Annotated in this window: 96 protein-coding genes and 1 pseudogene; 40 read left to right on the plus strand and 57 right to left on the minus strand. The window is 56.1% G+C overall.

The window, feature by feature from the left end; all coding sequences use genetic code 11:
• Window positions 1–158 precede the first annotated feature (158 nt).
• A complete protein-coding gene (locus ACQ4N7_RS16455) occupies window positions 159–1,514 on the plus strand; it encodes an EAL domain-containing protein (RefSeq protein ID WP_430712592.1) in 1,356 nt (451 codons plus the stop codon).
• On the opposite strand, the gene ACQ4N7_RS16460 is transcribed toward ACQ4N7_RS16455, so the two are convergent.
• On the minus strand, window positions 1,501–2,013 hold the full coding sequence (locus ACQ4N7_RS16460) for a host attachment protein (RefSeq protein ID WP_430712593.1): 513 nt from the start codon (window positions 2,011–2,013) through the stop codon (window positions 1,501–1,503). The two genes, ACQ4N7_RS16455 and ACQ4N7_RS16460, sit on opposite strands and share 14 nt — an antisense overlap.
• Window positions 2,014–2,263: 250 nt before the next feature.
• On the opposite strand from ACQ4N7_RS16460, the pseudogene ACQ4N7_RS16465 reads away from it, so the two are divergent.
• Window positions 2,264–2,452: pseudogene (locus tag ACQ4N7_RS16465) on the plus strand (GNAT family N-acetyltransferase); the annotation flags it as partial.
• A gap of 134 nt (window positions 2,453–2,586) precedes the next feature.
• Here ACQ4N7_RS16465 and ACQ4N7_RS16470 read toward each other — a convergent pair.
• The gene (locus tag ACQ4N7_RS16470) at window positions 2,587–2,790 is read right to left on the minus strand and encodes a hypothetical protein (RefSeq protein ID WP_430712594.1); all 204 of its coding nucleotides are present in this window, start codon (window positions 2,788–2,790) and stop codon (window positions 2,587–2,589) included.
• A gap of 74 nt (window positions 2,791–2,864) precedes the next feature.
• Window positions 2,865–4,190 (minus strand): PhoH family protein, encoded by a 1,326-nt coding sequence (locus tag ACQ4N7_RS16475; RefSeq protein WP_430712595.1) that lies wholly within the window; start codon window positions 4,188–4,190, stop codon window positions 2,865–2,867.
• A 449-nt stretch (window positions 4,191–4,639) separates the two neighbouring features.
• On the opposite strand from ACQ4N7_RS16475, the gene proS reads away from it, so the two are divergent.
• From proS to ACQ4N7_RS16495, 4 genes are all read left to right on the plus strand, one after another.
• Window positions 4,640–6,454: a proline--tRNA ligase gene (gene proS, locus ACQ4N7_RS16480; protein WP_430712596.1), complete on the plus strand. Its 1,815-nt coding sequence runs from the start codon at window positions 4,640–4,642 to the stop codon at window positions 6,452–6,454.
• Between the two features lie 23 nt (window positions 6,455–6,477).
• Window positions 6,478–7,314 (plus strand): LmeA family phospholipid-binding protein, encoded by an 837-nt coding sequence (locus ACQ4N7_RS16485; RefSeq protein ID WP_430712597.1) that lies wholly within the window; start codon window positions 6,478–6,480, stop codon window positions 7,312–7,314.
• 53 nt (window positions 7,315–7,367) lie between these two features.
• A complete protein-coding gene (locus ACQ4N7_RS16490; RefSeq protein ID WP_430712598.1) occupies window positions 7,368–8,060 on the plus strand; it encodes a GerMN domain-containing protein in 693 nt (230 codons plus the stop codon).
• A 170-nt stretch (window positions 8,061–8,230) separates the two neighbouring features.
• Entirely contained in the window at window positions 8,231–8,863 is a 633-nt protein-coding gene (locus ACQ4N7_RS16495) for a hypothetical protein (RefSeq protein ID WP_430712599.1), read from the plus strand.
• Between the two features lie 35 nt (window positions 8,864–8,898).
• Here the strand turns inward: ACQ4N7_RS16495 and ACQ4N7_RS16500 are convergent, their stop codons facing one another.
• Window positions 8,899–10,713: a DUF4394 domain-containing protein gene (locus tag ACQ4N7_RS16500; protein WP_430712600.1), complete on the minus strand. Its 1,815-nt coding sequence runs from the start codon at window positions 10,711–10,713 to the stop codon at window positions 8,899–8,901.
• A gap of 391 nt (window positions 10,714–11,104) precedes the next feature.
• A complete protein-coding gene (gene cobS, locus ACQ4N7_RS16505; RefSeq protein WP_430712675.1) occupies window positions 11,105–11,863 on the minus strand; it encodes an adenosylcobinamide-GDP ribazoletransferase in 759 nt (252 codons plus the stop codon).
• 268 nt (window positions 11,864–12,131) lie between these two features.
• Here cobS and ACQ4N7_RS16510 point away from each other — a divergent pair, with 268 nt between their 5' ends.
• A complete protein-coding gene (locus ACQ4N7_RS16510; protein WP_430712601.1) occupies window positions 12,132–12,587 on the plus strand; it encodes a hypothetical protein in 456 nt (151 codons plus the stop codon).
• Window positions 12,588–12,743: 156 nt separating this feature from the next.
• On the opposite strand, the gene ACQ4N7_RS16515 is transcribed toward ACQ4N7_RS16510, so the two are convergent.
• Window positions 12,744–14,495, minus strand: coding sequence for an alpha-amylase family glycosyl hydrolase (locus tag ACQ4N7_RS16515; RefSeq protein WP_430712602.1), 1,752 nt, complete (start codon window positions 14,493–14,495; stop codon window positions 12,744–12,746).
• A gap of 1,953 nt (window positions 14,496–16,448) precedes the next feature.
• Between ACQ4N7_RS16515 and ACQ4N7_RS16520 the strand changes: the two genes are divergently transcribed.
• Window positions 16,449–17,144, plus strand: a complete 696-nt coding sequence (locus tag ACQ4N7_RS16520) for an acyltransferase (protein WP_430712603.1) — start codon at window positions 16,449–16,451, stop codon at window positions 17,142–17,144.
• A gap of 171 nt (window positions 17,145–17,315) precedes the next feature.
• Here ACQ4N7_RS16520 and rph read toward each other — a convergent pair whose 3' ends face one another.
• Window positions 17,316–18,032, minus strand: a complete 717-nt coding sequence (gene rph / locus ACQ4N7_RS16525) for a ribonuclease PH (RefSeq protein WP_430712604.1) — start codon at window positions 18,030–18,032, stop codon at window positions 17,316–17,318.
• Window positions 18,033–18,446: 414 nt separating this feature from the next.
• Here rph and ACQ4N7_RS16530 point away from each other — a divergent pair, with 414 nt between their 5' ends.
• Both ACQ4N7_RS16530 and dcd read left to right on the plus strand, forming a co-directional pair.
• Window positions 18,447–19,001 (plus strand): P-loop NTPase family protein, encoded by a 555-nt coding sequence (locus ACQ4N7_RS16530; protein ID WP_430712605.1) that lies wholly within the window; start codon window positions 18,447–18,449, stop codon window positions 18,999–19,001.
• Between the two features lie 20 nt (window positions 19,002–19,021).
• On the plus strand, window positions 19,022–19,621 hold the full coding sequence (gene dcd, locus ACQ4N7_RS16535; RefSeq protein ID WP_430712606.1) for a dCTP deaminase: 600 nt from the start codon (window positions 19,022–19,024) through the stop codon (window positions 19,619–19,621).
• Between the two features lie 40 nt (window positions 19,622–19,661).
• Here dcd and ACQ4N7_RS16540 read toward each other — a convergent pair whose 3' ends face one another.
• Window positions 19,662–20,159 carry a DUF2165 family protein gene (locus ACQ4N7_RS16540; protein ID WP_430712607.1) on the minus strand — a complete coding sequence of 166 codons (498 nt, stop codon included), beginning with the start codon at window positions 20,157–20,159 and terminating at the stop codon, window positions 19,662–19,664.
• Between the two features lie 59 nt (window positions 20,160–20,218).
• On the opposite strand from ACQ4N7_RS16540, the gene ACQ4N7_RS16545 reads away from it, so the two are divergent.
• Entirely contained in the window at window positions 20,219–20,902 is a 684-nt protein-coding gene (locus tag ACQ4N7_RS16545; RefSeq protein ID WP_430712608.1) for an N-acetylmannosamine-6-phosphate 2-epimerase, read from the plus strand.
• 73 nt (window positions 20,903–20,975) lie between these two features.
• Here the strand turns inward: ACQ4N7_RS16545 and ACQ4N7_RS16550 are convergent, their stop codons facing one another.
• From ACQ4N7_RS16550 to ACQ4N7_RS16575, 6 genes are all read right to left on the minus strand, one after another.
• Window positions 20,976–21,095, minus strand: coding sequence for a photosystem II reaction center protein J (locus ACQ4N7_RS16550; RefSeq protein WP_071527210.1), 120 nt, complete (start codon window positions 21,093–21,095; stop codon window positions 20,976–20,978).
• 76 nt (window positions 21,096–21,171) lie between these two features.
• Window positions 21,172–21,291 (minus strand): photosystem II reaction center protein L, encoded by a 120-nt coding sequence (locus ACQ4N7_RS16555; RefSeq protein ID WP_106867133.1) that lies wholly within the window; start codon window positions 21,289–21,291, stop codon window positions 21,172–21,174.
• 9 nt (window positions 21,292–21,300) lie between these two features.
• Entirely contained in the window at window positions 21,301–21,435 is a 135-nt protein-coding gene (gene psbF / locus ACQ4N7_RS16560; protein WP_106867132.1) for a cytochrome b559 subunit beta, read from the minus strand.
• Between the two features lie 32 nt (window positions 21,436–21,467).
• Window positions 21,468–21,716, minus strand: a complete 249-nt coding sequence (gene psbE / locus ACQ4N7_RS16565) for a cytochrome b559 subunit alpha (protein WP_106867131.1) — start codon at window positions 21,714–21,716, stop codon at window positions 21,468–21,470.
• A gap of 97 nt (window positions 21,717–21,813) precedes the next feature.
• Window positions 21,814–22,818, minus strand: a complete 1,005-nt coding sequence (locus tag ACQ4N7_RS16570; RefSeq protein WP_430712609.1) for a photosynthesis system II assembly factor Ycf48 — start codon at window positions 22,816–22,818, stop codon at window positions 21,814–21,816.
• Window positions 22,819–22,942: 124 nt separating this feature from the next.
• Entirely contained in the window at window positions 22,943–23,368 is a 426-nt protein-coding gene (locus ACQ4N7_RS16575; RefSeq protein WP_430712610.1) for a rubredoxin, read from the minus strand.
• Window positions 23,369–23,697: 329 nt separating this feature from the next.
• Here ACQ4N7_RS16575 and ndhC point away from each other — a divergent pair, with 329 nt between their 5' ends.
• The 8 genes from ndhC to ACQ4N7_RS16615 all read left to right on the plus strand — a co-directional run bounded on the left by ndhC (window position 23,698) and on the right by ACQ4N7_RS16615 (window position 33,868).
• A complete protein-coding gene (ndhC, locus tag ACQ4N7_RS16580; protein ID WP_106867128.1) occupies window positions 23,698–24,060 on the plus strand; it encodes a photosynthetic/respiratory NAD(P)H-quinone oxidoreductase subunit C in 363 nt (120 codons plus the stop codon).
• Window positions 24,051–24,788: an NADH-quinone oxidoreductase subunit NuoB gene (nuoB, locus tag ACQ4N7_RS16585; RefSeq protein ID WP_430712611.1), complete on the plus strand. Its 738-nt coding sequence runs from the start codon at window positions 24,051–24,053 to the stop codon at window positions 24,786–24,788. The genes ndhC and nuoB overlap by 10 nt, the downstream gene beginning before the upstream one ends.
• A complete protein-coding gene (locus tag ACQ4N7_RS16590) occupies window positions 24,789–25,343 on the plus strand; it encodes an NAD(P)H-quinone oxidoreductase subunit J (protein WP_430712612.1) in 555 nt (184 codons plus the stop codon).
• A gap of 535 nt (window positions 25,344–25,878) precedes the next feature.
• A complete protein-coding gene (locus tag ACQ4N7_RS16595; protein ID WP_430712613.1) occupies window positions 25,879–28,083 on the plus strand; it encodes a GumC family protein in 2,205 nt (734 codons plus the stop codon).
• A complete protein-coding gene (locus tag ACQ4N7_RS16600; protein ID WP_430712614.1) occupies window positions 28,013–29,200 on the plus strand; it encodes a polysaccharide biosynthesis/export family protein in 1,188 nt (395 codons plus the stop codon). The genes ACQ4N7_RS16595 and ACQ4N7_RS16600 overlap by 71 nt, the downstream gene beginning before the upstream one ends.
• Before the next feature lie 262 nt (window positions 29,201–29,462).
• Window positions 29,463–30,515, plus strand: coding sequence for a glycosyltransferase (locus tag ACQ4N7_RS16605; RefSeq protein WP_430712615.1), 1,053 nt, complete (start codon window positions 29,463–29,465; stop codon window positions 30,513–30,515).
• Window positions 30,516–30,724: 209 nt separating this feature from the next.
• Window positions 30,725–31,999 (plus strand): O-antigen ligase family protein, encoded by a 1,275-nt coding sequence (locus ACQ4N7_RS16610; protein WP_430712616.1) that lies wholly within the window; start codon window positions 30,725–30,727, stop codon window positions 31,997–31,999.
• A 69-nt stretch (window positions 32,000–32,068) separates the two neighbouring features.
• The gene (locus ACQ4N7_RS16615; protein ID WP_430712617.1) at window positions 32,069–33,868 is read left to right on the plus strand and encodes an ABC transporter ATP-binding protein; all 1,800 of its coding nucleotides are present in this window, start codon (window positions 32,069–32,071) and stop codon (window positions 33,866–33,868) included.
• 137 nt (window positions 33,869–34,005) lie between these two features.
• On the opposite strand, the gene ACQ4N7_RS16620 is transcribed toward ACQ4N7_RS16615, so the two are convergent.
• The 9 genes from ACQ4N7_RS16620 to surE all read right to left on the minus strand — a co-directional run bounded on the left by ACQ4N7_RS16620 (window position 34,006) and on the right by surE (window position 44,033).
• The gene (locus ACQ4N7_RS16620) at window positions 34,006–35,157 is read right to left on the minus strand and encodes a hypothetical protein (protein ID WP_430712618.1); all 1,152 of its coding nucleotides are present in this window, start codon (window positions 35,155–35,157) and stop codon (window positions 34,006–34,008) included.
• Between the two features lie 69 nt (window positions 35,158–35,226).
• On the minus strand, window positions 35,227–35,970 hold the full coding sequence (locus ACQ4N7_RS16625; protein ID WP_430712619.1) for a precorrin-2 C(20)-methyltransferase: 744 nt from the start codon (window positions 35,968–35,970) through the stop codon (window positions 35,227–35,229).
• A gap of 112 nt (window positions 35,971–36,082) precedes the next feature.
• Complete coding sequence (locus ACQ4N7_RS16630) at window positions 36,083–38,113, minus strand: cation:proton antiporter (RefSeq protein ID WP_430712620.1); 2,031 nt, start codon at window positions 38,111–38,113, stop codon at window positions 36,083–36,085.
• 67 nt (window positions 38,114–38,180) lie between these two features.
• Window positions 38,181–39,350, minus strand: a complete 1,170-nt coding sequence (gene mltA / locus ACQ4N7_RS16635) for a murein transglycosylase A (protein ID WP_430712621.1) — start codon at window positions 39,348–39,350, stop codon at window positions 38,181–38,183.
• A 74-nt stretch (window positions 39,351–39,424) separates the two neighbouring features.
• A complete protein-coding gene (locus ACQ4N7_RS16640) occupies window positions 39,425–39,679 on the minus strand; it encodes a hypothetical protein (RefSeq protein WP_194026098.1) in 255 nt (84 codons plus the stop codon).
• Between the two features lie 112 nt (window positions 39,680–39,791).
• Window positions 39,792–40,700: an AAA family ATPase gene (locus tag ACQ4N7_RS16645; RefSeq protein ID WP_430712622.1), complete on the minus strand. Its 909-nt coding sequence runs from the start codon at window positions 40,698–40,700 to the stop codon at window positions 39,792–39,794.
• 176 nt (window positions 40,701–40,876) lie between these two features.
• A complete protein-coding gene (locus ACQ4N7_RS16650; RefSeq protein WP_430712623.1) occupies window positions 40,877–41,932 on the minus strand; it encodes a bifunctional riboflavin kinase/FAD synthetase in 1,056 nt (351 codons plus the stop codon).
• 139 nt (window positions 41,933–42,071) lie between these two features.
• Window positions 42,072–42,962: an MBL fold metallo-hydrolase gene (locus tag ACQ4N7_RS16655; protein ID WP_430712624.1), complete on the minus strand. Its 891-nt coding sequence runs from the start codon at window positions 42,960–42,962 to the stop codon at window positions 42,072–42,074.
• A 243-nt stretch (window positions 42,963–43,205) separates the two neighbouring features.
• Window positions 43,206–44,033: a 5'/3'-nucleotidase SurE gene (gene surE / locus ACQ4N7_RS16660; protein ID WP_430712625.1), complete on the minus strand. Its 828-nt coding sequence runs from the start codon at window positions 44,031–44,033 to the stop codon at window positions 43,206–43,208.
• Between the two features lie 88 nt (window positions 44,034–44,121).
• Between surE and pheS the strand changes: the two genes are divergently transcribed.
• From pheS to ACQ4N7_RS16680, 4 genes are all read left to right on the plus strand, one after another.
• A complete protein-coding gene (pheS, locus tag ACQ4N7_RS16665; protein ID WP_430712626.1) occupies window positions 44,122–45,123 on the plus strand; it encodes a phenylalanine--tRNA ligase subunit alpha in 1,002 nt (333 codons plus the stop codon).
• A gap of 333 nt (window positions 45,124–45,456) precedes the next feature.
• Entirely contained in the window at window positions 45,457–46,695 is a 1,239-nt protein-coding gene (locus ACQ4N7_RS16670) for a Zn-dependent hydrolase (RefSeq protein ID WP_430712627.1), read from the plus strand.
• Window positions 46,696–46,777: 82 nt separating this feature from the next.
• Complete coding sequence (msrA, locus tag ACQ4N7_RS16675; protein WP_430712628.1) at window positions 46,778–47,443, plus strand: peptide-methionine (S)-S-oxide reductase MsrA; 666 nt, start codon at window positions 46,778–46,780, stop codon at window positions 47,441–47,443.
• A 454-nt stretch (window positions 47,444–47,897) separates the two neighbouring features.
• A complete protein-coding gene (locus ACQ4N7_RS16680) occupies window positions 47,898–48,917 on the plus strand; it encodes a glycosyltransferase family 2 protein (RefSeq protein WP_430712629.1) in 1,020 nt (339 codons plus the stop codon).
• 37 nt (window positions 48,918–48,954) lie between these two features.
• Here the strand turns inward: ACQ4N7_RS16680 and ACQ4N7_RS16685 are convergent, their stop codons facing one another.
• The 7 genes from ACQ4N7_RS16685 to ACQ4N7_RS16715 all read right to left on the minus strand — a co-directional run bounded on the left by ACQ4N7_RS16685 (window position 48,955) and on the right by ACQ4N7_RS16715 (window position 58,535).
• Window positions 48,955–49,650 (minus strand): response regulator transcription factor, encoded by a 696-nt coding sequence (locus ACQ4N7_RS16685; RefSeq protein ID WP_430712630.1) that lies wholly within the window; start codon window positions 49,648–49,650, stop codon window positions 48,955–48,957.
• Window positions 49,647–51,119 carry a sensor histidine kinase gene (locus ACQ4N7_RS16690; protein WP_430712631.1) on the minus strand — a complete coding sequence of 491 codons (1,473 nt, stop codon included), beginning with the start codon at window positions 51,117–51,119 and terminating at the stop codon, window positions 49,647–49,649. Before ACQ4N7_RS16690 ends, ACQ4N7_RS16685 begins: the two co-directional genes overlap by 4 nt.
• A 160-nt stretch (window positions 51,120–51,279) precedes the next feature.
• Window positions 51,280–52,413 (minus strand): phosphotransferase family protein, encoded by a 1,134-nt coding sequence (locus ACQ4N7_RS16695; RefSeq protein ID WP_430712632.1) that lies wholly within the window; start codon window positions 52,411–52,413, stop codon window positions 51,280–51,282.
• 14 nt (window positions 52,414–52,427) lie between these two features.
• A complete protein-coding gene (locus ACQ4N7_RS16700) occupies window positions 52,428–54,263 on the minus strand; it encodes an ABC transporter ATP-binding protein (protein ID WP_430712633.1) in 1,836 nt (611 codons plus the stop codon).
• A gap of 250 nt (window positions 54,264–54,513) precedes the next feature.
• A complete protein-coding gene (locus ACQ4N7_RS16705; protein WP_430712634.1) occupies window positions 54,514–55,707 on the minus strand; it encodes a glycosyltransferase family 4 protein in 1,194 nt (397 codons plus the stop codon).
• 3 nt (window positions 55,708–55,710) lie between these two features.
• The gene (locus tag ACQ4N7_RS16710; RefSeq protein WP_430712635.1) at window positions 55,711–56,967 is read right to left on the minus strand and encodes a glycosyltransferase; all 1,257 of its coding nucleotides are present in this window, start codon (window positions 56,965–56,967) and stop codon (window positions 55,711–55,713) included.
• Between the two features lie 230 nt (window positions 56,968–57,197).
• Window positions 57,198–58,535 (minus strand): glycosyltransferase family protein, encoded by a 1,338-nt coding sequence (locus tag ACQ4N7_RS16715; RefSeq protein ID WP_430712636.1) that lies wholly within the window; start codon window positions 58,533–58,535, stop codon window positions 57,198–57,200.
• Between the two features lie 366 nt (window positions 58,536–58,901).
• On the opposite strand from ACQ4N7_RS16715, the gene ACQ4N7_RS16720 reads away from it, so the two are divergent.
• Entirely contained in the window at window positions 58,902–59,639 is a 738-nt protein-coding gene (locus ACQ4N7_RS16720) for an HAD family hydrolase (protein WP_430712637.1), read from the plus strand.
• Window positions 59,640–59,712: 73 nt separating this feature from the next.
• Here ACQ4N7_RS16720 and mreD read toward each other — a convergent pair whose 3' ends face one another.
• The 3 genes from mreD to ACQ4N7_RS16735 are packed head-to-tail and all read right to left on the minus strand — an operon-like array spanning window position 59,713 to window position 62,174.
• Window positions 59,713–60,285 (minus strand): rod shape-determining protein MreD, encoded by a 573-nt coding sequence (gene mreD / locus ACQ4N7_RS16725; RefSeq protein ID WP_430712638.1) that lies wholly within the window; start codon window positions 60,283–60,285, stop codon window positions 59,713–59,715.
• On the minus strand, window positions 60,282–61,106 hold the full coding sequence (gene mreC / locus ACQ4N7_RS16730) for a rod shape-determining protein MreC (RefSeq protein WP_430712639.1): 825 nt from the start codon (window positions 61,104–61,106) through the stop codon (window positions 60,282–60,284). The genes mreD and mreC overlap by 4 nt, the downstream gene beginning before the upstream one ends.
• Window positions 61,107–61,139: 33 nt before the next feature.
• Window positions 61,140–62,174, minus strand: a complete 1,035-nt coding sequence (locus ACQ4N7_RS16735; protein ID WP_072016034.1) for a rod shape-determining protein — start codon at window positions 62,172–62,174, stop codon at window positions 61,140–61,142.
• A 335-nt stretch (window positions 62,175–62,509) separates the two neighbouring features.
• Between ACQ4N7_RS16735 and ACQ4N7_RS16740 the strand changes: the two genes are divergently transcribed.
• Entirely contained in the window at window positions 62,510–62,869 is a 360-nt protein-coding gene (locus tag ACQ4N7_RS16740) for a single-stranded DNA-binding protein (RefSeq protein WP_194053695.1), read from the plus strand.
• Window positions 62,870–62,920: 51 nt separating this feature from the next.
• On the opposite strand, the gene ACQ4N7_RS16745 is transcribed toward ACQ4N7_RS16740, so the two are convergent.
• Window positions 62,921–63,127 (minus strand): DUF2949 domain-containing protein, encoded by a 207-nt coding sequence (locus ACQ4N7_RS16745; protein WP_430712640.1) that lies wholly within the window; start codon window positions 63,125–63,127, stop codon window positions 62,921–62,923.
• A 111-nt stretch (window positions 63,128–63,238) separates the two neighbouring features.
• Window positions 63,239–63,667 (minus strand): large conductance mechanosensitive channel protein MscL, encoded by a 429-nt coding sequence (gene mscL / locus ACQ4N7_RS16750; protein WP_430712641.1) that lies wholly within the window; start codon window positions 63,665–63,667, stop codon window positions 63,239–63,241.
• Between the two features lie 205 nt (window positions 63,668–63,872).
• Here mscL and ACQ4N7_RS16755 point away from each other — a divergent pair, with 205 nt between their 5' ends.
• On the plus strand, window positions 63,873–64,259 hold the full coding sequence (locus tag ACQ4N7_RS16755) for a cyclic nucleotide-binding domain-containing protein (protein WP_430712642.1): 387 nt from the start codon (window positions 63,873–63,875) through the stop codon (window positions 64,257–64,259).
• A 278-nt stretch (window positions 64,260–64,537) separates the two neighbouring features.
• The gene (locus ACQ4N7_RS16760) at window positions 64,538–66,127 is read left to right on the plus strand and encodes a glucose-6-phosphate isomerase (protein WP_430712643.1); all 1,590 of its coding nucleotides are present in this window, start codon (window positions 64,538–64,540) and stop codon (window positions 66,125–66,127) included.
• A gap of 55 nt (window positions 66,128–66,182) precedes the next feature.
• Here the strand turns inward: ACQ4N7_RS16760 and ACQ4N7_RS16765 are convergent, their stop codons facing one another.
• A complete protein-coding gene (locus ACQ4N7_RS16765) occupies window positions 66,183–66,737 on the minus strand; it encodes a hypothetical protein (protein WP_430712644.1) in 555 nt (184 codons plus the stop codon).
• A 300-nt stretch (window positions 66,738–67,037) separates the two neighbouring features.
• Between ACQ4N7_RS16765 and ACQ4N7_RS16770 the strand changes: the two genes are divergently transcribed.
• The 4 genes from ACQ4N7_RS16770 to ACQ4N7_RS16785 all read left to right on the plus strand — a co-directional run bounded on the left by ACQ4N7_RS16770 (window position 67,038) and on the right by ACQ4N7_RS16785 (window position 71,359).
• Window positions 67,038–67,763: a Bax inhibitor-1/YccA family protein gene (locus tag ACQ4N7_RS16770; RefSeq protein ID WP_430712645.1), complete on the plus strand. Its 726-nt coding sequence runs from the start codon at window positions 67,038–67,040 to the stop codon at window positions 67,761–67,763.
• Between the two features lie 216 nt (window positions 67,764–67,979).
• Window positions 67,980–69,425: an Asp-tRNA(Asn)/Glu-tRNA(Gln) amidotransferase subunit GatA gene (gene gatA, locus ACQ4N7_RS16775; protein WP_430712646.1), complete on the plus strand. Its 1,446-nt coding sequence runs from the start codon at window positions 67,980–67,982 to the stop codon at window positions 69,423–69,425.
• A gap of 294 nt (window positions 69,426–69,719) precedes the next feature.
• On the plus strand, window positions 69,720–70,568 hold the full coding sequence (locus ACQ4N7_RS16780) for an alpha/beta hydrolase (RefSeq protein WP_430712647.1): 849 nt from the start codon (window positions 69,720–69,722) through the stop codon (window positions 70,566–70,568).
• Window positions 70,569–70,744: 176 nt separating this feature from the next.
• Window positions 70,745–71,359, plus strand: coding sequence for an exopolysaccharide biosynthesis protein (locus ACQ4N7_RS16785; protein ID WP_430712676.1), 615 nt, complete (start codon window positions 70,745–70,747; stop codon window positions 71,357–71,359).
• A gap of 22 nt (window positions 71,360–71,381) precedes the next feature.
• Here ACQ4N7_RS16785 and ACQ4N7_RS16790 read toward each other — a convergent pair whose 3' ends face one another.
• On the minus strand, window positions 71,382–73,487 hold the full coding sequence (locus ACQ4N7_RS16790; RefSeq protein ID WP_430712648.1) for a S8 family serine peptidase: 2,106 nt from the start codon (window positions 73,485–73,487) through the stop codon (window positions 71,382–71,384).
• Window positions 73,488–73,669: 182 nt separating this feature from the next.
• On the opposite strand from ACQ4N7_RS16790, the gene ACQ4N7_RS16795 reads away from it, so the two are divergent.
• The 3 genes from ACQ4N7_RS16795 (at window position 73,670) to grxD (ending at window position 75,025) form a co-directional block, all read left to right on the plus strand.
• Entirely contained in the window at window positions 73,670–74,251 is a 582-nt protein-coding gene (locus tag ACQ4N7_RS16795) for a hypothetical protein (protein WP_430712649.1), read from the plus strand.
• Window positions 74,252–74,390: 139 nt separating this feature from the next.
• Window positions 74,391–74,645: a BolA family protein gene (locus tag ACQ4N7_RS16800; protein WP_430712650.1), complete on the plus strand. Its 255-nt coding sequence runs from the start codon at window positions 74,391–74,393 to the stop codon at window positions 74,643–74,645.
• A 56-nt stretch (window positions 74,646–74,701) separates the two neighbouring features.
• Window positions 74,702–75,025 (plus strand): Grx4 family monothiol glutaredoxin, encoded by a 324-nt coding sequence (gene grxD, locus ACQ4N7_RS16805; RefSeq protein WP_106870666.1) that lies wholly within the window; start codon window positions 74,702–74,704, stop codon window positions 75,023–75,025.
• Window positions 75,026–75,099: 74 nt separating this feature from the next.
• Here the strand turns inward: grxD and ACQ4N7_RS16810 are convergent, their stop codons facing one another.
• Window positions 75,100–76,128 (minus strand): Rieske 2Fe-2S domain-containing protein, encoded by a 1,029-nt coding sequence (locus ACQ4N7_RS16810; RefSeq protein WP_430712651.1) that lies wholly within the window; start codon window positions 76,126–76,128, stop codon window positions 75,100–75,102.
• 259 nt (window positions 76,129–76,387) lie between these two features.
• On the opposite strand from ACQ4N7_RS16810, the gene ACQ4N7_RS16815 reads away from it, so the two are divergent.
• On the plus strand, window positions 76,388–77,848 hold the full coding sequence (locus ACQ4N7_RS16815; RefSeq protein ID WP_430712652.1) for an MFS transporter: 1,461 nt from the start codon (window positions 76,388–76,390) through the stop codon (window positions 77,846–77,848).
• Between the two features lie 53 nt (window positions 77,849–77,901).
• Here ACQ4N7_RS16815 and ACQ4N7_RS16820 read toward each other — a convergent pair whose 3' ends face one another.
• The 3 genes from ACQ4N7_RS16820 to rpmG are packed head-to-tail and all read right to left on the minus strand — an operon-like array spanning window position 77,902 to window position 80,390.
• A complete protein-coding gene (locus ACQ4N7_RS16820; RefSeq protein WP_430712653.1) occupies window positions 77,902–79,941 on the minus strand; it encodes a ribonuclease catalytic domain-containing protein in 2,040 nt (679 codons plus the stop codon).
• 35 nt (window positions 79,942–79,976) lie between these two features.
• Window positions 79,977–80,192 carry a 30S ribosomal protein S18 gene (rpsR, locus tag ACQ4N7_RS16825; protein WP_017298240.1) on the minus strand — a complete coding sequence of 72 codons (216 nt, stop codon included), beginning with the start codon at window positions 80,190–80,192 and terminating at the stop codon, window positions 79,977–79,979.
• Between the two features lie 9 nt (window positions 80,193–80,201).
• Complete coding sequence (gene rpmG / locus ACQ4N7_RS16830) at window positions 80,202–80,390, minus strand: 50S ribosomal protein L33 (protein WP_072015960.1); 189 nt, start codon at window positions 80,388–80,390, stop codon at window positions 80,202–80,204.
• Between the two features lie 202 nt (window positions 80,391–80,592).
• On the opposite strand from rpmG, the gene ACQ4N7_RS16835 reads away from it, so the two are divergent.
• The 3 genes from ACQ4N7_RS16835 to ACQ4N7_RS16845 all read left to right on the plus strand — a co-directional run bounded on the left by ACQ4N7_RS16835 (window position 80,593) and on the right by ACQ4N7_RS16845 (window position 83,939).
• Window positions 80,593–80,787: a heavy-metal-associated domain-containing protein gene (locus ACQ4N7_RS16835; protein ID WP_430712654.1), complete on the plus strand. Its 195-nt coding sequence runs from the start codon at window positions 80,593–80,595 to the stop codon at window positions 80,785–80,787.
• A gap of 234 nt (window positions 80,788–81,021) precedes the next feature.
• Window positions 81,022–83,277 carry a heavy metal translocating P-type ATPase gene (locus ACQ4N7_RS16840; RefSeq protein ID WP_430712655.1) on the plus strand — a complete coding sequence of 752 codons (2,256 nt, stop codon included), beginning with the start codon at window positions 81,022–81,024 and terminating at the stop codon, window positions 83,275–83,277.
• A gap of 92 nt (window positions 83,278–83,369) precedes the next feature.
• Entirely contained in the window at window positions 83,370–83,939 is a 570-nt protein-coding gene (locus ACQ4N7_RS16845; RefSeq protein ID WP_430712656.1) for a cupredoxin domain-containing protein, read from the plus strand.
• 6 nt (window positions 83,940–83,945) lie between these two features.
• Here ACQ4N7_RS16845 and ACQ4N7_RS16850 read toward each other — a convergent pair whose 3' ends face one another.
• The 3 genes from ACQ4N7_RS16850 to ACQ4N7_RS16860 form a co-directional block, all read right to left on the minus strand.
• A complete protein-coding gene (locus tag ACQ4N7_RS16850; protein ID WP_430712657.1) occupies window positions 83,946–84,446 on the minus strand; it encodes a 3'-5' exonuclease in 501 nt (166 codons plus the stop codon).
• Between the two features lie 115 nt (window positions 84,447–84,561).
• Entirely contained in the window at window positions 84,562–85,815 is a 1,254-nt protein-coding gene (locus ACQ4N7_RS16855; protein WP_430712658.1) for a cation:proton antiporter, read from the minus strand.
• Window positions 85,816–86,034: 219 nt separating this feature from the next.
• Complete coding sequence (locus ACQ4N7_RS16860) at window positions 86,035–86,538, minus strand: hypothetical protein (protein WP_430712659.1); 504 nt, start codon at window positions 86,536–86,538, stop codon at window positions 86,035–86,037.
• A gap of 255 nt (window positions 86,539–86,793) precedes the next feature.
• Here ACQ4N7_RS16860 and ACQ4N7_RS16865 point away from each other — a divergent pair, with 255 nt between their 5' ends.
• Window positions 86,794–88,398 carry an NAD(P)/FAD-dependent oxidoreductase gene (locus ACQ4N7_RS16865; RefSeq protein ID WP_430712660.1) on the plus strand — a complete coding sequence of 535 codons (1,605 nt, stop codon included), beginning with the start codon at window positions 86,794–86,796 and terminating at the stop codon, window positions 88,396–88,398.
• A gap of 6 nt (window positions 88,399–88,404) precedes the next feature.
• On the opposite strand, the gene ACQ4N7_RS16870 is transcribed toward ACQ4N7_RS16865, so the two are convergent.
• The 8 genes from ACQ4N7_RS16870 to ACQ4N7_RS16905 form a co-directional block, all read right to left on the minus strand.
• Window positions 88,405–88,647, minus strand: coding sequence for a hypothetical protein (locus ACQ4N7_RS16870; RefSeq protein ID WP_430712661.1), 243 nt, complete (start codon window positions 88,645–88,647; stop codon window positions 88,405–88,407).
• A gap of 138 nt (window positions 88,648–88,785) precedes the next feature.
• On the minus strand, window positions 88,786–89,394 hold the full coding sequence (locus ACQ4N7_RS16875) for a 2OG-Fe(II) oxygenase (RefSeq protein ID WP_430712662.1): 609 nt from the start codon (window positions 89,392–89,394) through the stop codon (window positions 88,786–88,788).
• A 7-nt stretch (window positions 89,395–89,401) separates the two neighbouring features.
• Window positions 89,402–89,893 carry a DUF411 domain-containing protein gene (locus ACQ4N7_RS16880; protein ID WP_430712663.1) on the minus strand — a complete coding sequence of 164 codons (492 nt, stop codon included), beginning with the start codon at window positions 89,891–89,893 and terminating at the stop codon, window positions 89,402–89,404.
• Window positions 89,894–90,178: 285 nt separating this feature from the next.
• The gene (locus ACQ4N7_RS16885) at window positions 90,179–90,694 is read right to left on the minus strand and encodes a hypothetical protein (protein ID WP_430712664.1); all 516 of its coding nucleotides are present in this window, start codon (window positions 90,692–90,694) and stop codon (window positions 90,179–90,181) included.
• A 63-nt stretch (window positions 90,695–90,757) separates the two neighbouring features.
• A complete protein-coding gene (locus ACQ4N7_RS16890) occupies window positions 90,758–91,180 on the minus strand; it encodes a hypothetical protein (RefSeq protein ID WP_430712665.1) in 423 nt (140 codons plus the stop codon).
• Between the two features lie 72 nt (window positions 91,181–91,252).
• The gene (locus tag ACQ4N7_RS16895) at window positions 91,253–92,041 is read right to left on the minus strand and encodes a hypothetical protein (protein WP_430712666.1); all 789 of its coding nucleotides are present in this window, start codon (window positions 92,039–92,041) and stop codon (window positions 91,253–91,255) included.
• Window positions 92,042–92,486: 445 nt separating this feature from the next.
• Window positions 92,487–93,173 (minus strand): DUF2834 domain-containing protein, encoded by a 687-nt coding sequence (locus tag ACQ4N7_RS16900; protein WP_430712667.1) that lies wholly within the window; start codon window positions 93,171–93,173, stop codon window positions 92,487–92,489.
• A gap of 104 nt (window positions 93,174–93,277) precedes the next feature.
• Window positions 93,278–93,451, minus strand: a complete 174-nt coding sequence (locus tag ACQ4N7_RS16905; protein WP_430712668.1) for a hypothetical protein — start codon at window positions 93,449–93,451, stop codon at window positions 93,278–93,280.
• A 320-nt stretch (window positions 93,452–93,771) separates the two neighbouring features.
• Here ACQ4N7_RS16905 and ACQ4N7_RS16910 point away from each other — a divergent pair, with 320 nt between their 5' ends.
• The gene (locus ACQ4N7_RS16910; protein WP_430712669.1) at window positions 93,772–95,388 is read left to right on the plus strand and encodes a diguanylate cyclase domain-containing protein; all 1,617 of its coding nucleotides are present in this window, start codon (window positions 93,772–93,774) and stop codon (window positions 95,386–95,388) included.
• A gap of 30 nt (window positions 95,389–95,418) precedes the next feature.
• Here ACQ4N7_RS16910 and ACQ4N7_RS16915 read toward each other — a convergent pair whose 3' ends face one another.
• The 5 genes from ACQ4N7_RS16915 to ACQ4N7_RS16935 all read right to left on the minus strand — a co-directional run bounded on the left by ACQ4N7_RS16915 (window position 95,419) and on the right by ACQ4N7_RS16935 (window position 101,462).
• A complete protein-coding gene (locus tag ACQ4N7_RS16915) occupies window positions 95,419–96,711 on the minus strand; it encodes an MFS transporter (protein WP_430712670.1) in 1,293 nt (430 codons plus the stop codon).
• A 17-nt stretch (window positions 96,712–96,728) separates the two neighbouring features.
• On the minus strand, window positions 96,729–97,139 hold the full coding sequence (locus tag ACQ4N7_RS16920; RefSeq protein ID WP_430712671.1) for a DUF1636 family protein: 411 nt from the start codon (window positions 97,137–97,139) through the stop codon (window positions 96,729–96,731).
• Between the two features lie 52 nt (window positions 97,140–97,191).
• On the minus strand, window positions 97,192–98,001 hold the full coding sequence (locus tag ACQ4N7_RS16925) for an iron-siderophore ABC transporter substrate-binding protein (RefSeq protein WP_430712672.1): 810 nt from the start codon (window positions 97,999–98,001) through the stop codon (window positions 97,192–97,194).
• Window positions 98,002–98,203: 202 nt separating this feature from the next.
• On the minus strand, window positions 98,204–100,708 hold the full coding sequence (locus ACQ4N7_RS16930) for a TonB-dependent siderophore receptor (RefSeq protein ID WP_430712673.1): 2,505 nt from the start codon (window positions 100,706–100,708) through the stop codon (window positions 98,204–98,206).
• Between the two features lie 280 nt (window positions 100,709–100,988).
• Window positions 100,989–101,462, minus strand: coding sequence for a helix-turn-helix domain-containing protein (locus tag ACQ4N7_RS16935; RefSeq protein ID WP_430712674.1), 474 nt, complete (start codon window positions 101,460–101,462; stop codon window positions 100,989–100,991).
• Window positions 101,463–101,577: the final 115 nt, after the last annotated feature.

Below are 101,577 nucleotides of genomic sequence, written 5' to 3' on the forward strand. Positions count from 1 at the left end.
CGACTCAGGGTGGGTTTGGGGAACCGTAGCAGGGGATGGAGGAGAAAGATGCATAGAGCCTAAGGAAAAGATGAATCAGCCTGAAACTCTAGCATCTTCAGCCTTCCTTGAGAATGAAATGGCCCTGCCTAAAAATCGTTCCTGAAATCGTTCCTGCTATGAAAAGTATCACCTCCCTAAACGGCCCCCTAGTGGCGGAGGGGTTAGTTCCTGCAGAAGCCGTTGCACCCGACCGCGACAGCAGTGCTCTCGTCGCCGATATTGCCGTATCGCCGGAGTGTAGCATTCGTCTCTTTAATGCTGGAGACACCATTTTTACCGAAGGCAGCTCTGCCGATCGCGCCTACATTATTGAGTCGGGCTACGTCGAAATTTTTGTAGGGTCGGGGGAAGACTCTTTGCAGCTCAACGTGCTGGGGCCAGGCGATATTTTTGGTGAGATGGGCATTATCGATGCTGCCCCCCGATCGGCCTCAGCCAAAGCCATTTCTCCCTGCCGCTGCATAGTGGTATCTGCGGCCCAGGTGGCTGAGCGCATAGAGTCATCATCGCCGATGGTGCGGCTGTTTATTTCTATGTCGCTGCACCGCAACCGAGCCTACAATGCCTACCTTAAAGCGCTGGCCACACCTCACATCAGCCTGCCTAGCCCCGCCGTTTCCAAAAAAGCCTACGCTAAAAATCAGCAGTATCAGCAGATTTTAGACGACATCAAACTAGAGGCCGATCTGCAAAATGCGGTGCGCAACGACGAGCTTTTTCTGGTGTACCAGCCGTTGCTAAATTTGCACAATCACAGGGTCATCGGGTTTGAGTCGCTGGTGCGGTGGCAGTGCCCCCAGCGAGGTCTGGTCAACCCTCAGCAGTTTATTGCGCTGGCGGAAGAAACGCCGCTGATTTTGCCCATGGGCGACTGGATATTAGAGCATTCCTGTGCCGATTTGCGGCGGTTTCAAGACCAGCTCGATCGCATTGGCCAGAGAAACACCGATTTTTTTGTTAGCATCAATATTTCGGTGCGGCAGTTTCAGCAGCCCGACTTTTTTGATCGGCTGATGGCCTGCACCCAGCGCCATGGAGTCAGTGCTCAGCAAGTTAAGCTTGAAGTCACCGAGCGCGTCTTTTTAGATGAAATAGAAGCGATCGATTCGATTGGCAAGTGCAGAGCCGCCGGGTTTGAGGTTTCGCTCGACGACTTTGGCACCGGCTACTCCAGTCTCAACTATTTAGAGCGCTGCGAGATTGACTGTCTTAAGATCGACAGGTCATTTATTCAAAAGCTGTGCAGCAGCGATCGCGCCAAAATTTTAGTCAGCGCGATTATCGATATCGCTCGGCAGCTGGGCTTGCCCACCGTAGCCGAAGGTATTGAAACCCCGGCCCAGATGGCCGCCCTACAGGCCATGGGCTGCGATATTGGTCAGGGGTTTTTGTTCAGCCATCCCCTGCCGCTGACTGAGGCGCTAGGGCTGGTGGGCCAGCCCCTGGCGATCGCCCCGGTTAACCTCGCCTAGATCGACCGGCGGCGATCGCCACCTGGCGGGTCGGCAACAGGCTGCGCTGGGCCAGATAGTCTTGCAGCTGGCGGGGCGTCATCTTGCACAGGTCTTTGGCCAGTTCTTGCACCTGGAGTCGCCCGTTTGCCCCCGCCAAACAGTCGCGCAAAATACCTAAAATCTGCGGCTCTGCCACCAGCACCAGGGTGTTGAGTTCGTAGGCTGTTGCCAGAGATTCCATCTGCGCCGCGATCGCCTGGGCAAATCGGCGCTCAAATTCCACCAAATGATTTCCTCTGTGGTCGTCGTAGCTGTGGCCGCCGCCGCCGCTGCCCCGGTTGCGGCCCGTTTTGGTATTGGCCCACAGGTCTTGGCCTGCCATCTCTATGGCTGGGTTGAGGAGTTCGCAACGTTCGGTCAGGTCAGGACCAGACTCTAACTCGGGGGCGGCCAGGGGTTCTAGCGTTAAGAACCGGGCTTTGGCACCATCCACTACGGCTACGAGGAAGCGAGTCATAGGATCTCCGTTGCTATTAGATTTGGGGTGATCCTAACAACTCGACTGGGGCCTTTGGGGAGCCTGCACAAAGGTTAATTTTGGTTCAAGAAGAGTTAAAAAATGGTGCATTCCATCGCACTGTCTGTTTTTGTTAATGCGGTTTGCCGTTGATTTGGTTGGCGTTTTATTAATTAACATGAAGGCTATTCATCTTCACCGCTCGACAAAATGCGTTGACCCTCTGGTACTGCTGTTTAGAATATCGCCTATGCTCATCCGCACCGCCCAGCCCAGCGACATCGAAACGCTCTTTGACATCCGCACCAGCGTGGTTGAAAATTACCAATCGCGAGAAGAGATTGCCGCCCTGGGCATTACCCCAGCGTCGGTAGCCGCCATGCTAGCCACCGACTGCTGCGCCTGGATCGCGGAGGTAGGCGATCGCCCCATCGGCTTCGGCGAGTTTGACCACGCCTACAGGTCGAGGTTCATTCGCTAACGCATCAATTTGGGGCTTGAGTCGCTGCTGGTCTTGGGGTGGCAGGGCTTTGAATTGTTTTGCGGCGGGCTTTGCAAACTCGATGCGGTAGGTCATAGTCCTACATCTGCCTGAAGACTCTCCCATGAAACTGTGCCTTCAGTCGCGATGGATGCCAGGGCTTGCCGAGCGTCTAACAAATCGACCGTATCATCTGCCTGTTTAGCCTTCAAAAATTGCACAAAATCTAACAACTCAACGAGCAATGGTTCTGAAGCATCATCAAGTTCTTTAATCAGGAGTTCTTTGAGTGTCATGGGTTTAGACATTTGTGCCAGTATTTACAGTCTAACTTTTCGGCAGTTCCACAGATTGGCATGAGGTCTAAGCGCTATAGCAGCAGCGCCGCTCGCTCGGCCAGGCTCGATCGCTCCCCTTTGGTCAGGCTGATGTGGCCCGCCAGGGCTTCACCCTTGAAGCGCTCGATCACGTAGGTGAGGCCGTTGCTAGAGGCATCGACGTAGGGGTTGTCGATCTGCTCGGGGTCGCCCGTGAGAATAATTTTGGTGCCCTCTCCAGCGCGGGTGAGAATGGTTTTGACCTCGTGGGGAGTGAGGTTTTGGGCTTCATCCACCACTAAAAACTGCTTCGGAATCGATCGCCCCCGAATGTAGGTTAGAGGCTCAATCTGTAATAGGCCCTGCTCAATCATTTCTTCATGGCCGCGTCGCCAGTGCTCGGGCCGGCCGCGCATATCCTGGGTGCCAAAGATCAGATCAAAGTTGTCGTAGAGGGGCTGCATCCAGGGGTTGAGCTTTTCGCGAATATCGCCGGGCAGGTAGCCAATGTCGCGCCCCAAAGGCACAATCGGGCGAGCGATCAGCAGGCGCGAGTAGAGGCGATCGTCGGCCACCTTTTGCACCCCGGCGGCGATCGCCAGCAGGGTCTTACCTGTACCCGCCTTACCCACCAGCGTCACCATCGAAATCGAGTCCTGCAGCAGCAGCTCAAAGGCAAAGCGCTGCTCGCGATTGCGGGGCTGCACCCGCGACACCCCGGCGTGGGGCAGCTTGCCCAGGGGCACCAGCTTGCCGCTGCTGCCCTGCACCAGGGCCAGGGCGGTGTGGTTTGGGTTTGACTCATCGACCAGGGTGACACACTGGTTGGGATAGAGGGGAATGTCAAGCTTGAGGTGACCATCGCCAAACAGCTGGCTCATGGCCTCGGCAGAGGTCATCACCTCCAGGGTGCCGGTGTAGAGATCGTCGTAGTCAACTTTGTCGGTTTCGTAGTCTTCGGCCACCAGCCCCACAGCATCGGCCTTAATGCGCAGGTTGGTGTCTTTGCTAACCAGCACCACGGGCATGTCGTGGTGGTGCTTGTACTCCATGGCCACGGCCAAAATGGCGTTGTCGCCCTGGTCGCCCTCTAGCTCGGCGGGCAGCTGCCGCAGAGTGTCGCGGTGGCAGAGGGCCACTTTCAGAGTGCCGCCCTTTTCGAGCTCAATGCCCTGCACCAGGGAGCCCTGCTGGCGCAGCTCATCCAGCGTGCGCGACACGTAGCGAGCGTTGCGGCCCGTGTCGGCGGTGCCCTTTTTGAAGCGATCGAGTTCTTCAATAATAGTGATGGGCAACACCACGTCATTGTCCTCAAACCTGAACATTGCCATCGGATCGTGAAGCAATACGTTGGTATCGAGGACGAATACTTTTTTCATAAAATAGGGCAACGCGTGGGACGGCGCACCCGACCCATAGAAACGGTGAGAACGCCCGCCGATGCGGGCTGACGGCCTGGGTCGGGCTATTTTCAGGAACGGAGGGTAGATGTCAATTCCTGGGCACAGAACAATTCTGCGAACTGTGGAGACAATACCTTGGCCACAATTCTAGAATGGCTGTTTAGACACTGTAGCGGATTTCCTTCTGATTCCTGAACGTATAGCGCTGGCCAGTTTGCTGAAGATAGGATTGCCCCTCTGTAGCCAAGGCTGTGATAGTGAACTGATGCATAGCCATCGCCTATGGGTTACTGCTGAAAAAGATCTAACTTTTTGGCGACGGCGATAGCTTTGCGGCCAGGGCTAGCTCAGGGCTGCCCGTCCTCGTTTACTATGGCCTATGAGTTGTCACTATTGAGCCTGCCCCGTCACCTCTGGAGCCCCCAATGCGTCTATCCCAAATGCTGTTTGTCACCCTGCGGGAAGAACCAGCCGAGGCTGAAATTCCCAGCCACAAGCTGCTGCTGCGGGCGGGCTATATGCGTCGTATCACGAGCGGGGTCTACGCCTATTTGCCCCTGCTCTGGCGGGTGCTGAACAAAATTTCTGATATTGTGCGCGACGAAATGAATGCGACCGGCGCGCAGGAGTGCCTGCTGCCCCAGCTCCAGCCTGCTGAGCTGTGGCGCGAGTCGGGTCGATGGGATACCTACACCAAGGCCGAGGGCATCATGTTCTCTCTGGTCGATCGCCGCCAGCAGGAGGTTGGCCTTGGCCCCACCCACGAGGAGGTGATCACCACCATTGCCCGCGACATGATTCGCTCCTACCGACAGCTGCCCCTGCATCTCTACCAGATTCAAACCAAGTTTCGCGATGAGATTCGGCCTCGCTTTGGCCTCATGCGCGGGCGCGAGTTCATTATGAAAGACGGCTACTCGTTCCACACTGACGAGAGCAGCCTGAAGGCCACCTATCAGGAGATGTACACCGCCTACAGCAACATTCTGCGTCGCTGCGGCCTGGAATTTCGGGCGGTGGATGCGGACTCGGGGGCGATCGGTGGCTCGGGCTCGACCGAGTTTATGGTGCTGGCCGAGGCGGGCGAAGACGAAGTGCTCTACACCGAGGACGGCAAGTACGCCGCCAACGTGGAAAAGGCCGTGTCGCGTCCTGCCGATGCGGTGCCTTCCACCTTTGCCAAATTTGAAAAGCTGGATACGCCCAACACGCCTACGATTGAGTCGCTGGCGCAATTTCTCAAGTGCTCGCCCACCCAGATTGTCAAGAACGTGCTCTACCAAGCGGTGTTTGACAATGGCCGGGTGCTGCTGGTGCTGGTCAGCATTCGCGGCGATCAGGATGTCAATGAGGTGAAGCTCACCAATGAGCTGAGCAAGCTAGCCGCCGACTATGGCGGTGCCGCTGTCCTATCGCTGGGCGTGCCCGACGAAGAGGCTCAGCGACAGTGGGCAGCCAAACCCCTGCCCCTGGGCTATATGGCTCCCGATTTAGGCGACGACTATATTGAGGGCGACAAAACTATTGAGCCTAAGTTTTTGCGACTGTGCGATCGCACCGCTGAACCCCTGAAAAACTTTGTCACCGGCTCCAACGAGTCGGGCTACCACACCGTGGGCGGCAACTGGGGCAAAGAGTTTACTCGGCCCAAAATGGTGGTGGATGTGCGCAAGGCGGCGGCGGGCGATCGCGCCCTGCACGACCCCGGTCAAACCCTGCAAACCGCGCGGGGTATTGAGATTGGCCACATCTTTCAGCTTGGCACCAAATACTCGCAGCCGCTGGGGGCCACCTACACCAGCGAAAGCGGCGCTGAGCAGCCTTTGGTAATGGGCTGCTACGGCGTGGGCGTGTCGCGGCTGGCCCAGGCGGCGGTAGAGCAGTCCTACGACAAGAACGGGATCGTGTGGCCGGTGGCGATCGCGCCCTACCAGGCGATCGTGGTGATTCCCAACATGGGCGATGACTTGCAGGTCGAAGCCGCCAAGGCCATTTATAAAGAGCTGCTGGCGGTGGGGATCGAGGCGCTGCTCGACGATCGCGACGAGCGGGCCGGGGTCAAGTTCAAAGATGCCGACCTGATTGGCATTCCCTACCGCATTGTCACCGGGCGAGCCCTGGGCGACGGCAAGGTCGAGGTGGTCGAACGCTCCACCGGCATTGTGCAGGAGGTGGCCCTGGCCGAGGTCGTTGCCCTGGTCAAGGGCTGGATTGATGACGAACTGCTGGCCAGTCGCTAGCTAGCCCACCCTAAGGACGAGCCATGGAACTGATCACCATTATTCTCTCGACCCTGCTTGGGGTCGTAGCTACGGGGGGCGTAGTGGTCGATACCCTGGCCGAGGCCGCCCTGCGCGACCAGCTCGCCGAGGCCGAAACCTTAGAGGTGCGCATCGACAATGTGCCCAACTACCAGCTGGCGGGCGGTCGCATTGACCACACCCGCATTGCCGCCCGAGGGGTAGAAACCCGCCAGCTGCCTGGCTTGCGGATTGACTCAATCGATTTAGAAACTGATCCGGTGGATGTCGATCTGGGTCGCCTGCGGCAGGGCGAACTGGTGCTGGATGAACCCGCCCAGGCGGCGCTGCGCCTGCGCCTCAAAGACGATGATTTGAATGCTTTCTTGCAGTCAGCTCTGGTGCAGGGCTGGCTGGATACGCTGCAGTTCAATCTGCCGGGGGCGGCGGGCGATCGCGAGCAAAACCGCTACGGCCTGGCCAACCCCTCGCTGGAGTTTCTAGAGGGCGATCGCTTTCGCGTGTTGGTCGATCTTCAAGACCGCGTTACCCAAGAAAACATCCCCATTGTCATCGACCTGGGGCTAACCGTTCTCAACGGCCATCGCTTTGCCCTGGTCGATCCCACGATTACCGTAGATGGTGAAGACACCCCACCTCAGCTGCTCGAATCCTTTGTGCAGGGGGCGCAGGAGCGCCTTACCCTGCGGCGGCTGGAGGCCCTGGGCGTGGTGGCCCGCGTGATCAACTTCAAAGTCCGTGACAATGAGCTAGATGTCGCTATCTTTGCCAGAATAGAGCCAAGCTCTCCGTTACTAACTCGACAGCCAGCCCCAGAAGCTGTCCCCCCTGCCCCCTAGATAGGCCGTGGGTGACTTAGGCTAAACATGTGACTCCCGTTTGGTACTTCGCCATGCACTATCGAAACAAGCTACGGCAAATTCCCCTCGGCATTGTAGCTGGGTTAGCGACCTTAGTGCTGGCATCGGGCGGGTCTGTGGCCTGGTTTACCTGGCGTGCCCTCAATCCGACGCCCCCGGTTGCCGAGTTCCCCAATCTCAACATCGAGACCGACCCGATGCTGGCGCTGCCCGAGGTTTCGGCTCCGGTAACGACTCCTAGCGCTGAAGAAACGGCTCCCAAAGATCCTGTAGCCCAGCCCGCCCCTGCCGAAGTGACTGGCCAGGTCTACTGGCTCAAGGATAATGGAACAAGCTTTGAACTGGTGGCCCAGCCCATTACCGTCGCCGCCGATGCCTCCCCCTCAGAGCAGGTTACCGCTGCCTTTAGCGATCTGCTCTCCAAGTCAGGCGACCCCAATCAGCAGGCGTTTAGCACCATTCCTGAGCAAACCCAGCTGCTCAATGCCTCCGTTGAGGCCGACGGCGTCCACGTCGATCTGTCCAGCGAGTTTGAAACCGGCGGCGGCAGCGCCGCGATGATGGGCCGTCTCGGCCAGGTCATTTACACCGCCACCGCGTTTAACCCCGATGCTCCCGTGTGGATTTCGGTCGATGGCAAGCCCCTGACCCTGCTGGGCGGCGAGGGACTCGAAGTCAGCCAGCCCATGACCCGCAGCGACTTTGACGAGGGCTTTTCGCTGTAGCCCGCTAGCGACAGCCCAGCGAAGTCAAAGCCCGGTGGCTGAGCGAAACCCGGTGGCTGAGCGAAACCCGGTGGCTGAGCGAAGTCGAAGCCACCGTACTCACCTGTGGCGGAACGCTCTACAATGAGTACCCATGTTTGAGTACTCATGTTCCATCCCTAGAGCGCCCTATGGATCTGTTCACTACGGCCCTGCCCCCCTGCCGCCTCGGCAAAGTGGTGAAGTCTAACTCCCACTGCGACTATGTAGTGCAGGTAGACGATGCCCAGGATGTTTGCTCGCCGCCAGCGCCCGAAGACTGCGGCTTTGGCCAGTTTGTCAGTTTTGACAATGACAGCCGCCACTGGGCCGTAGGCTTGGTCTACAACTCGCAGCTGTTCAATCCGCTCTTTTTTAACAGCGGGCCTCGGCTCTCCAGCGAACCCGACCCGCTTTTTACTCCCGACCTGGTGCAGGAGACGCGTACCCTGCTGGGGGTGGTGCTGGTGGGCACGTTAGAAGGCGAGGGCAACCAGCGCTACGGCAAGCACGGCATTCCTCGGGTGGTGGTGCCAGCCAATACACCCGTGTACTGTCTGCCACCGGAGCAGGTTCACAGGTTTCACTGCAACGAAGATGGCCAGACGCAGTTTAGCTACTACAGCCACCTGCTTAGGTCTGGGGGCATGTTTGCAGCCCAGCTGGCCCAGCAGGTGCTGGCCGAGTTGGTAGACAGCGGCCTGTTCACCGGGGCCGACCAAAAGGCACTGATGGTGCTGGGCAAAGAGCTGAGCTGGAAAAATACCCTGGGGGCGATTCGGTAGCTTAACCCACCGCTTAGCCCCCTGGTTCGCGCAGCCTAGAAGCCTAGGAAAGCAGACAAATCGGCGATCGCAGCATTCACCTCAGCTTCCGTCGGCAGCAGGGCCGCCAGGTTAGGAGTACTGCTCGCGATGGTCGATCCCAGCATGGCCAGGTCCTGCCCCAGCGGCGACATAGACAGAGTTTCCAGCAAGTCTCCCAGGTTGTCGATGATCGCTGGTCCACCGGGAATACCCTCGGGTAGGGGCAGGTCTACGCCGCCATCCCCAGGGTTCATCAAGTCGTCGGGTGCCTCGCCCACCATTGGGTTGGCCATCGCCACAAACCCCAGCAAATTGCCAGACCCAGCGCCCAGGGTGCCCAGGCTGGTAGCGGCTCCAGTCTGCAAATCAATGGTGTAGAGGGTGCTATCAGACACCGCAAAAGCAGCGTTGTCACCCTCAGCGGTGGAGAAAATATCGAAGCCGCCAACCACGTCGAAATCAACCCCCAGGTCGCCCATCGTTACCAGGGTGCCGTCGTTGGGAGGGCTTTGCACCAGCAGCTGGTCGAGCAGCGGATCGATGTTGTATAGCGTCGTGCTGGTGGTGCCGTCAACGGAGTTGGTATAGGCCGCCGCCGTCACGTTGGGGTTCACCCCAGCGTTGGCATCTTCCATCGCAAAGGCCAGGGGGCCGTCTTCAATTACCGCGCCAGTCTCCACATTGATGCGGAAGTTCTGGTCGTTGTCGCCCACCAGTCGCAGGCGATCGGCCACAGGGTTAAAGTCAAAGCCCGTCACCACGCCGCCTGCAAAGGGCACCGACAGGGTGCTAATCAGGGTGGCTACATCGTCAGTGGCGGACAAGTTGCGCACAATCGGGCCATTCTCCCCGACCATACCCCGGTGCAGGTGAATGGCGCTCTGAGGATTGCCCTCACTATCCACAGCACCAACGGGCAGGAGCGGAGCGCTCAGACCAGCAAAGGTGCCCTCCACGCCCAGCTGGCCAGTAGTCACGTCATAAACAGCGTCAAAGGAGCCGGTAGCGGGGCCGTCGGGCACCATGGCCCCGACCTGCTGCGCTTCTTCGATGGGCACTTCTAGTTCAACGACATCGCCCTCCACGGCGACAGCTACCTGCCCCCGCAGTTCGCCCCCGCCAAAGCTGTCGGTGTGGAGATTGACGTATAAAGCCTGGTCAAGCAGCAGAGCTTCTTCTTCTTCGGTCAGGGTAAAGGTGCCGCCGAAGCTGCCGTCGTCATTCACGGTAAAGTTGCGCAGAATGGGGCCGTTCTCACCCGCTGCCCCGCGATGCAGGTGAATAGAACTCTGGGGGTTGCCTTCGATATCGGTGTCGCCAACGGGCATGAGCCCTGCGGTCAAATCGCTAAAGGTGCCGCTGATCTGTAGAGTGTTGGAGGTGTCGTCATAGACCACGTCGAAGTTGCCCACGGCAGGACCATCCGGCGGCGGTGCCATAGCGCCAACTTCCTGCGCTTCCTCCAGAGGCAGGCCAAGAGCAACGATATCGTTTTCTAGATGAACATCGATCTGCCCGCGCAGCTCACCGCCACCAAAAGCAGCTGTATGCAGGTTGAGGTAAACGCCATCATCGAGCAGCGCGGCGGCCTCATCTTGGGTCAGCGTAAACAGACCGCTGAAGTCCCCAGAGCTAAACCCATCGGGATTGAGGGTGTAGAGCTGGTTCGCCGTGGTGAGTCCGTAGATCAGCCCATTGGCAGGGCGGGCGTCAATGCCAACTAGGGTGCCGTCGATACCGGTGACAGGAGTAGACGTCACCAAGCTGAGGTCTTGAGGGTCAATCGAAATCAGCGAGTTGTTGTCGGTCAGAGCAATAAGACGTTGCATAGATGTCCTCGTTTGTAGACGCAGCATCGAAACGTTGATCGGGCGTTGAATGGGCTTTCAATTGCCTGGAGCAATCTCGCGGTGCTGTTGTGGCCGTATGCCGCAAAGTCAGAGGCGCAGCGCCGGCTGCGCAGCACAACATGAGACCTAGCCGTTTAAGGCTCAGCCTGAGGGTGTGACAACCGAACTGAGTGCTATGGCCGAGGGGCACTTAAAGCTCTAGGTCGGCTGCCGCAGAGGCGCGACTAAAGGCATGATTTTGCTAGACAGGGAACCCAGCCCAGCACCACCATCAGTACGAAGAAGGGCAGCAACTGGTTTCTCCGGCCGATGTTTCTCTATCTAAAGGAAGAGTTAGACAGCGCTTTGAGCCTCGTGAAAAACTCCTGGCTCAAGCTAGCGTAGCCAGGCACAGCAACAGGGTTTCCGTCCATTCCACCGTGGCCCCATAGGTGTCGCCCGTGTGGCCTCCCAGGCGGCGATTTAGCCAGGCTCCTATGGCGCAGGCCAAGACCAGTCCACCGAACAGGCTCATACCGATGAGCAAACGGTGATCGGGCTGTCTCCACAACCAAAGACCATGTATTCCCATAGCCAGCGCTAGCCCCAGTAGCCAGTCCTGGGGCGATCGCATATGTTCTCGATGCAGCGCCCCCTTGCCCTCGGCCCGCAGGTAGGGGTAGCGGGCGATCGCCACCACCTGCCCCCAGCGGCCCCACACCATTGCCGCCACCAGCACCCAGCCGCGCCCGGTGGCTAGCTCGGCCAAGGCCAGAGTTTTGAGCCCGAGAATGGCGATCGCCGCCATTACCCCAAAGGCCCCGCTGTGGCTGTCGGCCATCACCGCCAGCCGTCGCTCAGGCTCCATCACCGCCAGACCGTCAGCCGTATCCATCGCCCCATCCAGGTGCAGACCGCCAGTTATCCATACCCCCAGCCCAATCACCAGGGCGCTGCGGGTCAGCGGCGGCATACCCAGCTGCCCCAGGGCAATATCTACGGCGACTAGGCCTAACCCCAGGGCCAGCCCGACCACCGGAGCTAGCGGAGCAATGCCCTCAAAGCGAGGCTGCCAGCCGGGGGGCAGCGGCAGCTGCGTGTAGAATAAGATGGATCCGCCCAGGCGCGCAAACCAGCCGGGCCGGGTCAGGACCTCGCCAGGCTGCGCTGGGGGTAATGGAGTCACGGATCCACCTCTGCGCTAGGGAAAACATTTCGGCAATATTACGGAGTCTTCAGCATTCTGGCGGAAGGCTTAGCCCCTGGGCTTTTGACAGAATTGGCTCAGGGTTTTCCACTATGCTGAGCGATCGCCGGGCAGATCATTCCCAGCGATATCGAGTATCGTGGATGTAGACCCAAAGGAGCGATCGCCGCAAGCTTTGCTCCAACCGCCAACGTAGCGTGGTTAAAAACCCATGAATCGCGAGCGTGCCAGCAATTTGAGCATCCCCGCTCCCTGTTTAATCGATAGCGGGGTCGTTGTCAACAAAACCGACATGCTCAGGCTACTGCAAGACCTGGGGCAGGTGCGATATCGGCACCTGCAAGACAGCATTCCACTCTCTGAAGGCCAGGGCCTAGTCATGGAAGTGTTTGCCGACAGTCAGCAGGCCACGCTCGTGGCTAATCATACACTCTATATCAACGTTTACAGCTTCGATTGCCTAGAGATTGGTCGAACCGATGCCGACGGCAACCACTTTGACCTGGTGCAAGACAACCGACGGCTGCGCCTGATTCCGCTGTCTGATCCTATGCACGACCACATTACGCGATCGGTTAATACCGCTGCCCTAGAGGCCATGGTGGCCGATGCCCTCTCCGCCAGCTGGGACGCCTGCCTCGACGACGACCACAACTTTTTGGAATAGCTTATATCAATCGTGCGCGCCGCTAGCGCGACACCCCTGACAGTAAAAACAACGATAGCCGTTCCCTGATCGAAGCTGATGGGAGCGGCTATTTCAGGATCAAATTCAGCTCTAAAGAGAAGGGTCTCGGTTAGCCGAGGCCCTTCTCTTTTGCATCTACAACAACGTGGGCATGGTGTCGTCGTGGGCCGAGTTGGGTTTATTGGTAATCCACACCGATTGGTAGGGCTTCAGCATGTAGGCCATATCCAGGTCCGGAAATTTGTCGCCGCTGATCAAGTCGTACCAGTCGTCAGTGCTGACCAGGTTCAGATCGCCCAGACGTAGCTCCTGGGGCTGGTCGCTCAGGTTATGCACCGAGAAAATACTCTGGTCGCGGGTCAGGCTTTGCCGCCAGAAGGCGAAGAGCGCCTGGTTTAGCGGGTGCAGAGTGTACTGGGTAGCATTGGGGTGAAATGCTGTCTGCTGGCGACGAATTTTGATCAGCCGCTTGAGTTCATTGAGTACTCTGGCGTGGGGAGTAGTGGGGTCGGCCAGGGCCGTTTCCAGGGTTTTGAGATCCCACTTATAGCGGTTGATGGTGCGGTTGTGGCCCGTTTCTTCTACCCCTTCAGTGTAGTTATGGGTAGCCAGCAGGCTGTGAATGTAAAAGGCCGGAATTCCCTCCAGGGCCAGCATAATGGTCTGGGAGCAGAGAAAGCGCTCTACCTGCCACTGGTCTTCGCCCTTCACCGTGCCCTTGAGGGCATCAAATAGCGAGATGTTGATTTCATAGGGCGACTCGGTACCATCGGGACGGCTGCGCATGCTAATTTTGCCGCCAAAGTTGCGCATGGCATCGATCAGCTGCTCGTACTCATCGGTAGCCAGCAGCCCCTCGGCAGGGCGCATGCCAATACCGTCGTGGGAGGCGGTGAAGTTGAAGTAGGCGCAGCCAATGGGGGCGGGCGGCATACTCATCATCCAGGTTTTGAGGTGGTCTGAGCGACCCTGCATGAGCGCATTCAGCAGCAGCGGCGGCAGGCTGAAGTTGTAGATCATGTGAGCTTCATTGCGGTTGCCAAAGTAGCTCAGATTCTCCCGGTTAGGCACGTTGGTTTCGGTAATCAGCGAAATGCCGGGGTCAACCAGCTGCAAGATTTCGCGAAACAGGCGGACCACGGCGTGGGTTTCGGGCAGGTGCATGCAGTTGGTGCCGTGCTTCTTCCACAAAAAGCCCACGGCATCGAGGCGAATGTAGCGCGCCCCGGCCTCGACGTAGGCCAGGATAATTTTGACGTACTCAATCAGCACGTCGGGGTTCTCAAAATTGACGTCGACCTGATCGGCGCTAAAGGTTGTCCAGACGTGCTTTTCGCCCTCGGTCGTCTCGACTGGGGTAAGCAGCGGCGAACTACGGGGCCGCACCACCTGAGATAGATCTTCGCTGGGGTCGGCGGTAATGAAGTAGTTGCGACCGGGCAGCTCGTTTTGCTTAAACTGCTCAAACCACTCGTGCTGGCTAGAGATGTGGTTAATCACCAGATCCGCCATCAGGTTGAAGTTAGTGGCAATCCGCTTGATATCGGCCCAGCTGCCCAGCTCGGGGTTGACCTTGAGATAGTCGATAATGGCAAAGCCGTCATCAGAGCTGTAGGGAAAGAAGGGCAGAATGTGGACGCCTGTGATGGTGTCGTAAAGGTGGGTTTCGAGAAACTCGGCCAGTACCGACAGGGGCGGGCGCTCGCCGTCGCAGATGGTGTCCCCATAGGTAATGAGCAGAACGTTGTTGTGGTTCCACTTTTTGAGATCTTCGCGGCCAGAGGGGCACAGCGTATCTTTGATCAGGGCAAAGATTTCTGTGGCCAACCACTCGGCGGTTTCGGGCGGGTAAACTCTCTCTAGCAGAGGCTTGATGTTATTGGTCACGCGGCAAAAGGGGGGGCTATCAGCGGAAATATCTAGCTTATTTATAGAGTAATTCTGCTCTGTCGTTTGGCCCGAGAACTCCGGGTACTGCCCAGATGCAGATTGCTTAGTACGGTTTTTAGCTACGGTCATATCAACCTACAGTTTTCGATAGTTGTTTACGGTAGTCTGGGCATCAAAAAGCAGCCGCCAGCAGAAACCTCTACCGAACGGTGACTGGTGATGCGTTTGGATTAAAGGGACGATTGTTCTCCGGTTGGTAAAACCGGGTCAAACCAGGATTTTTGTGGGCAATGGCTTATCGCAGCATGGGCGGCTGTTTCGATCATCTATCTATGCCCTTGGCAAGCAAAGGCGCAAACGATGCTCAAAAGTTTCCCACCAGCGCTAGCCAAAGAGACCTAGGTGGACGACTAAGAGTGAGCCTTGGAGCCAGCCCTGAAATGCATGGCCCTAACTCTGTGAACGCTGAACAGTTCTAGTCAACCCCCCAGCAACAGGTTTTGATAGGTGCGAGGGCGAAGGTAGACAGTGGCTACGATCGCGTTTGCGTTCCCTGCGATAGTTCTGATGGTGGCATAGGCAAACGGTGAACATCAGGGCCAGCCTGCGAAGTTCATCGCTTTTTAGGTATTTCTTCGATGTCTTTACAAAGGCTTAAGCACAGGACCTCTGGCCCCTTACCGTGTAGCGATGGCCAAGGGCTGGCGATCGCACCTACCCCAGCGTCGCACTAGGGCAGTCGACCTCCTGTAGGCGAATCTCTGCGGCGCTGACCTCAGCGGTATTTATAGCCGTCGCCACAACGGTTATGACGTTTTCGTTAGGTAGCCTATGGGCGATAGCTATACGCCAAGCTCGCTGTTCCAGACTTGGCTACAGGCGGTTAGCAATGTCCTAAGCGAACTGGTCGGCGCTATATCTCGCTGAAGCCAGGTTGGTCAGAGGCAACCTCAGCCCAGAATGGTCTGACCAGGCTTATTTTGCCAAAAGTGAAGCTAAGCCTGAATGTACGATCGATTCTAATATCAACATTAAGCGCTCGTTCTCGGGCTAATAGTTACAGCAACTGTGACTATTAATTAAGCGGAGTCTATTAGTCTCGCCTGTGGTACATAGCTATTCAGGCTGACTAAACCATGCTTTTCACTCTTTCGATCAATTCTTGTTGTCGCCGCAAAAGTTTAGCAGTACACTGAGAGCAATCTAGCTCATGCCTTCATACAAGGTCTTAGGCAGATTATAAAGCGTGTATGAAGTTGATATATGTTCGTTTTAAGTTTCCATAAATCATACTTCTACGCCAACATTTATCAGCCGCCGCTGAAAGGGCTGCGACTAGCCCGTTTAAGCCTGATGCGGCTGCCTGTTTCAACCGTTAGATTTGCAGGCGGCTTGACTCCCCCCTAACTTAGCCACAACCAGCAAACGCCTAAGTGGCAGCAAGAATTAATATCATACAGAGCCTTGCAGCAGAGCAAGCCTTTAAATTAAGCCTTATTCAGCGCTTAGAATAGCTGAGCTAATTGTAGCGATGGTTTCTTTCGCTGCCGCTTAATTTTTTGTTGGCTTCAAGTTGCTGACATCCTAGAGCAATGGTCTATAGCTATTGCACGCATTTGTTGTCAGTGACGGCAGCAAATACTGTCACTTCCCCATAGGAACAGTGGCTTTGTCGAGAAGCGCATGCTGTGGATGGCAGGCTCGAAGTAGCTATTGATTATTGCTGACTTAGCTCCAAGGCACTTTCGGCCTAAATTCAACAGTCGTGCATTAGTAGGCCAAATTGCGTTCCTGGTATCCAAAAACCTCCAGGCACAAGATTTCATTCACGCAATTCTCATTTGTCAGATTGTGCTGGTTATGTCAGGAACGGCATTTTTGAATGAAGCAGTACTGACTGTAAGTGGGTTTAATCAAGATTTAGTTCATTAAATTTTAGGGATTTCTGAAATGACTGTTCACGAGATGACAAGAATTGAAAATTCTAAGCAGCAGACGACAAAATCTTTGTCGAAGCGATCGTCCAAAGATTTTTTAGGAAAACTGGCGTTCTTGCTGCTTGAGCCCATCCCCCGTCCGCTGGGGACCATGTTGAGAGGATTGGCGTATCCTCTTTTAACCAAGAACTGGGGCAAAAATCTTTACATTCAGGCCTGGGTTGAGATTCTTGGCACTGATAATATTGTTGTCGGTGATAATGTCAAAATCTTGAGAAATTCTATTTTAAACTGCAATTTTGAGAACAGTCTGCTTACGCTAGGCAACAATGTCTCTCTCGATCGCGGCGTTAGCATTCGCTTAGGCGATAACTGCACCTTTGATATTGGTGACAATACATACATAGGCCCCTATTCCTGCCTGTCTGGCCCAGGCCCCGTCAAAATTGGTCGTAACTGCATGGTTGCATCTATGGTCGGCATCTATGCCAACCAGCATCACCACGTTGGCTCTAGTGAAAAGGGCATTACCATCGAAGACAAATGTTGGATTGGTAGTGGGGCTAAAATCTTAGACGGCGTTACGATTGGCTATGGCAGCGCCATAGGGGCCGGAGCTGTAGTCACTAAAGATATTCCTCCCTACTCCGTAGCTGTCGGCGTGCCAGCAAAAGTTTTAGAAAATCGAAAAACCCGTCCTGACGATTAGGAGCAAGGGCTCAATAGGCTTGGGTAGCTGTCTTAGCTGTCCAAGGTCGAGTAGGGTGCATAACTGCCTTGATAATAGGCTGCTGTTTTCTCGAACACAGCGGCTTTAGCGAGGGTAGAGCCTTGCTGCTGGTATTCTAAGCTCAAGCAGTATGAGTCGGCGGCTAGCGGCCTACAGAAAAGCCGCCTGCTGAGCCGCTAGCAGCTGTTTCACGCCCAGCTCTCCTACCTCTAAAATTTGGTTCATTTGCTGGCGGCTAAAGCTGCCTTCTTCAGCGGTGCCCTGCACTTCAATAATGTTGAGGCTTTCGTTAAGCACCACATTAAAGTCTACGCTGGCCGCTACATCTTCCTCATACTGCAAATCGAGAAAGACCTCGTCTTCAATCAGACCCACTGATACGGCGGCGACGCTGTGCACCAGGGGCGATCGCGCCAGCGTTTCCTGCGCCACCAGGCTTTGCACCGCGTCCATCAGAGCCACATAGCTCCCTGTAATCGAGGCCGTGCGAGTGCCTGCATCGGCCTGAATTACGTCGGCGTCGACCAGCAGCGTGCGCTCACCCAATAGCTCAAAATCTAGGGTCGATCGCAGGCTACGCCCAATCAGCCGCTGAATTTCTTGGGTGCGGCCAGACAGCTTCATCACCTCGCGTGGCTGCCGCTGCGGAGTAGCCCCCGGCAGCATCCGATACTCTGCCGTTAGCCAACCCCGGCCCGAGCCCTGCAAAAACCGGGGTACGCCCTCTTCTACTGAAACGGTACACAGCACCTGAGTATTGCCGCACCGGGTCAGCACAGACCCAGCCGAAAAGCTCGTGAACTGTCGCTCAAAGCTGACGGGACGCAGCTGATGGGGTTGTCGTCCGTCTGGACGTTGCCAAGCCATACAAAGTGCCTCGGGTGATGCCTATTTGCCCTACCTAGAATACAGCACCCGATTGTGGTCAGCCTGGTTTTTCAGTTTCCCTCTAGATTGACTCTATAACGTCAGTTCAGTATTCGCTGCCCCTCAATGTTCTAACCGGGAATGCTCATGGGAGGCTCTGCTTTCTAAAATGGGCTGTCATTTAGATCCTGTACTGGCGCTCTATGACAATGGCGAGGAAAGTCTCAGTATCGCTCTAGTACGTTTGCACCCTGGGATGTATATAGAGTAATTTGTCGATTCATTGGGGGGAAATCACGCTATATTTAGCCCAGCCATCAGACCTACCTGATATCCGGCAGCGCACTCTCGGCTGCTGTACCCTTGGTGTAGGTGATGGGCGCCACCTTTCGTTGCCTCTGCTGTAAATTGCCCATGGTCTCTCAGCTCCAGCCCCTTTCCCTTAGCCCATCTCCTACGTCTATCGTTCGCCATCCGCTGCTGCAAACGGTAGAAGGTACTGTGCAGGTCTTCACCGCCGTACACCGCAATTTTTTTACCAACGTTATGGTGCAGGCGCTGCGCATTGCCGATCAGGGAAAGGCCGTGCTGATTGTGCAGTTTCTCAAGGGCGGTATTCACCAGGGGCCATCTCAGCCTGTGCAGTTTGGCCAGAACCTAGACTGGGTGCGTGCCGACATGCCCCGCTGCATCCACGGACCCGAGGTTAGCCCCGGTGAGCGAGAGGCGATCAGAGATCTGTGGGCCCAGACTAAGGCCGCGATCGCCAGGGGTCGCTACGGCCTGGTTGTGCTAGATGAACTCAGCCTCGCGGTCAACTACGGTCTAATTCCTACCCAAGACGTGGTGGATTTTTTGCAGCAGCGCCCGCCCCAGGTCGATGTCATTCTCACCGGCCCCGATATGCCAGCCCCGCTGCTCAACATCGCCGATCAGGTAACCGAATTTCGTCGTAACATTTTGCCCTAGCCCTTCAATCACCCATCCTCATGATTAAAAACGACGCCTGGATTGCCAAAATGGCCAATGAGGGCATGATTGACCCCTTTCAGCCCTCGCTGGTGCGACAGCTAGATCAAACCGACCAAGGCTTGGGGCAACCGGTAATTAGCTACGGGCTGTCGTCCTATGGTTATGACATTCGCCTTTCCCCGGCTGAGTTTAGAATCTTTCGCCATATTCCCGGCACCGTGGTTGATCCCAAAAACTTTAGCCCCGCCAACCTAGAGCCCACTGAGCTAAAAACCGACGCCAGCGGTAGCTACTTTATTTTGCCGGCCCACTCCTACGGGCTAGGAGTAGCCCTCGAAAAAATTTCTGTCCCCAACAATATCAGCGTCATTTGCATTGGTAAGTCAACCTATGCCCGCTGCGGCATCATTGCTAACCTCACGCCTGCCGAAGCTGGCTGGCGGGGGCACCTCACCCTCGAATTTTCGAATTCTTCCAGCGCTGACTGCCGCATCTACGCCAGTGAGGGAGTCGTACAGCTAATTTTCTTTGAGGGTGAACCTTGTCAGATCAGCTACGAAACCCGTCGCGGTAAATACCAGGACCAGGCTGAACAGGTGACCCTGGCGCGCGTTTAGGCACCTCGGCCAGACGCGCTGTCCCTGCACCATCAGGGCTTTAAGACGTGACGTCGCGATCGCTCAGGCTGAGGTAGAGCAGCACAAACCCGACACAGCCAATGAAGCGAAAGGCGGGCTGCTGTCCATTCCAGTCGGCAGACTGCCACATGGTGAACCACTCTCCAGCCACCACCATAAAGCCCACAAACCAGAATAAGAAGGCCAGGGTGAGCCCATAGATCGCTAGAGCCTTAGCCTGGTCAAAATCTATGCCGCTGCTGGATATGGCCTGGGCCAGCCTTGCGGCCCCCGCCAGGCAAAGCACTGCAATGGTGGTTTCTGTAGCCATAATGACTCCGTAGAAAGCTTTTTGCAGCCTCGGAGAGGCGATCGCTCGCCAGGTCAACTGGCTGTCTGGAAAGACCGTATCCATACTCAGCACGTGCTGAATGTATTTGAAGTTGGCGTTGTAGTCGGTCAGGTTGTTGATCACAATGACCAGAGCAAGCAGGCCAATAGCAGCAACCAGCAGGGTTTTCGAGATCCGTACCGCCATAAAATTAGACAACCTAGTTTAACGCTCAGGTCAGCACTACCGTAGGAGCACTCTGTCCATTGAAAACCATTTTGGAAGCCTTGCAGGGCGGCCTCGTGGTCTCATGCCAGGCCCCGCCCGACTCGCCGCTGCACAATGCGTCAGTCATTGCCGCCATGGCCGAAGCCGCCCTCAACCGCGGAGCCGCTGGGGTTCGCATTGACACCCCCGCTCACATTCAGGCCGTGCGATCGCGCTGCGACAGCCCCATCATCGGCCTGTGGAAGCAGGTCATCCCCCCCTCGGCAGTCTATATCACGCCGCAGTTCCACCATGCTGAGGCCGTCGCTCAGGCCGGTAGCGACATTATTGCTGTCGACGCGACCCAGCGCCTCCGTCCCGGCGACGAAACCCTGGCCCAGCTCGTTCAGCGCATTCATGACCACCTGGGTAAAGCCGTCATGGCCGATGTTGACACCCTTGATAATGCTCTGAGGGCGGTAGAGGCGGGGGCAGACTGCGTCGGTACAACCCTCTACGGCTACACCGAAGATACTCAGCACCAAACGCCACCAGGCTTTGATCTGCTTAGATCAATGGTTGCCCAATGTCCTGTCCCAGTTATCTGTGAAGGGGGCATCGCTTCCCCAACTCAAGCCCGTCAGGCTCTTGATCTGGGTGCTTTCGCTGTTGTCGTCGGTACCGCCATTACCGGGGTCGATAACTTGGTCATGAGCTACCTCAGCGGTATTCAGCAGGCCTAAAAAAAGCTGGGGTAAACAGGACAAAGCCTGTTTACCCCAGCTTTTTCACCCGCTAAAGAGGGCTTGAAAAGGGTTACATGGCCGAGCCTACGCCAGCATAGGCACCATAGAAAAATAGACCAACCACTACCAGCACGCCCGTGCCAGCAACAGTTGCCACAATCCACAACGGAATCCGTCCACTCTGAAGCATAACCTCGACCTCCTACTCATTGGGTAAAAATTCAACACAGCCTCAGCATACGGCTAGCGCCGCTTCGGCAAAAAGCCTAGTTGAAGAAGTAGCTAGAAAACAGCAGACCCAGCACAAAAACCATCAGCAGACCCAAAAACAGGGACGTGCGGTTTAGCTCTACCGGTTGCTTATTAGGATTTGGAGTACGGTCCATGGGTTTCTCTTATCGTTGGATAAACTGCATTGCCGCGATCGCCCCTAGGAAAAACACACTAGGCACACCCAGGGTGTGGACAGCCAGCCAGCGCACGGTAAAAATTGGGTAGGTAATTGGCTCGTTAGGAGAATTGGTTTGCATAGGTTCAATCAAACGGTGGAATAACTAAAGTGTTATCGATTCGAGAACATGTCGATCTGATCTTTCGCCTCAAAGCGATCGGTCACAATCGGCAGCTGCATTTGGTTATCGGGGTAATAGTCGTTGGGGCGGGGGGTGCCAAAGGCATCGTAAGCTAGGCCAGTGCTAACAAACAGCCAACCCGCAATAAACAGCATGGGAATAGTAATGCTGTGGATAATCCAGTAGCGAACACTGGTTACGATATCGCCAAAGGGGCGCTCCCCTGTAGAACCTGCCATATCAACGTCTCCTCTCTGAACACGAAGAATCTAACTTAATCATAGAGAACCCCGGAAACCCTAACAAGCTATTTCAGCTAAGATCTCCGAATTTTTCTTAGGCAATCTCAGGACGATACCTGAGAATGGTGCCCTGCTGCCCCAGAATGAAGCCCGTTTCAGGACCCACAAACTTCACTCTATAGAAGTTTGACGGCACATCTTGTACAGACTTGTCCTTATACCAGGTTTGACCACCGTCAAAGCTGCACAGTAGGTTGCCACCGCCCCCCGTCACCCAAACCTCATTGGCGTTCCGAAAGGCCATATCGAGTAGCCCCCAGCTAGTGCCAAACTCAGGACTAATCGCTTCAGTGAAGTCATCGGAAGCCCGAGAGTTAGAAAACCGCACCTGACCACCTCGGGCAATCACCCAGAGCTTCCCGTCCTTATCAAAGCCCATATTCTGTAAGCGCCGAGAATTTTGACGGTTGTGGGGAATCCACTGGTCTTGCCCCATGGCCCAAGTCGAATAGAAGTTACCCCGCGAAGATACCGCTACATAGCGACCATCCTCAGAGCGCACCATGTTGCGCACAACTCCAACGGCACCTTGAACCAATGCTTTCCAGGTGCGTCCACCATCCTCAGTGCGATAGATGGCACCAATATCGGTAGCCATTTCAGCCGAGCTGGGTCCAACTGCTGTAATCAAGAAAGGTGAACCCGGCAACTCCTTGCTCAGCGGCACATTTTCCCAGGTCTTGCCGCCGTCACCCGTATGCAACAGTACTGACGGAATACCTGTAACCCAACCTTCGCTACCGGCAAAGTCAATTGATGTAAACGTGTAGGGCTGATCGCCCAGCGCTAGCTCTCGCACCTCCCAGGTATTGCCGCCGTCCTGGCTTTCCAGCAGTGTGTTGCGACTGCCCACAATCCAACCGTGGTTAGGATCTTGAGTAAACGCCACATCCGACAGGGTGGAGTCAACCGGCACCTGGATCGCTTCCCAGGGATGCACATCTGCGTCCGCCAAAAAATAACCAGAACAACCGGTCGCTAAGGCCATAGCAACCAGCATTACCAGTCCTCGTCTTATCCAATTAAACGCAGCGTGCATAAGTAACTCGAACCCGTACTTGCTAAACAACACTCAAATCACAATACGCCGGTTGGTAGACGTAGCTAGCTAAACTCCTGCCCGTTAACGTCTTACTGTCAACTTGGCTAGAGCGCCAGATACACTACTTCAAGCCGTAAAGACTAATGAAAAACAGAAAGCCTAGAGCCAAAGCGCTAAAAATTAGGATGTTCTTCTGGCCAGGCGTCAAACGATTGACACCCAGGCCGTAGTTCAAATTTTCCTTAAACCCAGACGGTGAACCAGCTGGGCCAATATTGCTGAACTGTTTCTTGGGGGCACTACACACCGGGCAACGCCAGTTCAAAGGCAAATCTTCAAAAGCTACGCCCACAGGAACCTTCGCTTGACTATCGCCCTTAGTCGGCTCGTAGGAATATCCACAGGCCCGACACTCATAACGATCCATGTCTTGAGGAGAAAGAGCAGCTGACTTAGCCGTGTCTCCCTCAGGGCTGTCTAATCCTTCAGGCACTGCTGTATCCACTGATTCTGGTGAATTAGCTGTAGGCTCAGATTCAGTACTCATAAGACTCAAGCACCTCAAAATCCAACAAGAGCAAACTGGGGCGATCGCCGCACCCTTTAGGTTGTCGACATACCGCTGGCCCACAGGCAGCAGAACGTTCGTTGTAAACAATTATGACATAGACAGGTCATCACTCTCATTTTGCCTGAGTCCCTGGTGATCGCAATGCTTGCCATAAGCAAGAGTAATTTTCTAACTACCCGTTAATCCCTCCCTTTGAACGGGCTTTTCCGTTAAAGTGTCTTAAGATGACATCTGAAGCCTGTGGGCTGTTGAATCTAGCATCCAGGCTGCACGCTTGAATACAAGCCTTTCGCAGTGGTGAACTCGTGTTCGTTTTATCTGGCTACGAATACTTTCTAGTCTTCCTGTTGGTGTCTTGCCTAGTGCCCGTGGCGGCCCTGACAGCATCTAAGCTCTTGCGCCCCGTCAGTCGCGGGCCAGCTCGTAGAACCACCTACGAATCTGGTATGGAGCCTATTGGCGGAGCCTGGATTCAGTTCAACATTCGCTACTATATGTTTGCTCTGGTCTTCGTCATTTTTGATGTAGAGACGGTGTTCTTGTATCCCTGGGCAGTGGCTTTTAACCAACTAGGCCTGCTGGCTTTTGTAGAGGCACTCATTTTCATTGCTATTCTCGTTGTTGGTCTTGTGTATGCTTGGCGCAAAGGAGCCCTGGAATGGTCTTGAACTCTGCTACAGATAAGATCTCCCTGGCTCCCGGCGAGAGCTTGGTTAACCCCTCAGCCCCTCCTGCTGTTACCCATGGGCTTTCTGAAAACGTCATTTTGACAACGGTAGATGACTTGTACAACTGGTGTCGGCTGTCTAGCCTGTTCCCGTTGTTGTACGGCACCGCCTGCTGTTTCATTGAGTTTGCCGCCCTAATTGGCTCTCGGTTTGACTTTGATCGGTTTGGGCTGCTGCCTCGAGCCAGTCCTAGGCAGGCAGATCTGATCATTACGGCTGGTACTATCACAATGAAGATGGCTCCAGCCCTGGTCAGGCTTTATGAGCAAATGCCGGATCCAAAGTACGTCATCGCTATGGGTGCTTGTACTATCACTGGTGGCATGTTCAGTAGCGACTCCACTACGGCGGTGCGCGGTGTCGATAAGTTGATTCCTGTGGATGTTTACATCCCCGGCTGTCCTCCACGACCTGAAGCCATCGTTGACGCCATCATTAAATTGCGCAAGAAAGTGGCGACAGAGTCGATGCAGGATAGAGCTTACACTCTGCAAACCCACCGTTTTTATGAGCGCAGCCATGCTCTCAAGACTGTGCCGCCAATTTTAACGGGTCAATACTTACAAACTGGCACTCATACAGTGCCTCCAAAAGAGCTGATGGAGGCCATGGGTATGCCTATGCCCGAGGCGATTACCGAATTCGCTCCTGAAGAGAAGGAAACTTAAATGGCTGAAGCAGAATCTCAAGCGTCCTCACCTGAACCGTCTTCTACACCCGATTCAGAAGCTGGGGCTCCTTTGGCTGAAGCTGGCGCTGTTTCAAGCTGGTTGACCGAGAATGGGTTTGATCACGGACTAGCCCCTAGAGATCACCTAGGTGTAGAAGTAATTACTGTGTCTCCTCAGTTTCTGATTCCAATTTGCACGGCGCTGTATGCCTATGGTTTTAACTATCTTCAGTGTCAAGGTGCCTATGATGATGGCCCTGGCAAGGAGCTAGTAAGCTTTTACCATCTCATCAAGCTAGACGATAATGCTGACAGACCGGAGGAGGTTAGGGTAAAAGTATTTTTGCCCCGAGATAATCCTCGCTTGCCCTCTGTCTACTGGATCTGGAAAGCGGCTGACTGGCAGGAGCGTGAGAGCTACGACATGTACGGCATCGTTTATGAAGGGCATCCCAACCTCAAGCGGCTACTCATGCCTGAAGACTGGGTTGGTTGGCCTCTCCGCAAAGATTACATTTCCCCAGACTTTTACGAACTTCAAGATGCCTATTGAAGTAAGTTTGTAAATTTATCAGCTTTTGCCGTGAGCCAGTCGAATGAGTCAGTTGTAACAACTGACTCATTCGACTGGCTTTCTCCGTAAAGGCAAACGTTTATCCAATCCAAATCGTCGTTGTAGTACCTAGACGGCTTTTTATCCGGCATGATGATGGCTTCTTGCCTCACTTGGGTAACCTAGAGTTTCAGGCTCGGCTCATTTAGCATTACAGAATCGTCATCATTATCAAGACAAGGCTAGGTGATACCACGAGCAACCCCCGCTCCTGCTTTCATAGGATATGCTTGCCTCAAGGGTTATGCATCTATATTAATTAGATAGGCAGTTATACGAGTCTTTGCCTCCTATTTGAGATCTACCAGCTGTTCACCTATTCACAACTGGGAGGGCCTTGGCCACATACCGCTAACCCATGCTCTTGATTGAGGTCTTGGGTTCTGCAAGGGCAACTTGGACCAGCCAACCTCTCCCTAAACCGTTTCCGTGAGTAGACAGACCGTTTTCAGGCGTATTTCATTTCTATCCGTCTATGACTAGTAAGACCTACCAAGATTACGTTGAAGAAATTGACCTGCAACGCTACTGGCTTGTTCTCAAGCGGCGGTGGCTTCCAGCGACTCTTGTGCTAGGCACTTGTGTAGCAGGTTCGGCACTTGTCGCCCTAACGCGAGAACCATCCTACAGTGCAGAGGGCACCATACTGGTGAGGCCAGACCTGACGCCTACACTGACTGGAGTTGGGAGAGACCTGCGTGAATTGCCCCTGTCGATAAACAACCTGCAAAATCAAAGTTCTGTTGTGTTGTCAACCGCGGTCATGCAGACTGTTATTGACAATCTAAATCTTACTGATGATGATGGTTTGCCTCTAAAGCCAGCTGCACTGAGCAGCAAGATCAAGGTAGAGTCTGCTGAAGAGGCCGATATTCTAGAAATCTCTTACAGTGCGGATGATCCAGAAGAGGCTGCTAGCATCGTCAACGCAGTAATGGATGCATATTTAGCCAGAGATATTCTCAGCAATCGTCTGAAAGCCGCTACAGCCCGTGAGTTTATTGAACGACAACTTCCTGTGGCTGAAGCGGATCTCGATCGTGCTGCTGCTGCACTACAACAGTTCAAGGATGCTAACGGGATTGTTGTACTTGAAGATGAGGCAACTGTTGCAGTTACTGAGATTGCTAAGCTAGATACTCAAATTCGAGATGTATCTTCCACTCTTGCTAGCGCCAACACTCAGGCAAGCGAGTTACAAGAACAACTGGATCTTCCCCTGGCGCAGGCCAAGCAGATTGAAACTTTGAGTCAGTCTACTGCTGTCCAGCAGGCACTGACAGACTTGCAGTTAGCTCAAGCTGAACTAGCTAGTCAACGCAGCTTGTACCGAGATACCCATCCCACAATCATTAATTTAGAACGTCGAGTTGCGTCGCTGCAAAGCCTCCTCAGCGATCGAGTCGAAGAGATTGTAGGTACAACCTCTCTCTCCGGTCTTGGCAATTTGCAAATGAGTCCGCTAGATCAGCAACTCACAACGGAATTGGCTACCGCAGAAGTTAACCGCTCTAGCTTGGCTAGCCAACTTCAGAGTTTAGTTGAATCTCGCAACCGCTATGCTGAAAGAATACAAGCCTTTCCCGCTCTTGAAAAGCGCCAGCTAGAGTTGACCCAGCGCCTGCAGGCCGCCCAGCTCAATTACGAAAATCTTTTGGCTGCCTTTCAACAGACGCAGCTAGCTGAAAACCAAACCGTCGGTAGTGCCGAAATTTTAGAAAGAGCAGAACCCGCTGATGGGGCTGGCAGCTTGCTTGTTCTTGCCTTAGTGGCTGGAACTTTTATTGGTAGTCTGCTGGGTATTGCCTGCGCATTCTTCTTAGATCTAGTCGATAAGTCAGTCAAGACCGCTAAAGATGGAGAGATGCTGCTTGGCTACACCTTGTTAGGTCTGGTGCCAAAGTTTCGCCCCAGAGGCAGCGATAGCTCAACGGCTTATCTAGCAAGTCGGCTAGGCTCATCAGGTTCCTCTGCTTATATTCCTGCTTTAGATCGAGACCAACCAATGGTTTCTGCTGCCTTTCAAATGCTGCAGGCAAATCTAAAGTTTACTAGCACAGATATGTCCAATCGCATTATCACCATTACCAGCTCAGTTTCTGAAGAAGGTAAATCTGAGGTTGCCGCTAACTTAGCGGCAACCTTAGCTTACTCAGGAAAGCAAGTTTTGCTTATTGATGCTGATTTGCGATCGCCATCCCAGCATCATATCTGGGACGTAGTCAATCGGGCTGGACTGAGCCAAGTGCTTATCAGAGAGGAGACTCAACAGGATGTGACCTATCAGGTCTTTGAAAATCTTACTTTGATGACAGCAGGAGCTCTTCCTCCAAACCCTTTGGCTATTTTAGACTCTGAGCGGATGGCAGACTTACTTCAGCAGTTAAAGCGCCAGTACGATTACATCCTAATTGATACCCCTCCTTTATTGGGAGCAGCAGATGCCGCTGTGATGGGGCGTATGTCAGATGGTGTTTTGCTAGTCTTAAGACCGAGGAAAGTAGATTCTGCTAATGCTCTAGCGGCTAAATCATTTTTGGAGCGCTCTCAGGCTAATGTTTTGGGCGTAGTCGCTAACGGAGTAGATATTAACAACGAGCATGGCGACTATGTATCCCGCATTAGAGCCGGTGAATATGGCAAAATGCCAGTCTCAGAAATGCAAACAACGGTTCGTTGATTTATTTGTTAAGACTATGAAACTAGATAAACGTTCTATTGCTCTACTTTCGCTTTCAGCTGCATTGGCTCATCACTGTCTATGGGGTTTAGGGTTAGCTAAGGCACAGCAGAGCGCTGATTTTAATACACCAGCGACCGAGTTCTCGTCGGTACCTCAAGCAGCCGGGAGCTATATTTTAGGTGCTGGTGATCAAATTGCAGTAGTCGTATTTGGATACGAAGAATTTACGGGTGCTCGGGTGGTTTTACCCGATGGCACCATGCCATTTCCGTTCCTAGGGTCTATTCAAGCTGCTGGAAAAACCGTGGACAGCTTGTCTAACGAAATTACTCAAGGGCTTAATGCTTACTTAGTTAACCCCGTTGTGAACGTTAGCCTTACAGCCTTGCGACCTGTAGTCGTGGATGTAGCAGGTGAAGTCTATCGTCCTGGCCCTGTTCAGTTAAGTAGTTTGACAACAGCAGAAACACAGCTCAACGTTGATGCCAGAATCACGCAAGCTACCACCACCCCTACCCTCTCCTCAGCCTTAGTAGCCGCTGGGGGTATACGACGCACGGCAGACATCACGTCGGTCATCGTTAGACGACAGTTACCCAACGGAGAATCGCAAGATATTTCTGTTAACTTGTGGGAGGCTATATCCAATGGCGGACAGGGCAACAACTTAGTTCTCCGAGACGGTGACGCTATCTTTGTACCTAGGGCACTGGCAGACGCTGAAATTGATCCTGCATTAGTAGCAAGCTCTAGCATTGCTCCAGATAACGTCCGAGTGCGCGTTATTGGAGAGGGAGTGGTACGACCAGGAGAGGTACAGGTTCAGCCAAACAGTTCTGTCTCAGGGGCGATCGCAGCAGCAGGAGGACCAAACGCCGATGCTGCCCTTGGTGAGGTTAGGCTCGTACGGCTTGCAGACAATGGACAAGTTGAAGAGCAAAAAGTTGATCTTTCTAGCCTAGTAGATAGCTACCAAATTCAAGATGGAGATGTAATTTTAGTACCCAAAAAAGGCTATCTGGTTGGCATCGACAACGTTGGCCGTGCCCTATCACCACTCCTTGGTCCGCTCGGAGCCGTTTTGAACATTTTCAACCTGTTTAATGACGACTAAAAAGATTTGAGTTTATGTTGCCTTTAAAGGTTTGAAGAAGGAGTCAAAATGCATAGTCAGATTCAATCGCTTTGTAGCGATCGATAGTGCGAAAAATGAAGCAGTTAATTAGTGAGAAGTTTCAACGGCTCTACAACTGCAATCAACTTTTACGGGTGTATTAGAGATGCGCGACCTAATTGAACGACTTCCACCCCTATTAATCAAGAATAATAAATATAATAGAGGATGAAAAAGCCCAAAACCTGAGCAGAGTAAATTCATGGAAAATAACAGGGCTGCATACAATCTTCCCTATCCCGTCACATTTGTACTTAAGTATCCTGAGAAATGGCCGGAGCTATTTTCTGAATCACCACCTCTCGACCCTGCTTCGCTACATGCGCGTATCAAGACTAACGAGGATTGCTGGATTGTTACTACTTATTTGTACTTGAAGAGAAAAAAACTCAATGTATTAATATCTGATAGGTTTACGACTGGGCAAATTAATGTAGTTAGTTCCTTAGACTATAGTGCGAGAGATCTGGCTTTTAATTCTTTTGTTGTCGGCACCCGTAGTGATGGGTTTAAACCAGCTCTCTGTGATTTTGTTGTAGTGCAAAATAGGTTTCAGTTAGGCTCCGCAACGGATGCATTTATTCCCCATTGGCCTCAGCCTGGTATAGTTCCTAGGTGTCAGGAAAGAGGTAGCATAATCAAAAATGTTGCTTTTAAGGGGAATGACAGGAATTTGTATGAACCGTTTCGTTCTCCTGAATTTAAAAGAGAATTAGAGAAGCTTGGCCTAGAGTTGAAAGTTAGTGGTGGTTCTGTAGAGGGAATTGTTTCGTGGAACGATTATAGTACCGACGACCTGGTTTTAGCTGTTCGGGATCTTACTGAAAGCGATATTTTGGTTAAGCCTGCGAGTAAGCTGGTTAATGCTTGGATTGCTGGAGTGCCCGCTTTACTTGGTCCTGAGCCAGCTTTTCAAGACTTTAAACAGTCCGATCTTGACTATATCGAGATTAAGTCACCACAAGAAGCGCTGAAAGCAATTCAGCAGCTTAAGTCAAATCCTGAGTTGTATCGAAAAATGATAGTCAATGGATTGAAACGGGCTGAAGAATTCACAGTAGAAAATATGATTAGGCGTTGGGTTGAAGTATTGTCGGGGCCTGTAGCTAATCAATATAGTCAATGGAGGAAAAAAACAAAGCTAGAGCGTATAACCAGTTTTCTGTCAAGATTTCCTCAGCACAAGCTTTCCATGAAGGAAGCAGCTTACAATCGCTCTAATGGAAAATATATTATTTCAGGTCGCTATGTATAGTTTGTAAAGAGGCTAGTAGGAATAGTGGGTAGAGCGTTAAGGTGCTTCTTGTTCAATTTTGTTTGGATAGTTACAAGCAACGTTTGATGAAGCATTTGATTGGCTAGCGAAAGGTGGCAAAGCAAATTCAATCATTCTACAACTTAAGGCTACGCCTGTTCCGTTGATCCCTAAATGAACAATTACAATTAGCTAACTTCTTTAGCCTTATGGAAGCTCAAATCCCCATCTTTGGTCTAGATAAAATTTCATCACAAAACAGGCTTGATTTCGCAGAGAAAGTTTTCACAGTTTTTTCACTACTCTTCTTTATGGGGGTGTTTGGATTTGGGCCCGAAGATTCTGAAACAGGCATTATTCCTAGCTCAGTAATCACTCTCATGAGGTATGGCATTTATGCAACTACTTTACTACTATTGGCATTGCGTATAAAAAGTACGCTGAAGACGGCCCTTAGTAACAAATGGGTTTTATGTCTAATTTCTTTTATTAGCATTTCTTTTTTATGGTCTCAAGATCCGTCAACAACAGTGGATGTGGTTTGGAAAGAATTAATTCCAATGTTCTTGCTGAGCCTTTACATAGCATCTAGATTCACAATTGAACAGCAGTTTAGTTTGGCAATTCAATCTTTGTTGATAGCATTCTTTTTTAGTATTCTTTTGGCAATTGTCATGCCAAGTATAGCTTTTCATCAAACCGGGGATTACGCAGGGAGTTTTAGGGGAGCTTTTGGCGATAAAAATAGGTTTGGAGCAATTGCCGCAACACTATTAGTGACTCTGTTTATGTTGAAAAACTATGCGGAAAAAAAGCAGGGGTGGGCTTCCGCAATGCTGGTTTTTTGCTTCGCCATCCTTGTAATTAGTAGTTCTGTTACCGCTTTGGTCTTGTCCGTTGCAAGCTTGCTCTTGGTTTCACTCTATCAAAAGTTTAAATGGATGGGAAAGAAAACTATATTATTGGTTAACCTTTCTATTCTAATTTCAATGAGTTTTTTCTACGTAATCATATCTAGATGGATTGAAATTCTTACTTTTCTTGGTAGGGATCCAACATTGTCTGCGCGTACCTTAATCTGGAACTACGTTATAACCACTAAAATTCCACCTCATCTATATTTTGGGTATGGGAAGGGAGCCTTTTGGAGTTCGGAGAGGTTAACTTCTGGCTTTGAACATGCTGCATTCCATATTCCAGCACATTCGCACAATGGTTTTCTAGACTTAATCTTGGAAGCTGGGCTCATTGGCTTCGCGCTATTTTTTGTGGTATGGCTAGTTGCTTATACAAGAGCTGTTAGGCTAGCGTACAATTTTAAAAAAGCATCTTATTTATGGCCATCGATTTTCTTGTCCATGATGATTCTTTTTAATCTCTTTGAGAGTTACTTGGTTTTGTTCCCCAATATCAACTGGGTATTATTTCTCTCAATAGCTTTGTCTCTGAGTCAAAAGCCGTTTTGCTTGAGGGCCTTGGGTTAGATATTTTGCTGAATATTGGGAATACAAGAAGAGCTGGCTTTCCCAGACATTAGTTTTGAGGTGTAAATTGTGATTCTCTTTCAAAAATTCCTATACGTTTTCTCTGGAAACCGTCGCCAGTTACTCGTTTTAATTCTTGTTTTTCTGCTCACGTCGATTTTAGAGGCTTTCGGGATAGGATTACTTGGACCTTTTCTAAATTTGGCTGGAGATCCTTCGAAAGTCATTCAAGATAGCTATGTTTTTTCACGTACATACCAGACTTTTGAATTTGCGAAGCCTTCTGATTTAGTAGTGTGGTTTGGACTCTTTATAATTGTTGTATTTATACTTAAAAGCATTATCTACTTTTTGAGTAAGCGTTACTCGTATAAAATTCTCTTCCATCAAGTAGCTGTTATTCAGGAGCGACTGTTTGATACTTACATTCTCGCTCCTTACGATTTCCACTTAACCCGAAACACAGCAGATTATACAAACAAGATAGCTGGTGAAGCACAAAGATTCGGGTTCATGTTTGCTTTGCCGATGGTGGAGTCGTTCTCACACGTAATTTTGATTACAACGCTTCTGGCGCTAATGGCCAGAACCAACATTTTGCTTTTAATCACCTCGCTAATATCGCTTTTTCCTGCGTTCTTAGCTCTTTCCTTCCTAATGAAGCGATTGAAAGTTTGGGGTCGCCTATCTACTATTGCTCGTGAAGAAACAATTAAAGCCGTTAATCATGGATTAGGAGGGATCAAAGAAACACGGGTATTTGGCTGTGAGAATTACTTTCGCAAAGACCTTAAGCAGCACGTATACCAAGAGGCAAAGCTTCAGGTTCTCTTCCAGAGTGCTCAATTTATCCCTAGGATAATGATTGAGGCCCTTTTAGTAATTGCGATTGTTGGTTTTGTATGTGCTTCCCAACTATCGCCAAACCAAGATTTTCAGTCTACTCTCTCCAGCATGGGGGTTTTTGCTGTTGCATCGCTGCGTTTGATTCCGGTTGCTAGTAACCTTGCCCAGTGCATTGGCAGTCTACGCAACTCATCACATACCCTTGATGTTGTGTACTTAGACCTGAAGGATATTGAAGACGATGGCTGGAAAGAACAAAAAACTTCGATTCAATCACTAGATACGCTCGAAGCTTGGAACTCAAAACGGACACCGACCTATTCTACGGACTTAAAAATTACCGGGGTTGTTTATCAGTATCCTAGCTCTACTAAGCCTTCTCTGAACGGCATTTCAATGGAGATTAAGAAAGGAGAATCTATAGGTCTGATTGGAAAGTCTGGAGCAGGAAAGACGACTTTGGTAGATGTAATTCTTGGTCTCCTAACTCCGCAAGAAGGAGATATATTAGTTGATGATCAGTCTATTTACAAGAATTTGTCAGAGTGGAGAAATCTAGTAGGTTATATCCCTCAGTCTATTTTCCTGACTGATGACACCATAGAAAAAAATATTGCCTTTGGAGTTCCAAGTGATCAAATTGATCAAAGCCAGCTATGGTACGCTATCAAGGCAGCTCAACTAGACTCGTTCGTCGCAGACTTGCCTGATGGAATAAATACTTCTGTTGGGGAACGAGGGGTAAGGCTATCTGGTGGTCAACGTCAGCGTATTGGAATTGCTCGGGCTCTGTACCATCAAAGAGAAATCTTGGTGCTAGATGAGGCAACATCTGCCTTGGACAATGAGACTGAGCAGTTAATTAGCAACTCCATCAGGGCTTTGGCTGGGTCTAAAACCTTGATTATTATTGCTCACCGCTTGTCTACTATTGAACATTGCGACCGCATTTACGTACTTGAGAAGGGCACCGTAGCTCGCTCTGGAACTTACGCTGATGTCGTTCTTGCGCCTCAAGCCTAACTGGTTGTTTAGAGTACTCGAATATTAGTTTTGGTAGCTAAAATTAGCCGAAGGGTGGAGTACTTAAGACACCCACCCTTCGGCTAAACCTATCGTTGGCACAGCTATAATTTCTTAAACTTATCTGCCTAAGTAGCTTATTCTACCGGTGCTGTAGGTTGTTCTGGTTCGGCTGTACGAGACTGTAGCAGCGCCTCGCGGCTGAGGCAGTTTTGGCTGTTATATTCTACTTCTACAACAACCTCATACCGGGTATTGATGTCTATCGGACTTTCATTTTCTTCGCCTGCCTGTTGCTGAAGGTCTTGCAGAGCCTGTTCAGCAGCCTGGTTAAGGAAGGGATAGCCCGTGCTCTTAAGGACTGCAGTCCAAAGTTTGATACCATCAGCTTCATCGGGTACACCAACAACACCTATCAGCCCGTCAGTAGGCTCGGGCTCTAGGCACAGTCGACCGCTATAGGGCACTTCAATCGTCAGAGGCTCGGGGGCTTCAGCAACGGTATCGCCCAGCCTCTCTTTAACGGTTTGTAGCCAAGCTGCTTTGGCAGTTTCTACCTCTGCTGCACTGGTTTGATCGTCGCTGAATTCGACTCGAGCCAGAAGGTCACTGGCTTGCTCAGTTTCATCTGAGACGTTGGGGGCAGAGGGATTGAGCGCGGCTGAAGGCGTGCTGCTAGCGGTATTGCCCTGGTCGGTCTGACGCGGCTCTAAATCAGCAGCGCTGGGCGCGTTAGCCTCTTCTGGAGCCAGCGCTGTAGGGGTTGAGGCTTGGGGGGTGGACCCTTGGGTAGATGTTTCAGGCCGTCGTCTTAAAGCACTGCCATTGGGAATAGAAGGTAATGCGGAGCGACGGGGGGATAGCCTAATGGTGGAACGTCCGGGCGACGTGTAGGGAGAAATGCCGGTTGGGAAGGAGGTAGAGGGTAACTGAGGCGCTGGTATTTTTATGGATGAACCAAAGTCTGAGCCAGGTTCTAGGGGCAAGCTATCGCCTGAGGGTGGAAAGAGGCTAAATAAATCGTCGTCGCTACTTGGAAATAGTGAGGAGGGGGCAGAAAAGTCTGGGAGTCGACTCTGTTCTTCAGGAGTTAGCTCGATTAGCGGCACTCGGCGCTCTTCTAGCTCTGGGCCGCTGCCTCCTAATGCCGTCATGTTGAGGCTAGAAAAGGAGGGACCAGCGGCAAATAGCACACCGTGAAACCCCAGCGAAACAATGGCGGCAATCCACTGGGGTTGGCGGATAGTGGTAAGTAACTGGCTGAGCCTGGGTGCAGTAAATGGATTCATTCCGATCGCGCGCCTGCTGTGGACGTATTGTGTTGACTTGACCCCATAGGCCTGGGTTCCTGCTCTTTTCTAGGGTAGCGGATTTACCCCCGACCTAATGACCATCAAAGAGAAGTAGGGTAAGTCGAGATCAGGGTAAGGCGTAAGCGGTCGATAAATGGCCTGATTGGGCTGGGTGGCATTGACGATAACCCAGCTCTGCTCTAGCAGCTGCCGCTGTTTTAGGAGCGCCCATACCTGCGCATATACCGACCCTACTTTGAGCAGCACGACTACATCAGCCCAGCTCAAAGCAGATTCGAGATCGGCAAAAGTATAGAGGGCGGGTAGCACCACCAGCTTATCGGACTGCACGGTGAGGGGAAGACCCAGAGCGCTGACCGCCGCCATGGGTGAGCAGATACCTGGAACTCGCTGTATTCTTGCCGCCGGGTAGCGCCGCTCTAAATCGAGGGCCAAATAATTAAAAGTGCCGTAGAAACTTAGATCTCCTTCGCAGGCAAACACGACATTTTGGCCCTGGCTAAGGAGCTGCCAGATGCGATCGCCTGCCTGTTGCCAAGCATGAGAAAGCTGGCGTTGGTCAAGGACGTAGGGAAAATTTAGAGGCAGCAGCTGTTGGCGGCCTAAGTGCGGCGCGATAATGCGCTGGGCTAATCCTGGCTGGCCGTTGCGCCCCTGGGGAAAGGCCACCACATCAGCACTTTGCAGGTACTTTAGAGCCTTGAGCGTAAGCAGATCAGGGTCGCCTGGGCCAACGCCTATACCCGTCAGGGTACCTGGCTGAGAGGAATGAGCAGAGGTAGGGGCCATATGTCGATGTGAGGATAAGGCTATGCCGCCAGCACAACTGTAGCTGAGCAGCTCACTCAGCGTAAAAGGGCAACGCCGAGCTCAACCGGGGGAGCGATCGCAAGTGACCAGTCTAAGTGTCAGCTGCGGCCGTAGAGCCATCCTGGGGAATCTTCGCGACTGTCTCGGTCGAAACGTCTGGAGCGGCTGCTCCGTTGAGAGCAGCCGCCTCATCTGGAAAAATTGCAGCCATTGCTTCGGCTTTGGGCCGCGGTTGAGGCGGTTCCCGTGGGATCGTTTCAACCGCCGGCACAGTTTCTAGGGTTAGCCGGGTGGGTTGAATACCGCCCGCTAGCTGCTTGAGCAACTTGGGTTTAGAGTCGTGCCACAGGTAAACGATGCGATCGCCTGCCTCCCAGGTGTCTTGCCCCAGCGTCACCCGCAGCGTATCACCCCGCTCAACTAGCAAAGGCACCATGCTGCCACCCTGCACGAGCGTGGCTAGATGCGCTTTTTGCAGGTCAAATTTCTCCTGCCGCAGCTGGGTTTCACCCAGGCGTACCTCGCCATCGTTGAGATACGTATTCCACTGTTTTAGAGATAAATGAGGGGTCTGAGCCCCTTTGAGCTGGCCCTTGTTGGGCAGTTCTCCCAGACTTTTATCCTGGGGAACTACGGCGATTACCCGAGCGGGCTGAAACTCCTCCAGTGCGCGTTGGGCTACCACGGCATTGACCTCGCCATTTTTGGTCATAGCCAAAAAAGTACCGGCTTTGCCAAGTCCAGCTTTTTCTAGAGCATCGTGATCAAGGGCACTGCTGATCAGTAGCTCGATGCCCTCCTTCTCAGCCGCAGCACCGTTAGACTCATTGGTATCAATCATAACCACCGGGTCGCCGTACTCTTTAATCAAACGGGCAATTAGCAGGCTCAGGGGGCTGCATCCTACGATTACTGCCCCCACAGCATCGGCCTTGGTAATACCCAGCCAGCCGGCCACTAGCCTTGCCGTCAGCCCCTGGATCAGCACGGTCAAGATAATGGTCAGAAACACCAGAGCCTTGATGGCGTCGCCGCCGCTGATGCCTCGCTCGGTGAGCAAAATGGCAAACAGGGATGCCACCGAGGCGGAGACAATGCCGCGCGGAGCTACCCAGCCCAAAAAGAGCTTTTGCCTCCAATTGAGGTCGCTGGAGCGGGTGCACAGCCAGATATTGACCGGGCGGACTACCAACATCAGCACCAGTACCGTCAACACGGCCCCGCGCCCCAGGGCAAACACACTGGCGATCGACAAATCAGCGGCCAACAAAATAAAGAGTACTGATACCGCCAGCACGGTCAGCTGTCCCTTGAACCGACGCAGCAGCCGCTCGTCGGGCACCGACAGCCAGCGCACCATCATGCCCGCCACCACGGTGGCCATCAGCCCTGACTCGCTGCGAATGCTCTGGGCCAGCCCAAATAGCCCCCATAGCCCTGCTAGCACCACCAGGTTGCGCAGGTCTTCGCCTAAAAAGTTGGCTCGCTTGAGCAAAAGCCCGATCAGGCCACCGCCTACCACCCCAATTAGCGTGCCGATGCCCAGCCGCAGGATGAGCCCTCCGACCACCGTAGTTGGGTCGGCGTCGCCATTGAGAATGATGTCAAGCACCACCACGGCTAGAATGGCCCCGACCGGGTCAATCAGTACCCCTTCCCCTTCGAGCAGGGTGGCGACCTTGCGATCGACCTCCACCTGGCGCAGCAGGGGGCTGATCACTGTGGGCCCTGTAACGACTACTAAAGAAGCGTAGAGAAAGGCTAGCGACCAGGGGAATTCACCCAGCCAGTGGGCGGCCATGCCGCCACCGATGAGGGTAATAAAAATGCCGATGGTGACTAGATTGCGCAGGCTATTTGACACCTGGCCCAGTTCGCTGAGCTCCAGGCTTAGGCCTCCCTCAAATAGAATGAGCGCTACGCTGAGGGCCACAATGACCTCAAGCCCCACCCCTAAATCCTGGGGATGGAGCAGCCCAATGCCGTCTGGCCCTAGGCCAATACCAAACAGCAGCAGGAAAATGATGCTGGGAACCCTAGCGATTTCCCCGATGACCTGTGCTGTAACGCCGGCCAACACCGTAAGCACGATTTGTAGGGTGAGGGCAAAGGAAGTATCCATAGGCGTATAGGGTAACACCCCTACTGTGGCAGACCAGGGGAATTATCGCCACGTCAGGGGCGGGTGCTCAGGGACGCAACAGCAGGTAATACAAGCGACCCGAGGTATTTATGCGCCCGGCTAGCTCTCCGGCCTGGGGGCCAGTTCCCACGAATAGGTCAACTCGCCCCGGCCCCAGAATAGCGCCCCCGGTGTCTTGATCGAGCACCAGGCGAGTGGTGGGTTGGTAGCTCCAGGTGCCCTCGGCGGTTGGCTGAGGTAACGGAACCTGGATGGCCGCGATCGCCCCTGGGGGCAGCAGCGACTTGTCGGTAGCGATCGAGTACCCCGCTGTGACCGGTACGCTGAGGCTGCCCGTAGGTGGCCCACCACTGCCCTCGCGAAAGAAAATAAACCGCTCGTTTTGGGGCAGGTATTGGTCTAGATCTTCGGGATGGGCCTCAAAATAGGCGATTAGATTGGGCAGCGACAGGTTTTCTAGAGCGATTTTGCCGTCGTTGACCAGGGCACGACCAATGCTGGTGTAGGGGTATTCGGTACGGCCCGCGTAGCCTACTGACATCGTCTGTCCATTGGTGAGCTGAAGTTTAGCCGAGCCCTGTACCTGCACCAAAAATGCCTCTAGCCGACTGGCCAGCCACACCAGCTCCAGCCCGGCCAGGGGCCCCTGACTACCGGCCAAACCGTCTGCTCCCTCCAGGTCTAAGCGGGTGGGGTGGGGCTGCGGCCAGGTATCTAAGGTCGGGGGACGGCGGTAGAGGGGGTAGCGGTACTCAGCGGTGGGAACGGTACTGGCCCGGTACTGCGGCTCAAAGTAGCCGGTGTAGGCAACGGTGCCATCGCCATCGGAGCCGACAGAGGTGTAGAGCACAAACTCCCGCCGCAGGGCCGCTTGAAAGGCCTGGTCGCTGGGGCTATTGGCCACCAGCTGACGCAGCCGCTGTAGACTGTGCCAGACGCGATCGCGCGTAATGCCTGGCACCGGATATTGTTGGTAATCTTCGTCGGCTTTAGGGGTAGCGAGGTAAGTAAAGCTGTGGTTGATGGCCTGGAGCAAAGGCTGGCGATCGTCGGGCAGGGTTAGGGTCGGCCATACCCTCTCTGCCGCCGCCGCTGACAGCAGTCGTAGCGGTAGTTCCGCTGGGGCCTCAGGGTTGGGGGCAAGCTCTGCCGCCAACGCCCCTGGTGGCTCAACCATATCAGCCACCGTCACCGAGGGCAGGGCCAGGTCGAGCATAGCTACGGGAGCCAGCGCCCCAAGGGCCGCAACCAGCCGCCAAATATTTGCGCTGAACCTAAACTGAAACCCCATTAAAACCGTTCAACACTAGAGCTAAAGACAGGCTCGACCCGAATGGCGCTGAGGCGGGAGGGGCGAATCACCATGTACTCACCAGGATTCACTTTAGGCAAGGGCACCGTAATAAATTCCTCGGAGGTAGCTTTGGGCATCAGTTCGCCGCTGTACCACTTCTGAAAATCCTGAATGGAGGAAAAGCGCACCTCTTCGTGGTGGCCGCCATCAAGCAGCATGTGAACGATGTACTCACTGGGCGTTCTTGGCATGGAGATTGCGGTCCTTCAGTTCACCGCCCCTATTATGGGCTGTTTGGCCCCAAAAACTACCACGGCCTGGGGATTTTTCTGCTTGCCGCCTGGGCAGTTTCTTGTCGATGGCTCAGGGAATTGGGGTGGTGTCTAGCAGGTCGGCTACCAGACGCTCAGGACGATGGTGCCCCGCAGGGATGAGGCGGTGGGCCAGGACGTGGGGCGCGAGCTGCTTGACATCGTCAGGGATGGCGTAGGTGCGCCCCTCGAGATAGGCGAGGGCCTGAATCGCCCGGTGGAAGGCCACAGACCCCCGTGGGCTGACCCCTAGGGTGATCTCGCTGTGGCTGCGGGTCGCTCTAACCAGGTCTAAGATATAGCGCTGCAATGACTCTTCTACCGTTACCTGGGCGCAGGCCTGCCGCAGCGCCATCACTTCATCTAGGGTGATGCAGGGCTGAATATCGTGGGGAGACATGCTGCCGCCTAGCCGCTGCAGCATGCTGAGCTCTTCGTCTGAGGTGGGGTAGCCCAGGCTAAACGACAGCGCAAATCGATCCATCTGAGCCTCGGGGAGCGGAAAGGTGCCCTGATATTCCACCGGGTTTTGGGTGGCGATCACAAAAAACGGGTCGGGCACGGGGCGCGATCGCCCATCCAGGGTGACCTGGTGCTCTTCCATCACCTCTAGCAAAGCCGACTGGGTGCGAGGGGTAGCCCGGTTAATTTCGTCGGCCAGCAAAATATTGGCAAAGACTGGCCCCGGCAGAAACTGAAACTCACCGCTGCTGGGGTTCCAAATATTGGTGCCGGTCACATCGGTGGGCAGCAGGTCGGGGGTACACTGAATGCGCTGAAACTTGCCGTCGATGCAGCGGGCCAGAGACTTGGCCAGCAGCGTTTTGCCGACCCCCGGCACGTCTTCGAGCAGGGCGTGGCCGCCCGAAAACAGCGCCACCAGCACGAGCCGAATCGAATCTGACTTGCCAACAACGGTCTTGTTTAAGTTTTGGACGAGTGTTTCAATGCGATCGCGCATGCGGTTAACCCCTGCTGTAGCCAAGTTCAGAGTACGGTCTTGAGCTGAACTTAGACGGAATGTATGTAGGCCTATGATGCCCCGATCGCGCCCCAACTGCCTACTCATCAACCGTTAATGACAGCTCCCGACGTGTGCCATCAGTTGAGCTATCAGCAGTCAATTGATGACGGTTCTTAGTAGGGCGATCGCGTCAATTCTCCCAGTGCCTGCCGACAATCGCGCTGAATTTGAGCCTTGAGGTCAGCGAGAGAATCGAACTTTTGCTCTGGCCGCAAAAAGTTGTGCAGGTGCACATCCAGGGTTTTGCCATAGAGATTGCCCGTCCAGTTCAGCAGGTGCACTTCGGCGGTAAGGGTCAATCCCTTGACGGTAGGTCGGGTGCCCAGGTTCATAACGGCAGGTAACAGGGTGTAAGGGGTTTGGGTGGCCCCCTGTACCCAAACGCTATAAACTCCGGTTTGGGGCAAAAATTTCTCGGCTGGCAGCAGCAGGTTCGCGGTTGGAAAGCCCAGGGTGCGCCCCAGCTGCTGGCCCTGCACAACTCGACCCGTAAGGCTATAGGGTCTGCCCAGTAGCGCTTTGGCTGTGTCTAGATCGGCTGTTGCTAAGGCCTGACGAATGCGCGAACTGCTAATGCGCTCTGTGCCCAGGCAGGTCAGCGGCGTAATGTGCACCTGCACGCCGTGGCGAGCCGCCAGGGTTTTGAGATCATCGACGCTGCCCTGACGTCGCTTGCCAAAGCAAAAATCTTTGCCAACGCTAATGCTAGCTACCCGCAGCTGATTAATTAGCAGCGATTCGACAAACTCTTCGGGGGAGAGATTGGCCAGGTGCTGGTCAAAGGGCAACAGCACAAGTTGCTCAATGCCCAAACGGCTGATCTGGGCTGCTTTCTCCGGTAAAGGCGTGAGCAGCGGACGAGCCCGGCCCGAAAAAAACTCCTGGGGATGAGGAAAGAAGGTCATCACCGTCGGGACAGGCGTTGCCCGTGCCCCCGCAGCCTGGGCCGAGCTAGTACCGCTAGGCGACATCCCCTGACGATGGCTTAAGCCTCGTAGAGCAGCTCCCGTCGGATTGGGAAGACCACTGCTAAACGGTGGCGCTGTTTTGCCCGTGGTTGGCACTACTGAGCCAATGACCGCCTGGTGGCCCAGGTGTACACCGTCAAAGTTCCCCAGGGCAATGGCCGTGGGGGTAATAGCTGTCGTAAGAGAAGACGTAATCCACACGCTTTACATTTTTACACAGACTGCTGCCCGCGCGCGGGCGTTAAGCCTGTCGATTGCCAGCAACCTGCCCGGTCAAATCACCCAAGTTAGTTCCCTGACCCTGCTTACCGGGCTACCTAAGCTTGAGCAGAAACTGGCGCTAGACGCTAGTTACCGAAGACGGGACTGAAACATGGGCAGAGGCGGTGAGGTTTAAGACCATGCCCTCGCGAGCGACCACTGCCCCAGGAAAAGCAGCTTTGGTTTGAGCGGCCACCTGGTCCATAAATTCGTCGTCGTGGGCGGGGTCATGGTGAAAGATGACCAGCGTTTTTACTCCAGCAGCCTTGGCTACTTTGACCGCCTCCTGCCAGGTAGAGTGACCCCAGCCCACTTTGCTAGATTTGGGGTCGTGGTACTCGTCGTTGGTGTAAGTGGAATCGTAGATCATGACATCGGCGTCGCGGGCAAGCCACAGGACATTGTCATCGAGTCGATCTGGGTAATGCTCGGTATCGGTGACGTAGGCCGCCACCTGATCTTGCCAGGTCACCCGGTAGCCTACGGCCTCACCAGGATGGTTAAGCAGAGCATTTTCGACAGTGATATCGCCAATGTGAAGGGTTTCACCGACGTCGATGTCGCAAAACTTGAGGTCGGCCCCCATTACCTGTAGCGGTACTGGAAAGTTGGGATGCAGCATTTGGTCGTTAAGGCGTTGCTCAATGGTGGACCCATTGGGGGCGATCGCACCATAGATATTGAACCGATTGCCTCGCACAAAGGCCGGTACAAAAAAGGGAAACCCCTGAATATGGTCCCAGTGAGAGTGGGTAAAGAAGAGATTGGCCTCGACCGGCATTTCGCTCAGCAGGGTTAAGCCCAGCTCGCGCAAACCCGTGCCGCCGTCAAAGATCAGTCGATGGCCTCCCACCTGCATCTCAACACAGGAGGTGTTGCCCCCGTAGCGCACTGTAGAAGCTCCTGGGCAGGCGATGCTCCCGCGTACGCCCCAGAACCGGACTAAAAATTGCTCGGTTAGCTCAGCCATGGATCTCTCGAAGTTGGGAAAGCATGGAACATCAGGCTAGAAATTACAGTGCACCTTTGGGTAGAGCATTTACCTGAGGTTCCTCTAATAGTAATGAACTCTGCACAAAATAGTCAGGGTGGGTCAGCCACCTTCCTTGCGGAAACGCAGAGGGCTGCGGGTTATGTTTTCTCTAGTTTGCCCATAAGCGCAACCGGAAGCGCAGTGAAATCCCGTTTCGGTAAATTTTTGTTCTTGGCGGGCTCACGTTGGCAGCAGCAACCGTCGCCCCTCGGCCAAATCTAGCAGATCGCCCACGGCGGTGAGGTTGTATTGCAGCGGTGTAACTGAGATATAGCGATCGCGAATGGCCTCTACATCGGTAGGGATAACCGCTAGTGACTGCTTTAAGCCGTGGGGCCAGCCCTGGTTGGGGAGCGGATCTTCGACCTCAGCGATCGCCTCTCCGGCTAGCCAGTAGTAGGTTTTACCGCGCGGGTCAAGGCGTTTCTCGAACTGGTCAAAATAGCGGCGAATGCCCTGACGCGTGATTTTGGCCCCTTTGATGTCGGCGGCGGCTAGCGCTGGCACATTGATGTTGAGCAGCATTGGGGCGGCTGGAGAGAATCGATCGCGATCGGCCAGCAGATCGCGAATGAAATCAGCGGCGGGGGCAAAGCTGCCCTGGGTAAAGCTGGTCAGGCTGACGGCGATCGCCGGAATCCCCTCCATCACCCCTTCCATCGCGGCAGATACCGTACCCGAATAGACCACATCGGTGCCCAGGTTAGCCCCGTGGTTGATGCCCGACACCACCACATCGGGTGGGGTCGTCATCAGCGCCCCCAGGGCCAGTTTGACGCAGTCGGCGGGCGTGCCGGAACAGCTCCAGGCGTGAATGTCCTGGTCAAACACCGACTCAATGACCTCGGCTCGAATCGGTTTGTGCATGGTTAAGCCGTGGCCCGTGGCCGATCGCTCGCGATCGGGGCACACCACTGTCACCTGGTGCCCTGCTGCGGCCAGGGTCGTCGCCAGAGTCCGCATGCCCAGGGCAAAAATACCGTCGTCGTTGCTGATCAGAATGTTCATGACTGCTCCCCCGCCACACTAAAATAATCAAAGCTTGGGGAATACCAAGTTGGGCCTTGCCCCATTGTTGTTGCACCATACACCCAGAATGACTTCCGCACCCACCCAGCTCGAAGCTGACCTGATAACCATGAAGCAGGCCGCCCAGGAGGCGATCGCCGCTGCTGCCACCCTAGACGAGCTAGAGCAGCTGCGGATTGGGTACCTGGGCAAAAAGGGCCAGCTCTCCAAGGTGTTGGGAGGTATGGGTAAGCTCTCTGCAGAAGAACGGCCCCGCATCGGGGTCTTGGCTAACGAGGTCAAAGAGCTGATCCAAACCCAGCTCGATCAGGGTAAAGCCACCCTAGAAGCGGCTCGCATTGAGGCTCAGCTCGCTACCGAAACCCTCGATGTGACCATGCCGGGCATTTTTTACCCCCAGGGCCGCATTCACCCCATCAACAGCATTATCGATCGCATTGTCGATATCTTTGTGGGCTTGGGCTACACCGTCGCCGATGGCCCCGAAATTGAAACCGACTACTACAACTTTGAAGCGCTCAACTTTTTGCCCGACCACCCGGCCCGCGACATGCAGGACACCCTGTATCTGCCCAACGGCCACCTGATGCGCACCCACACCTCTAATACTCAGATTCGCTACATGCAGAGCCACGAGCCGCCGCTGCGGGCCGTGGCCATTGGCCGCTGCTACCGCCGCGATACGGTCGATGCTACCCACGCCGCCGTATTCCATCAGATCGAGTTCTTCGCCGTCGATACCGATATCACCTTTACCGATCTGCGGGGCACCATCAAGGTCTTCTTAGAAGCCCTCTACGGCGATATTCCAGTCCGGTTTCGTCCTAGCTACTTCCCCTTCACTGAGCCTTCTGCTGAAGTGGATGTGCAGTGGCAGGGCAAGTGGCTGGAGGTGCTGGGCTGCGGCATGATCGATCCCAACGTGCTCAAATCGGTGGGTTATGACCCCGAAATCTACAGCGGCTTTGCCGCTGGGCTAGGGGTTGAGCGCCTGGCCATGGTACAGCACCAGATCGACGACATTCGTCGCCTCTACACCAGTGATCTGCGGTTCTTGCAGCAGTTTTAGCAGAATAATCTCATGCCACAAAAGGCCGGTATAGGCTATAGGGAAAGATGGGAAATCTAGGGACACCGGTCTAGGCCCCACGCTTGGGGTTAAGGCTCTCCTCTTTGCCGTATTTAGGCTGCCGAAAGTTGAGCCGATGGTCTAGAAATCAATGCTGCGGCTGCTTGCGATCGCAGTCCAGAAAGTTTTGCCTGGGTTCTTGCTATACAGAACACCACAACGACTCTGTATACAATGGACTGTATACAGGAAGCGTCACGGTTTATGATGGTCTGTAACGTTTTCTGGAGTCAACGTTTCATCTCTTCACCGCACTCCTCCTATTGAGTACCTATGGCCCTCTTACAAACCCTTAGCGTTAACGGTAAGCGTCTCAACCAGTGCATTGACGACCTGGCTCAGATCGGGCAGCTCGAAAACGGTGGTATTTGTCGGTTAGCCTTCAGCTCAGAAGATTTTCAAGGACGCGAGCTGGTGCGGCGGTGGATGGTAGAAGCAGGGCTGAGTACCTGCATTGATACGGCAGGCAACCTGATTGGCCGTCGCCCAGGCCGCAAACAGGCCCCAGCCATTGCCACCGGTTCTCACATCGACACAGTGCCCTGCGGCGGCAAGTTTGACGGCAATTTGGGTGTGCTGGCTGGCATCGAGGTGGCGCGTACCCTACAGGAAAACAACATCACCCTGGACCACCCCTTTGAGGTAATTGTTTTCGCCGACGAAGAAGACACCATGATTGGGGGCCGCGCTATGGCCGGTACCGCGTCTTTAGATGCCGCTGACTACCACCGCAAAGACGGTCGCCCCATCGACGCATGCGTCAATACCGCAGGCGGCAATTGGGAGCAGCTAGCCCTGTCTAAGCGCACCCGCGACGATATCTGCGCGTTTGTCGAACTCCACGTTGAGCAGGGCGGAGTATTGGAAACGGCCCAAAAGCAGATTGGCGTGGTGCAGGGCATTGTCGGCATGCAGCGCTACCAAATTCACATAACTGGACGGCCCAACCATGCTGGCACCACCCCAATGGATCAGCGTCAAGATGCCCTGGTGGCCGCCGCTCAGGTGGTGCTGGTGGTCAATCGTTTGGGTAAGCGCCCTCCGGCCCAGCAGGTGGCCACGGTGGGTGCTCTGCAGGTATGGCCCAACGCCGACAACATTGTGCCGGGCCAGGTGCAGTGCAGCATTGATGTGCGCGACCTCAACCAGCACGTGATTAATGATTTAATTGACGATCTAAAAGAGGAGCTGCGGCTGATTAGCCAGAGCACCGGCACCAAAATTGAGATTGTGCCCCAGCTTAACGTTGCTCCCAGCCCTGCGGCGGAGCATATTCAGGCGATTATCGCTGAAGTGAGCGATCGCTTTGGTCTGAGCCACATGCCGATGCCCAGCCGCGCAGGACACGACGCCCTTGAGATGGGCCGCTTTACCGATATGGGCATGATCTTTGTGCCGAGCGAAGGCGGCTTTAGCCACTCAGAGGTGGAGTACACGACTCCCGAGGAGTGCGTTAACGGTGCCAACGTATTGCTAGAAACCTTGCTGCGCCTCGATCGCCACTACCGCTGAGCAGGGTTATCCCTACTGGGGATGGTCAGGTTGTTGACGCTATAGTTGAACCACGGCTCCTATACATATCACAATCATTCCTATGGCTTTCTTTGGTTTAGGCAAAGGCAAAAAGTCCGAGATGCCCGCCGCTAGTGAGGCACTTCCGGGCCGGTCTGCAACTATGCCCGTGCCCGACAAGCACTACGTCAACGGCAATCCTCTCAATCCCCCTTTTCCCGCTGGTATGGAGCTAGCGCTCTTTGGCATGGGCTGTTTTTGGGGCGCTGAGCGCAAGTTTTGGCAGCTAGAAGGCGTATATTCTACTTCTGTAGGTTATGCGGCTGGCTACACCCCCAACCCAACCTATCAAGAGGTGTGCTCTGGGCTGACGGGCCACAACGAAGTCGTGCGCGTCGTCTTTGACCCAGCGGTCATCACCTACGAGCAAATTCTCAAAACCTTTTGGGAAAACCACAACCCTACCCAAGGTATGCGCCAGGGTAACGATGTCGGTACTCAGTACCGCTCGGGTATTTATGTCTACTCTGAGGCCCAGCGTCAGCTGGCAGAATTGACTCGCCAGGCTTATCAAGAAGCCCTCAATCGTTCTGGTTACGGCGCTATCACAACTGAAATTCTGGATGCTCCGGAGTTCTACTATGCCGAAACCTATCACCAGCAGTATCTGGCCAAAAACCCAGGCGGCTACTGTGGCTTAGGCGGTACCAACGTGGCCTGCCCCGTAGGGGTAGCCGTCGAGGGATAGAACGCCCCCTTTAATCCTTAGGGTTGATACTTTTTGGTCATGCAACGCTTCAAGAAAACTGTGAAGCGGGCATGACCATTTTTTTTGTTTAGTTTTGATTCAAGCAATGCAGGTAACATAAGCTGACGCTTGAATTTGGGCTTCTTGGGGAAAATGCTCAGCTTGCCTCGCTTAGCTATCGGTCTAGATCTAATTAAAATCATCTAGTTTAACGGCGTTAGGAGGTTGATGAATCACAGCAGGAAAACATATTCAAAAGCAGGATGGACCTATCTTGAGGAGGACTTTTGATTTTTAATGCGCTACTTTCTAGGTGTCACAGATAGAACTCAGCTTCGTCCTCAAGCATAATCATTGATGAAGTCTTGATGAACTCCTGAAGCCACTTTCAAACTCTAGGCCTCAAGCCTGTATTTTCAAGTTGAGCTATAGTCCCTAATTCTCTTTTTTTAGCATGCATCAGATTGGCGTTGTGACTATTGGCCGCAATGAGGGAGAGCGCCTAATTCGCTGTCTCACATCTCTACAGGCCAGTGTGCCCGCTGGTAGCCCCATTGTCTATGTAGATTCTGGCTCTACCGATGGCAGCGTTGCCAGGGCACGGGCAATGGGAATTAGCGTTGTTGAACTCGATATGACTGTGCCCTTTACCATGGCTCGAGGGCGCAACACCGGGTTTCAGTACTTAGTCGATAATTTTCCCGATCTGACCTACGTGCAGTTTGTGGACGGTGACTGCGAGCTACTGCCCAGCTGGATCGATCGAGCTGTTGCGGCGTTGGGTCAAGCAGACGACCTGGCCATCGTCTGTGGACGGCGGCGCGAACGGTTTCCTGAGGCGTCTCCCTACAATCGTTTGGCTGATATGGAGTGGAATACGCCTGTAGGGGAGGCTAAAGCCTGCGGAGGCGATATGCTGGCCCGGGTTGAGGCCATCAAAGCCGTGGGCGGCTATAACCCCAAAATGATCTGTGGGGAAGAGCCAGAGATGTGTATTCGACTGCGTCAAAAGGGATGGCGAATACAGCGCATCGATGCCGATATGACCCTGCACGATGCAGCTATGACTCGCTTTGGGCAGTGGTGGAAGCGATCGATTCGAGGGGGATGGGCGGTTGCAGAAGGTAAAGCCATGTATGGCGACTCTGCCGAGGTATACATGGTGAAAGAAGATAAAAGCGGCTGGCTTTGGGGAGCGATTATACCTGCGGTGGCGGTGGCGTTAGCCTGGCCTAGCCGGGGGGTAAGCCTGGTGCTGCTGCTGGGCTATTTAGTCTTAGGATGGCGGATCTACAAGTATCGCCGAGGGCAGGGCGACTTGCCGGGGCACGCGCGTATTTATGCTTTCTTCTGTACGCTTTCTAAATTTCCCCAGGCGCTTGGGCAGGGCCGATATTGGCTAAATCGCTGGCGCAACAAGCCTGCTACGCTGATCGAATATAAATCAGCTCCGATGGTTAGCCCAGAGCCTTAGTTCCCAGACAATCGTTAGGCTGCATCGGCTGGTATAACTAGCTAGCGGCGACGTTGATTGCCTCTGTCAGCACCATGCGGTAACCCATGCCGCGCACGGTTTCGATGCAGTCGCTGCCCAACTTTTTGCGCAGGTAGCCCACGTAGACATCGACAATGTTTGAGCCTGGGTCGTAGCCGTAGCCCCAGGCTAAGTCGAGCAGCTGCTCGCGGCTGAGCACCTGCCCGGCGTGGCGCATAAACGTTTCGGTGAGAATAAACTCGCGCGCTGACAGTTCGACCACTTGGCCGCTTGCCTGTACCTGTCGGGTCATTAGGTCGAGCACTACAGACCCAACGGTGAGCGTGGTTTTGGCCAATTCGGAGCTGGTTTGCAGCGATCGCAGCCGGGCGCGAATGCGGGCCAGCAGTTCTTCAAAGCGAAAGGGCTTGGTGACGTAGTCGTCGGCCCCAGCCTCTAGCCCGGTTACCTTGTCGTGAAGGTCGTCGCGGGCGGTGAGCAAAATGATCGGTTTGGCGAAGCCCTGGCCGCGCAGGGCTTCTAGCACCGTCATGCCGTCGCGATCGGGCAGCCCCAGGTCAAGAATTAGCAGGTCAAACTTGCCCCCTAGGGCCAGAGCAATGCCGCCCTCGCCATCTTCGGTGTGGGTGGTGATAAAGCCGTGAGCTTGAAGTCCTTTTTCTAAAAAGGAGGCAATGCGGGGTTCGTCTTCAACGATCAGAATGCGACTCATGGATAGAGCTCCTGGAGCGGTTTGAGGGGTAGAACCAAGGTAAACGTCGCGCCACAGTTGGGCTGGCTGGTGAGCTGAATGATACCGCCGTGGGCCTGCACGATAGCTTGCACAATGGCTAGCCCCAGGCCCGAACCTTCGGAGCGACCGTAGCGACTCTTGCCGCGCACAAAGCGCTGAAAGATACGGGTTTGATCGGCTGGCTCAATGCCTTCGCCGGTATCGCGGACCCAAAGGTGAATTTGATCGTGGTGACGACTGGACCCCAGCGCGATGGTGTCACCTGGGCGGGTGTGCTGGGTTGCATTGTGGGCCAGATTGACGATCGCCTCGGTCAGGCGCTGGCGATCGCCGATCAGCTGCCCAGCGGCGATCGCCTCTAGCTGCCAGCCGCGATCGCCCAGGGCGGTGATTTTGGCGTACAGCTCTTCGGTAAACGCCGTCAGGTCAATTGGTTCAGGAAACAAAAAGTCGGGGCGTTCGGCCTTGGCTAACAGCATCAGCTCGTCGATGAAGCGGCTCATGCGGTCGAGCTCGTCGATGACGATATCGAGGGTTTCTTGCTGCTCTTGGGGGGTAGTGCCCATCAGTTCTAAATGGCCGCGCACAATGGTGATCGGGGTGCGCAGCTCGTGGCCAACATCGTTGAGCAACTGCCGCTGACTGTTAAAGGTGGCCTCGATGCGATCGAGCATGTCGTTAAACGTGCGGGTCAGCTCGGCAATATCGCCTGTGGCCCCTTCTAAGGGGATGCGCTCGGTCAGATTTGACTCGGTGATCAGGCGAGCGGTTTGGCTCAGCAGCCGCAGCGGGGCCAGCACCCGGCCCGCCGCAAACCAGGCCAGGGCAGATGCGATCGCCAGCACCACCAGCGACACCTGGGCAATAATCAGCACCAGCTCGTTGACCTCGGCGCGATCGCGGCTGACCATATGGGCTACGACAAACACGCCCCTTACCTGCCCTGCCGCCATGATTGGCTCAGCCAGGTAGAGCACGGTGCCAGAGACGGTAGCTTCGCCGTCCTGCCTGGGTTGTGTTAACGTTTCCCACTCCCGCATCAAAACGCTATCGGGCCGCAGCGCCATGGGTAAAGCCAGCGAACTGGCCTTATAAAACTTACCGTCGACAATGGCCAGCAGGTACTCGTTGTCTTCGGGAATATTGCGCGACAGAAACACGTCAAAAATCGCGTCAATATCGTTGCCAAAGGGCTGGCCGGTTTCAGGATTTCTGCCGTTGTGCAGCTGCCGAAATTCTTCTACTTCCTGGTACAGCGACTGCCCAACCCGCTCGTCTAGGCGAGTCAACAAAATTTGCCGCACCGTCAGCACCGACGCCACACTCGAAAGCGATATGAGCAGCAGGTACCAAATCAAAATTCGGCTGCGTGCTTCGCCCAGCATCTGTCGCCAACCGCTCAGCGGCGGCAGGGACGAAGTCAGCTTGGATGGAGCAAGAGGTGCCAAAGGGATAACAACAGGGACAATTGAGCTGGTACAGCGCGGCGGGCAAAGCCTGCTGAGCCAGACAAAAAAGCAGATATCTAAATAATTGTGAAGGGTTTTGGCCCTAAAAGTTCCTTGGGTCGGTGCGAACGTGCTGATGATTGAGCTTGAGCCCTGAGCGTTATGCCCCGTTTAAGGTCTTATCTAGGCGGTTTTCGCACAGGCACAAGAGCTGTTCGGTGAAGGGGCGGCGGCTGGGAATGCGGGTGCTGATGTGAAGATGCCGCACCAGGGTCAGCACAGTGTACAGCTCTATTTCTTGTTTCAGGGCGTTAATCGCTTCGGAGTCCTGTCCAGGTCTGCAAGTCAGGTTGAGATAGGCCATTTTGAGCCTGGTTTCGCGATCGCTCAAGGCTCCAACATCGCCCCTTTCTCGCAGGCTTTGCTCGGTAATGTGGGCGATAAAGTTGCCGACGTCTACCGCTGGCGATCCCTGGCAGCAGAGGTCGAGGTCGACCAGCCAAAGGCGTTGTCCGTCCGGGTTTTCAGCGTCGACGAGGATTTGATCGGCGTAGAAGTCGCGGTGGATGGTGGTTTGGGGAGTGGATGGGTAGCGGTCCCTGAGCGAAGTCGTTTGTCCTTTGGACAGGCTTTGCCAACGCGCTAGCGTCTCCCATAGGGAGAAAGGGGGTAGGTGGGTGAGGAGATGAGGAGGTAAGGGGGTGAGGGGGTAGATGGAGTTAGCTAGGGTGTGGCAGGCGGCGAGAATGTCGTGGATGCGGGTAGCCCAGTGGGGATGCTGCTCGACTACCAGGGGGAGGCGATCGCGCAGAATGCTCAGCTCGTTGGCCAGGTTGTGGGTTTTGGCGGTAGAAACTGGAGTGCGGTGGAGCTTGTGGGCGAGTTCAGCAATCCGCTGGGCCAGGCGAATTCCGGCTGGCGTAGGCAGCAGTTGGGTGGCGGGGGTGCCGGGCACTTTGCGCTGGAGCACCATGTGCCAGTCGGGCAGCAGCCCTAGGGGTTGGGGGACACAGAGGCAATCGCGGCTGTGGGCATCCCATCCGGTGTTCCACAGATCCTGCTGGATCTGGTAGCTGGCGCGATCGGTACCCTTGGCGCGAATCTTGCCCAGCAATGTTGTAGGCCCCGTAGCCGTGTCGAGATGGTACTCAATCAGGGCGCGGCGACCAGCCCTGTGCCGCATCAGCGTAGCCCTGGTGACCCGGTGAAGTTTGGGTACGACCGCTTGCAGCTGAATCTGAGCCTTCTCTGGGTCGAGGGCGTTTTCCAAAAATGGGATTTTAGGATCCAGCACCGTTTCCTCCTCTGCTACACCGCCCCCACAGATGTCTCCTCGCGCAGGGCCGACTGCATGCGAAAGAGAGTGGCGTAGGGGCCGTTTTGAGCCAGCAGCTCGCTGTGGGTGCCCTGCTCAACCACTCGCCCCTGCTCCAGATAGAGAATGTGATCTACGGGGGAAACCAGCGATAGATTGTGGGTGATTAAGAACGTGGTGCGGCCCTGGGTCAGCTGTCTGAGTGCGGCGACTACAGCCTGTTCGCTGGCGCGATCGAGCCCAGTCGTGGGTTCATCCAAAATTAAAATTGGGGTCTGGCGAATGGCGGCACGAGCGATCGCGATTCTTTGCCGCTGCCCGCCCGAAAGGGTTGCCCCCCGCTCGCCCACCAAAGTGTCGTAGCCCTGGGGCAGGGCGGTGATAAAGTCGTGGGCAGAGGCCAGGCGGGCGGCAGCTTCAATGTCAGCCTGGCTGACTCCGGCTACACCGTAGGCGATGTTTTCGCGAATGCTGGCGGCAAACAGCAGGCTCTCCTGCAGCACCACGCTAATTTGGGGCCGCAGGCTGTCGAGGGTAAAATCGCGAATATCTTGCCCGTCAATCCGGACGCTGCCAGCGGCGGGGTCGTAGAGGCGCAGCAGCAGACTCATCAGGGTAGATTTGCCGCTGCCAGAGGGGCCGACGATGGTCACCTGCTGCCCCGGCTGTACCGAGAGATTCAGCCCTTTGAGCACGGGGTGCCCTGGTGCGTAGGCAAACCACAGATTGTCCAGGCGCACGGCTCCGGCAAGGATGGGGGCTGGGCGGGCGTGAGGGCGATCGCGCACCTCAGGCCGTGTCTCCATCACGTTCAGAATGCGCTCTCCTGAGGCGGCGGCCTTGGCCAGTCGGCCCGTGTACTTGGCAAAGTTCTGCACGGGCTTAAACGCATTTTTGAGATAGCTCAAAAACACCAGCACATCCCCCGGCGTGAGGGCATCTTGAATGACCAGCCGGGACCCAAACCACAGCACTAGGGCCGTGCCCAACGCAATCACCACGTCCACAGTACGCTCCAGATGGGCGGCCAGGCGCTTGGTTTCGACCACATCATTGAGGCTGCGCTGGTTTTGTCGGGCAAAGGTGTCGGCAAAGGCAGTCTCCAGCGATAGCGCCTGCACCAGCTTAATGGCTGCCAGCGACTCGGCTGCCGTAGCCGCCACTGCCCCCTCCCGCTGGCGCTGCTGTAGCGAGGCACTGCGAATGCGTTTGCTAAAGCGAGCCGCCGCCAGCCCAAACAGCGGAAATGTCACTGTAGACAACAGGGCCAGCCGCCAGTCTAGCCAGACCATGACGACAACCATACCCACCAGGGTAAGCAGACTCGACACCAGGGGTAGCGCGGCGGTAATTAGCACCTCCTGCAGGCGGCTGGCATCGCCGCTGACCCGCACAATCAGGTCGCCGCTGCGAGCCTGGGTGTGGTAACCCAGGGAAAGCCTTTGCAGATGGCGGTAGAGCTGGTTGCGCACCTGAGTCATGACGCGGCTGCTGGCGATCGCTAGACTCACCGTATTCCAATACGTTGCTAGCGCCCGCAGCCCCGTTAGCGCTACGATCGCCACCACCGCCCCCGTCAGCAGCAGCGCCGGATCCCACGCGCTCAGGGGTGCCAGTCGGACGGAGGTATCACCCCGCGCCGGCACCAGCACGTAGTCAAAGATCACCTTCATCGGCCAGGGTTCCAGCACCCGCAGACCCACATCGGCCAGCAGCGCCAGCCCCGAAACCGTCAGCAGCGGCCACTGGGTCCGAATGAGCGGCCAAAAATAGCGGCCAAACTGCCAAAGGCCCGGTACCGCTTGGGTTAATGAGGAAGATCGATCCATAGGGTCAGCAACGAATTGGTTCAGGGGTACGTCTCGAAAATGCCTGATCTGGTGGTGGGCAGTGCCCACCCTACAGTAAAGAGCTGCAACTGCAGAGCCGAGTGCCGCCCCCAGATCCATTGGCAGAACAGGGGTTTAAACCGATGATCAGCTAGTCCTTTCCGTGAGGTCAAGGACGACGGAACGTCCTTGTCGATGGGGTCTGGGGCCAGCGAAATGGCCCCAGCGGTAACTCTGGCTTTCCAACCAATCAGAGCCGGTGCATCGCTGCGCGGATGCACCCTACGGGTTCGGACCGAGCGATCGCCAGAATTTGCTCAGCCACCCCATCCCAGGTGTGGCGAGCCAAAACCTGCCGCCGGGCCGATCGCCCCAACGAACGGCGCAAGTCGGGCGATCGCCAGAGCCGCTCTAGCGCGATCGACAGGGCATTCTCATCGCCAGGCGGGCAAAGCAAGCCAGTTACGCCATGCACCACCAGGTGCCGCAGCTGGCCGATATCGCTTACCACCACCGGCAGCCCCGCCGCCATGTACTCCACCACCTTGAGCGGTGAAAAATAAAAGTCAGGGCTGGCCGGGTAGGGGGCCACCGCCACATCCATCTGAGCCAGCAGCTCAGGAATGCGATCGGCGAGCACGGCCCCCGTGCAGCGAGCGACCGACTGTAGCCGCCGCTCAACCAGCTGTACCTCCAGGCGATCGCGCTCTGGCCCATCACCGACAATTAGCAGTCGCGCTTGGGGCACCCGCTGATAGAGCTGATCAAAAGCGTTGACCAGGTGAGCCAGCCCGTGCCAGGGTTTCAGCGACCCCACAAACCCTACGGTAAAGGTAGACGATCGCGATTCTGTTGCCGATTGCGAAAATGGCACCTCAGCAAAGCGATGGTGGTTCACGCCGTTGGGAATCACCCGCACGCGATCGCCATCCACCCAGCCGGTTACATACTGCTTGACCTGTTCAGAAACGGCGATGATGGCCGTCGCGCTTTGAAACGCTCGCTCGGCCACCCGCCTGGCCGCCTGGTGCTGGATCAGGCCGCGATGCCGTGCCTGTTCTTCAATCAGGGGAGCATTGACCTCCAGCAGCGCCGTAATGCCCTGTGACTGAGCAAATTCCATTGCGCTATGGCTCCATAGAGAGTAGCGCTCGTAGACGGCATCAAAGGGATCGGCCTGTTCTAGAGCAGCGCGCAGGGGATAGTTGTTGCCGAGGGCAGCGGTTTCTCGCCGGGCCAGATCGCCCTTGGGCACCGGGGGCAGGGCATGTAGCGGCACATCGGCCAGATCTGCCGGCGGATCGCCGCCCCAGCGCACGGCAAACAGCTCTACCGTGGCCCCCTGATGGTGCAGGGCGCGAATCACCTCCTGCACATGGATGGAGCATCCCTTCTGACCAAATACCGGGATGCCTGGATCGGCGCAAACGTAGGCAATGCGCATGGTTCACATCTCCTGAAGCTGGGGCTGAAGCTGGGGTGCAGGGCAAAAGTGCGTTCGCAGGACAGCCGCATTGTGGGCGATATCAAACTCGGCTTCAATCAGCGATCGCGCCCTGGCCGCCAGTTCTGTCCCAAGTTCGTCCTCGTTCAGCAGTCGCTGCAGCGCCGTAGCCAGGCCGTCGCTATCCCCCTGGTCTACTAGCAACCCGGTTGCACCATCGCGAATAATTTCCGGGATGCCGGTTACATCGGTGGCCACACAGGGGGTGCCCAGGGCCATCGCCTCCAGCAGCGCCGTGGGCAGCCCGTCGCGGTTGCCGTCGCTGCCAACCACGTAGGGGGCGACAAAGACAGAGGCCTGCTGCATCAGGGCAAATACCTCGTGCTGGGGGCGGGGGCCTAAAATCTCCACCCAATCATCCAGGTGCAAGGCCTGAATCTGCGATCGCAGCTTTTCCTCCAGCGGCCCCGTACCAACCAGTTGGCAGGTAAACTCGACCCCGCGCTGGCGCAGGCGATCGCAGGCCTCAATCAGGTAGGTAAGCCCTTTCTTCTCCACCAGGCGGCACACCGAGAGAATAGTGGGCGATCGCCCCGCCGTCGGCTGGTAGCGCAATGCTGCCAAATCCATGCCGTTGTAGATGCGCTGCACCCGACTGGCATCGGCCCCAAACCGCTGGCGCAGGTAGGCCAAGTTGTAGTCGCTCACGGTAACGACCGAAGCCGCATCCCGCAGTTTGCGGCGCAGATCTTCAGGATCTACCGACTCGTGAAAAATATCTTTGGCGTGGGCGGTAAAGCTGTAGGGCACGGCGGCGAAGTGGGCTGCCAACCGCGCCACGCTGGTGGCCACGCTGCCAAAATGGGCGTGCAGGTGAGTAATGCTCCGCAGCCGCACCTCCTGGGCCAGCCACGCCGCCTGGTAGACCACGCTAGAGCCCTCGTTGGCCGCGTAGCCTAGCTTCCCCCACAGGTCGGGGAATACCTGAGCCGCCTCCTTCAATTCTGACCAAAAGTAGGTGGCCGCGCTGGGGTTTGGGGTGTCAATCGATGGATTGCTGCGTCCCTGACTTGGTTTGTGCAGGTAGGTCACTGGAGCCCGCACGCGCGAAATCTTGTCTTGAAAGTGGGTATCCGACGGCGGGCGCAGGGCAAAGATATGCACCTCTACACCCGCCGCCTCGTGGGCCAGTATCTCGTTGACAATGAAGGTCTCTGAATAGCGAGGGTAGCGTTTGACGATGTAGGCAACGGGGGACATGGGGAGTGGATGGGTGAACGAGTGGATGGGTGATGGTCCCTGAGCGGAGTCGTTTGTCCTTTGGACAGGCTTTGCCAACGCGCTAGCGTCTCCCATAGGGAGAAAGGGGATGGGTGGGTGGGTTAACGATCAAGGGGATGAGGAGGGTGGGGAAGATGTAGACGGCTTCTCGTAGGGTCCTAGTGAGAGGTAGGGAGATGAGGGTAGGGGAAGAGGCTAGATTGCGGCTGTCAAGAGGCTTGAGAATTTGGCAGGGTGGCGATCGCAAGCAGCCTTTTGAGGTCGACTGCCAGGTTGTCTAGCCCGTTGAGGTTAACGCTGGCACCGCCAGCGGGACGAATGGGCCGGGGTTGATGAAGCCAGTGGGTTAGGGCCTGGGGGCTGAGGTGGCTGGGATGCAGCATGTCAATGAGGCTCTGTCGGCGCAGGCGATCGGCCCGAAGCCACTGTTCCTGGCGGGGGCTAATGCGGGGCACCACCAGCGCGGGCTTTTGGTAAGCCAGAATTTCGCAGGTAGTGTTGTAGCCCCCCATCGCCACTACCCGACTGGCTTGCTCCAGCAGTAGCGTTGGCTCGGCCAGGTATTCCACTAGAAGCACTTGGGGGTTGGCCTCGACCAGGGCGCGCAGTCGCTGCTGTGCCTCAGCGGGCATAAAGGGGCCGGTCAGCAAGACGCCCACCGCAGCGGACGGAAAGGTGGCCTGGGCAAAGGCTGCGGCCAGGGCAGAACCATCTTGACCACCGCCTACCTGACACAGCACCAGGTCGCGATTCTCCATTGGACAGGCTGCGCCAACGCTGGGTAGCCTCAGCTGTTGAATTTGGTCGCGGGCCGCCGCACTAGTCGGGCGGGTGCGCGGGTCGAGGTAGCCTAACGGACGCATCTTAGCGGCAATATCGGCGGGAAAGCGGTACTCGCGGCGGAGATCGTAGATCGCCGGGTCACCGTAGATCCATACGGTGTCGTAGTAGCGGCGAATGGCAGCCATATTCTCGGCCCGGTGCCAGTCGCGGCGCACGGTGGCGGGGGTATCGAGCACATCTCGCAGGCCCAAAACACAGCGGGTGGGCAGGTGACGGCGAATATACTCCAGCGTGGCATCTAGCTCTCGTACGGCACCACGCGGCACGTTGTCCACAATCAGCACGTCGGGCCGAAAATTTTTGATCGTGGCTAAGATCAGCTGCGATCGCAGCCTGACAATCTCCTGTAGCTCCAGATTTAGCCGCCGCGACCGGTACTGTCCATCGGCCAGCTTGGCCAGGGCGGGCAGGGTGAGGGTATCGATTCCGACCGCCGCAGGCATTGCGTTGGCTTCGCCCATGCCGCTAATTAGCAAAATATCGACATCTAGCCCAGCCCTACCCAGAGCCTGGGCAATCAGCAAATTGCGCCGCTTGTGGCCTAGTCCCATGGTGTCGTGGGAGTACAGCACAATCCGCGATCGCCCTCTTTGAGGCTGAGGCTTTAGCGGGCAATCGCCCACCGGAGGCTCGGCGATCGCTGGGGTACCCAATGCCGGCGTCAGAGCTGCGATCGACCTCTGGGTTCGGTGCGGTGAGCGCAAAATAGCCTCCTCAACAGATAAAGCAGGTATTCAACCGTAAACTTTGGCTTAATGATGTAAAAACGGCTCAAAAGTTCCAAAAACTTGCTTAATTGCCCTAAATTGCTTCTTTAAGCCTCCAAGAAGCTGAAAACCCTATCTTTAAGCATGGCCGAGCAATTTAAGTACTTGGTGAAGGCTCCATGAGACCCTTCTCATTAAACTGAACCTCAGCAGCCCAAGATTGTGCGGTAGTCATTTTGAAGTTGGGTTGCTAAAGTAAATAAGCTTTGAGCTTTGTAAAGAAAACATTAACAAAGCTTATCTGTGGCAATGTTCAGTGGTAACCAATTGGGCTGCCTTTAACGGTGGGGAGTTTCTGTAGCTATGTCTGCGATCACCATTTTTTGCGATTTCGACGGCCCAATCGCCGATGTTTCTGAGCGCTACTACGCCACCTACCGCCAGGGGCTAGCGTGGGTACAAAATCAGGCTCAGCTCCAAAACGATCAGGTCGCCATTCGCTATCTATCAAAATCCCAGTTTTGGACCTTTAAGCAAAACCGCGTTCCCGATCGCCAAATTGCCCACTGGTCGGGCTTGGATGGAGGCTATATCGATGCTTTTTTGGCCCAGGTTAGCCGCATTGTTAACCACGCGGCCCTGCTTGACCACGACCAGGTACAACCCCAGGCCCGGGCTGGGCTAGAACTGCTGCGCCAGTGTGGGGCACGGGTGGTGCTGGTTACCCTGCGCCCCCCTGAGCAGGTGATGCAGTTTTTGAACCAGCACAATCTACACTGGGCGATTAGTGACCTCTACGGTATGCCCAGGGTCGATGCCGCCTACAAAAACCAGGCCAGCCACAAGGTAGAACGACTCAGGGCCGCGATCGCCACCCAGCAGCGCCAGGGCTACGACCTGCGCCACTCCTGGATGATTGGCGACACTGAGGCCGACATCATGGCTGGGCAAACCCTCGGCATCGACACCGTTGCCGTCACCTGCGGCATTCGCAGCAGCAGCTACCTCCAGAGCTTTCGCCCCACCCACCTGCTGCCCGACCTCTGGACAGCCTGCCAAAAGATTCAGCAGCGAGCCACCTTAGCCGGACCGCGAGGTTAGCCAATTTCTGAAACTGTGCCCGATCGCTAGCTGAGCGGAGTCGAAGCCAGCGATTGAGTTTGATAAAAGGGTGCTAGGAGTCCGACGAGTACCGATCCCACCAGCGGTTCAGGGGATAGTACAGCGCTGGTGCCCAGAGGCTGCTCAAGATAGCTGAGCTAAGCGCGATCCGCTGGTGATAAAGCCAGATACTGCCTAGAGGCGGGTAGAGCGAGTCGACTGACACCAGCTGATTAAAACTAATTTGCAGCGCCAGTACTGTCTCTGCAATGACCGCCATTGCAAATACAATCAGCGCCACCGACACAATATCTTCTTGGAGGTAGCGCTGCTTTTGCAGGCGAGCCGTCAGCACGCCCACCACAATCAGGCTCAGGGTATGAGTGGGGTGAGGAGAGGTCATGGCGTCTTGCAGCAGGCCCAGCACTAGCCCGGCCACCGCCCCCTGCCACTGATTGCGTTTAATGCTCCAGGCAACTACCCAGATCAGCAGCCAGTGGGGCGCAACCCCCAGCAGCTCCATGCCCGGTATGCGGCTGGGCAGCAGCAGCAGGCACACCAGCACCGACGCTGCCGTTACCATGCTGTTGATAGCCCAGGGCTGTCGCCACAGCGGCAGGGATGAAACCCGTGCGCTCACGGTCATGGCCTGGCCTCGCCTGCGTTTTCGAGTATTGTGCCGTTTTCGGAGGTGGCACCCGGCAGCACAGGAGCGTCAACGGTTTCCTTAGCCTCAAAAGGATGCACCATGGCCCACTCTAGGATGGGCAGCGGCGATGACAGCTGAATGACAGCCTCGGGGGCCGGGCTTTTGGTCAGGTCGATCGACTCAATGCGCCCGATCGGAATGTCCTGGGGAAACAGGCGGCTGTAGGAGGAGGTAACGATTACATCGCCAGTTTTGACGTCCGGCAGTTTTTCAAAAAACTCGATGACCACCCGGTTGTTAGACTGCCCCCGCACCACCCCCATGGCTCGGCTACGGCTGACCTTGGCCCCCACTCGACTGGTGGGGTCGCTAATCAGCAGCACCCGAGAGGTACTGGGAGATACAGCAATCACTCGCCCAATCAGACCACCCGGCCCGGTTACCACGTGCCCTACCGCCACGCCCTGACGGCTACCGCGATTGAGCACAACCTGCTGCCACCAGTGGTCAGCGGCGCGGCCAATGACGGCGGCTCGCACGCCTTCTCGGACGGCGGCGGCTTCGTAGTCGGCCATAGTTTGCAGGGAGCGGTTTTGGTTCTCCAGCTCCACAATGCGCTGCTGCAGCTCAAGAATATAGCTGTTCTCAAACTGCTGTTCGCGGCTGAGGCCCGGCTGCAGAGGGCGCGTTAGCCAATTATAGGCTTCGTAAATGAGGGCACCATCGCTAGCCCGCAATAGCCAAGCTGAGGAAACGGCCAGGGTAACCATTCCCGCCTTGAGGGCATGACGTGTCCACCAGCGGCGTAAAGCAAACATAGGTTCTGGGTAGATGACGACTTTGGCGCGGCCTTACAGGCTCGATCGCCCGCTGAACACCCGCCCCATCTGGCTAAAGTTCTCTAGCACCCGTCCGGTGCCCAGTACAACACAGCTCAGGGGGTCGGCGGCGACGTGCACCAATATGCCGGTTTCGTGGCTAATCAACGTGTCTAGCCCCTTGAGCAGGGCACCACCCCCGGCCAGCATAATGCCGCGATCGATGATGTCAGCAGCCAGTTCGGGCGGTGTGCGCTCCAGGGTGCGTTTTACGGCTTCCACAATTACCGAGAGGGGCTCGGCCATGCTCTCGCGAATTTCGGCACTCTTGACGGTTACGGTGCGAGGCAGACCCGACAGCAGGTGTAGACCCCGTACATCCATGGCAATCTCGTTGTCGTCGGGGCTGGGGTAGGCCGAGCCGATGGTAATTTTGATCTCTTCGGCGGTGCGCTCACCCACAACCAAGTTGTGCACCTTTTTCATGTAGCTGGAGATGGCCTCACTGAGCTCGTCACCCGCTACCCGCACCGATTCACTCAGCACGGTGCCCTGTAAGCTCAAGACGGCAACTTCGGTGGTGCCGCCGCCGATGTCAACAATCATGTTGCCGGTCGGCTCAGCTACGGGTAGACCTGCCCCGATCGCAGCTGCAACCGGCTCATCAATTAAGTAGACGGTGCGAGCGCCTGCCTGCTGAGCGGCATCCATAACGGCGCGGCGCTCAACCCCGGTGACGCCGCTGGGGATACCAATCACGATGCGGGGCGACACTAGCGTGCGGCCTTCGTGCACCTGGCGAATAAAGTGTTTGAGCATCAGCTCGGCGGTATCAAAGTCGGCAATCACGCCGTCGCGCAGGGGACGCAGCGCCATGACGTTGCCGGGAGTACGACCCAGCATGCGCTTGGCCTCTTCTCCCACCGCCAAAGGTTTCTTTTCGACCTGGTCGATGGCGACTACAGAGGGTTCTTGCAGGACCACCCCTTTGCCAGAAACATATACGAGGGTATTGGCTGTACCCAGGTCAATACCCATGTCGCGAGAAAATCTGTCGAAGAGAGCCACAGGCAATCACGCCCCTAAACTAAGAAAAAACAATTGACCAACGCCAAAGCGCCACCCTGAAGACTAACGCTGATGTCGAAGTGGATTCTATTACGTTTCGTATCGATGCGTCCAGTCAGGAAATAAGTATCTGTTAGCGAAAAAATGGACCCTGGCAAAAAAACTCTGGTGCAGTGAGGCTTTGGGGACTTGAAACGGCAGCCCCTTCTCGAGGAACCAACGGCCTGATCCTAGACGTAGGGGATGCTAACTAAGTTCCTCAAGGCGGGGACATAGCGCTGACGGATAATTGAGGTTTCGCCTACAATGCGGGGACGTGCGTTAGGCAAGTAGCAATGACAGTTAACGTAGTAACCCTGGTAGGCCGGGTTGGCACTGACCCAGAGGTAAAGTATTTTGAGTCGGGCACGGTGGTGTGCAATTTGACGCTGGCCGTGCGGCGGCGCTCTAGCCGAGACGACAAGCCCGATTGGTTTAACCTGGAGCTGTGGGGCAAAAATGCTGAAGTAGCCGCCAACTACGTCCGCAAGGGCAGCCTGATTGGGATCAGCGGCTCTCTAAAACTCGATCACTGGCAGGACCGCTCTAGCGGTGCGGCCCGCTCTAAGCCAGTCGTGCGCGTCGATCGCCTCGATTTGCTAGGCTCTCGCCGCGACAATGAGTCAGCAATGACCTACAGCGATGACGAATTTTAGCCGCTCGCTTTTGGCGAGTTTTTCGCAGCTGCCCCAGCGGCATAGGCAGAATTACGGGGCAGCCGGACCAACCTCCTCTAGCCAGTCGAAGATTTGGCTGAGTTGTTCGGTGGTGACTAAGCCGTACTGCCACAGGGCCATAGGGAGCAGGTTGGTGGTCTGCCCCGCCTTGCGCAATCCCATCGCGATCGCCTCCGACGAGACGGCAAGCTCGGTCTGAAGAAACTCAATTAGCTGCTTCTGGCGTTGAGAGGGCATGGTGTGAGGGGCGGAGAGCCAATAGTTAGCGTTTACTATAGCGACTCTGACCAGGTTTTGCCTCCGCCCTGCGGTAATCTACGCCATTCGACTTATGCGACTTAAGGAAGACTATCTAGGACGGCTTTCCAGATAGTCGGTGAGGCGAATTAGGGTGTCGTTGAGCTTTTCCTCAATGGTGGGCTCGACCTCAGCGGCGGCCTCTTTTCGTTTGAAGCGCTCAAAGGTGCGGATGATGATGAAGAGCACCAGGGCAATAATTGCAAAGTCAATGACGGTGCCCAGGAAGCTGCCCAGGCGAATTCCTGGGCCGACGACGGCCTCACGCCAGTCAGTACCAGCTGATGACAGCAGGGGATTGATAATGGCGGGCATCAAAATGTCTTCCACTAGGGAACTAATGATGGCACCAAAGGCTCCGCCAATAATTACCGCTACGGCTAGATCGACTACATTCCCTTTCAGGGCAAAGGCCTTGAAGTCATCCCAAAAACTCTGGGCTCTTCCCCGAACGCGTCGTCCGCTAACGCCATTGGCCATAGGTTGATTCCTCATAGATAAATAGATCTATGCACAGGGGCACAGGCACACATTATTACAGCACCTATAAGGAATTTATAAGGACTGGGCCATATCCGTTGATGGCTCACCGAAGGCGCGATCGGAGCTTAAAGTAGCGTTAACCTACCCTTGGCTAGGAGGGCTATAAAATTGCGGCGACCTGCCTGAGCTGGAGTAAAAACCGATGCTGAAACCGATTCAAGTCGTCGAGCTGTTTATGACGACCCCCAACCATCAAAGCGTTGAGGCCGGGGAGACAATCTTCAAGATTGGCACCGTTGGCGAGTTTATGTATGGGGTGATTGAGGGCACGGTTGAGCTATGGGTTAACGATCGCGTGGTTGAAACCATCTCGGCAGGAGATGTGTTTGGGGAGGGAGCGCTGGTACAAATTCCCCATCTGCGCGCCTCGACAGCAGTGGCGAAAACCAACTGCCGCCTGGCACTGGTCGATGAGGCTCACTTTAAGTTCTTGGTGCAAGAGACGCCGATGTTTGCTCTGGAAGTCATTCGCAGTCTCTCAACTCGTCTGCGTAAGTTCAAAGCCGCTTGCGCGGCACCGCTTGAGTAGGGCGTTAGAGCAGACCTAGGGGCTGCTATCAGTTGATTGCTGATGACTTGAGAACTGACTCTCGCAGCCTCTAGCCTGTTTTTTGGGTCGGGCGTGGCCCTGCTGCTGGGATCAGCACTGTAGCTAAAATTGATGACACGCCCTAGGGCAGGATGGTTTACTTTGGCTTGGGGATAAAGGGCTGTATGTTTAGCCACCCTTTTTGTTGTCGTCGCCGTCCTATCCTAAACTGCACCTCAGGACGTTAGCGAATACGGTTTAGACCGAGGAGTTACAGGATGGACGCCGCCGCGCTCTGGCAACGCTATAAAGACTGGCTCTACTACCACGAAGGTCTGGGCTTTTACCTGGATGTCAGCCGCATGGGCTTTGACGATGCTTTTGTGGCCGCCATGCAGCCCCGCTTTGAAAAGGCTTTTGCGGACATGGCTGCCCTGGAGGCCGGGGCGATCGCCAACCCCGACGAAAACCGCATGGTGGGCCACTACTGGCTGCGCGATGCCGATCTCGCCCCCACCCCAGAACTCAAGCAAGACATTCTCGAAACCCTGACCAGCATCGAGCAGTTTGCCAGTCAGGTGCGCACGGGTAGCATTTATCCCCCTGGGCAAGAGCACTTTACCGATGTGCTCTCGATTGGCATCGGCGGTTCGGCCCTGGGGCCGCAGTTTGTTGCCCAGGCGCTGGGGCCAGACTTTCCGCCCCTCGACATTCACTTTATCGACAACACCGACCCCGAGGGCATCGATCGCCTGCTGGCCCGCCTCGAAGATAAGCTGCCCACCACCCTGGTGATTGTCACTTCCAAATCGGGGGGTACCGCCGAGACCCGCAACGGCATGGTCGAAGTGCGCACCCGATTTGAGCAGCGGGGGCTCAACTTTCCCAAGCAGGCGGTCGCCGTCACCGGGCGGGGCAGCAAGCTGGAGAACCAGGCCCTCAGCGAGGGCTGGCTGGCCACCTTCCCCATGCGCGACTGGGTGGGCGGGCGCACCTCTGAGCTGTCGGCGGTGGGGCTGCTGCCTGCGGCCCTGCAAAACATCAGCATTCGCTCAATTCTCGGTGGCGCACGCGAGATGGATGCCGCCACCCGCGTGCCCAACCTGCGCCGCAACCCCGCCGCCCTGATTGCCCTGGCCTGGTACTATGCCGGCAACGGCAAGGGCGAAAAAGACATGGTGGTGCTGCCCTACAAAGACAGCCTGCTGCTGTTTAGCCGCTACCTGCAGCAGCTGGTGATGGAGTCGCTGGGTAAAGAAAAAGATCTTGACGGCAACCTGGTCTACCAGGGGATTGCCGTCTACGGCAACAAGGGATCTACCGACCAGCACGCCTACGTGCAGCAGCTGCGCGAAGGGGTAGCCAGCTTCTTTGTCACCTTCATCGAGGTGCTGAAGGATCGAGAGGGCGATTCGGTGGAGATGGAGCCCGGTGCCACTAGCGGCGACTTTCTGTTTGGCTTTTTGCAGGGCACCCGCAAGGCTCTCTACGAAAACCAGCGTCAGTCGATTACCCTGACCATTCCCGAAGTCAATGCCCACACCGTGGGGGCCATGATCGCGCTGTATGAGCGGGCGGTGGGCTTCTACGCCTCGCTGGTGAATATCAATGCCTACCACCAGCCGGGGGTTGAGGCGGGTAAACTGGCCGCCGCCGGAGTGCTGGACCTACAGCAGGCGGTGGTCAACGCCCTGGCCCAAAGCTCAGCCCCGTTGACCCTCGGTGAACTGGCGGCCCAGGCCGGGGCACCCGACCAGGTGGAGACGATCTACGCGATCGCGCGTCACCTCCACGCCAATCAGCGCAGCCTGGTCATCCACGGCAACCCTGGCCATCCGGAGGCGATCAAGATCTCGGCTTTGAAATAAGTCTGTAGGTTGTTCCGGTGGCCAGTTTGAACCTTTCGACTGGCCACCCCAACTATCAGTCAGGGATCCAGACATAGGGGCTGCCCGATACGGTAATGCCCTCAGTCTTAGAAAAGCGAATCACCACCAGCCGAGAGCTGTCGCGGCCCAGGTCGAGGTAGCCGCTGGCCCAGACATCAGAGCGCACCACGCCCGTAATTTCGAGTCGATAGCCACCGGGGGGCAGGTAGATGGTCTCTTGGCGATCGAAGTTATGCGGGCGATACACCAAGCGGTTATTGAGATAAACCGATCCCCAGTCGGTGCCTCGGGCATCGAACTCAACCCGCACCTGCTCGCTTTCTGGCTCAGGGTAGGGGTAGGGCAAAATAATAATCGACGGCTGGCGCAGAATATTTGGCAACTGCCGAATGATCACTCGCCGATTGGAGCGAATGATGCGGTCAGGCTCAACGGTGGTACCCTCCTGGGCTTGAGCGATCGGTGTCCACGATAGAGCTACTGTGGCGGCTACACCCCAAACGAGTCGCCACCAGCGCTGCTGTGACACCCCAGGGCCAGTCTTTGCCCCCTGCTTGCCTGCCTTGCCTCTACACGCCTCAGCCTCCATCCCAACGCTCCTTAACGCGCAGCCTCCAGTTCGATGGTAGTTGCCCCTGTTGTCAATCTATGGCGGCCTGTGACTCTTAGCCAACCGGCGCTCAACTGGCGACCACTGGGCGGGTAGATATCCACACCTCAGGCAGCCCGCTTTGTTCAGTAAAGTTGACTAAAATCTAAGTAAGGAAAAACAGTTTACCCAGGATTAGCGGCTAAGCTAGCTCTGAAGTCTAATTCAGCTTGTGCCATCGCCCTGACTGGGCACCTAAATCTATTTTGCCAAATCTATTTTGTTAGAGAGGATAGGGCTTTGAGTAATACCAGCAACTTTCGTGAAGCGATTAGCAAGGCCAAGGGCCAATCCTTAGTTGGCCCTAATGTGATCAAAAATGCCCTGCCCTACGTGGGTGGCGGCCTAATTTTGACCGCCCTAGGCTCCTTTGGCGGCCTGAGCGTGATGGCCAGCAACCCGGCTATCTTTATGCCCACCTTTTGGGTAGCGTTCATTGCTCAGATCGCCCTATTTTTTGTGGCGATGAATGTGGCTTCTAAGGGCAACAACAGCACTGCTCTGCCTCTGTTGGCTACCTACAGCCTGTTGACCGGCTACACCCTCAGCGGTTTGCTGGCGGTGGCCATTGGCACCTCCGGGGTCGGCGTCACCGGCATTGGGTTTGCGGCGCTGTCCTGCGGCATTGTCTTTATTGCGGCGCGCCAGATTGGTTCAAACCTGTCTGAAGAAGATGGTTTTGCCCTGACCAAAACTATTGGTATCGGCGTGGTTGCCGTGCTGCTAGCGGTGGTCGGCCAGTTCATCTTTAGCCTGTTTGGCGGCCCCATTCCCCAGTTTCTCGACATCGCCATCTCTGGCCTGGGCGTGCTGGTGTTCTGTGGCGCTTCGGTGGTGGATTTTTTCATTCTGCCCCGCACCTACAAAGACGAGCAGTACCTGTCGGCAGCGCTGTCGATGTACCTCACCTACATCAACCTGTTTGTGTTCATTCTGCGCCTCCTGATCGCCATCAACCGCGACTAGCGCACTGACGGGGGAACTCCCCTACGAAGAAAAGTCCCGGAGCCGAATGGTTGCCGGGACTTTTATTTGCCCCATCTCGGCCAATTGGGACCTATAGGGGCGCTAGAGTCTTCAACCTGTTCAGCTAAAAACGGCGTTTCGCGCCCTATCCTTCCTATACTGATACCTTGGTGCCCGTTGCCCTTATTCGCCCCGGATCAGTTGTTAAGGAGTCCCATGTCTGTTATCCGCGCCCTGCATCAACAGTTGGTCAGCAAAGAACGCTCTGCGGTGGAGATCACCCAGAGCTACCTCGACCAGATTGCAGCCCTGGAACCCCAAATTCACAGCTACCTGACGGTCACGGGCGATCGCGCCCTGGCCCAGGCGGCCCAGGTGGATGCTCGCATTGCCGCTGGCGAAGAGATTGGTATGCTGGCGGGCATTCCCATCGCGCTCAAAGACAACCTCTGTACCGAAGGGGTGCGTACCACCTGCGCCTCCAAGATTCTGGAAAATTTCGTGCCGCCCTACGAGTCAACGGTGACAGAGCGGCTGCGGAAGGCGGGCGCAATCGCCCTGGGCAAAACTAACCTCGACGAGTTTGCCATGGGCAGCTCTACCGAAAACTCGGCCTACCAGCTCACTGGCAACCCCTGGGATGTCAGCCGCGTACCCGGTGGGTCGTCGGGTGGGTCTGCTGCTGCGGTAGCGGCAAGAGAGTGCGCGGTCGCCCTGGGATCGGATACGGGTGGTTCAATTCGCCAGCCCGCCGCGTTTTGTGGCGTAGTCGGGCTCAAGCCCACCTATGGCTTGGTGTCGCGGTTTGGCCTGGTGGCGTTTGCCTCTTCCCTCGACCAAATTGGCCCCCTGACGCTTACCGTTGAGGATGCAGCCCTGCTGCTCCAGGGTATTGCGGGCCACGACCCCAGAGACTCCACCAGCCTGAATGTAAAAATTCCCGACTATACCAAGTGTCTCAAGACCGATCTCAAGGGACGCAAGGTCGGCATTATTACCGAAACCTTTGCGGCTGAGGGCATTGACCCCGCCGTTCGCACGGCGGTCGAAAAAGCCATTCAGCAGCTCAAAGATCTCGGGGCCGAAGTTCAGGAGATCTCCTGCCCCAGGTTTTCCTATGGCCTGCCCACCTACTACATCATTGCGCCCTCCGAGGCCTCGTCTAACCTGGCCCGCTACGACGGCGTCAAGTACGGCGCTCGCAACAACAACGACAGTCTGCTCTCGATGTACACCAAAACTCGCGCTGAGGGCTTTGGGGCCGAGGTCAAGCGCCGGATTATGATTGGCACCTACGCGCTGTCGGCAGGCTACTACGACGCTTACTATCTCAAAGCCCAAAAAGTACGTACCTTAATCAAGCAAGACTTTGAGGCCGCCTTTGGCCAGGTGGATGTACTGGTCTGTCCTACCACCCCTACCACCGCCTTTAAGGCCGGGGAAAAGGTGGATGATCCGCTCAGTATGTACCTGGGTGACCTGATGACCATTCCGGTCAACCTGGCCGGGCTGCCGGGGCTAAGCTTGCCCTGCGGGTTTGATGACCAGGGCCTGCCCATTGGTCTACAGCTGATCGGCAACGCTCTGCGCGAGGACCTGCTGTTTGAGGTGGGCTATGCCTATGAGCAGGCGACGGAGTGGCATCAGCGGGTGCCGGGGTAGGGGATTGGGTGAGTGGGTGGGAGATGTAAACCGGCTTCTCGTAGCGTGGGGATCAGGGGAATGCGGGCTTTTGGTTTTGGGGTGGGTGAGGAAGTTTTGCTGGGCGCTTCTACCGCAGGAATTCTTTATCCAAACCTTTAGCTACCAAAAAATCGTCACAGAGGAGCATGGGTAAACAGGGTACATCCCCCATAATGAAGAGCAAATGTTTAGGTGTTCCTGGCGTTGCTGATTGCTCCTGTTCCTCACCCATCCATCCATTTACTCTCTCTCTACCCTCCCCTCTCCATGTCCATGCTCAAATTTCTCGCTGGTATTCTGGGCATCGTAGGGATTATCTATCTTTTGCTGTGTGGGTGGCTGTGGCTGGCGCAGCGGCGGCTGATGTATCTGCCCAGCCCTACGATGGGCGCTACCCCAAGCGCCTTTGGCTTGGCCTACAGCGATGTCTGGATTCCTCTGTCAGAGGGTGGTGGAAAGCTACACGGCTGGTGGTTGCCGACAGACAGCGGCAATGACTTAACTATTTTGTACCTCCACGGCAACGCTGGAAATGTCTCCAGCAATTTAGGTAAGGCGATACAGCTGCGATCGCTGGGTGCTTCTGTTCTAGCAATCGACTACCGGGGCTTTGGCCTGAGTTCAGGCCCGTTCCCCAGTGAGCAGCGCCTGTACGACGATGCTCTAGCGGCCTGGCAGTTTTTGCAGCGCGAAAAGCAGGTTGCACCCAACCATTTGGTGATCTACGGCCATTCGTTGGGCGGGGCAATTGGCATTGACCTGGCCAGCCGCATTCCTCACCTGGCGGGCTTGGTGGTAGAAGCTTCATTCACCTCGATGGGTGATATGGCAACTTTGTCCCACTACAACCGCTGGTTTCCGGTCAGTCAGTTACTCAATCAGCGGTTTGACTCACTTGCTAAAGTCAGCCACCTGCGGGTGCCTACGCTGTACCTGCACGGTCTGGCCGATGCCTCGGTGCCAGCGGTTATGAGTGAGGCCCTGTACCGGGCTAGCGGTGGGCCAAAGGCTTTGTGGCTGGTGCCTAATGCCGACCACAACGACCTGCCCAACTGGGCGGGCGACGAGTTTGACCGCCGTTTGCGCCAATTTTTGCAAGACCATGTTTTGGTGCAAAACTGAGCGCCGGGTGGCTTTGCAAAGCTGGCGTAAAACCCCATCCACTCTAGCCTAGGGATGTCTCTGAGTTTGCTATGGTTAGCACCATCGCTAAAAGCGATCCGGGCGCAGACTCCGCAGCGGGTGCCGAATCCGCTGCCACGGCCCTGATCCCTATTCATCACCCTATAGAACCTTTTATGGCCCGTCTTTCTACAGAACTTAATCGCTACTTTTTTGAAGAGGTCAGCAAGTCTCAGGTCAGCCTCAAAGAAATTCTTACCCTGGCCGGGGAACGCACCTTTGGTTTTTTGTTTGTAGTGTTGGCCCTGCCCTCCGCCCTGCCCATCCCGGCTCCAGGATATTCAACTCCCTTTGGCATTGTGATGTTTTTGCTGGCGGTGCAGCTGATCGCTGGGCGCACTCGCCCCTGGATGCCGGAGGGCTGGAACCACAAGCAGTTTGACCTAATTTCGGTGCAAAAAATCGTCAAGGCCGGTACTCCCTGGCTGCGGCGTCTGGAGGCAGTTTCTCGACCCCGCCTGACGCCTGTGTGCACTAGCCTGGTGGGGCGCACGGTGTTGGGCATTGCGATCGCACTGATGTCGATTTCAATGATGATCCCCATTCCGGGCACCAATACGCTGCCCGCCATGGGTATTTTTGTTACCGGCTTTGGCCTGCTCGACGACGACGGCGTTATCAGTCTGGGTGGCCTGGTGCTGTGCGTGCTGGGCGGCACTCTAACCACGCTGATTTTGACCTTTGGCTATGAGGCGGTCAAAACCGGGATTGAGTTTGTGCTGCAGCGCTAGCTGGCTCTCCTCGTTAGCTCCTCTAGCTGATTCCCAACGTAAGGCTCCAGCCCAGCAGCGTGCCGGCGGCACCGGAAACGCTATCTACAATCCGCAGTCGCCAGGTGCCCTGGGCCGGTTGGCCAATCAGCCGCATCAGGGCTGGGGTTGTTTGCAGGCTGTAGGTCTGGCGCAGCTCTGTTTGCCGCCCCAGGGTACGGCCCTGCGCCAGCACCGCAGCGCCGCTGGGCGCAATCAGGCTCAGGCTCAGATCGCCCAAAAAAGCGTGGTCAACCCTGACCTCTAGCTGTACATCGCTGACGGTGCCAGTAGCCCCGATGGCCACGCTGCTCTCTACCCCGCCGGGCTGATTGTCTGGAATGGCCGTCGCCGTTTGGTTTTGCTGCTGCACCACTCGACCCAGCCGCCGCCCAGCAAAGGCCCGCCGCTGGGCCTCGCGCACGGCTGCCGCCGCATTCACCTTGCCGTAGCCAAACCACTGGGAGTGGCCGTTGGCGTTGTAGGTGCCGTACTGCAGACCCAGCTGGGGATCGGGGGTGCGATCGACAATTTTGTCGGCGGTAGCCTGAAGAATTTCGCGCACCTGCCGGGCGGTCAGATTGGGGTTGACCGAGAGCATTAGCCCGGCTACCCCAGCCACCACCGGGCAGGAGCTAGAGGTGCCGCCAAAGACGTTGGTGTAGTCATCGGGGCTGTAGCCTGCCGCCTGGGTGCGATCGCTGGTAACCATGCCCAATCCCGGCAAATACTGGCGCAGGGGCGGCCCTGTCGCCACACTCCCCACCTGGGGCAGGGCCATGCTGGGGGGGGCATTGTTGCTGGGGGCGGCCACGGCAATGTGTTCGCCCCAGTTGCTATAGGCGGCCTTAGTGCCCAGGCTGGTTGAGGCCGACACCGCAATCACATCGGGGTGAATGGCAAACCCGCTGAGCCAGCGAGTAGGACCGCTGAGGGTGTTGGGGGGCCACTGGGCTTCGTTCACTGTGCCGCTGACCGGGCGGTTGGCGTTGCCCGCCGAAAAGACAATCACGCAGCCTTTGCCGTTGCGCCCCGTGGTGGCGGCTCGGGTTAGCGCATTGGTCTGCCGCAGGGTAAGCGGAAAATAGTTGGTCGCAGGTGACCAGCTACAGACAATCACCGCCGCCCCCCGGCGCACGGCCTCGTCAAACAGCTGCTCAATCGAGCGATCGTCGATAAAGCCCGTGGTGCGAATCGGCAAAAAGGCGCAGCCGGGGGCTACCCCCACAATGCCAATGGCGTTTTCTTCCCCAATTGCCAGGCCCGCTACCGCCGTACCGTGGTTCTCGTTCTGCTTTGTAGGCAGAGGTAGAGCATCCTTGTCTTGTAGATCGATCGGGGCCACTAGCTTGCCTACGCCCTGCAGGTCAGGGTGGTTCAGGTCAAAACCGTCGTCGCTGACGGCAATCACCACCGATCGCGCCCCCCGTGTGATATCCCAGGCGGCTTCAGCAAAGATGTGCGACCCCGCCGCCAGATTGGCTCCGCCGCTGTGGGACAAATGCCACTGCTGGCGGTAGCGATCGTCTGTGGGTCGGTAAAGGCTGCCGGTTTCGATCGACAGGTTGGGTTCTGCCGCCAGCACCCCGTTTAGGCCAATCAGGCGGTTGGCCAATTTGACTGGGTTTGCGGTCGCAGCTGAGGTGGCTTTGACCACAAACGTATTGGGAATGCCTGCCAGGGGTTTCTCAATTGCCAGGCCCAGGTCGCTCAAGGTCGCGTCGATGGCGGGAGCGGTGGTCTCAGGGGTAAACTGCACCGTGAGCTGCTCGGTCAGGTAAACCCAGGTTTGGGGGCTGTCGGCCAATCGGTACACGTGGCTCGCAAACAGCACCGCTGGGTCACGGCGAGCCAGCGCCAGGGCGGGTTCGAGATCTGTCTCGGCCACCTGCCATTCCACCAGCTGCCCCCCGGCCACCGCCCGCAGCGCAACGGGGTTAAGGCGCTGGCGCAGAGGCTCCAGGGCGGTAGGGGTACTGAGGCGGGTCGTAAATCGAGTCGGTACCTTCTCTAACAGCAGCTCTTCGCCGCCGCGCTGCAAAATTTCTCCCCAAAAAGCACGGCGGGGGCCGTCACTAGGCATACGAGGATCGGCAGGAGATGCAGTCATGGGTAATTGAGCCAGCGGCGGGAACGTTTTGCCAGCGAAACAGGCTGTGACAAGGTTGTGACGTTGTGGACAACCCCTGGGGCAGTTGCCCTACTGGCCCCCAAACCAGGTATTACGTCATACCGAGATGATAAGATACCTCAGTGTTTTTCAGTCTAGTTGTCCCTCACCCTCGCGTATTCATGGTCGCTTCTCCTCGTTTTCTGCGTTACACCGTGGGCGGTTGGGCCGCCGCTGCGCTATCTGTAGCCCTGGTCGGGGGAATGTCTGGAGCAGCCCTGGCCCAAAGCGACGCCGATCCGGTACGACCGCTCAACCAGGCGAGTAGCTCTCTGAGTATTGCGGCGGGGCAGCAGCTCATGACCGAGGCCAGCGCCGCGATCGCCGATCAAAACTACGATCTGGCCGAAGAAAAGCTTAAGCAGGCCCGAGAGAGCTTTAATCAAATTTCGACCTATTACCAAGAGCTGGCGCAGATGTTTGTCGGGGTTGACACCCAGATCAACCGCAGCAACCGCGAAAAAGCGCTCGAAACCGCCCAGCTGCGCGACCAGGCGTCTTACCAGCTGGCCCTGGTCTACCGCTCTCAAAACCAGCCCAACGAAGCCGTGCCCCTGCTGATGGAAATTTTGCGCAGCCAGCAGCCGACCCGCGAACTCGGGCAGCGGGCTTACCAGCAGCTGTTTGAGCTTGGCTTTGTCGATGAGCCCTATGCCGGGCGAGCCGCCACCACCCCTGCTGAACCTGCTGAGCCAGCCGAGTAGGCAATCCGACAACCATTTTTCTCGGTCACCCATAGCCAGATTCAATGCCGCTGGGGTTATCTAGTGGGCACTGCTCCTGGCAATATGGGTTTAGGGGATGTGAGTACCCCAGCTACCTGTCCCACAAGGAAACTCTGTCATGATTACTCCCGATCAGGTTAGCGCCATGATTCAAGCTGGGCTTCCCGACGCCAGCGTGCAGGTGCAAGATTTAACGGGCGGCGGCGACCACTATCAGGTGGTCGTGGTATCGTCTCAGTTTGAGGGGTGTAGCCTGGTGCAGCAGCATCAGCTGGTGTATAAGGCCGTGCGCGAGGCGATGTCCTCTGAAGCTATTCATGCGCTAGCCTTGAAGACATATACCCCAGAAGATTGGGCGGCTCAAAGCGCCTAGGGTTTGGTTTCGCTTAGCTTCAACCGTTCACCCTGTACTGAAAAGGTATCGACGACATGGACTCGGCAACTAAAGAAAGACTCGATCAGCTGATTCAAAACAACACCATTATGGTGTTTATGAAGGGCAACAAGCTCATGCCCCAGTGCGGTTTTTCTAACAACGTAGTGCAAATTCTCAACGTTTTGGGCGTGCCCTTCGAAACGGTTGATGTACTGGCTGATCCAGACATTCGCCAGGGCATTAAAGAGTACTCCAACTGGCCCACCATTCCCCAGGTGTATATCAACGGCGAGTTTGTCGGCGGCTCCGACATTCTGATCGAGCTATACCAGAACGGCAAGCTTCAGGAAATGGTTGAAATTGCGATGGCGTCTTAGGCGTTAAAGGGGGCGTTGAAGGGGCCAAGGTTTAGGCATTCAGGTAAACCTGGAACCCTGAACCCTGCCTGCAACTAGGCGGTGTAAAGTGCGCCTAGACCGAGCGATCGCAGCCCCCGGCGGTAGGCGATAGAGGTCTTGTCGGCCCCAATATGAGATTCTGCCGCCATATCCAGGGGTAAGTCTTCGGGGTACTGGGCTTCTACCATCTGCTTGTCTTCCTCAAACACCTGGTAGTTAAACTCGTACACCGGCTCCAGCGGCATGGCTTTGTCGAAGTTGCGGCAGATGGGCACAAATACCCGCGTCTTGCGGGCCGATATCGGGCTCGCCGCATTGAGAATGCACAGACGCCCTCCCTCGGGAAAGTGCACCGTCAGCCGGGCCGTAAACGGCAAGAATACGTCAAACACCCGCAGCCACTTAAAATCGGTCGGGGCACGGTCTTGCATAGCCTTCGGGAAGTTGCTTACGGTGCTGAGGTACTCCGCCCGCAGGCCACGCTCGGTGGGCATAACCTCGTAGCGAGGCACCACCGGATTGTTGATATCGCCGAAGGTTTCGGTATGTACCCAGGCAAAGTGGGCTACGTCTAAGAACCCTTCTATCTGCCGTCCAGCCGCCGCGTCCAAATCGACGGCAGCGGGCAAAATTTGCTGATAGTCGGGGCCATCCCAATCTGGTAGCTCGGGTAGGGGATACTGATTGCCGCCGCTGAGGTTTGTCCACACCAGACCGTAGGCTTCTCTGGCTGGGTAGGTTTTGAGGCAAAGTTTTTTGGGAATGCTGGCCTCGGGATTGGCGGGCACTTTGATGCACTGGCCATCGGCGGAATAGTGAAAGCCGTGGTATTTGCACACCAGCGCGTCTCCTGCCACCCAGCCCATGCTGAGGGGCACTCCCCGATGCAGGCAAATATCGTTAGCCACCGACAGGCCGCCGCTGGTGCGCCAGATGACCAGGCGCTGGTCGAGCAGGGTCGCGGTTACCGGCTTGTCGGTGACGTCGCGGCTAAAGGCAATGGGATACCAAAACGGATAGAGAGCATCCCAGTCAGCCTCTGTAAATGTGCAGCCTCGGGGATAGATCTGCTGATGGGCCATAGTCACGCCTCAAAAATGCTCAGTCAGCAATAGCAGACCTGAGAACCGCGCGTCTGACACTAGCAATACAGCCTAGGAGGTAAGCCGCCGGGGCCGGAGCTTGTTAGGGTGTAGCTTTGACCAGATCGCCGGGGATAGTTTGACGTCTAACCGCCAAACTGAGGCGGCGGCCTGGGGTGTAACCATCGCCAGTTGTCTACTGTCAAAATCGTCCTCACCCTTGGGGCGAAGGCGATCAACCCAAATCATTATTGAGTCGATGTCTTTAGCCACTTTGCCCGCTGACTTTCAGCAGCGCCTCGATCGCTCTGCCATCACGCGCCCTATGGTGGTGCTGTGGCTGCTGGCCGCTAGCCTGATCGCCCTCGACGGGTTTGATTTCTTTATTATTGGTGTGGCGCTGCCCTTTTTGCAGCGCGACCTCAGCCTGGGACCAGCGGCGGTAGGCATGGTGGCCTCGGCGGCGGTGGCCGGAGCGCTGGTGGGCTCTCTAACCCTCGGCCCTCTGACCGATCGCATCGGTCGCCAGCCCATGCTGATTGTGGATGTGATCCTTTTTGTGGTGGCGACTGCCGGCACGGCCCTGGCCTGGAACCTGCCATCGCTGGTGGCCTTTCGCTTTTTAGTAGGCGTCGGTATTGGGGCCGACTACCCGATCAGCGTGGCCTACATTGTTGAAAACGTTCCTGCCCGCCACCGCGATCGATTGGTAATTGGAGCGTTTTCGTTTCAGGCGGCGGGGGCACTGCTGGGGGCGATCGCTGGCCTGCTGGTCATGCAGTCCTTTAGCCAGATCTACCCCGGTGATGAACTGATAGCGGTTCACTACGCCTGGCGCTGGATGCTGGCGATCGGGGTAGTACTGGCGGTGGGGGTAGCCCTGCTGCGGCTGCGGGTTTCTCTCGAAAGTCCGGCCTATCTGCTGACTAAAGGAGACCATGAGGCCGCTTCAGCGGCCGCTTCGGTGCTGTTGGGTGAGCCGATTACGCTAGAACCAGCGGGAATTGCCGTCACCAACCCTCCTGCCCTCGCGTACTCAGATTTGTTTGCTCCGGCCTACCGTCGCCAGACCATTTTGGCGTCAGTGCCCTGGTTTTTGCAGGATATCGCTACCTATGGGGTCGGCATTTTCACGCCGGTTATTTTGGGCGCGCTGGCCTTTAGTCAGTCTGCTGGTCTGATGCCCCAAACGATGGCGGCGGCCCAGGGCTCGGCCCTGGTCGATCTGTTTTTGATCGGTGGTTTCTTGCTGGCGCTGCTGCTGGTGAAACCCCTGGGGCCAATTGTGCTGCAAATTGTCGGCTTTTTGGGCATGGCGGCGGGGTTGGGGCTGCTGGCGGCCTCAACGGCGCTGCCCGAAAGCAGCCGCGCCGCCCTAGGGCTGGTCTTTGGCGGCTTTTTGCTGTTTAACCTGCTGATGAATGCTGGCCCCAATGCCACCACCTTCTTACTCTCAGGAGCCGTCTTTCCGGCGGCCATTCGCGCCAGTGGAGCGGGCCTGGCAGCGGCTGTGGCAAAGGGCGGTGCCGTAGTCGGCACGCTGGGCCTGCCGGTTTTGCAGCAGAGGCTGGGACTGGCACCGACACTGGTGCTGCTGGCGGTTCTGTGTGTCGCAGCAGCGCTGGTGACCTTTGCCTTTCGGGTGGATACGACGACGGCGGCACAAGCGGCAGCGATGACGGCTTCAGACGCCCCTGAACGCCCCACTCCCGTGATTTAGCAGAAACGCTATTCAGCTGCGGGCTATCCGTTTAGCTCGGCTCCAAGAATGCCCTAGCCCGCTGTGGCCACCGCTGTTGCCTCTTCACTTTCTGGGGCCACTTCTTCGAAGCGGATAACGTCTTGACGGGGGCTGGCGTGGCTGACCCGCACCTGCAGCTGTTCGCCCAGGGCCACGGCCCGGTTAAAGCGCATGGCCAGCTCCAGACCCAAATCCTCAATCATAATTAGCCCCAGGCCCTCGTCTTCCCGCAGCCAGCGCAGCAGCATCACCTCCCAAACCCGATCCTGGTGACGGCGCAGGTATTCTAGTGCCCAGTAGCGCTTGGTTTGGCGCTCAACCAGGGTGGCCTCGTAGGCGGCAGAACTGGCCCCGATCGCTAGTTCGGTTACCTCGGTCGAGGAAAAGGGCAGCGGCTCGCCCCGCAGGTGCGCTTTGAGCTGAAAGTGAGTCACCAGGTCGAGGTAGCGCCGAATTGGGGAGGTCACCTGGCTATAGCTGTCGAGGCCCAGGGTGGCGTGGCGGCTGGGGGTAACGCCCACTTCGCTGCGGGTCATGCAGCGGCGAATGGCGGAGTCGCGCACCCAGCCTGTGGGCAGCGAAATCAGCTCTTCGTCGGAGGGCAGCTCGGGCTGGGGCTGGCTGCGAAAGGGGATCGCTAAATCGTGGGTTTGGCCGTAGCGAGCGGCGACCTCGCCCGCCAAAATCATCATTTCGGCTACCATCTGCCGCGCCATCGAGTCGTTGAACACCTCGATCACTATGTCTTCGCCCGCCTCAGACACCTTGATGCTCGACTCGGGCATGTTGATGCTGATGGCTCCCTGGGTTAGCCGCCACTGGCCCCGCACCTTGGCCCAGTGGGCCAGCCCCTGTAGCTCTGGCTCAGCGGTAATGCCCAGCTCTAGCATCTCGTCGACGTCGTCGTAGGTGAGGCGGTAGGTGGGGCGAATCAACGTCGGGTGAATTTGGTAGTCTTGAATATCGCCCGCAGCGCTGAGGGTAATACCAAAGCTGAGGGCAAAGCAGGTTTGGCCCTGAATCAGGCTCATGGCCCCGGTGGCTAGCTCCATGGGGAACATGGGAATCATGCCGGTGGGTAAATAGACCGTAGTGCAGCGACGACGCGCTTCCAAATCAAGATCATCGCCCGGCAGCAGCCAGCGGGTGGGGTCGGCAATGTGAACCCAGAGGCGCTGAGTGCCATCATTTAAGGTTTCTAGGCTGAGGCCATCGTCAATTTCTTGGGTGCTGGCATCGTCTACGGTGTAAACCTTGAGGTGGGTGAGGTCTAACCGTTGGGTATCGGGGTCGGGTGGCGGAGACTGAAGACGCTGCTGCGCCATAGTAAGGGTTTCCTCAGAAAAGTGACTGGGAACTTGGCTGCGGCGCAGGGCCAGATTTTCGTGAACGCTCCACAGTCCCAGTGCCACTAGGGTATCAAATGCGCCCGCCGCCGTCGGAGCCATACCCAACGCGTTAAGAATTTCTACGGCCTGGGCGCGCTGATTTGACTCATCGCCAAACAGGGCCAGGCGTTCTAAGGTTTCGAGGCGGGGGCGATCGCTTTTGTCCCAGTCCACCGTTTCGCCCGCCAGCCCCTGGCGAGCTTTGGTCATAAACGATTCCCACTCCTGCTGACGCTGGGTTTCGCGCTCGATTTGCAGGCGCAGTTCGTCAACCTGGGCAGCAGGGCGGGGTTCGTAGCGATCGCCCTTCTGCTTAAAAAAAACTTTATCTTCCGCCAGCAGCCGGTGGGCCGCGTAGCAAAAAGCGGGGCTTTGTTCTGAAAATAGCAGCTGCGCCAGAGCCGCCGGGTCCGCAGACTCCCCGGCTTCGCTCAAAAACTCCCAGGCGATCTCCAGGCTGGACGGATCGATATAGGACTCAGCCTCGGCGACAAAGGGGCCAATATCGGCAGGTTTGTAGGTATCGCCGCCGACTTCGTAAATAAAGTCGCGCGGGTGCAGGGTGTGGGCTTGGCCACGCTCGTCGACAACCACCCAGTTTTTTTTGCCCTCGGGCCGATCTACCACCCCTAAACGGGGCTGCCCCTGGTGCTTAAATTCGACTAACGTTCCTTTGTCAACCAAGCCAACACCCTAACGATCGCCATCTTTAGCCTAGCCTAGCCTTCCCCATTCACATAGGGCAGCAGGGCGATAATGCGGGCACGTTTGATGGCAGTGGTGAGATCCCGCTGTTGTTTAGCGGTCAAGCCGGTGATGCGGCGGGGCAAAATTTTGCCGCGCTCGGTGATGAACTTACGGAGCAAATCGACATCTTTGTAGTCAATTGGGTCTCCGGGCTTGATTGGAGATACTCGACGACGGAAGTAGGCCATGGGTGATAATTACTTGATTTCTTTGTGGACAGTGTGCTTGTTGCAGTGAGTGCAGAATTTTTTCAGCTCAATGCGGTTCGTCGTGTTGCGACGGTTCTTTTGAGTGGTGTAACGCGATACACCGTTGGAGCGCTTGTCCGGGTTAGTCCGGCACTCTGTGCACTCCAGGGTAATGACGAGGCGGACGCCTTTAGCCATGACAGTTCACCTGAAAATAGGGCGGGCAAAAAATTAAGACACAGCCTTCTATTATTTCACAGCCAGCCCAGATTCGCCAATCTTGATTTAGGTTGTGATCTGGGGAAATGGGGAAAGGCACAAAACTTATTGGGGCTAACCCTTGACTCTATAGCCGACTAGAAGCTTCAAGATGAAGCTATTGAGAACTTAGAGGTTTGGCATGACAATTGAATTTAAGGTTCCCAACCTAGCTTGCTCGGCCTGCGAGGAAACCGTAACCAAGGCTGTTAAGGCGATCGACCCAACGGCCCAGGTGAGCGCCGACTCCAAAACCAAGCAGGTGAGCGTAGACGCCAGCGTTTCAGAGGCGGCTATTAAGGCGGCCATCACCGACGCTGGCTACACCGTAGCCTAAGCCAGCACATAAACCCGGTTTCTAAGCCAGCTTGCCCATTCACTAGGGCAGAGTCAGCAACACAATAAGGCCTTTTGTAGGTTGGGTGGCGCGCTAGCAGAACCCGACAACATCCTGGTGTTGGGTTCTACCTCGTTTCACCCAACCTACAGGTTGAGGCCTGGCAGTCCACCAGGGCTGCGGCCTAGAAACCGGGTATTTAGCCATTCTGTATCGATGCTTGAGAAGGGACCCATGGAAACTCAAACGTTCAAACTGCGGGGCATGAGTTGTGCCGCCTGCGCCAGCAATATTGAAGACGCCATTCGCACGGTGCCTGGGGTCGAGACCTGCAGCGTGAATTTTGGGGCTGAGCAGGCGGCGGTGACCTACAACCCCCAGCGCACGGGCCTGGCCCAGATTCAGGCGGCGGTGAATGAGGCGGGTTACACCGCCCAGCCCATGCAAGACGACGTGCTGGCTCCAGAAGATGACGACGAGCGGCGGGAGCGCCAGGCCGAAAACCGCCAGCTCACCCGCAAAGCCGTCTTTAGTTTGGCGATCGGCGGCATTTTGGTGATTGGCTCGCTGCCGATGATGACGGGACTGCCGATTCCGTTTATCCCGATGTGGCTGCACAGCCCCTGGCTGCAGCTGGTGCTAACCGCACCCGTGCTGTTTTGGGCGGGCAGTGGATTTTTCATCAACGCCTGGAAAGCGCTCAAGCGTCACTCTGCCAGTATGGATACCCTGGTGGCGGTAGGCACCGGGACGGCCTTTCTCTACTCGCTGTTTCCCACGGTTTACCCCCAGTGGTTTATTGACCAGGGGCTGAACCCGGATGTGTACTTTGAGGCAGCAGCGGTCATTATTGCGCTGATTTTGCTGGGTCGTCTGCTAGAGAATCGGGCCAGGGGGCAAACCTCTGAGGCCATTCGCAAACTGATGGGCCTGCAGGCTAAGACTGCGCGGGTAATCCGCGAGGGCCGGGAGCATGACATTCCCATTGCTGAGGTGGTGCTGGGCGACGTGGTGCTGGTGCGGCCTGGGGAAAAGATCCCAGTCGATGGCGAGATTATCGACGGCGCTTCTACGCTGGATGAGGCGATGGTGACCGGCGAGAGCGTGCCGGTGCAAAAAACCGTCGGCGATGAGGTGATTGGGGCGACGCTGAATAAAACTGGCAGCTTCAAGTTTCGCGCCACGCGGGTGGGCAAAGACACGTTTTTGGCTCAGATTGTCAAGCTGGTACAGCAGGCTCAGGGGTCAAAAGCGCCGATTCAAAAGCTGGCTGACCGGGTGACGGCGTGGTTTGTGCCAGCGGTAATGGCGATCGCCCTGCTCACCTTCATCGTTTGGTACAACGTCATGGGCAACATCACCATGGCGCTGATTACGACCGTGGGCGTGCTGATTATTGCCTGCCCCTGCGCCCTGGGTCTGGCCACACCGACCTCGATCATGGTGGGCACCGGTAAAGGGGCCGAGAACGGCATTTTGATCAAAGGGGCCGACAGCCTGGAGCTGGCCCACAACATTCAGGCGATCGTGCTGGATAAGACCGGCACCATTACCCAGGGCAAACCGACGGTGACCGATTACCTGACGGTGAACGGCACCGCCACCGAACTGCACCTGCTGAAACTGGCTGGAACGCTGGAGCGCAACTCCGAGCACCCCCTGGCGGAAGCGGTGGTCAACTATGCCCAGGCCCAGGGGGTGACCCTAGGGGATTCTCAAGCCTTTGAGGCCGTGGCAGGCAGCGGTGTTCAGGGCACTGTGGCGGGTCAGCGGGTGCAGATAGGCACCCACCGCTGGATGCAGGAACTGGGCATCGCCACCGAACGCCTACAAACCCAATGGGAGCAGCTGGAATCGCAGGGCCGCACCGTGGTGTGGCTGGCAGTGGATGGCCAAGTAGAGGCGATTCTCGCCATTGCCGATGCGGTCAAACCCTCCTCGGCTGCCGCCATTGCTACCCTACAGCGCATGGGCTTGGAGGTGGTGATGCTGACCGGCGACAACCGCCGCACTGCCGAGGCGATCGCCCATGAAGTCGGCATTACCCGCGTGTTTGCCGAAGTGCGCCCCGACCAGAAAGCCGCTCAGATCGAAACCCTACAGCGAGAAGGCAAGGTGGTGGCGATGGTGGGCGACGGCATTAACGATGCCCCGGCTCTGGCTCAGGCCGATGTGGGGATGGCGATCGGGACGGGGACAGATGTGGCGATCGCTGCCAGTGACATCACCCTGATCTCTGGCGACCTGCACGGTATTGTCACCGCCATTCAGCTTTCGCGCGCCACGATGGCCAATATTCGCCAAAACCTGTTCTTTGCCTTTATCTACAACGTCGCGGGCATCCCGATCGCAGCGGGCATTCTCTACCCCATCTTTGGCTGGCTGCTCAGCCCGATTATTGCCGGGGCGGCAATGGCCTTTAGCTCGGTGTCGGTAGTGACGAACGCCCTGCGGCTGCGGAACTTTCGACCGAAGCTACAGGGGAGATAAGGGGATGAGGAAGGATTTTGAATTGCTATCTTCCACCCTCACCTTCCTCATCCACCTCACCTTCCTCACCCACTCCATCACAAGTATTTGCCATGAAAATTCGACCTTACCTCTTCACCACCCTCGCCAGCTTGGGTCTGGCGATCGGCTTAGCTACTGGTACCCCCGCCCAGATGGAGATGGAAAACGGCACCATGGGCGCGTCCCAGTCTACAGGCCAGTTCCAGCGCATTGAGCAACCGCTGTGGACTAAGGTAGCCGTCACCGGAGCCGGGCTGGGCCTGATTGGGCTAGAGCTGTGGTGGTTTTTGCTCAGCAAGCCCAGGTCTCGCCAGGCCAGCGCTACCAATGGCGTGCAGGAGATTACCGTCACCGTCGATGGCGGCTACGACCCCAGCGAAATTGTGGTGCAGGCGGGGCAGCCAGTGCGGCTCAACTTCTACCGCAAAGACCCCAGCAGCTGCTTGGAGGCGGTGCGGTTTCCTGAGTTTCGCATTGCCCGCGATCTGCCCGTAAACCAGACTACAGCGATCGAATTTACGCCTACTCAGCCAGGGCGCTACGAGTTTACCTGCGGCATGAATATGTTTCGCGGCACGGTGGAGGTGCAGCCTGGAGCAGGAGGTTTCAAGGGCAACGGGGCGAACCCAGCGACGGTGTAGAAGGACTTATCTGGATACCCCGGCTAGCGCTGAGGCAATGGCAATTTTGGCGCAGGCCTCGGCATCCGATAGCGCATCGTGGTGGTTGAGGGGAATGCCCAGGTAGTCGCACACGTTGGGCAGCTTGGTGGGGCGAATATTCCACGCCTGGCGGGCCAGTTTAACGGTGCAGATAAAGTCGGGAGCCGGGGGCGCAATGCCGTGGGCTTGGCAGCAGGCATGGAGCACGCTGCGATCGAAGGAAGCGTTGTGGGCGGCGAAGAATTCTGCCCCGGCCAGTATGGCGGCGATTTGGGGCCAGCGTTCGGCGAAGTCGGGCTGGTTGGCTACCTGCCGCCAGGTGATGCCGTGGATATGGGTGAATTCAAACTGCCGTCGCGGGGGGCGAATTAGGTAGTGGGCTTTGTTGACCACCTGCCCCTGCTCGACCCGCACCAGGCCAATCGAGCAGGCGCTGTCGCGGTAGCGATCGGCGGTTTCAAAATCGAGGGCAACAAAGGTGGTCATGGGTCAGATTCACCGAGCAGAGCCTCCGCCAGGATACCCGCTTTGCTCCGATCTACCCGATACTTCGTTGCAATGCTTATCGACTGGCGAACTGGATGACCGGCTCAGTCGGGAATCAGTCGGGATTGGGAAGCTGTTTCTCTAAAGAGTTGTTGCCCTCGATGTTGCGTTCGTACCACTGCATGATGGGCGTGGAGGTAATGCCGTGCAGCGCCACTGAAATGGTAACGGTAGTCAGCGTTAGCCAGGCGATTAGTTCGCCGACTTCGCCCTCCAGGCCCTGGCCCAGGGCGTAGGTTAAGTAGTAAAGCGAGCCCACGCCACGAATGCCAAACCAGCCAAATAGCCAGCGAGTGCTGGGGTGGACAGGCGAGCCAATGGTGCTAACCCACGCGCCCAGGGGACGAATGACAAACAGCAGTGTGCCTGCTATGACCAGCGCCGGGCCGATGAAGCGCAACATGGGCGCGTGGCGCAGCAGTGACCCCAGCAGCAAGATGATGCCGACTTCGGCCAGTTTTTCGAGCCGCTCCATAAATCGCAGGCGCGAGGCCGATCGCTCGGCGCTCTCGCACTTCTGGTACATGGTGACCCCGGCGACAAAAACAGCCAAAAAGCCGTAGCCGTGCACCAGCTCAGCCACAGAATAACTCAGCAAGATAATACTGAGCCCGACGAAATCTTCCATGAGATCGTCGACGGCACGACCCTTTTCAAGGCGATGCTCTACCCAGCAAATGCCTTTAGCAACTGCAACCCCCACCAGCAGCCCCGCCGCGATCGCCCACACCAGATCGACGATGACCCACTGAGTAAACCAGTTTTGCCAGTTGTCATCTTTTAGCCAGTGCAGCCCAAAGTAGACAAAGGGAAAGGCCAAAGCATCGTTGAGGCCGCCCTCGGAAGTGAGGCCGAAGCGCAGCTCGTCGCGGTCTTTGGGATCGTAGAGCTGTACCTCGGAGGCCAGTACCGGGTCGGTGGGGGCCAAAATTGCCCCCAGCAAAATGCCTTCGCCCCACTCCAGCTTGAGAACAAAGTGGGCGATCGCCGCGATCGCAAAGATCGAGAGCGGCATCAAAAAGCCAATCAGTCGAATAGTAGAATTCCACGCCCAGGCTTTGATGGGGCGATTCATTTTGAGCCCACAGCTAAACAGAGAAATTAGAACGACCATCTCCGTCAGCCGTTCTAACAGCTCAGCATCGGGCCGTGCCCGAATTAGATTAAACCCGTAGGGACTGAGTATGATGCCTACGATCAAGTAGATCAAGGCATAGGACAAGGGCAGTCTACTAATCCAGCCCGATCCGAGGGTGACTGCTAGCAGCACCAGGCCAATCACTAGCAGGTCGAGAATATAGATATCCACAAATAATTTAAACAGGGAAATCAACGCCCCTTCACTGTAGGAGCTAGATTCAATCCCTCGGTGCAACCTCAGGTAGATCTTTCCCTGTTTTACTGGAGGAGTTAAGTAGGGCTACTGGATATAGGGATGAATCAAACGCTCATGGCTTGGGCGGGGGCAGACAGCCGTTTGCCCCCGCCCAAGCAACTTCACATTGAGCGAAATTCTAAGAGCGAAATTCTAATCGGTGCCGCCCCAGGTCCAGCGAGGATTGCCGTCGCGCAGGCCCTTGAAGGTCACCACCGTCGTAAACCCATTGGCATCTCTCATGCCGGTCATATCGAGAATGGCTTTGACCTGACCATTAGCCAGCTGCACGCGAATGTAGGAGTGCCCTTCAAAGTCTTCGCCGTCAATGGTGAGCATGCCGCCCGAGGCCTGGCAATTGCGGTACTCGGGCTTGAGCGTGCCTACCCAGGTGGTGCTGAAGCGATCGGACTGGGAGACTCGAATGTTGGTGGCAATGTCGCGCAGTTTGATCATGCCGTCGGTGGCGAAGCCGCCCTCGAAATAGGGCCGCATAGTTTCGTGGGCAATGATCCGCTCAGGGCAGTTGGCCGTTGGTCCATCCAGCAGCGGTAAGACACTCAGCTCAATGGTGTTGGCAAAGGCCGCTGCCCCTAGACTGCTCAACAGGCTCAGGGGTAAACTGCCCAGCAAAGCCCAGCCCAACGTTAGTTTCATCGTGACCTATCCTTTGTAAGCGCCGCTCAGAATGGTGTGCTCCAACAAACTCAGTGCGGATGTGACATCTTCCTGTCGGCAAAACGTCACGTCTAGACTTGAAGTTGGTTGATAGTCACCTCTACACCGGGCTAATAGAGCATTCCAGACGGGAAATGGCGCTCTGGGCCGGTCGCTGACGATCGCGGTTGTGCAGAACTCTAAGCCCGTGTGGCATGATCGGTTTCTGCGCCACCCTGAGACTCGCGACTCTGTATGCTCCGCCTCAGCCAAATCAAACTGCCCCTCGACCACCCTGAAGCCGCCCTTGAGGAAGCCATTCTCAAGAAGCTGCACCTGACGGCAGCAGATGTAAATGACTTCAGCATTTTTAAGCGCAGCTACGACGCGCGCAAAAAGGGCAACATTACCCTCGTCTACATCGTGGATGTCGAGACGCCGAAGGAAAAGGCGCTGCTGAAGCGGTTCAAAAAAGACCCCCACGTCGTGCCCACGCCGGATACGACCTACCATCCGGTAGCCCAGGCTCCGGCAGGCTTAGCGAACCGCCCGATTGTGATTGGCATGGGGCCATGCGGCATGTTTGCCGGGCTAATGCTGGCGCAGATGGGGTTTCGACCCATTATTTTAGAGCGGGGCAAGGCGGTGCGCGATCGCAGCGTCGATACCTTTGGCTTTTGGCTGAAGAAAACCCTCAACCCCGAGTCTAACGCTCAGTTTGGCGAAGGCGGCGCGGGTACATTCTCCGACGGCAAGCTCTACAGCCAGGTCAGCGACCCCCACCACTACGGTCGCAAGGTGCTCACCGAATTGGTGAATGCGGGAGCCAACCCCGAAATTCTTTATATCAACAAGCCCCACATCGGCACCTACCGCCTGATCAAAATTGTGCAGAATATGCGGGCGAATATCGAGGCGCTGGGCGGCGAAATTCACTTTCAAACTCGCGTGGTCGATATCGACCTCGACCAGGGCCGGGTGCGCGGTGTGCGGCTCGACAATGGCGACTACCTGGCTAGCGACCACGTGGTGCTAGCCGTAGGCCACAGCGCCCGCGACACCTTCCAAATGCTTCACGATCGCGGCGTGTATATCGAAGCTAAGCCTTTTTCGATTGGCTTTCGGGTTGAGCACCCGCAATCGCTGATCGATCGCTGTCGCCTGGGCGACCAGGCCGGGCACCCCCGGCTGGGCTCTGCCGACTACAAGCTGGTGCACCACTGCGAAAATGGGCGCACGGTCTACAGCTTTTGCATGTGCCCCGGCGGCAAGGTGGTGGCTGCCGCCTCAGAACCGGGCCGTCTGGTCACCAACGGCATGAGCGAGTACGCCCGCGACGAGTCGAACGCCAACAGCGCGATCGTCGTTGGCATTACCCCAGAGGCAGACTACCCCGATGGGCCACTGGCGGGCATTGCGCTGCAGCGGCGGCTGGAGGAGGGGGCCTTTGCCCTGGGGGGCGGCACCTACGAGGCACCGGGGCAGCTGGTGGGTGATTTTTTGGCCGGGCGACCCTCCACCCAGTTTGGGGAGGTGCTGCCCTCGTATAAGCCGGGGGTGAAGCTGGGCGATTTGAGCGACAGTTTGCCGGAGTACGCGATCGCCGCCATCCGCGAGGCCATTCCTGCTTTCGATCGCCAGATCCACGGCTTTGCCATGGCCGACGCCGTGCTCACCGGGGTCGAAACCCGCACCTCATCCCCCATTCGCATCAAGCGCGATGAGCACTTCCAGAGTCTCAACACCATCGGGCTGTACCCCGCTGGCGAAGGGGCAGGCTACGCCGGGGGCATTTTGTCGGCGGGTATCGACGGCATTCGAGTGGCCGAGGCCGTAGCCCTGAGCCTGGTTAAGCAGTAGCAGCCCTCAACTTCTTTGGGTGGGCCGCCGCGAGGGTGGCTTGCGCCGGGAGGGCTTGTTTTCGGGCTCCAGCATGTCGGGGTGCTGCGCTTCGAGCAGAAAGACGCGCCGACCGTCGGTGATGCGGTAGAGGGTGGTGCAGGTGCAGGTGTGGCCCTCGGCCCGCAGCTGGGTAGCCCGTTCGGCGCAGGCGGCCTGGGCCTGTTCGACCTCTTCCCAGTCGCTTTCGAGAAATATTTCCTGAATCAAACTGATTACCGCCGCTCAATACTGCAATACTATGGTCCTAGCTTACTGATTTTGTCTCTAACCTGTCATAGTGACCGACAGCAAAGCTACGAATCCTGCACTACTCTAGCTATTCGCAAAAACGTGTAAGCCCATGGCTCAGCGCTTGGTTTTTGCAGGGGCCGCAGCCCTGGACTCGATCAAAAATTCGGGAATATCCCAAAGAGCATCGGCATCGAGGGTGTACTGTTCGCACACGAGGCTGAGGCGGCTGCCGGGGCTGGCCATCGCATTTACCGAGTGGGTTAGGTCGCCCTGAAAGTGCAGCAGCATGCCGGTTTGGGGCTGAATTTGCGCCACCCGCTGCCGACCTCGCTGTAGCACCAGTTCACCGCTGGCCAGGTCGGGGGGCACCTGCACGTAGAGAACGCTGACCTGGTCGGGTGGGTCGATGGTTTTGCAGTAGGAGCGCAGTGAGCGATCGATGTGGGGGTCTACCCGCGAGCCCTGCTTCAGCAGCAGCGGGTTGAGGTAAAAGGCGTTGCAGTCGGGCAGCAGCGCCTGGTCGAGGTAGGGCTTGAAGTAGGGAAACTGACGATCGACCTCGGCCCGACCCGCCTGGGTGAACACCACCGAGAACCCCTTAGTGGCGACAAAATCGCGGTTGAGGTTGTTGGTGGCAAAGTAGCGGCAGGCCTGAATACCTCCCCGCAGGTTGTGGAGGTAGGCATCGGCAAAAGCCTGGGGCTGGCAGCGGTAGTAGGCCATCGGTTCGCTAGGGATGCTCGGCAAAGGTCGCCGTTTCGCCCGCCTGGGTAAACGAGACCACGGTGTAGGGATCGATGCGATCGCCCATTTCCATCCCCGGAGAACCCATGGGCATGCCTGGGGCCGCAATGCCGAGCACATTGGGCTGCTCGCTTAGTCGCTGCACATCGGCCGCCGGCACGTGGCCTTCGATCACATAGCTCCCTACAGTTGCCGTATGGCAGGAGGCCACGGCCTCTGACACGCCGTACTGGGCCTTGAGGGCAGCCATGTCTTCGGTGACGACATCCTGCACCTGAAACCCGGCGGCTTTCATATGGTCGACCCAGTGGCCACAGCAGCGGCAGGTGGGGCTGCGGTACACCGTTAGCTCAGGCAGATTGGGCTGAACAGATTCACCTGCCATGGCAGTGGTGGGCGCAGTGAGGAGGCTCAGCAGCGCGATCGCCACCACCAGCAGACCCACCACCCACCGATTGAGTAAGCCCCGAAGAGTCATCAAATACTTGTCTCCTGCGACATCAAGGTGTCTTATCCCTACTCCCAGGATACCTCTAGAGCATTGGTACAGTCTCCGTGTTGCAGCGAGGCCGGGGCACGCGAGCCACAACTGCAACAGTCAGCTCAAGGTGCTACTGGGGCCATTTCGCTGACCCCAGACCCCCTTCGACCAGGGGCGTTCCGCCGCTGACGATAAGATAGCAACCGGGCCGCCAGAATTGAGATCCTGACGGCCCGGGTGAGTATATTCAGGGTGAGAAATAGCCGTCTCGGCTTAGGCAATCTAGCGCTTGCCCAGCCACTTGGCGGCGATCGCGCCCACGGCGGCCCCCACCAGCGGGTTGCTGAAGAACTTCAGAATGCCGGGCTGGTCGGCCAGCACGTCCTGGAAGATGTCGGGGTGGCTGTGGTAGGTGAAGGAGGCCAGTTTGGTGACGTCGTCTTCGTTCATGCGGCTGGCGTGGTGGGTCGAAAGGCCCAGCTGACGCTCCAGGTCGCGATCGCTGAGGCCGCGCTCTTTCAGGTGCTTGAACAGGTCGCGGGCCACGTCGTCGCGCTCCTGGGGCTTAATTTGGGAAATTGCCTTGCGCAGTTCGGGCTCCATCTGGCTGGGGGGAATGCGATCGGGGTGAAACCCACGCCCCAGCTCCCGCCGCTCCTCACGCGAGGAGCGTTTGGCAAAATCGTCGAAGTTGGCATACTCGCGCTCGGGCTGAGTCGAGCGGCTGTCAATGCTCTCGACATTGCCACCGGCCAGATCGTTCATAATCTGGCGTTTGTAGTCTTTGCTGCTGCTCATAACTTATGTCCTGCTCTTTCTAATGGCTTTGAAATGAACTGTTTTTTGAAGGAATGAAACCGTCTACTGGTACTGGACCTGACGGGTCGTATCGTCGTAGTTGGCCGTCAAAATTAGCTCTTTGTCGGGAGCGTAAACTAGCACGCTCAGGTCGCGGTTAGGAAACTTTTTGTGAAAACCCTGCACCAATGACTGGGCTAAAGTTTTGACTTCTCGAGGTGCTACGTCGGGCGAAATCACCACGCCGAGCTTGTCGTTGTCGCGCACGTAGGCGTCGCTAATTAGCCCTCGGGCGGTCTGCATGACCCAGCGGCCATAGTTTTCGCCGCTGGCGGTATCGCCGCGCTCAAGCTGGCTATAGGCGGTGGGGGCTAGCCCGGTGCCGGTGCTAGTTTGAGTCGCGGTGCCACAGGCGCTAGTGGTAAACAACACGACGCCCAGGCACAGGGCAATAACCCCAAGGCGGATAGATTTCAAGATATTCACGAGATTTTTCCTCAACGGGTGCAGTTGGTTTAAGGATTCACGCGGCTGAATTCGCCACGTTGACCGAGTTGTCTATGGTTTCAGCGGGGGCTTCAGCGGAACTCTACTTGGGTTAGAAGCGTGGGGTAACCCTGTTGCCGGGGGCACCGTTCCCTCTCGGCGCGTCTCTCGATGGGGGTAGCGCTGATCCATCGGGTGATCGACCTGGTTGTAGGGGTTGTCGCGGCCAGCAGACACGTGACCGTTGCCCGCAAGACCGCCCCCCGAAAGAGAAGAATCGCCGCTGAAGGTGGCATTGGGTGAGCCAGCGCTAGCCACGCTGTCGGGAACTTGGTAGACGCCCCAGTCTTGAATGCCAGCGGCCTTTAGGGTGCGCTCTGCACGGGCAATTTCAGGCTCAGTATCTTTGAGCATGACCAGGTAGTCGCCCTGGGCCACGCGATCGCGATAGTGCTTGGCCCGGTGCTCAGGAATACCCATGCCAATCAGGGCACCCACTAGACCACCAGCGGCAGCCCCAGCGGCACCGCCCACCAGCGTGGCCAATACCGTAGCGGCTTCTCCAGCCAGTACGGCTGGGCCAATTCCCGGTATGGCTAGCGTGCCCAGACCCACGAGTAGCCCGGTGACGCCGCCCAGCAAACCGCCCGTGACGGCACCAACGGCACCGCCCGTATCGGCCTGGTTGCCTGCCTCATCTTTGACTTTGACCCCAGCGATCGCGGTTTGCCGCTCCGGGTCTTTGGCAATCACCGAAACGTGACTCATAGAAAAGCCTGAGTCGTTTAGCGCCTGCAAAGCAGAAGCCGTTCTGGGGCGATCGGGAAAAACTCCCACCGCGCGTCTGTGTTGTGAAGCCATAGATTGCTTCCTCCTGTTTGTGAAGCCAGCAACCGTTGCAAAACCGAGGATAAACGTTGAAAACGCCGGTAAAACTGGTGGCAACCGTTGCATCATCTATCGTTTTAAGCGATCGCTCAGGCTAGCCTCATCGCTCATTGGAGGGAGCCCCAGCTGATAGAAGGGAGGAGATTTTGAACTCTTGATCTACTCAACTAGAGGCTGTTCGATAACTCAAATAAGTGGCGCAAAAACAAGACCCTTTACTGATTCTATTTGTCAAAAATCAGCCTATAAAGATTAAGCCGTTAAAACATATCCAATACAGAAAAACCTAACCTTCTCCTAACCCTTCAAGAAGCCTGAGCCACCTATGCAATAGCGTTTTTTGATTTTTAATTCTGCATTTTGAACTCCGCGCAGCGGTACTAATCATTCTTCGGCCAAAATTAATTTGTTCAATGGGCTACGTGGCGTTTGAACTTGCGAATCGGGCGCAGGTCTGCTGGTTGCTATCTGGTAGCTCGGGCCGCCAGCACAGGTACATCAGCGGGCCAAACAGGGGCACCAGCGCGATCGCCCAAAACCACTTAGTTGAATCAACCCCGCGCCGCTGCATATCGTCATCGAGCAGCGACGTGAGCGGAAAAATGACTCCCATTAGGCAAAAATCCAGGCTGATTAAATGCACAAAGGCGTGGGTATGAAACTGCGCCCAAAAGTCGGCCCAGTCGCCAGTGATGACTGCAAAGCCAATCAACGCGATCGCCGCTATCAACAGCCCAACGCCAGTAGATCGCCGGTCTAACCAGCTCAGCCACTCGTCTTTTTGACCGTAGAAGGCATGGTTGCGCTGCCGCATGAGTAAATAGGGCAGCAGGCAAATTACCCCGGTAAAATTTGAGGCTATGAAAAAAGGCCAGGCTGGAAAAGGCTGCATGTGGCCATCGGCAAACATCAGGCAGGCGTAGATCATGGGCCAAACCCCCATTAGCCAGAAAATGGCCAGCAGGTAAGCATTGATCTCACCCCAGTGCAGCGTCACCAGCTGACGGGCAAACGTCCAGGTATAGGGGCGATCGAGCGGTGCCAGCCAGAGCACGTAGCCGACAAACCCAACCCAAATAGCGGCTAAGATCAACCGTCTACCCATCTAGTACCCCCTATGTAGCCCCCTCACGCCTTCTGCGTACCTGAGTTTGATTTTTAAGCTGATTGAGGGGTTTTGTGCTCTATCCAAAAGAGCATTGCCGGGTTTCAGCCAGACGCTGGCTGAGCGGAGTCAAAGCCAGCGGCTACATCGATAGGAAGAATTGCTCCAACCATAGCCGTCCTACCGACTTCCATCAGAGAACGCTGGCTGAGCGGAGTCGTTGGCGAAGCCGCCCCAGAGGGACTAGCCAGACGCTGGCTGAGCGGAGTCGAAGCCACAGGGCTACCTATCCTACATCAGCGGTACATCGCAATCGAGCACCGTCCGTGCTAGCGAGATCCGCCAGCTAATGCGCTCTCCTGTCAACGGTTCTTTGTAACATGCCTCCAGTACTACATAATTTTCTTAAATTTCAATCCCTAGGGGAGGTATTATTTCGGCCTTTTTTTGTGAGGATGTACTTCACTATATTTTTCGCCAGCCCTAGCTCTCTGAAACGTTGGAGTGCGCCGTCTGGGAAAAGAGATAGTTAGGGGGGCATAAGCGGCTTCTGCTAGTGATCTTGCCCAATTAATCTGATTCTTGCAGGTTTTCTTCCATGGCCGAGGCTTCTCCAGGAAAACATAATACTCCTCGCTTTTGGAATGAGATCACGCCGGATTCTGTCGATGCCAATCTGCCGCCAACGGCATGGCGGCACGAAGCGACGGTGAACAAACAGATTCAGGTTTATGCCCAACTCCACCTGCTGCAACAGCTGATGGATTCGCTCCCGGTCTGCATATCTTATATTGACCAAAACCGCTGTTACCAGTATGCCAATACCACGTATCAAGCCTGGTTTGGCATTAAACCCGAAGACATCTATGGTCAGCCCCTTGAGAAGGTAATTGGTGCGGAGGCCTACCAAAAGGCCAAAGCCAATGTCGATCGCGCCCTGTCAGGAGAAAACGTGGTCTACGAGGCCGTTATGCCCTACTTGTCTGGGCAGCGCCACGTGCAGGCCACGCTAGTGCCCGACTACAGCATAGAAGGCGGGGTGCAGGGCTATTTTGCGCTAGTTCAAGATATTAGCGATCGCAAAGCCGCAGAAATTGCCCTTCAGCGCAAGGCAGAGCGCGAGCACACCCTCTGGCAAATTACCCAAAAGATTCGCCAAACCCTAGACCTGCAAAGTATTCTCGCTACCGCCACTGAGGAGGTGCAGAACTATTTGCGGGTCGATCGCACGCTCATTTTTCAGTTCACCTCCGACCACGCTGGCGAAATTATTCAAAGCACTACACAGTCAGACTGCCCGATCGCCGCTGATGCCTGGCAGTGGCAGGCAGACGGATTGCGACAGCTCTGCCACCAGCACTACGGCCAGGGCACCGTCAGAGCGATCCCCGATTTGGGCATCGAAGCGGACGATTTTTGCATCAACCAGTGGATTGAGGCGACAGTGGCTAAGTCAGCGATCGTGGTTCCCATTCTGCAACCTCAGCCCCAGGGGTCAGGCAACTTGTGGGGCCTGCTCATTATCCAGACTTGTACAACCTACCGGCAGTGGGAACCGGGCGAAGCGGAGCTACTCGAACAGGTAGCTGACCAGCTGGCGATCGCAGTGCAGCAGGCCAATCTGCTAGCTCAGGTGCAGTACCAGGCCAAATGTCTGAGCGAAAGCAATCGGGCTCTAGAGCAAGCCAATCAGCGCCTAAACGACCTGAGCTACCGCGACGAGTTAACCCAGATTGCCAATCGTCGCTATTTTGACATCGTGCTGCAGCGCGAATGGAAGCGGATGGGCCGCAGCCACCTGCCGCTCTCGCTGATTATGTTTGATGTTGACTACTTCAAGCAGTTCAACGATCGCTACGGGCACCCCGCTGGGGATGATTGCTTGGTCACCGTGGCTCAAACCAGCCAGCAGGTGATTAACCGAGCGACGGATGTGCTGGCCCGCTATGGGGGAGAAGAGTTTGCGGTGGTTTTGCCCCAGACTGACCTGGCAGGTGCATCCATTCTGGCCGAAGCCATTCGTACCAGCATTCGCAACCTCAATATCGTCAATTTTGAAACGGCTACCGAGACGGTCTATGTCACCGTTAGCCTGGGGGTAGCCTGCCAAATACCTAGCCGCAATACCTCTGTGCAAACGCTGATATCGACGGCTGACGAGGCCCTTTATCGAGCCAAGCAGGCAGGGCGCAATCAAACGGTCTGCGGCGAGTAAGGCTCTTTAACCCAAGGCGGATCGATCGGGTTAGGGCAGCGAGCGTTCGAGGCGCTTGAGATTGGGCATCCAGCAGCCCGCCAGACCTACTCCAACCATGGCCAGGGCGCAGGCCACGTACAGCAGCGCCATGCCCGCGCCGGGGCCAGTGCCAAGGCTGCCGCCCCAAAACTCGGCGAGACTGGCACCGGGGGCCATAGCTGGTTCTAAAATGCGATCGGCCAGGGGGCCAGCGACGAGGGTGGCTCCGGCGCTGACTACCTGCAATACCAGGGCATTGGCCGCAAACACTCGGCCCTGCTGCTCTGGAGCAATTTTTTCCATCCAGAGGGCGGTTTCGGAGCTGCCCAGCAGTGGAAAGTTGAGCGAAGAGCTGAACTGTGCCGGTACCCAGACCTGGGGCGATCGCCCCAGGCCAAATATTGTTTTGCTCAACCCTGCCCCCACAAAACCGGCCAGCATACCGGCCACCCGGCGCTTTGGCCCGCCCCAAACGCTGAGCAAAATAGCTCCGATCACACCGCCCAAGCCTGCTGCCGAAGCGGTACTGGCCAAAACCACAGCGCTGCCGTTCGAGCGCGCCAAAATCATCGGGTCGTAGACGGCCCCACCAAAATCGTGAAAGAACCAGAACAGCGTGCTGATCAGCAGCAGCGCCCGTAGGTTAGGCTGTCGCCACACTGCGCGAAAACCAAAGGTGAGCTTGGCCAACAGGGTTTCGAGTTCTGCCCCAACCGGCGGCGGCTGGGGAATCTGGCAGGTGCAGAGGGTGGCGATCGCCACCGCAAAGCTAACCAAATCGATGCCCAAAATTCCCAGCAGGCCCACCAGCGGGTAGAGCACGCCAGCCAGAGCCGGGCCAAAGATGGCGGCTCCGTAGTGCACCGCCGAGTTCATGCTGTTGGCTCGAATCAGCTGGGTGGGGGGCACCAGGGTCGAAATTGAGGTTTGATAGGCCAAACTCTGGATCTGGCTAAAGCCACCGTTGAGAGTTGCCGCTAAATACAAATGCCAGATGTGTAGGCTATCGCTCAGGTAGAGCAGGCCAATGCCAACGGTCGATAGAGCGGCAATGGCATCCCCCAGCATCATCAGTCGTTTGCGGGTAAAGCGATCGCGCCGCCGCTCCGTAGGAGAGTCGACAATTAGCCCGGCAAAAAGGGTAATAGGAATTCGAGGAATCTGAGAAAAGAACCCTAACAGCGCTACAGCGGTGGCCGATCCAGTTGATTCCCAGGCCCAGAGGGTCAGGGCAAACTCGGTCATATAGCTACCAATGGTAGATACGAGTTGACCGCACCAAATAGTTGTAAACGTACGCACAAACTTAATGTATAACCTTAGGATGCTGTGCCTGAATTACTCGATTTTGAAGATGGAATGCAAGCAATAAACTCGGTTTTTAAGACCTCTGGAAACTGCTTCCAGGGAATGCTGCCGCTCTTGCTATCGAGATAGCGTTCACTCAGTTGCAGAACGGCCTCGGCAATTTCGCCGTGGTTGCCGTCTTTAACTAAGACTTTCGCCAGGGCGTAGGTGGGTTTGCTGTCTGCCGACAACGCAATAGAGCAGGGATGATCGCAGGTCCACAGACAGTCTACGCCGCGCACCTCTAGCTCTGACTGGCGCGACCAGGTTTGGTGCAGGGTTTGAATGCGATCGCACAAAACCGCTCCATCTGCGGGCTGTTCTGTAGGTCTTTGCTCTAATTGTTGGCAGGAACGACAGATAAAAAGCGTGGATTTTGGCATGGATTTATCATCATGAAACAGCTCAATGAATGCTCTGACTGAAACTTTCTAATCAAGCTGGTTGAGCATCTTTCACTAAGTATTTGAACAAGTCATCGATCACCCCATCGGCGGCCAGAGGATTGCCGCCTCTCCAGGTTGGATAGTTGACTGAGTAAACCCGATCATTTTGGACTGCCCTGAGCTGTTGCCACAGCGGATTTTGCTTGAGTTCGGCTATGGTCTCTGCTGCCTCAAAGCCGTCGGTCGCGACAAACAGCACATCGCCGTCAATGTCCATCAATCGTTCCTCAGAGAGCTTCACAATACCGCCATCGATAGGTACAGCCTGGGCTGGTGGCCGACGCAAGCCTGCGTCGGCCAAAATGCTGCCGTTGAAGGAGTTGCTTAAGTCCAAATCAATCGTGCCGCAGCAGGTGTGGACGAAGGAAACTTCTAAGTTTTGCTGACTTTTTCCTAGCGCAGTTTTTAACGACTCAATGCGCTGATCGTAGCGACTCCAAACCTCTTGGGCCAAATCTGTTTTCCCCAACGCGTCAGCGACAAAGTCAAAGTGACTTCGCCAGGAGGGATATCCTTCCCAATCATCAGCGACGGTGGGAGCAATCTGCGCTAGCTGGCTGTAAATGGGTTCGGTAGAGTACTGAATGCCAATGATTAAATCGGGTTTGAGGGCCACAATCTTTTCAAGGCTGGGTTGTTCTTCTTTGCCCAATATTTGAATGGAGTCTAGATGCTCGACCAGGTAGGGCGGCGGTTCGTCAAAATAGACGATGGTGGCGATTGGTTTGACCCCTAGGGCGATCGCATCCCCCAGGCTGGGCACGCTCAAGGTAATCACGCGCTGCGGCTGATTGGGCACACAGGTTTCCCCTAGAGCATGGCGAACCATGCGACAGTTTGACGACTCGGGCGCTGATGGTGTCGCAGACGGTAAACGGCCTGAACCCATACAGCTCTGGATCAGAGCTACTAAAAAAACTCCGGCTAAGAACAGTTGAATGCGTTGCCGCCAGGACTTATAGATCATAAGCTTGCATCCTTAAATCACCTATTTAGCGCGCCTAAAACGACCAGGAAACCGTGCCTCTGACAGTAAACGGTGCGCCGTAGAAAACGCGCAGAGGGCTTTCGGCGGCTTCAAAGTAGGTGATATTAAACAGGTTCTCAAGGTTTAGCCCCACCCGGAAATTTTCTCGTTCATAGAATACCGAGGCATCGGTGCGGGTATAACCAGGTACCTGAAAAGAATTGTCGAGATCACCCTGGCGATCGCCCACATAAAACAGCCCCAGCCCAAAGCCTAAACCCTGGAGCGACCCCTCCTGAATTTCGTAGGTTGTCCACAGGCTAGCGGCGTGTTCTGGCACGTTGTTGAGGCGATTGCCCACCGCCAACGTGTTGTCTGCCGTAATCTGGGCATCGGTGTAGGCGTAGCCCGCCACAATGTTCCACCCCGGTAAAATTTCACCCGTGGCCGTAAGCTCAACCCCGCGACTTCTCTGCTCCCCCGTTTGCACCGAAAAGTTGGGGTTAATGGGGTCTTCGGTTAACACATTTGTACGCGTAATTTGGTAAAAAGCCAAAGTAGTCGAGAGTCGATTGTCGAGCCAGTCAGACTTGATGCCGACTTCGTACTGATTGCCCCGCTCGGGTTCAAAAAGAGTGTTGTCAAAGGCGGTGCCCACGCTCTGCAAAAACGAGCGGCTGTAGCTGGCATAGAGCGCATGGCTGTCGCTGGGTTGATACACCAACCCCAATCGCGGGCTAAACGCTGTATCGTCCTGAAAGGCCTCTGTGCCATCGGCAAACAGCGTTTGCTGGCTCACCAGGTCAAACCGTCCCCCCAGTAACAGTTTTAGCTGGGGCAGCAGGTCGATTTGATCCTGCACATAAACCCCCACCGAGTTGGTAATAAACGGTTCTCTCGGGTAGTCGGCAACGAACTGCCGCTGGGCGACCCCATACACCGGATTAAAAATGTCGATGGGGTCGAGGATAAATTCTTGAGCACTGGAGGCATAGATATCGCGGTTGACATCAAAGCCCAGCAAAAGCTGGTGCGAAATGCTGCCCGTTTGCACACGGCCTGTCAGGCTGGTGTCAAAAGAATAATTATCTTGAGACTGGTCGCTAGTGCTAAAAATTCCTCGCTCTAGCGTGCGCTGATCAGCGAGCAAATTTGTGGGAAAGAGCGAGTTTTGGGGCGTCTGCTGAAAACTGGCTCGAAACGAATTTTGCAACTGCCAGTCGGGGTTGATCTGGTGTTCAAGGGTATACCCCAGTCGCAGCACGTAGCGATCGTTTTTGTCTAATTCATCGTTGGGTTCACCAATGAATCGACTGCGCGGCAGCTGCCCATTGATATTGGGCAGAACGGTGCCTACTGCGGGTAGGCCGCGATCGTTGGGCTGTTCAGAAATGGTGTATTCCCCTTCAAAATTGATCAGAGTATCGGGGCCAACCTGCCAGCTGACGGTAGGAGCAATGACGTAATTGCGGCGCTCAAAAAAATCAATGAAGGTTGACGAACTAGAAGCGCCTGCGGTGAGACGATAGAGCAGCGTTTCAGACTGGTTGAGCGGTCCGGTAAAGTCTATAGAGCCGCTATAGGTGTCAAAGTTGCCAATGGTTCCTTCCACAATGTAGTGGGGGGTCGCCAAGGGCTTTTTGGTCACAATGTTGACGGTGCCGCCGGGCGCACCCTGGCTAAATAAGGCCCCCGCTGGGCCTCTCAACACCTCAATGCGCTCAATATTGGGAATTGCAATGCGGGAGGTAATGTTGGTGTCGTCGCGCAGCCCGTTGCGCAGAATGTTTCTACCCGAAAAACCGCGAATGGTATAGCCCTCAAAGGCAGACTGAGACGAGTTGTCGGGGCTAATGCCAACCACCGTGCGAAGGGCTTCGTTGACGCTTTGCACCTGCCGATCTTCCAATAGCTCCTGGGGCACCACCTGCACCGAAAAGGGGAGATCGCGCAGGGGGGTATCGGTTCTGCTACCGACGGCGGCGTTGGGAACGCGGTAATCGGGTTGCCCCTGGCCCGTTACCCCAATTTGAATGGCGTCTTCAGTACCGCCAACCTGGGCTACTCCTGGCGCGACGTTGAAGACCAAATTTCCTGTGGCTGTGTCAATCTGGGCGGTGGGTGGCCCGTCGGTGCCGGTAATGGCCAGCCGCACCGTGCCGTCGGGCAGGCTGGTTACCTGAACCAGGGCAATGCCCTCAGCGGGGCCAAACTGCTCGGCTGTACCCTCGTCGGCCAGCTCCAGCCCCGCATTGGGAATATCGGCAATCAGCGCGTTGCCCTCGGTGCGAGAGGTGCCGATCGCCAGGGGGCGATCGCTGACCAGTTCAATTCTCAAGCCCTCGGGGGTATCGGTGATTTGCACGTCAGTAATCACCGCTGCGGTATCGGCTTGCTCCTGGGCGATCCACTCCTCTACGGTGAGTGCCGCTGGGGCTGGCTCAGAGTCCTGAGGTGGCAACTCTGCCCCAGCTAGCGGGGCGGTTACGCCTGCCAGTAAGCCCATCACAAACAGTCCGAAGCCCAACTTTGAAGTCATCATTCCTCACACCACAACTAGCCGCCGAATTCGTCAGCGCTGGCAAACGAGAAGTATTCTCAATTAGATGAGATTCAGACTATGGGGTTTAGAGGTGGCTTTTCTCTGCGACCGGGACTTTTTTCTCTGCGATCGGGACTTTTTGAATATTGGGTTCTCCTTAATGCTTAGTCCCTAAGATGGTGCATCGCTGCGTGGATGCACCCTACGTTTCTCATCTTTTGGGTAACGCCTAGCGGCATGGACGATTGATATAAAAATCGCGCCCAAAACCGAACCCCTAAGCACCCCGGCAGTTGGCTAGCTGATACGCTTTGGGCGTTATGCCAAACTTGCGCCGAAAGGCACCACTAAAGGCCGTTGGGCTAGCGTAGCCCACGATCGCTGCAACTGCCGCAACCGATCGCTGCTGCCCCAAAAGTTGACAGGCTTTTTCCATGCGCTGCTGAGTGAGATAGCCAAACACAGTGGTGTTGAATACCTGGCGAAAACCTTCCTTGAGCTTGCGATCGTTTAGGCCCACCTGTCGCGCCAAATCGATCAGTGAAGGTGGCGTTTGGAGATTGCTTTGCAGAATTTGCCGCGCCTGGTGAATGCGCTCTAGATCGTCGCGATGAAAAACGGGTTGAGCGGTGCCGCCGTCGTCGATCGCGTCTAGAAACAGGGCAATCAGTTCGAGGGATTTGGCCTCTAGGTAAAGGGTTTGGGTCATCCCCTGGTACGGGCACTGCAAAATTTGCCAGTAATTGGTCACAGCGATAAGGGAGGCTTAATGAGAAAGCCTCCAGAGCTCCAGGATTATGCCGGTAAAAGAGCAGGGGGCGAGCACCCCGACGAGGCGATGAGCTCAAAGAGATTGTCCACGGCGT

Source organism: Nodosilinea sp. AN01ver1 (assembly GCF_050565655.1).
In the GTDB taxonomy this organism is placed as follows: Bacteria; Cyanobacteriota; Cyanobacteriia; order Phormidesmidales; family Phormidesmidaceae; genus Nodosilinea.

Bases quoted from the DNA above. Each gene is read 5' to 3' on its own strand.
- ACQ4N7_RS16455 (WP_430712592.1), top strand. From the start codon at position 159: ATGAAAAGTATCACCTCCCTAAACGGCCCCCTAGTGGCGGAGGGGTTA.
- ACQ4N7_RS16460 (WP_430712593.1), bottom strand. From the start codon at position 2,013: ATGACTCGCTTCCTCGTAGCCGTAGTGGATGGTGCCAAAGCCCGGTTC.
- ACQ4N7_RS16470 (WP_430712594.1), bottom strand. From the start codon at position 2,790: ATGACACTCAAAGAACTCCTGATTAAAGAACTTGATGATGCTTCAGAA.
- ACQ4N7_RS16475 (WP_430712595.1), bottom strand. From the start codon at position 4,190: ATGAAAAAAGTATTCGTCCTCGATACCAACGTATTGCTTCACGATCCG.
- proS (WP_430712596.1), top strand. From the start codon at position 4,640: ATGCGTCTATCCCAAATGCTGTTTGTCACCCTGCGGGAAGAACCAGCC.
- ACQ4N7_RS16485 (WP_430712597.1), top strand. From the start codon at position 6,478: ATGGAACTGATCACCATTATTCTCTCGACCCTGCTTGGGGTCGTAGCT.
- ACQ4N7_RS16490 (WP_430712598.1), top strand. From the start codon at position 7,368: ATGCACTATCGAAACAAGCTACGGCAAATTCCCCTCGGCATTGTAGCT.
- ACQ4N7_RS16495 (WP_430712599.1), top strand. From the start codon at position 8,231: ATGGATCTGTTCACTACGGCCCTGCCCCCCTGCCGCCTCGGCAAAGTG.
- ACQ4N7_RS16500 (WP_430712600.1), bottom strand. From the start codon at position 10,713: ATGCAACGTCTTATTGCTCTGACCGACAACAACTCGCTGATTTCGATT.
- ACQ4N7_RS16510 (WP_430712601.1), top strand. From the start codon at position 12,132: ATGAATCGCGAGCGTGCCAGCAATTTGAGCATCCCCGCTCCCTGTTTA.
- ACQ4N7_RS16520 (WP_430712603.1), top strand. From the start codon at position 16,449: ATGACTGTTCACGAGATGACAAGAATTGAAAATTCTAAGCAGCAGACG.
- rph (WP_430712604.1), bottom strand. From the start codon at position 18,032: ATGGCTTGGCAACGTCCAGACGGACGACAACCCCATCAGCTGCGTCCC.
- ACQ4N7_RS16530 (WP_430712605.1), top strand. From the start codon at position 18,447: ATGGTCTCTCAGCTCCAGCCCCTTTCCCTTAGCCCATCTCCTACGTCT.
- dcd (WP_430712606.1), top strand. From the start codon at position 19,022: ATGATTAAAAACGACGCCTGGATTGCCAAAATGGCCAATGAGGGCATG.
- ACQ4N7_RS16540 (WP_430712607.1), bottom strand. From the start codon at position 20,159: ATGGCGGTACGGATCTCGAAAACCCTGCTGGTTGCTGCTATTGGCCTG.
- ACQ4N7_RS16550 (WP_071527210.1), bottom strand. From the start codon at position 21,095: ATGCTTCAGAGTGGACGGATTCCGTTGTGGATTGTGGCAACTGTTGCT.
- ACQ4N7_RS16555 (WP_106867133.1), bottom strand. From the start codon at position 21,291: ATGGACCGTACTCCAAATCCTAATAAGCAACCGGTAGAGCTAAACCGC.
- psbF (WP_106867132.1), bottom strand. From the start codon at position 21,435: ATGCAAACCAATTCTCCTAACGAGCCAATTACCTACCCAATTTTTACC.
- psbE (WP_106867131.1), bottom strand. From the start codon at position 21,716: ATGGCAGGTTCTACAGGGGAGCGCCCCTTTGGCGATATCGTAACCAGT.
- ACQ4N7_RS16570 (WP_430712609.1), bottom strand. From the start codon at position 22,818: ATGCACGCTGCGTTTAATTGGATAAGACGAGGACTGGTAATGCTGGTT.
- ACQ4N7_RS16575 (WP_430712610.1), bottom strand. From the start codon at position 23,368: ATGAGTACTGAATCTGAGCCTACAGCTAATTCACCAGAATCAGTGGAT.
- nuoB (WP_430712611.1), top strand. From the start codon at position 24,051: ATGGTCTTGAACTCTGCTACAGATAAGATCTCCCTGGCTCCCGGCGAG.
- ACQ4N7_RS16590 (WP_430712612.1), top strand. From the start codon at position 24,789: ATGGCTGAAGCAGAATCTCAAGCGTCCTCACCTGAACCGTCTTCTACA.
- ACQ4N7_RS16595 (WP_430712613.1), top strand. From the start codon at position 25,879: ATGACTAGTAAGACCTACCAAGATTACGTTGAAGAAATTGACCTGCAA.
- ACQ4N7_RS16600 (WP_430712614.1), top strand. From the start codon at position 28,013: ATGTATCCCGCATTAGAGCCGGTGAATATGGCAAAATGCCAGTCTCAG.
- ACQ4N7_RS16605 (WP_430712615.1), top strand. From the start codon at position 29,463: ATGGAAAATAACAGGGCTGCATACAATCTTCCCTATCCCGTCACATTT.
- ACQ4N7_RS16610 (WP_430712616.1), top strand. From the start codon at position 30,725: ATGGAAGCTCAAATCCCCATCTTTGGTCTAGATAAAATTTCATCACAA.
- ACQ4N7_RS16620 (WP_430712618.1), bottom strand. From the start codon at position 35,157: ATGAATCCATTTACTGCACCCAGGCTCAGCCAGTTACTTACCACTATC.
- ACQ4N7_RS16625 (WP_430712619.1), bottom strand. From the start codon at position 35,970: ATGGCCCCTACCTCTGCTCATTCCTCTCAGCCAGGTACCCTGACGGGT.
- ACQ4N7_RS16630 (WP_430712620.1), bottom strand. From the start codon at position 38,113: ATGGATACTTCCTTTGCCCTCACCCTACAAATCGTGCTTACGGTGTTG.
- mltA (WP_430712621.1), bottom strand. From the start codon at position 39,350: ATGCTCGACCTGGCCCTGCCCTCGGTGACGGTGGCTGATATGGTTGAG.
- ACQ4N7_RS16640 (WP_194026098.1), bottom strand. From the start codon at position 39,679: ATGCCAAGAACGCCCAGTGAGTACATCGTTCACATGCTGCTTGATGGC.
- ACQ4N7_RS16645 (WP_430712622.1), bottom strand. From the start codon at position 40,700: ATGCGCGATCGCATTGAAACACTCGTCCAAAACTTAAACAAGACCGTT.
- ACQ4N7_RS16655 (WP_430712624.1), bottom strand. From the start codon at position 42,962: ATGGCTGAGCTAACCGAGCAATTTTTAGTCCGGTTCTGGGGCGTACGC.
- surE (WP_430712625.1), bottom strand. From the start codon at position 44,033: ATGAACATTCTGATCAGCAACGACGACGGTATTTTTGCCCTGGGCATG.
- pheS (WP_430712626.1), top strand. From the start codon at position 44,122: ATGACTTCCGCACCCACCCAGCTCGAAGCTGACCTGATAACCATGAAG.
- ACQ4N7_RS16670 (WP_430712627.1), top strand. From the start codon at position 45,457: ATGGCCCTCTTACAAACCCTTAGCGTTAACGGTAAGCGTCTCAACCAG.
- msrA (WP_430712628.1), top strand. From the start codon at position 46,778: ATGGCTTTCTTTGGTTTAGGCAAAGGCAAAAAGTCCGAGATGCCCGCC.
- ACQ4N7_RS16680 (WP_430712629.1), top strand. From the start codon at position 47,898: ATGCATCAGATTGGCGTTGTGACTATTGGCCGCAATGAGGGAGAGCGC.
- ACQ4N7_RS16685 (WP_430712630.1), bottom strand. From the start codon at position 49,650: ATGAGTCGCATTCTGATCGTTGAAGACGAACCCCGCATTGCCTCCTTT.
- ACQ4N7_RS16700 (WP_430712633.1), bottom strand. From the start codon at position 54,263: ATGGATCGATCTTCCTCATTAACCCAAGCGGTACCGGGCCTTTGGCAG.
- ACQ4N7_RS16705 (WP_430712634.1), bottom strand. From the start codon at position 55,707: ATGCGCATTGCCTACGTTTGCGCCGATCCAGGCATCCCGGTATTTGGT.
- ACQ4N7_RS16710 (WP_430712635.1), bottom strand. From the start codon at position 56,967: ATGTCCCCCGTTGCCTACATCGTCAAACGCTACCCTCGCTATTCAGAG.
- ACQ4N7_RS16720 (WP_430712637.1), top strand. From the start codon at position 58,902: ATGTCTGCGATCACCATTTTTTGCGATTTCGACGGCCCAATCGCCGAT.
- mreD (WP_430712638.1), bottom strand. From the start codon at position 60,285: ATGACCGTGAGCGCACGGGTTTCATCCCTGCCGCTGTGGCGACAGCCC.
- mreC (WP_430712639.1), bottom strand. From the start codon at position 61,106: ATGTTTGCTTTACGCCGCTGGTGGACACGTCATGCCCTCAAGGCGGGA.
- ACQ4N7_RS16740 (WP_194053695.1), top strand. From the start codon at position 62,510: ATGACAGTTAACGTAGTAACCCTGGTAGGCCGGGTTGGCACTGACCCA.
- ACQ4N7_RS16745 (WP_430712640.1), bottom strand. From the start codon at position 63,127: ATGCCCTCTCAACGCCAGAAGCAGCTAATTGAGTTTCTTCAGACCGAG.
- mscL (WP_430712641.1), bottom strand. From the start codon at position 63,667: ATGGCCAATGGCGTTAGCGGACGACGCGTTCGGGGAAGAGCCCAGAGT.
- ACQ4N7_RS16755 (WP_430712642.1), top strand. From the start codon at position 63,873: ATGCTGAAACCGATTCAAGTCGTCGAGCTGTTTATGACGACCCCCAAC.
- ACQ4N7_RS16760 (WP_430712643.1), top strand. From the start codon at position 64,538: ATGGACGCCGCCGCGCTCTGGCAACGCTATAAAGACTGGCTCTACTAC.
- ACQ4N7_RS16765 (WP_430712644.1), bottom strand. From the start codon at position 66,737: ATGGAGGCTGAGGCGTGTAGAGGCAAGGCAGGCAAGCAGGGGGCAAAG.
- gatA (WP_430712646.1), top strand. From the start codon at position 67,980: ATGTCTGTTATCCGCGCCCTGCATCAACAGTTGGTCAGCAAAGAACGC.
- ACQ4N7_RS16780 (WP_430712647.1), top strand. From the start codon at position 69,720: ATGCTCAAATTTCTCGCTGGTATTCTGGGCATCGTAGGGATTATCTAT.
- ACQ4N7_RS16785 (WP_430712676.1), top strand. From the start codon at position 70,745: ATGGCCCGTCTTTCTACAGAACTTAATCGCTACTTTTTTGAAGAGGTC.
- ACQ4N7_RS16790 (WP_430712648.1), bottom strand. From the start codon at position 73,487: ATGACTGCATCTCCTGCCGATCCTCGTATGCCTAGTGACGGCCCCCGC.
- ACQ4N7_RS16795 (WP_430712649.1), top strand. From the start codon at position 73,670: ATGGTCGCTTCTCCTCGTTTTCTGCGTTACACCGTGGGCGGTTGGGCC.
- ACQ4N7_RS16800 (WP_430712650.1), top strand. From the start codon at position 74,391: ATGATTACTCCCGATCAGGTTAGCGCCATGATTCAAGCTGGGCTTCCC.
- grxD (WP_106870666.1), top strand. From the start codon at position 74,702: ATGGACTCGGCAACTAAAGAAAGACTCGATCAGCTGATTCAAAACAAC.
- ACQ4N7_RS16810 (WP_430712651.1), bottom strand. From the start codon at position 76,128: ATGGCCCATCAGCAGATCTATCCCCGAGGCTGCACATTTACAGAGGCT.
- ACQ4N7_RS16815 (WP_430712652.1), top strand. From the start codon at position 76,388: ATGTCTTTAGCCACTTTGCCCGCTGACTTTCAGCAGCGCCTCGATCGC.
- rpsR (WP_017298240.1), bottom strand. From the start codon at position 80,192: ATGGCCTACTTCCGTCGTCGAGTATCTCCAATCAAGCCCGGAGACCCA.
- rpmG (WP_072015960.1), bottom strand. From the start codon at position 80,390: ATGGCTAAAGGCGTCCGCCTCGTCATTACCCTGGAGTGCACAGAGTGC.
- ACQ4N7_RS16835 (WP_430712654.1), top strand. From the start codon at position 80,593: ATGACAATTGAATTTAAGGTTCCCAACCTAGCTTGCTCGGCCTGCGAG.
- ACQ4N7_RS16840 (WP_430712655.1), top strand. From the start codon at position 81,022: ATGGAAACTCAAACGTTCAAACTGCGGGGCATGAGTTGTGCCGCCTGC.
- ACQ4N7_RS16845 (WP_430712656.1), top strand. From the start codon at position 83,370: ATGAAAATTCGACCTTACCTCTTCACCACCCTCGCCAGCTTGGGTCTG.
- ACQ4N7_RS16850 (WP_430712657.1), bottom strand. From the start codon at position 84,446: ATGACCACCTTTGTTGCCCTCGATTTTGAAACCGCCGATCGCTACCGC.
- ACQ4N7_RS16860 (WP_430712659.1), bottom strand. From the start codon at position 86,538: ATGAAACTAACGTTGGGCTGGGCTTTGCTGGGCAGTTTACCCCTGAGC.
- ACQ4N7_RS16865 (WP_430712660.1), top strand. From the start codon at position 86,794: ATGCTCCGCCTCAGCCAAATCAAACTGCCCCTCGACCACCCTGAAGCC.
- ACQ4N7_RS16875 (WP_430712662.1), bottom strand. From the start codon at position 89,394: ATGGCCTACTACCGCTGCCAGCCCCAGGCTTTTGCCGATGCCTACCTC.
- ACQ4N7_RS16880 (WP_430712663.1), bottom strand. From the start codon at position 89,893: ATGACTCTTCGGGGCTTACTCAATCGGTGGGTGGTGGGTCTGCTGGTG.
- ACQ4N7_RS16885 (WP_430712664.1), bottom strand. From the start codon at position 90,694: ATGAGCAGCAGCAAAGACTACAAACGCCAGATTATGAACGATCTGGCC.
- ACQ4N7_RS16895 (WP_430712666.1), bottom strand. From the start codon at position 92,041: ATGGCTTCACAACACAGACGCGCGGTGGGAGTTTTTCCCGATCGCCCC.
- ACQ4N7_RS16900 (WP_430712667.1), bottom strand. From the start codon at position 93,173: ATGGGTAGACGGTTGATCTTAGCCGCTATTTGGGTTGGGTTTGTCGGC.
- ACQ4N7_RS16910 (WP_430712669.1), top strand. From the start codon at position 93,772: ATGGCCGAGGCTTCTCCAGGAAAACATAATACTCCTCGCTTTTGGAAT.
- ACQ4N7_RS16920 (WP_430712671.1), bottom strand. From the start codon at position 97,139: ATGCCAAAATCCACGCTTTTTATCTGTCGTTCCTGCCAACAATTAGAG.
- ACQ4N7_RS16930 (WP_430712673.1), bottom strand. From the start codon at position 100,708: ATGACTTCAAAGTTGGGCTTCGGACTGTTTGTGATGGGCTTACTGGCA.